Source organism: Shewanella fidelis ATCC BAA-318, from assembly GCF_000518605.1.
Lineage (GTDB): Bacteria > Pseudomonadota > Gammaproteobacteria > Enterobacterales > Shewanellaceae > Shewanella > Shewanella fidelis.
Genome location: NZ_JADX01000019.1, coordinates 1 through 115,343 on the forward strand (window position 1 = coordinate 1; position 115,343 = coordinate 115,343).

Sequence of the window (115,343 nt, forward strand, 5' to 3'; positions counted from 1 at the left end):
CCCCCATGTGTTCGCTGCGCGAACCGAGTAGGGCGAATATCGCGCTAGCGATGTGTTTATGAGCGCGAAGCTTTAGCGTAGCTGGACATTTCCAGGCGCTAAATAACGAAAGATGACCGAACGAACATGGGGAAATAAAAAGCCCGAACGCAGTGAGGTTCAGTTCCCATGTGGAGTAGGGTGAAGCCCTTGTGCTTATCAAACGAAGTTTGATGCAAGGGGTGAACGCGGAGAGCTTGCTCGAAGCTGGCCATTTCCAGACGCGAAAGAACGACTCCCGACGTCAACCCGCCGCTGAGCGGGGTCTCCAGCTTCGTATCAAGGTATACCATCCCATTTTAATACTGAGTCACCTTTGTTTACTTTCTAGTGTAAGTACTTATTTATCTAATCTATTGAGCCTGAAACTGAGTGTCTTCGTACTACCTCTTTTATGCTGTTACGGTATTTAATCATAATTGGTTATTGCTATTGATGCCGAGCTTGCATAGTTTAGCTGCATTACAACCCTTTAAAGCTCAAAACAAATTCGGGTAAGGAACACCAAATGAAACTAGAAATGATTTGTACCGGCGAAGAAGTATTAGCAGGACAAATAGTTGATACCAATGCTGCGTGGTTTGCCAACACTATGATGGAGCACGGGATCGAATGTCAGCGCCGTGTGACTGTTGGTGATCGCTTAGAAGATCTGGTCAGTGTGTTTGAAGAGCGTAGCCATCACGCAGATATCATTTTGGTGAATGGCGGCCTTGGGCCGACAAGTGATGATCTCTCAACTGAAGCTATGGCCATTACAAAAGGAGAAGTATTAGTTGAAAATAGCGTTTGGCGTGAACGCTTAGAGGATTGGTTTACGCGAAATGGACGAGTTATGGCGGCGAGTAATCTTAAACAAGCGTTATTACCAGCATCTGCGCTTATGATAGACAACCCTGTTGGAACCGCATGTGGTTTTGCCGTAAAGCATAATCGAGCTTGGTTTTTCTTTACTCCCGGTGTTCCATTTGAATTTAAGCAAATGGTTGTAGAGCAATTTATCCCCTTTGTTAGACAACACTTTGATATTACTGGCGATGTGGCACTTAGAAAGTACTTAACTCTTGGACAAGGTGAGTCAGCACTTGCTGATGAGTTGGAAAAGATTGAGTTACCAGCAGGGATGACACTCGGCTACCGTAGCTCAATGCCGCACATAGAAATTAAGCTTTTTGCTCGCGGGAAAATGGCTATTGCTCAGCTAGATAAAGTTGAGGCGCAGATCCGCTTTTTGCTTGGGAATGCGCTAGTTGCAGATGAGAAGAAAAGTTTAGCAGAAGAGATCCATAGTCTCTTGGTCGGTACGGGCTTAACGCTTAGCGTTGCTGAGTCGTGTACTGGCGGTATGATTGCAAGCCAGCTAATCGATTTTCCTGGGAGCTCATCTTACTTAGATCATGGCCTTGTTACCTATAGTAATGAGTCTAAAGTAAAAGTTTTAGGTGTGAAGCCGGAAACTTTAGATGACCATGGTGCAGTGTCGATTGCTACCGTGGAGGAGATGGCTAAAGGTGTAAGGACTATTCTTGATAGTGATTATGCGTTAGCAACAAGTGGTATTGCTGGCCCAGGCGGTGGCTCTGAGGAAAAACCCGTAGGTACTGTTGCCATTGCTCTTGCTACTAAGGGCGGAGTATATAGTCAAATGATCAAGTTACCGCGAAGATCGAGAGACTTGGTGCGCTGTATAAGCACTGCTGTAGCGTTTGATATGTTGCGTCGAGAGTTATTAGGCGAAGCTGTTATTGTTGATTATGGCTCAATAGGGCGCTTTAAAAAGTAGTTGTTGATTGGTGTTGAATATAAAAAAGCAGGATCAGCTGATCCTGCTTTTTAGCATTAATTATCTACAGAGATTACTCTTCGTCAAAAACTAACACCAGCTTCCCGGGTTTGACCTCGATTCGCTTGGTCATATCGGCAACTAACGCCTGCTTAGACTCTTTCATATCAACCACATATACTGGTTGTGTTTCAAGAAACTGTGTTAAAAAGCCCATTAACTGCGGTGCGATAGAGCCAATCGCCTTTTCAATATCTTTTGGTTTCGACTCAACCTTTACTAATTGCAGATTTCGTAAATAAACACTGTGATTAGTCGCATCATACCAAGGTTGTGCTTCAAACTGGGTAACCAGATCTGCATTAATTGGTAGCATAGGGTTACGAACTCTAACGAGAGTAACCGCTGATACGCCCATAGTGTCGGGCTTATCACCTAAAGTAACTTTGATATCATTAACTCGTAAGTCTATACCAAAGATTTGATTGCCTTGTTTTACCTCAAAATGCATTTCGTCATTGAGGTAACCTTCTAGCTCTTTTTCTGTGATGCTGTATTGACTGACGCAGCCAGTCAATAACAGTGCAGCGCCTGCAAAGGCGACTTTTAATAATTTCATTAACCTGTGTTTCTCATTCCTGCGGCAACTCCAGCGATCGTTAACATAAGCGCTAACTCAACGTTTTGTGAAGATTGCTCTTCGCGACGTGTTCTTGCAAGTAGTTCTGCTTGTAGGAAGTTTAAAGGATCAATATATGGGTTTCTTAGTTCTACTGATTCACGATTCCATGGTGTATGCGCCATTAAGCTTTCAGCTTGAGTCAGCTCGAGTACGGCTTCAATACCTATGGCCAAACGTTCTCGCAGTTGTACACCTAGATGGTGTAGCTCTTTTTTGACTAAGCTTGTTTCATAGAACTTAGATAAATTTGGTTCTGCTTTAGCATAGACCATCTCAAGCATTGAGATGCGAGTTTTAAAGAATGGCCACTGCTTTTCCATCTCTTGCAACAAAGGTAAATCACCTCTGTCAGTTGCCATCTTAAGTGCTTCACCGGCACCTAACCACGCTGGCAACATTAAGCGGTTTTGCGACCAAGCGAAAATCCATGGAATAGCACGTAAGCTTTCAATTCCGCCATCAACTCTACGTTTAGCTGGTCGACTACCAAGTGGAAGTTTACCTAATTCAACTTCAGGAGTTGCAGCGCGGAAGTAAGACACAAAGTCAGGCTCTTCACGTACCATTGCACGGTAAGCCACTACAGAATCATCTGCTAGGCGCTCCATGCATTCACGCCACTCAGGTTTTGGCTCTGGTGGTGGCAATAAGGTAGCTTCCATGACTGCTGAGGTATATAGCGCAAGGCTTTGTACCGCAAGTTTTGGTAAGCCAAACTTAAAGCGGATCATTTCACCTTGTTCGGTGACACGGATCCGACCGTCAACTGAGCCTGGAGGCTGAGATAAAATCGCTTCGTGAGCTGGTCCGCCGCCGCGTCCAATTGTGCCGCCGCGACCATGGAATAATGTCAGTTTGATATTGGCTTCTTGGCTAATTGCGACTAGCTTTTCTTGTGCACTATATTGTGCCCAAGCTGCAGCCATTACCCCAGCATCTTTGGCCGAGTCAGAATAGCCAATCATCACCTCTTGGGTACCTTTGGTGTAACCACGATACCAATCGATGTTAAACAGTGCCGACATACAATCTGATGCGTTATTCAAGTCATCTAAGGTTTCAAACAACGGTACAACTCGGATTGGGTGCGGGCAGCCGGCCTCTTTTAGTAGCAGCAAAACCGCTAATACATCAGATGGCTTGCTGGCCATAGATATGACGTACGAGCCCATTGCCCGTGCTGGCTGGCTAGCAACGAGACGGCAAGTCTTTACCACTTCTTCGACTTCTGCTGAGGCTTGCCAATTCGCTGGGATTAACGGGCGTTTGCTTGAGAGTTCACGTAGTAAGAAAGATTGTTTCTCAGACTCATCCCAATGGGCGTAATCTCCCATGCCTAAATAACGCGTAAGTTCGGCGATAACGTCAGCATGGCGTTGTGCATCTTGGCGAACATCGAGTCTTAGCATATGAATACCAAAACAGGCGATACGGCGCAGCATATCGAGCAATAAGCCATTAGCAATTAAGCTCATGCCTTGATCGCATAAACTCTTGTAGAGCATCATTAATGGATCTTTTAGATCGCTTTCATGCCAAATAATGTCATTAAGATTTACGTCTGGTTGATGGCCTTCGAGCTTAGCATTGAGGTAGTCGATTGTAGCCCTAAGTTTTTGGCGTAGATCTCTAAGTACGTCGCGATAAGGCTCGCAGCTATTATTGGTGTACGCAAGCAACTCTTCATTCGCGCCTTCCATTGATAGCTCGTTAACAAGTAACACAACATCTTTTAGATATAGACGAGCAGCAGTATGTCTATTGCGATCCAGTACTTCTTGAGTCACCACGGAAGTAACAAAAGGGTTACCGTCTCTGTCGCCGCCCATCCAGCTGGAGAACCTTACCGGCGCAATGTCGATAGGTAGCTGGGTATTGGTGCGCTCTTCTACTTGTTGGTTTAATTGGCGTAGAAAATCAGGAACGGCCTGCCATAACGAGGCCTCAATGGTGCTTAGTCCCCAGCGAGCTTCGTCAACCGGCGTTGGGCGCTCGTTACGGATCTCATTGGTATGCCAAATTTGCGCAATAAGTTGGCGCAAACGTAAATGGTGTTGTTTTTTCTCTTGCTCGGTAAGCTGAGTATTCTCTAGTGCTGTTAGCGAGTCGATGACTGCTGAATACTTTTGAATGAGTGTACGGCGAGATATTTCAGTAGGGTGTGCGGTTAGTACTAAATCGATATCGAGTGTTTTTAAACAAGCGAGTACTTTTTCTTGATCTATTTTGCCGCCTAGCATACGTCCAAGTAGTTGCTCAACAGGATCGGGAACACATACTAATTCGTCACAGTTGCGGCTAATGGTATGGAACTGTTCTGCGATATTGGCCAAGTTCAAGAATTGGTTAAATGCTTTGGCAAAAGGCACTAGCTCATCATCGCTTAAAGATGATAATAGCGTAAGCATCTCTTCACGAGCTGCATCATCACCTTGGCGCGAGCTTTTAGCAAGATGACGGATTTGTTCAATTTTTTCTAAAAACGATTCATCAAGATCGGTGCGGATTGTGTCACCTAAAATTTGCCCTAAGGTTCCAACATTTGACCTTAGCGAGGCATACATATCTACCATACATGCTCCATATCGGTAAGCTAGTCGATCACAATACCTAGCAGTGTTGTGCTAGGCAATGATCGAGATAAAAATATCGTGCTTGATTGTGTCCCATATCACTTTTTAGGTGCGCCTGCTTTTATGCTGTTTGTGCTTTGCACTAAAAACGCTTTAAAAAGTAGCAATTTATTTTATACATGCATGATAAATCAGCTCTTTTAGCAGTGCTTTTGTACGAGTGATATAGGAAAGATCTAAGAACTCATTTGGCTGGTGGGCTTGTTCGATGCTTCCGGGGCCAAGCACTAAGGTTTGGCAGCCCAATTGACTAATATAGGGGGCTTCGGTTGCATAGTTGACCACCTCAGGTTGAGCATCGCTTAGCTTAGCCACGAGTTGAGTCCAACTACCATCCTTTTTATCAGCAAAGGGTTCTGATCCCGGATATAGCGGTGCAATACTGATAGCACCAGGATATTGACTACAAATCGGTGCTAAGTAGTTAGCAACCATCAGTTCTAAATCGGCTAAGGCGAGACTCGGGATCGGGCGTAAATCGATATGTAGATCGCAACAACCACAGATCCTATTAGCTGCATCGCCACCATGGACGTGACCAAAGTTCATTGTTGGATAGGGTACACTAAAGGCATCTTCACGATAATTATCAGCTAAGTGCTGCTTTAATTTAAGTAACTGCCCCGTGACTTGATGCATGATCTCAATTGCATTTAAGCCTTTAGCTGGATCTGAGGAGTGGCCACTTCGCCCTGTCACTCTGATCCCTTGTGTTAAATGACCTTTATGCATATATACCGGCTTTAAGCTGGTGGGCTCACCAATAATTGCGTAATCCGGAGCAATCGATTTTGCGGCGGCAAAGGCTTTAGCTCCATTCATTGTGGTTTCTTCATCGGCACTGGCTAAGATATGCAAAGGTCGTTGAAACTTATCCATTGGCAACTCTTTTAAAGCTTCAAGCACGAGTGCAAAAAAACCTTTCATGTCGCAGGTGCCAAGCCCGTACCAACGATTATCCTTTTCAGTCAATAAGAAAGGGTTTTGGTTCCAGCGTCCTTCATCGAAAGGCACGGTATCTGTGTGTCCTGCCAATAATAAACCTCCCTGTCCTTGACCAAATGAAGCGACTAAGTTGTGCTTATTTCGGGTGTTTGCCACTGGCACTGATTGGCACTGCATACCTAAATCACTAAACCAAGTATGCAATAACTCAATGACGGCTTTATTACTCATATCCTGCTCTGCTTCAAGCGCGCTAATAGAGGGAGCGGCTATTAGCTGACTAAAACTGCTTTTAATATCTGGGAGGGTTTTCATAAAAAATACCTAAATATATATTCAAATATATTGCATAATTAATTTTGCGTGTTAGTCTATCAAACAGCTAAGGTAACTGCCACATATCAATGGCCTGTTTTATGAGAGTGTATATGTTTAATCTGGTTCAATTAATAGTCATGAAGCTAATTCATACCCACTTCCTGCGACGATAGTCTTGTCATTAATGGTGTTAAGCCAGGGCTTAAGTTGTGCCCATTCTTTTTTTCGTTATGTCATCTAATTTCAAAATTAAGGTTTTAAAGTCATAGACTATGAAAAATATAGCCATAATTGGCGCTAGTGGGTACACGGGCGCACAGATTACTTCTCTTATAAACGCCGAATCGAACTTATCAATTCAAGGCCTTTATGTTTCTGAAAATAGCTTGGATAAAGGTAAGTCCTTATCAGAACTCTATCCTGTATATAGCCATATCTCGCTATGCTTAAACCCACTTACCGAAGATGCAAAACACACTATAGTGGCAACTGCTGATGCAGTGGTATTGGCCACTGATCATGTTGTCAGTTTGCATCTTGCTGCTTGGTTCTATCAGCAAGGGCTTGCAGTATTTGATTTAAGTGGTGCTTATCGATTTCAAGACTTAGCTCAATACCCTAAGTGGTATGGTTTTACTCACGAATATCCTCAAGTACTTGCTGATGCGGTATACGGCTTAGCTGAGTGGAATAGCGATAATATTACCGACAGTAAATTGATTGCTGTTCCTGGTTGTTATCCTACAGCATCATTGATGGCACTTAAGCCGATTGCTCATCTATTAACAGATACTCTTCCTGTCATTAATGCCGTTAGCGGTGTGACGGGGGCAGGTAGAAAAGCGCAACTACAAACGAGCTTTTGTGAAGTTAGTTTGACTCCATACGGTGTACTTGGACACAGGCATCAACCTGAAATTGCCACTCAGTTAGGGCAAGAAGTGATCTTTACGCCGCACTTGGGCAACTTTAAACGTGGGATCCTAGCGACGATAACAGTCAAGCTTAAGTCGGGTACTAACCCAGATGATATTAGCCAAGCCTTTGAATGTTATAACGCGAGTGAGTTAGTTAAGGTTGAGCAAAATCAATTTCCTAAGGTTGATGATGTGGTGCTTACACCTAACTGTCATATTGGTTGGAAGTACGATGCAACGACAGGGTATTTAGTTATTGCTAGTGCGATAGATAACCTAATGAAAGGGGCGGCAAGTCAAGCGCTACAGTGCATAAAGATTCACTTTAATGTCGCAAAAGTTGATTAAGGGGAATATGAATATGCAAACACACTCTTTAGCTCAAAAGCCGGTCATGGTGCTTAAAGTCGGTGGCGCGTTACTGCAATCAGATGTCGCGATGGCAGAGCTAATGCAAGCTGCGGCGACAATGATGGCTGGTGGTCAATCTCTGATAATGGTTCATGGCGGCGGCTGTTTGGTTGATGAACAGTTACAAGTTAACGGAATGGTATCTGAAAAGCTCGAAGGCTTAAGAGTGACGCCTGCAGAACATATGCCTATTGTAGTTGGCGCCTTAGCTGGAACTTCCAATAAAAAATTACAAGCTGCGGCAATCAAAGCAGGCATTACTAGTCTTGGTATGAGTTTAGGTGATGCCGGCATGATGACAGCGACCGTTAAAACGCCGCAACTTGGTTTAGTCGGCGAAGTCACCCCTAAAGATGCGAGCTACATGGAGTTTGTATTATCTCAAGGTTGGTTACCGATTGTGAGTTCAATAGCAATTAGCGAGCGAGGTGAAATGCTAAACGTCAATGCTGATCAAGCTGCCACGGCATTAGCTAAATTGGTTTCTGGCTCACTGGTTTTACTGTCAGATGTATCAGGTGTATTAGACGATAAAGGTGAGCTAATACAGAGCTTAAATAGAGCGGAAGTGGAAGCACTTACTAAAACGGGCGTGATAGCCAAAGGCATGAAAGTAAAAGTTGAAGCTGCACTTGATGTCGCTGAATCTATGGGACAAGCAGTACAGATAGCCTCTTGGAACCAAGCCCAACAGTTAATCGCATTATGCCAAGGTGAAAGCGTTGGCACACAGATCCAACCTTAGGAGAGTAATTCGATGCAACATTTATTATCAATTAAAGATTTAAGCCAACAAGAACTACTCGACTTACTAGCGTTGGCGGCAACGATTAAAGCTAACCCTGCAGAATATAAGCATGCACTTGAGGGGAAAAGTGTAGTGATGTTATTTGAAAAGCCGTCACTGCGTACTCGGGTCAGTTTCGATATTGGTATTAATAAACTTGGTGGTCACTGTTTATATCTAGATCAGCAAAATGGCGCACTAGGTAAACGTGAGCCAGTGTCTGATTTTGCGGCCAATATTTCATGCTGGGCAGATGCCATTGTTGCGAGAACGTTTTTGCATTCAACGATCGAGCAATTAGCGGAGCACGGCAAAGTACCTGTTATTAATGCGCTATCAGATCTTTACCATCCGTGCCAAGGCTTGGCAGATTTTCTGACCTTGACTGAGCAATACTCGGATGTGAGTAAGGTGAAGCTTGCTTACGTCGGCGATGGTAATAACGTTACTCACTCATTGATGTTTGGCGCAGCAATCTTAGGTGCCCAGCTTACGGTTATATGCCCACCGGGTCACTTCCCAGATGGCAAGGTCGTGTGTGAAGCGCAAGAGCTGGCTGCGAAGCATGGTGGTAAGTTGGTATTGAGTTCAGATATTGCGGCAATTGAAGGCCATGATGCTATTTATACTGATACTTGGATCTCTATGGGAGATAGTACATCAATGGATGAGATCGAAGCCAAGTTTAAGCCTTATCAGGTTAACGCTGAGCTTATGCAAAAGGCGGGAGCAAAGCACTTTATGCACTGCTTACCTGCTTACCGCGAAGTTGAAGCAACCGCTGAGGTGGTTGACGGGGCAGGCTCGCTGATCTTACAGCAAGCGGAAAATCGAATGCATGCGCAAAATGCAGTACTCGTGACACTTTTAAGCTAATCATAAAACAATTATCAGTTTGCATCGGCTAACTGAAGCCAAAACAAGTAGTAGGAACAAAAAATGTCTAACGTAAATTCAGTGGTAAATGCTTCAACAGAAGTTAAAAAGGTTGTTTTAGCTTATTCCGGCGGTCTAGATACATCAGCGATTATTCCATGGTTAAAAGAGACCTATAACAATTGTGAGATTGTGGCGTTTTGTGCTGATGTTGGCCAAGGAGAGGCTGAACTTGAAGGATTATATGAGAAAGCCATCGCCTCAGGTGCATCTGAATGTTATATCGTTGATCTAAAAGAAGAGCTGGTGGCTGATTATATTTATCCAACCATTGCTACAGGTGCAATCTACGAAGGTACGTACCTGCTAGGCACGTCAATGGCGAGACCTATTATCGCTAAGGCTCAGGTTGAGGTGGCGCGTAAAGTTGGTGCAGACGCTGTTTGTCATGGTTGCACAGGTAAAGGTAATGACCAAGTGCGCTTTGAAGGCTGCTTTGCTGCACTGGCACCGGATCTTAAAGTGATTGCTCCATGGCGTGAATGGGAAATGGTAAGCCGTGAAGATCTGCTTGATTACCTTGCAGAGCGCAATATCGCGACGACGGCGTCAGCGACCAAAATTTATAGTCGTGACGCAAACGCTTGGCATATTTCACATGAAGGCGGTGAGTTAGAAGATCCGTGGAATGAGCCGTCAAAAGGTGTTTGGACCATGACTGTCGCGCCAGAAGACGCACCGAATGAACCAGAGTATGTATCACTTGAGCTAGAGCAAGGCAAAGTGACTAAGGTGAACGGTGAAGGGTTTAGCCCTTACCAAGCGCTGATGGTGCTAAATGAAGTTGCTGGTGCACATGGTGTAGGCCGAATCGATATTACGGAAAATAGACTTGTGGGCATGAAGTCTCGTGGCTGTTATGAAACACCGGGTGGGACTGTGATGTTTGCAGCACTGCGCGCTATTGAAGAGTTAGTGCTTGATAAAACCAGCCGTCAATGGCGTGAGCAAGTCGGCGCTCAAATGGCGCACCTTGTCTATGACGGTCGTTGGTTTACACCTTTATGTGAATCACTACTTGGTGCTTCTAAGCCTCTAGCAGATCTGATTAACGGCGAAGTGGTTGTTAAGCTTTATAAAGGCCAAGCGAGCGTAGTGAAAAAGCGTTCACCAAATAGCTTGTACTCAGAAGAGTTTGCCACTTTTGGGGCTGATGATGTTTATAACCAAAAAGACGCAGAAGGCTTTATCCGTCTTTACTCGTTATCAAGTCGTATCAGAGCGTTACATCAACAAAAGTAAGCAAAATTCATAAAAGTTAGTAAGTGCTAACACTGTGGGTTAGCACTTTGAAAGCATAGAGTTAAAGGCGGATAACAGCGCCTTATAAGATTGTAGAGGAAGTCAAAATGGCATTATGGGGCGGCAGATTTAGCCAAGAAAGCAGTGCACTGTTTAAACTTTTTAACGACTCATTACCGGTAGACTTCCGCCTAATTGAGCAAGATATTATTGGCTCAATTGCATGGGCAAGCGCGATTACTCAAGTCGGTATTTTGACAGAGCAAGAGTGCAGTGACTTGCACCAAGCACTAAATGAGTTGCTTGGTGAAACTATTGATAATCCGCAGCAGATTATTGCCTCAGGTGCTGAAGATATTCACAGTTTTGTTGAGCAGTCTTTAATTGCCAAAGTGGGAGATCTAGGTAAAAAACTCCATACGGGCCGTTCGCGTAACGATCAGGTAGCAACAGATCTTAAGTTGTGGTGTAAAAAAGAGGGTAGCCAGTTACTTGGTTTACTCAGCAATCTTAGACAGGCATTGATTGAGCTCGCCGAAAGAGAGCTTGATGCGGTTATGCCTGGATACACGCATTTGCAAAGAGCTCAGCCTGTGCTGTTTGGGCATTGGTGTCTTGCTTATGTAGAGATGTTTGAACGAGATATCAGCCGCTTGCAAGACGCATTAAAGCGAGCAGACACTTGCCCATTAGGTACTGGCGCTCTGGCGGGGACGGCGTATCCAATGGATCGGGTGAAACTTGCCCAGTCATTAGGGTTTGCCGCGCCAACGTTAAATAGCTTAGATACGGTATCCGATAGAGATCATGTGATTGAGCTTTGTAGTGATGCCTCAATCAGCATGATGCATCTTAGCCGCATGGCAGAAGATCTAATTTTCTTCAATAGTGGTGAGGCAGGGTTCATTGAGCTTGATGATCAAGTCACTTCAGGTTCTTCATTGATGCCACAAAAGAAAAACCCTGATGCGCTTGAGCTTATTAGAGGTAAAACGGGTCGTGTTTATGGCAGTCTAATGGCTATTCTAACGACCATGAAAGCGCTACCTCTTGCATATAACAAAGATATGCAAGAAGACAAAGAAGGCTTGTTTGATGTAATGGATAGCTGGTCGATTTGTTTAGAAATGGCTGCCCTTGTTCTCAGTGGTTTAACAGTTAATCGTGAGAAAACCTTAAGTGCTGCTAAACAGGGTTATGCCAACTCAACAGAGCTTGCTGATTACCTTGTGGCTAAAGGCGTGCCATTTAGAGAAGCGCACCATATTGTGGGTGAAGCTGTGGTGAGTGCGATTGCTAAGCAAACCCCTCTAGAAGACTTAAGCTTAGAAGAGTTGCAAGCATTTAGTCCTGTGATTGATGCAGATGTGTATGATTGCTTAACCATTGAGTCATGTCTTGCTAAGCGCGAAGCACTAGGTGGTACATCACTACCTCAAGTTAAGAGTGCGTTAGTTGCTAAGCAACAGGGCTAGTTCCTTTAAGGCTCGTCTCTTGCTCTAATAAAAATGCGGTTATAGCACAGGCTATAACCGCATTTTTTTATCTATTGATTTTGGTATTACTGAAACAGATCTTCTTCAGCTTTATCAATGAAGATATCGCTATTGTCTTCTTGATCAGTCACATACTCGGTTGGTTCAGTACCGGAAATAAAGTACTCAAACTTGCTGGTATGGTCAGTTTTACGAGTTAGCTTACCCGTTGCTAAATCAATTCTGGCAGATACTATACCTTCAGGAGGTGACATAGGTACTTCAGGCGTTCCGGCTAAGGCATCCTTCATAAACTCATTCCAACCTGGGCCTGCAGTTTTGGCACCAGCTTCAGCGAGTGAGATCTGATCTTTGGCTCCGTTAGCGTTCCAACTTGTGCGGCCAAGCTCCTGACTATGGTCATCAAACCCTACCCATACTGTGGTCGCTAGCTTGGGATTAAAACCACTGAACCAAGTATCGCGGGATTCGTTGGTTGTACCGGTTTTGCCTGCAATATCTCGGCGCTTAACTACTCGTGCTGCTCGCCATGCAGTACCGTTCCAGCCAGTACCTTTACTCCAGTCTCCACCACCCCAAATTACACTTTTTAACGCTTCAGTAATTAAGAAAGCAGTTTGCTCAGAGATAATTTGTGGTGCATAACGAGAATTAGCATCGCCACAAATTAATGCATCATCAGCTTGCAGATCTTGCTCACTATTATTTGCTTGTAGTTCGTGTGCCATGGCAGCAAATGGATCATCACTGGTCATTAGCGGTTCAGCTACAGCAGGTTTACAAGCAAGTGTCGGGTTTGCTTGCTCTACAATTGCACCGTTTGCAGTTTCAACTCGTTCAATAAAGTACGGTTCAACTAAGAAGCCACCATTGGCAAAAACAGAGAATGCCGTGACCACTTGCAAAGGCGTTACCGATGGCGAACCTAGCGCAATTGACTCGTTACGCGGAAGATCGGCAGGATCAAAACCAAATTTAACTAGTTCTGCAATGGTTGCATCAAGGCCAGCATAGCGCATGGCTCGAACTGACATAACGTTAATCGACTGTGCCAAACCAACACGTAAACGAGTTGGGCCACCATATACGTCAGGTGAGTTTTTAGGGCGCCAAGCAGTACCTTGTCGTGTATCAGGCTTATTAATTGGTGCGTTATTGATTAATGTGGCTAGTGTATAGCCTTTTTCCATTGCCGCACTGTAAATAAATGGCTTAATGTTTGAACCTAGCTGACGTTTAGCTTGAGTGACACGGTTATATTGGCTCGTGTAGAAGCTAAAGCCACCGACCAAGGTACGAATGGCACCGTCGTGCGGATCAAGTGAAACTAAGGCACTTGCTACTAAAGGTACTTGGCTGAGTTGCCAGAAACTACCATTGTTACGGATCCAAACTTGCTCGCCTGGCTTGAGCACATCAGTTGCCAGCTTTGGCGCTTTGCCTTGGCGTTTATTGGTAATGAAGCGACGTGCCCATTTTATACCATCCCAAGGTAATTCAATGGTTTCGCCTTTTGCTGTCATTACTGTTGCGGTCTGCTCATCTACCGTCATTACGGCCGCAGGCTGCATGCCTTGGAACGCACCGGTTTGTTTAAGTTTTGCGGTAATTTCTTCGGTTTCTAAAGCCGTGGTTGTCCAAAGTTCTTTCACTCGGCCACGATAGCCATGGCGTTCATCGTAAGCGTATACGTTGTTGCGTAGCGCTTTTTGCGCATCTAATTGTAGTTTAGAGTTTACTGTCGTGTAGATATCATAGCCGCCAGTATAGGCCTCTTCTTCACCCAGTTTTTCAACTAAGTAATCACGTGCCATCTCTGAAATATATGGCGCATAAAGATCGATAACAGCACCGTGGTATTTAGCGGTGATTGGACTATCTAGTGCGGCTTGATACTCGGCACTATTGATATAACCCACCTCATTCATACGCATTAATACAACGTTGCGGCGTGCTTTAGCGCGTGTCTTTGAAGTGATAGGGTTTAGCGTTGAAGGCGCTTTGGGTAAGCCGGCAATGACAGCCATTTCAGCTAGCGTTAGCTCACCAACTTCTTTGCCATAATAAACTTGTGCAGCAGCACCGACTCCGTATGCGCGTTGGCCAAGATAGATCCGGTTGACGTATAACTCTAGAATTTCATCTTTAGTCAGTAGCTGCTCAATATGGATTGAGATAAAGATCTCTTTCACTTTACGGATAATAGTTTTATCACGAGTCAAAAAGAAGTTACGTGCAACCTGCATGGTAATGGTACTTGCACCTTGCTTCTTCTCACCTGTGGCAAGCATGACTGAAGCGGCGCGAATAATACCAATAGGGTCGATACCTTTGTGTTCGTAAAAACGGGCATCTTCAGTAGCAATAAATGCTTGTAAAAGCGGTTTAGGGATATCTTCTAGTTTTAATGGAATACGGCGTTTCTCACCAAATTGCGAGATCAGTTTGCCATCACTACTATAAATTCTAAGTGGTGTTTGTAGTTTGACAGTCTTTAGCGTTGTGACATCTGGTAGATCAGGTAACACATAAAAGTACGCAGCAACAATTGCGGCGACGCCGAGTAAGCCTAGGCTAAAGAAAGCTATAAAGAGTCGTTTTAACCACTTCACCACAATATTCCAAGAATTAAATTAAGAACAATAGTATATAAGCCATGACCTAAATGGTGAAGTCTTGTCGCTTTATTTCGCTAATGCTTTTTTCTGAAAATCACTTATTTGCAAAGCAATATCGTTTAATTATTCAATAATAACAGCCAAATTTTATATAAAAGTTAATTGGTAAAAAATAATTGTTTAGTTTGAATCTCTGCAAATATTCGGTTTTTCGTTATTTATAGCTAATTATTCTATGAACAAAGTGTATATTTTCGAAAAAAGCATGCAAACGCCTTGAATGCGTCAGTTATTACAACGTAATTGAAATGGGGTCAAAAAAATGGCGTTTGTAAAATGGAGAAACATTTTGTACAAATAACTGTAACGAGTTGATTTTGTGCTAATCTACTCATGGATGGACGATGATAAAAGTGACCTAGAAATATGCTTGCTAATTTTTGGAAGCGTCAAGCACCGCAAATGGTAGGGATAGATGTTGGATCCCATGAAGTGAAGGCCATATTGCTAAGCAAGACTGCTGATGGATATAAAATATTAAGCCATGCAGCCGTTCCTTTGAAAAAAGGAGCTGTTAACGATCATGAAATTCGTGATAGTGAGGCTGTGATCGAGGCATTAAAGCAAGTAAAGCGTGCGTTACCTAAGTCAACCACATTTGCGGCTGTTGCTGTTTCTGGCTCTGCAGTCATGACTAAAGTCATCTACATGGACTCAGCTTTGAGCGAAGAGGAGATGGAAGCGCAAATAGAAATTGAAGCTGATAACCTAATTCCATACTCACTCGACGAAGTTAACATTGATTTTGAAACCTTAAGTCAAAATCGAACCGATCCAAGTAAAGTTGATGTGTTACTTAGTGCATGCCGTAGTGAAAATATCGATAGCTTGGTTGATTCTTTAGATGCGGTAAATCTTGAGGCTAAGGTTGTAGATGTTGAAGGTTATGCGCTTGGGCGCTCTTTTGATGTGATTGCCAAGCAGCTCCCAGATGACTTGCAAGATAAAGTGGTAGCGCTGGTGGATATAGGTGCCAACATTACTACGTTTTCAGTGGTCGAAAATGGTGAAACCACCTTTGTGCGTGAGCAAGCTTTCGGTGGCGATCAATTTACCCAGTCAATTCTTTCATTTTACGGCATGACCTATGAGCAAGCTGAGAAGGCGAAGATTGAAGGTGACTTGCCACGCAACTATGTGTTTGAGGTTTTGTCACCATTTCAAACTCAGCTGTTACAGCAAATAAAGCGTACGTTACAAATATACTGCACATCGAGTGGTCGCGATAAAGTCGACTACATTGTCTTATGTGGCGGTACTTCTAAATTAGAAGGAATGGCCAACCTAATGATTAATGAGTTAGGTGTACGCACTATTGTCGCTGATCCTTTTAAAGGCTGTTTACATGCTGATGATGATGTTAAACGTTTCCTGCAACCTCAAATTAATAAATATATGTTGGCCTGCGGTCTAGCACTAAGGAGCTACTCTGAATGGCGAACATAAACTTACTACCTTGGCGCGAAGAAGCGCGTGAAAAACAAAAGCGCGATTATACCGGCATCTTAGCCCTCGTTTTTTTGGTTTCTGGCTTACTGGTTTACTTATTTTTGATGGCTGTTGATATGTTTATCGACGACCAAAAAAGTCGCAATAATTATCTGCAATCTGAAATCCAGTTACTGGAAACACAAATTGCAGAGATCACTAAAATTCGCACCCGTAAACAAGATATTGAAAGACGCACAGAGATTATTCTCGACTTGCAGCAATCTCGTAACTTACCCACTCACGTATTAGATGAACTTGTTAGAGTCGTCCCCCCTGGGATTTACCTTTCTAGCATCGAAAAGAAAGGCAGTTTGTTGTGGATAGAAGGGCGTAGTGAATCTAATAACAACGTAGCTAATATGATGCGCAAAGTTGCAGCCTCTGCTTGGTTGCATGACCCCAATATGCAATCAATCGTGGCTCAAAATGAAGAGCTAAGGCAATTACAACGTTTCACTCTGCGTGTGACTATTGTTGATAACGATAATGAAGATAATTCTGAGACTAAGGGAGGCACTGAATGAACCTCGACTTAAGTCAGTTTAATGATATTGATTTTGAGAATATTGGTGCGTGGCCACAGCTCGTTAAAATTGTTTTTGCGGTCATGCTTGCGGTGTGCGTATTTTTCGCGAGCTATTTCCTATTTGTGTCGGAAGCATTGGATAGCCTTAATGCAGAACAACAAAAGGAGCAACAGCTTAAAGCCGATTTTAAAGCTAAATATCAGTTGGCAGCTAATTTAAAGTTATACCGTGAACAATTGGCTGTAATGGAAGTGCAATTTGCTGAATTGCTAAAAATGCTGCCTTCAAAAAATGAAATGCCAGGCTTACTCGATGATATTACCTTTGTGGCAACAGACTCGGGCTTAAGCATTAAAAGCTTAGATTGGGATTCTGAAATTACGCGAGATTTCTACATTGAATTTCCAATCAAAATGGTCGTGGATGGTGATTACCATGAGTTAGGCCATTTAGTTGATGGTGTGGCGAAGTTACCACGTATTGTTAGTCTGCATGACTTTGTGATTAAGCGAAACGATAGCGGTAGCCTCGGGATGGATATTTTGGCAAAGACCTATCGATTCAAAGAGGGCGCAGAAGTTCCGCCGGCAGGACAACAAGGAGGCGCTAAATGATCCGTATACTGCCTCTAAGCTTATTATGTTTACTGTTAACGGGTTGCTTAGGTGATAAAAGTGATCTTGAGTTGTTTGTTACTACAACCAAAGCACAGCATGTCGCCTATATACCGCCACTCAAAGAAACACCAAAATTTGAACACTTTGCCTACCAAGCTGATTTGATGCGCAGTCCTTATGTGCCGCCGTCTAGAGAGTTAACTGAAGAGGTTATCGATACCACAAAAGATTGCTTACAGCCGGATTTGAAACGCCGTAAGGGACGCTTGGAAACCTATGCTTTAGACAACTTAAAAATGCGTGGTACTTTAAGTGAAAATCAAGATATTTGGGCGTTATTGGAAACAACTGATGGCAGCGTCTATCGATTGGGTGTTGGTCAATATTTAGGGCTTTACCACGGTAAGATCTCTAAGGTAACACCGCAAACTGTAGAGATTATAGAATTAATTCCAGACGGCTCTGGTTGCTGGACAGAAAGGTACAGCAGCATGGATTTAACTGGAGAATAATTAGAGATGATTGAGGGAATAATGAGATCTTTAACTACGCGAGCTACCAGTTGTAGGGATATGCGAATAATTAAAGCCATCATCGGCGTCGCATTCGTTCTTGGTATGACTCAGCCTTCGTATGCAACCAACCGGCTTGTTGATGTTAAATACCACGCTGTCGTTGATCATCAATTGGAGCTGCAATTGGTTTTCGAAGACGATGTTCAAGCACCTGAGATCGATTTAAATGCTGAGCCAGCACAAATAATTTTAGGCTTTAACGACACTATTTCTGGCTTAGAAAAGCAAACATTGCCCATAGATACCGTTGGCGTTGAAACTGTTAGTACTGTGCCTAATGGCCAAGACTTACAAGTGTTTATTGGTCTTGAAAAGGTGAAGCCTTATCAAGGTAAGGTGGTAGGTAATACTTATCGCTTAACCATTAACGATGAGGTTGCTAGTCAAGCTGGTGGAGATGCTAATCCGTTTGTAAACAGTATTGAAAAAATTGATTTTCGCCGAACTGCTGATGGCGGCGGAGAGCTGTTAGTTAAGCTTAACAATAGTTCAGTTGCTGCTAATGTTGAGCAAGTTGGCGCTAAGCTAGAGCTTAAGTTGTACAACACCGACATGGATAGCGATTTTCTGTATGTCATGGATGTGTACGATTTTGCCACACCGGTAAAAAGCTTTGAGACCTTTAAAGAAGATTTAACTGCAAGATTCCTTATCGATATTGAAGGTAACTATGAGTATAACTACCAACAAGAAGGCAGTTTATTCAAGTTAACGATGAAAAAAGCTGAAAGAATGAATATCGTCAAGGAAGAAAAGAAGTATGAAGGTCGCTCGCTATCGTTAAACTTCCAAAACATATCAGTTCGCACGGTTTTGCAAATTATCGCCGATTACAACAACTTTAACTTGGTGACTAGCGACACTGTTGAAGGTGATATTACCCTTAGACTAGATGATGTGCCGTGGGATCAAGCGCTTGACCTTATCTTGCAAGCAAAAGGCCTAGATAAGCGCATTGAGGGCAATATCTTAATGATTGCGCCAAGTGAAGAAATCGCGATTCGTGAAAGCCAAGAGTTAAAGAATAAGCAAGAGGTTAAAGAGTTAGCGCCGCTATATTCTGAATACTTACAAATTAATTATGCCAAAGCGGCGGATATTGCTAGCTTACTTAAAAGTGAAGATTCAAGCTTGTTAAGCTCACGAGGCAGTGTTGCGGTAGACGAGCGTACTAACACTTTGTTGGTGAAAGATACTGAAGAGACGTTAGAAAATGTTCATCGCTTAATTGAAGTGTTAGACATCCCGATTAAGCAGGTGTTAATTGAAGCTCGTATGGTGACGGTTAAGGATGATGTTTCAGAAGATCTAGGGGTTCGCTGGGGGATCACCGACCAACAAGGTGATAAAGGTACCTCTGGTAGTCTTGAGGGCGCTAATGATATTGCTAATGGAACCATTCCGAGTATTGGGGATCGTTTAAACGTTAATTTGCCTGCTGCAGTTGCTAACCCAACCAGCATTGCGTTTCATGTTGCTAAACTTGCTGATGGAACGGTACTTGATTTAGAGTTGAGCGCGTTAGAGCAGGAAAATAAAGGTGAAATCATTGCTAGCCCGCGTATAACGACTTCTAACCAAAAAGCCGCCTTTATTGAGCAAGGTGTAGAGATCCCATACGTAGAAGCAAGCTCGAGTGGTGCAACTACGGTAACATTCAAAAAGGCTGTGCTGTCATTACGAGTAACGCCACAAATTACTCCAGATAATCGTGTGATCTTAGATCTGGAGATTACCCAAGATTCTCAAGGTAAAACGGTTGATACTCCAACGGGGCAAGCGGTATCTATTGATACGCAGCGCATTGGTACGCAAGTGCTGGTGGACCACGGGGAAACAATTGTGTTGGGTGGTATTTACCAGCAACAACTAATTAGTCGAGTGAGTAAAGTGCCTATTTTGGGCGATATTCCTTATTTAGGTTTTATGTTTAGAAACACTTCAGACAAAAATGAGCGTCAAGAATTACTCATTTTTGTTACACCTAAGATTGTTTCTGAAGCGCTATAAAATATCCACGTCGATAAAGCTAGTGCACGCCACTAGCTTTTTCATTCAGGTTGATACATTTTTGATAGAAATGCATTCCACGCTTGCCATAAGTGGCATTTAGCTGAGATAATCAGCGGTCAAGTCTCAATAGAGCAAGGTAAGATTAAAGGTCAACTCCGTTTATTTGAGTTGACATAGGCAAACTTAAATAAGATTCAGACGTATAAATCAAATGGCCGAGAAACGTAATATTTTCCTAGTAGGCCCTATGGGGGCTGGTAAAAGCACTATAGGCCGTCATCTGGCACAGATGCTGCACTTAGAGTTCCACGATTCAGATCAAGAAATTGAAAACCGTACTGGTGCTGATATCGCTTGGGTTTTTGATGTTGAAGGTGAAGAGGGTTTCCGCAACCGTGAAACACAGGTTGTTGCCGATCTAACCGAAAAACAGGGTATCGTCTTAGCAACTGGCGGTGGCTCGATTCAAAGCAAAGAGATCCGTAATAATCTTTCTGCACGTGGTATTGTTGTTTACTTAGAAACAACGATTGATAAGCAAGTTGCGCGTACGCAAAGAGACAAGCGTCGTCCATTGCTGCAAGTTGAAGATCCACGCGAAGTGCTAGAGAAACTAGCAGAGGTGCGTAATCCTCTTTACGAAGAGATTGCAGATGTCATCGTTAAGACCGATGAGCAAAGCGCCAAAGTTGTTGCAAACCAAATTATTGAACAATTAGGTTTTTAAGATATGACGAAACAAGTTCTGGTTGAGTTAGGAAAACGCAGTTATCCAATTGAAATTGGCCAGAATTTGTTGAGTAGTAGCGAGCATCTAGCTCGCTATCTTCAGCACAAAAATGTTCTAATCGTCACCAACGAAACGATAGCGCCTCTCTACCTGCAACAAGTAGAAGCAATGCTGTCGGACTTTGCATGCGTCACTCCAGTTATTCTTCCTGATGGTGAGCAGTTCAAAACTCTTGAACAGATGAATGCAATTTTCACTTCACTTCTTGAGCAGAATTTAGGCCGTGATACGGTTTTGATAGCGCTAGGTGGTGGTGTGATTGGCGATATGACAGGTTTTGCAGCAGCCAGCTACCAACGTGGTATCGACTTTATTCAAATCCCAACCACGCTACTCTCTCAAGTTGACTCATCAGTTGGCGGTAAAACCGCAGTTAACCATGCATTAGGTAAAAATATGATAGGTGCCTTCTATCAACCTAAGTGTGTGTTAATCGATACTAATTGCTTGCGCACTTTGCCAAAGCGCGAATTTGCAGCAGGTATGGCTGAAGTTATCAAATATGGAGTAATTTGGGACGCAGCGTTTTTTCAGTGGCTTGAGAGTAACGTTGAGGCGTTAAAAGCATTAGACACTAACGCGCTAGAGTATGCGATTAGCCGCTGTTGTGAAATTAAAGCAGAAGTCGTTGAAAAAGATGAGACAGAGCAAGCAGTACGCGCGCTGTTAAATCTTGGTCACACCTTCGGCCATGCTATTGAAGCTGAAATGGGTTACGGTGTTTGGCTTCACGGTGAAGCGGTTTCTGCTGGCACAGTACTTGCTGCAATTACCTCAAATAAGCTTGGGTTAGTCGATGAGTCAATTGTTTGTCGAATTACAGCGCTGTTAGCGGCATTCGATTTGCCAACATCTGCACCCAACACCATGAATTTTGAACAATTCATAAAGCATATGCGCCGAGATAAGAAGGTGCTTAAAGGTCAAGTACGCTTGATATTACCCGAGGCAATAGGCCAAGCGGGGATCTATAGTGATGTGACCGATGAGCTACTGGAAGAGGTTATCAACTGCGCATAAATCATGTTGCAGGTGCTCGGTGAACGCTAGACTACAGATTAATCAATACCATATAAGTTCTTTATATTTAGCTCTGGTTCTTGCTGGCAGCTACCAAGCTCTATTGTCTACGTTTTCGTTTTATTTACTTGCTTGCAGGAAGCGAGTTTGATGCCATTTACTCAATCTACTTTGTTACCAAGTCAAGATGCGTTATTACAGCGCTTACTTCACCTGAGTACCTATGGTCAGCAATTGATGGTGCTAACGGGAGAAGATGGCGCAGGCAAAACCACACTTGTGACGGCGGTATTGAATGAGCTTGAGCAATATAGCTCAGCTTTGGTTATGTGCCCTAAGCATTGTGACAGCGCTGAAATTCGACGCAAAGTGTTGGTACAGTTATTAAATGATCCAGTTTTTGATGATGAGATCCCATTACCTGAGTGCTTACTGAGTGTCAGCGACGCCTTACCTGAACAGAGTTGTATTGTTTTAGATGATGCCCATTGGTTACCTTTAGAGATCTGGGCTGAGTGTATTGTGCTAAGCCAAATGACACTGCCTGGCAAATCAATAAAGTTGTTAATGACGGCTCCAGCAGAGTTTTTCACACAACTAGCAGAGCAGTTACCTGAATCACTATTAGAACAAGTACTAGCGATACAGATTGACCCTTTAGAGCAGACTGAGCGTGAGGGACTGTACTACACATTATTAAGTCGCAGCGAGCAACAACCTTTCACGCCTCGAGATATTGTAAAAAACCGCCTTGAGTTGCAACAAGGTACACCGAAAGAGGTGGTAGATTTACTAAACTTATCTCTTAATGGTGAGCCTGACGTAGCGCCAAAAAAATCTAAGCTTAGAGTTATCATTAGCTTAGCGATTATCGCTTTGCTTATATTATTAGCAAGTTGGTTATTGTTAGGTGCTGCTTCATCGCAACAGCTTCAGATTGCTCAAAAAGTCGAGTTTGCGGTAAGTGCAGAAGAACACTTTGCACAAGATGATAGCTTTGTTGCTAATTACGGCGCTAAGTTGTTATCTGAACATAAGTTTATTGATGTCGATGCAGCTGCAGTTGAGTTAGAAGAGCATCAACAGCAAGCTCTAGAGCAACAAAACGTCAATAAAAGCATTGTTCAGTCGCAAACACTGGCCGTTAATACTTATGCTGTGGTTGCGACAGCTCGATTTAAAGATACTAAACCTGCGATGGAAAGTAATGAAGCGCCCAAATCTGAAGCCATTAAACAAGCAGTAGTTGCAAAGCCTGAAACAGATACTCAAGCCGTTGAGTCAGCGTTAAGGCCAAAGCGTGGTTACACACTTCAGCTTGCTAGCGTTAAGCAGTTAGCGTCATTAAATAATATGTTGCAGCTCCTAGATGGCATTCCTGATGTGCAGGTAGCTCGTTATAAACAGCGTTGGGTGGTGCTCAATGGCCAATTTGAAAGCCGTCAAGTTGCGCAACAATACGCAGCTAATTTGGTGGCAAAGACCGGTATTTCTGAGCCTTGGATACGAGCATGGAAAAATTTGGACGAATATCAGCTACAAGAAACTGTTGCAACTCGTGAAATTCAATAATAAACAGAGTACAATCGTCAGCTGTCTTTTTCACAAGCGTTCGATCAATTTAAATGATTAAAAAACAAAGAGCCTTTTTAAAGTGGGCTGGCGGAAAATTTAAACTGATTGAAGCCTTATCTGCACATCTTCCTCAAGGTGACCGTCTGGTTGAGCCTTTTGTTGGCGCGGGCTCGGTATTCCTCAATACTAACTATAAGCACTATCTATTATGCGATATTAATCAGGATTTGATTAATTTGTATAAGATTGTGCAGCAAGAGCCTGATAGATATATAGCTGCAGCTAAAGCGCTTTTTGTTCCTGAGATGAACGAAAAAGAGGCTTATTATAAAATCCGCACGGCATTCAATAGCACTAAAGATCCGTTTAAGCGCTCGGTATACTTTCTTTATATGAACCGTCATGGTTTTAATGGCTTATGCCGTTATAACCGTAAAGGCGGCTTTAATGTGCCTTTTGGCTCATATAAGAAGCCCTATTTTCCTGAAGCTGAAATTCGTGCTTTTTCTGTTAAAGCGCAAAATGCAGAGTTTCACTGTATTGGTTATGAACAAGCGATAGACATGACCCAAGCTGGCGATGTTGTATATTGCGATCCGCCATATGCTCCGTTGTCATCAACTGCAAGTTTTACGACTTATGTAGGTTCGGGCTTCTCGTTAGATGATCAAGCTTTGCTTGCTAGACAGGCGCGCCATACCGCAATAGATAGAGGTATCCCGGTGCTGATCAGTAACCATGATATTCCTCTCACGCGCGAGTTATATCATGGCGCCAGACTGGATACGATCCAAGTGCAGCGCAACATTAGCCAAAAAGGCAGTGGTCGTAAAAAAGTCGATGAGCTAATGGCCTTGTACGACGATTCTTATCACAGCGAGAATGATTAAAGTTGTTCAGTTCAGCTTTAGCCTAAAACTTGATTAACGATTAGTAGCAGCCCAGCAACGAATACCATTGCTAATACAATACCCATGACAATAAACGGGAGCGGTGAAGAGGTTTGAAAATCTCGGCGCCGATTCTCGTCTGTTTGTACCCCAAAGAACGCGGCTGCGGTACTTGCTAAGACCTGCCAAAAATGGCGCAGCATCGGCTTATTTGTTTAGTGGAGAGCTGTTGTTGATTGGTGCGCTTTCATGCCCATACAGTAATTCAAACAGATCGATAAAATGCAGCTGATTAGTTTGACTCTTACCCGTTAACCAACTTTTCCAACTTAAATCATCGGTTTGGCTTGCACAGCGGTTGCTTGGGTGGCTGGCAGGAAGGCTGGGGTTGTATTGGCTTTTTTCTGCATCACAGGCACATGCGGTGGATGTAGAGGTTGTTTCTGATAGCTTTGACGGCAACGTGAAGCTAGTGAGCACTGTGCAGGCAAAAGCAAAAATTGCTGCAGATTTTAACATCGCAGTATTTTGGAAAATTCCTTTCATTTTGCCTCCATTACAAGTCCAGTCGCAACATTATAGCAAAGTTGATTACATTTTAAACACTTTTGATAGGCTAATTTATACTTTGCTGTTTCTATGAATAATTTTATTTCGCTAATTGGCTTAAATGCGTGCTCAGGTGTGGAGGGCTATAGCTGCAACAGGTAGAATAGCGTACTTCTTAAACATTCAGGTGAGTTCGTTATGCGTCCATTTTTGATTGCTCCTTCTATTTTATCTGCCGATTTTGCGCGACTAGGTGAAGATGTCGATGCCGTATTAAATGCGGGGGCTGATGTTGTTCATTTTGATGTGATGGATAACCATTATGTGCCGAACTTAACGATTGGTCCTATGGTTTGTCAGGCACTGCGTAATTACGGTGTGACTGCCGATATCGATGTGCACTTAATGGTTAAGCCTGTCGATCGTATTATTCCTGATTTTGCTAAAGCCGGTGCGTCGATTATTACTTTCCACCCTGAAGCATCTGAGCACGTAGACCGCACATTACAGTTAATTAAAGAGTCTGGCTGTAAAGCGGGTTTAGTATTAAATCCTGCAACACCGCTACACTATTTAGATCATGTAATGGATAAGTTAGATGTGATTTTATTGATGTCGGTTAACCCAGGCTTTGGTGGTCAATCATTTATTCCTTCTACGCTAGATAAGTTACGTCAGGTACGCAAATTAATCGATGACAGTGGTTTTGATATCCGCTTGCAAGTTGATGGCGGCGTTAAGGTTGATAATATTGCTGAAATTGCTGCAGCGGGCGCGGATATGTTTGTTGCTGGCTCGGCTATTTTCAATGCGCCAGATTACAAAACCGTGATTGATGAAATGCGCAGTGAACTGGCGAGTATTGAGGCCTAATTAATGAGTGTCTTTAGTCAAATAAAAGCCGTAGCATTTGACTTAGATGGAACCCTGATTGATAGCGTTCCTGATCTTGCTGCTGCCACTCGCGCTGTTCTTGCTGAATTAAATTTACCGCTATGCACTGATGAGATGGTGCGCACTTGGGTAGGTAATGGTGCACAAATGCTAATGCGTAGAGCATTATCATTTGCGCTCGAAACAGCTGTGAGTGAAGAGCAGTTGCAAGCAAGCATGCCACGCTTTATGCATTTTTATAAGCTTAACTTACAGCAACACAGCGTGTTATATGCTGATGTCGCAGCAGTGCTAGCCCAGCTTAAACAAGCGGGCTACAAAATGGCTATTGTTACCAATAAGCCTTATGAGTTTACCATTCCGCTGCTTGAATCATTTGAGCTTAGCCAATATTTTGAGTTAGTGCTTGGTGGTGACTCGCTTGCCAAGATGAAGCCAGATCCTTTGCCGTTGCAACATATTTTGCATGAGTGGCAGCTTGCTCCAGAGCAATTATTAATGGTTGGTGACTCAAAGAACGATATTATTGCAGCAAAAGCGGCTAAGGTTGCCTCTGTGGGCTTGACCTATGGCTATAACTACGGTGAAGATATTGGGCTGAGCGGCCCTAATGCTGTTTGTGAACAATTTAGTGAAATAACCGCGCTACTTGAACTGCGCGACAATGCAACGGAGCAATAAATAAGATGACGACCCCCCTAACGAAACCAGTAGTTCTAAGCGGAGCCCAGCCATCAGGCGAGCTTACCATCGGCAACTATATGGGCGCGTTACGTCAGTGGGTTGCAATGCAAGATAGTCATGATTGCCTTTATTGCGTCGTTGACCTGCATGCGATTACTGTCAGACAAGATCCTGTAAAATTACGTGAAGCGTGTTTAGATACCTTAGCTCTGTATTTAGCTTGTGGCGTAGATCCTAAAAAGAGCACTGTGTTTATTCAGTCGCAGGTTCCTCAGCACACTCAACTTGGCTGGGCATTAAACTGCTACACCCAAATGGGCGAGCTGAATCGTATGACGCAGTTTAAAGATAAGTCGCAAAAGCACGCTAACAATATCAATGTGGGATTATTTGGCTACCCGGTGTTGATGGCTGCAGATATTTTGCTATATCAGGCAAATGAGATCCCTGTGGGTCAAGACCAAAAACAACACCTTGAGTTAACTCGTGATATCGCTACACGCTTTAACAATGCATACGGTGAAACCTTTGTTGTGCCTGAGCCATTTATTCCTGAGCATGGCGCTAAAGTTATGTCACTGCAAGATCCGCTGAAGAAGATGTCAAAGTCTGACGATAACCGTAATAACGTTATCGGTCTGCTTGAAGATCCTAAAGCTATCTTGAAGAAAGTTAAAAAGGCGATGACAGACAGCGAAGAGCCGCCTGTTGTGCGCTTTGACCAAGTTGAAAAGCCTGGGGTTTCTAACCTGTTGAGTCTTATGTCTGGTTGTACAGGTCAGTCTATTGCTAGCCTTGAAGCTGAGTTTGAAGGCAAAATGTATGGTCATTTAAAAGTGGCTACAGGTGAAGCGGTTGTAGGTATGCTAGAACCAATTCAGCAGCGTTTTAAAGAATACCGCGCTGATCAAGCTTTCTTAAATCAAGTAATGAAAGAGGGTGCTGAAAAAGCACAAATCCGCGCAGAAGCAACGATTAAGAGTGTTTACGAGAAGATTGGTCTTATCGTTTAAGCATCGTTGCTAAGTAAATAAAGCCAGCATTCGTGCTGGTTTTTTTATACCAATCAGTATAAACATTTAGTCACTCAGCGAGAATTTAGCGGTTTTGAGGCAAGGTCATTAAGTGCTCCTGCTTTAATGACATTCGCTGCATCCATGCAGCTCGCAACGAGTGAAGAGCATAGTTGAACTAGGTTCAAGTTCCCTCTTTGTTTATTAAGAGTCACAGCATCAGAATCGCTAAAACTCGCCATTCTGGAACGTTTTTGGCTGCCTACTTCGGCGTTGAATACCTTTATAAGGGAATAACCATTATTGCAGCTATTCGCCTTGAATTAGTTTGCCAAAAATCGTTCTGAGTTGATCAAATTCTTGTACTGATTGGTATTATTATTTTTGTTGGCTTAACCAAGCTACAAATGCGGCAATAGCAGGCTCTTTTAAGCGACGCTGCTTACAGCTAAATTGAAATTCAAACCCAGTTAAAATATCTGGTAAATCAAGCTCGACTAGCAGGCCTCTCTCGATATCAGCCTGCACCATAAAGTCCGATGCGAGCGCTATTCCTTGGCCAGCTATGGCTGCCTCAATTGCCATTAAAACATGGCTGAAGATATGTTGCTGTTGCTCTACAGGTAACTGCAGATTATTGGCAATAAACCACCGGTCCCAATCTAAGCCAAGTGGACCTTCATCTACAGTTAGTAATGGATGACGCAATAGTTCGTCATTCGCAGTGAGATCAGGATTTAGCAGGCTAGGACTCACTACAGGAATTAAGCGCTCTTTGTGTAATACATGATGGTGAAAGCCCGGTTGGCCACTTTGGCCTGTAATAAACATATCCGCGACACTATCACTCAGCTCCGGATCTGTGGTCATCATGTCGAGTCTAATTTTAATCTGTGGGTGTAGGCGTCTAAAATCATTTAAGCGGGGAATAAGCCATTTAATGGCAAACGAACTGTAAACTGCTAAACGCAGTTGATCATTACTCTCACCACTTATTTTAGTGCTTAAATCGCTTAACTCATTAAAGATTTGTTCCAGACCCTGATAGAGCATTGTTCCCTTAACCGTAAGATTAAGTTGTCTGCCTTCGCGTTTAAACAGGCGTTCTCCGTAGTGCTCCTCTAGTTGTTTAACTTGGTGGGACACGGCACTTTGGGTGATACACAGTTCTGCAGCAGCCCTTGAGAAGTGAGCTTGTCTAGCGGCAGCCTCAAAAACCTGTAACGCTCTAAGTGGTGGCAGTTTACGCATAGTGCTAAGCCTAAAAGATGAATTTAATAAGTGATATTGGTCATGCTATTAATTTAATTCATGATTGAGTAAAAAACATCATTTTAGTTTGATTATTCAGAGGAATATGATGCGCGGATAATATATTTTCCGTGGATTCATTGAATGAAAACCAATGTTATGATTGCGATGGCAATTCTCATTTTTGGTAATCTTTTTAGTGCGTTATATGATGTTTCAGTTAAGTGGTTGCCTGAAGATAGCAATGCAGCGACATTTTTACTGTTGCGGCAGTTATTATCGGTAATAATGCTATTACCACTATGGATTTATGCTAAAAAACCGACGACTCAACACTTTAAAGTACACTTTTTCCGCTCCAATACTGGTGCCTTAGGAGCGGTTTGTTTGATCATGGGATTAATGGCATTACCTATGGCAACAGTGAGTTCGTTATTTTTTTCTGCACCGTTAATGATTGTCTTAATGGGCAGCCTATTTTTAAAAGAGAAAGTCACACCGCTGCAGTGGGCGGCAACTATTTTAGGCTTTATTGGCATTTTGATTTTACTGCGCCCAAGTGAGATTAACTGGTTTGGTATCGCGGTCTTAATATCGGCATTTACCTTTGCGCTAAATCAACTGGCTTTACGTAAATTACCGGAAACTGAAAACCCAAGCGTGACGTTAATGTTGTATAACGTACTGAGCATTCCGCTGACTTTAGTTATGGTGTTAGTGCAAGGGTTTGAGAATGTGAGTTGGCAGCTTATTGGTATCGCAGCGCTGAGTAATAGTTTTTTACTTGCCTATCATTGGGCATGTGTATTGGCCTACCGCAAAGCTGAAGCGAGCCAAATTGCGATAGCTGAGTATACCGGTTTGTTGTTTTGCGTATTGTTTGGTTGGTTGTTATTTGATGAATGGTTAGATGGATTAAGTTGGTTGGGCGCTAGCTTTATTGTCTTACCGTCGTTAGTTTTGCCTTGGTTTGCAATGAAATTGAACAAATTGAAGCCAAAAAAAATCATCGAGCAAAAAGCTGGATGATTGTTTTTAGTTAAAGTTTAGGGTGGTTAAGAGTCAACGTATTCAAAGACCTTAATCACCTTACGCACGCCGGCGGTATTACGTGCCACTTCAACAGCTAAATCTGCTTGTTCACGTTCAACATAACCGATCAGAAATACCTCGCCGTTTTCAGTCACGACTTTGATATTGGTAACATCTAAACCGCTTTCATTGAGCATGCGACCTTTTACTTTGGTAGTGATCCAAGTGTCGTTGCTCCGTGTGGTGAAAGAGGTGGGATTGCCTATACGGATCTGGTTATGAATTTTACCGCCAATTTTAAGCTCTTTTACAGTGCGAATGGCTTTATCACGCAGCATGGAGTTTGGCGCTTGGCCAATCATCAATACGTTACTATTCATCACCACACCACTGATATTGGCTTGGTTCTTTAAGTCATCATGGGCTGCCAACGCACTAGAGATGTTAAAATCGGCGTTGGTATCATCTATTTGAGTCTTAAAGCTACGCTCGTCATTAACCATCATTGCCCCGCCAACTGCGCCAACCATAACGGCACCAGCGCAGCCTTGCAGCATCAACACAATGGCGATTAATGGCAGCAGTGATCTCATGCCTGTTCGTCCTGTGGGAACAATGTACGGTCAATATTGTCGCATAAACAATGGATAGCAAGCAGGTGCACTTCTTGAATACGTGCAGTCACATTTGATGGTACACGGATCTCAACGTCATTAACGCTGAGTAGGCCAGCCATGGCACCACCGTCTTTACCTGTTAGTGACACGATTGTCATATCACGACTAAGTGCAGCTTCCATCGCTTTAATTACGTTACCTGAATTACCACTGGTAGAGATTGCTAGCAAAATATCACCAGGTTGACCTAGTGCCATAATTTGCTTTGAGAAAATCTCATCGTAGCTATAGTCATTCGCAATAGCGGTGATGGTTGATGTATCACAGCTTAATGCTATTGCAGGTAGTGGCGGACGCTCAATCTCATAGCGATTCAATAATTCTGCAGAAAAATGTTGCGCATCACCCGCGCTACCACCGTTACCGCAAGCTAGGATTTTGTTACCACTTAGTAAGCAGTTAACCATCATTTCTGCAGCTTTAGCAATAGACTCTGGCAGGGCTTCTGATGCATCAATTTTGGTTTGAATTGACTCGGTAAAGCTATCTTTAATGCGTTCTAACATGGATAAACCCTATGTTTATTTGCCCACTTTTAGCGAGGTGGTGCAGATGAAAATTAAACTATTTAAAAAGCATCACGGATCCAATCTATCCCTTGGGGATTGGCCGCAATAACATCGAAACGACAAACAGCATCAATTCGATTTAATTGTATGTAATGACTAGCCGCTTTTCTGATGCGTTGAGTTTGTGCAGCGCTTAGCGCATTAACTGCACCGCCATAATGCGATTCAGAGCGGTATTTTACCTCAACAAAGACCCAATCACAGCCGTCTTTCATAACAAGGTCGATTTCACCAAAACGGTAACGTACATTTTGTTCGACAAACGTGAGCCCGCGTTGTTCCAAATATTGGCGCGCATTGTGCTCAGCGACTTGGCCTTGAGTTTTGGTATCTATCATCAAACTTGCTCATCCTTGTAGCGTAAATTTGACTATATCGTAAAGCGTGAGCCGAGACTATTTGCCTCGACTTATTTAACTGTAAATCCCTGTGCTGGCATTATATATCGACTTTACAACGGACGTAAGTTACCTCTTTGGTAGCGTCCCCAGCTAAGTTGACGGTTTAGTGTGCCGTCTGGTTGTACTGACAGCATGCCGCTGCGTCCGGTAAATTGATAGCCAGGTAGCGCACGCATCTGAGCTAATTTCCCGACTAGGTCGAGTGCGTCGTAACCCATAATGTAAAGGCGTTTGCGACTGTTGCTCCAGTTTGGCCATAGCTCACTGACCATACGTGTTTCGGTGTTTGGGGTGATTAACCACGGAATATCGCTAATGGTCAGATTGTTGAGTTCGTTAGCGGTTTCACGATCATTACCCTCAACACGGCTGCGACTAGTGGTATAAAGTGGCACAGGCTCAGCAAATACACTGAAGTTCACGTCGATAAAGGGCTTGAGTAACGCTAAGTCTTTACTCGCTGAAATCATGTATATCGCATCAATATCACGACGAGAGCGGAAATCAGCTTCAATCTTAGGCGTTAAAATGGCTTTGATGCGGGCGATACGCTCTTTACTGTCAATGACACCTAATGACTTTTGTACGGTGACTTTCATTTTGTCACCCGCATCATAGTAATGGATCTCGGCAGCATTATTGGTAAGGGTTTGCCAAGCATCACTAAAGCTTTCTGCCATACGGCGGCCAATTGCATCGTTGCTGACTAGTAAAAGTGGTTGCTCAATTCCATCGTTATATAAGCGTTGTGCAGCATCAATCGCTTCATCTGTTGGTGATAGTGCAAAGAAAAACTTGTCAGGATCAGCCGTAAAAGTATCAATATGGTTTAAATACAGCTGCGGAATCGTTTTAGTTGTCACTGGTGCAATAGGTGCTGAAGGCGTTGCTGGAGATACAGCTTCAGCCGTAGCTGTCATGTTCTGTAGCTGCTCAACTTCAGATTGCAGTAATGGACCAATAATGAACTCAGCCCCGGCCGTAACCGCTTGCTGGTAAGCTGCTTGTGCTCCGGTGGCGGTATCAAAAAAGTTAAGCGTAATATCGTCGTCGCCCTTTGCCATATAATTGGCAATAATCCCTTGTTTAACTGTATTTGCAATAGTGGCACGTGGGCCGCTTAATGGCAGTAGTACTGCAATATTTTTAGGCTGATACGGCTGAGTATTGAGCGCCTTTTCTAAGTCAGTTGGTAATTTTGCCGCAGCAGGATGGCGCGGGTTGAGCTGTTGCCAGCTACCCAAATGACGCACTAAATCGTTAGGATTGATTGCATAATGTTTGGCGATGTAAGCCAGTTGGATCCAACCGGCAAAGATCGGATTTGTGGTGTCATCTTTAAAGCTGAGTAATGTTTGTTCACTTATCGGTTGTAATGAACGCCAAATCTTATCGTTGACCTCCACCGCTTGTGATGCCGGTAAATATTTACTAAGTAAACTTAATTGTCTTACTTCATCAATCGGTTGGTTGATTGATTGATATAAGTGCGCTTTAAATTGGTAATAGCTCACCCATTGCCAGTTAGGTAGTGTCCAATTACTTGGATAATTGAGTTCGCGTAACGCATGGTCATAGGTTGAAACCATCTCTAAAACCCGTGCCGATAGATAAATATGCTCGGCAAGGATCTCTGGTTGCTGGCTAAGATCTTGGGCAATAGACTTCAATGCTTTGTCTGCTGCGCTAGCGTTTCCTTCATTAATAAACGCATGAGCGGCAAGCAAAACGTATTTATCACGAGTTGATTTATTTTTTTCATTAGCTGCTAATGCCAAGTACTGCGTCGAGCCTTGGGTTACTGAAGCTAGAGAAACTTCAACCTTTTCAGTCTTTACCGGTGCAGACGTCGTGCCGCAACCGAACAAAACTGCAGATAAAATTGCACAGGAAATAAATTTTGTTGTATTCAGTCTTTTTAACACGGGTCTTCACTCTGGTAAGATGCTGCTATTAGTTTAACCTGCTCTTCCCCTTGGCGAAAGTATTGTTAGAAACTCTTGCCAACACTCAATACAGAGGTAGATATGGACCTGTCGGTCGCGCTTTACATTGTTCCCACGCCAATTGGGAATTTAGGAGACATGAGTAGCCGTGCGTTAGAGGTGCTAAATCAAGTATCACTTATCGCCTGTGAAGACACTCGTCACAGTGGCAAGTTGTTGAGCCATTTCGGTATCGAAACTCGTAAAACTGCTTTGCATGACCACAATGAACGCGATAGAGCGCAGTGGATTATTCAAAAGTTAGGTAATGGTGAAGCGGTTGCGTTGATTTCTGATGCTGGGACGCCACTGATCTCAGATCCGGGTTATCATTTAGTAAAACAGGTGCGTGACGCTGGTTTTAAGGTGATCCCTTTACCGGGACCTTGTGCGGCAATTACTGCCTTATGTGCGTCAGGCTTACCCTCTGATCGTTTCTCTTTTGAGGGCTTCTTACCTTCTAAAGAAAAGGCGCGATTAGATAAACTCGTAGGACTTAAAGATGATCCGCGGACGTTGATTTTTTACGAGTCACCGCATCGTATTGTGCACAGTTTAGAGTCTTTAGTCGCTGCGCTAGGTGAAGAGCGTGAAATTGTGATGGCGCGTGAAGTGACTAAGACTTTTGAAACTTTTTTATCTGGGCCTGCAGCTGAAGTGTTACAAGCGGTGAAAGATGACCCAAATCAGCAGCGTGGCGAAATCGTATTGATGTGCCATGGTCATCGCAGTGACGAAGAGTCTGAGTTTTCGCCAACAGTTATCAACACGCTTAAATTACTGTGTGAAGAGTTGCCTTTGAAAAAAGCGGCCGCTGTGGCTGGTCAGATTTACGATATTAAAAAGAATGCGCTTTATAAGCACGGATTAGCGATCGGTCTCTAATAGATCTGCTTTGAGTGAAGTTGATTTGTGAAAGTCCTTGGTTTGTTGCCTGAGCTTAGCTATAATCCGCGCCGAGTTGGCTAGACAGTTGCCGCGCTCAATAGAGCGGGGAGGAAAGTCCGGGCTTCAAAGAGCAGGGTACCAGGTAACGCCTGGGCGGTGTGAACCGACGACAAGTGCAGCAGAGAGGAGACCGCCAACTTCGGTTGGTAAGGGTGAAAGGGTGCGGTAAGAGCGCACCGGGCGACTAGTAATAGTTCGTTGCAAGGTAAACTCTACCCGAAGCAAGACCAAATAGGGTCCCGTATGGCGCTGCTCGCGTTGGGACCGGGTAGGTCGCTTGAGCCTGTGAGCGATTGCAGGCCTAGATGAATAACTGTCCACGACAGGACCCGGCTTATCGGCCAACTCACCTATTAATATAAAACCCGCTTATCGAAAGATAAGCGGGTTTTTGTTTTGTAGCAGATAAAAACTTCAGTCTACTTTTGCCGTCGGGCTTTAATTAAAGAGTTGAGCTACTCAGAGCGTTTTTGGCAAAGTAATTCAAGGGGAATAATTAAAGCAATGCTTGCTCCCTTGTGAAGTTATTCAATGCGAAAGTAGGTAGCCAAAAACATTCCGTAATGACGACGTTTAGTGATTCTGATGCTGTGACTGTTAATCAGCAAAGCAGGAGTTTAAACCTAGTTTGATTATGCTCCTCACTGGCAGTGGGCGACATAGATGCAGCGAATGTCATTAAAGCTGGTGCACTTAATGACATTGCCTCAAAACCACTAAACTCTCGCTTAGTGACAAAATGTTTATACTGTTTGCTATTTAACCGTTAAGCAGTCTTTAGACCGTTATTTAAATGCTCAAGTAACATACGCACTTTAGGGGAAAGGTGGCGATTTTGTGGGTATAGTGCCCAAATACCCTCTTCGGGTTGGCGGTTTTGTTCAAGCAGAGCTGTTAGCTCACCGGATTCGATATAGGGCAGTACGTAATAGTCTGGGAGTTGCACTATGCCAATACCTTTAATTGCCGCATCAACTAAGGCATGACCACTATTACAGCTAAGGCTGCCTTTGACACGTACATTACGGGTTTTGCCATTTTCTTGAAAACGCCAGTAATCCATAGTACCGATTAGACAGTTATGCTGGTCAAGCTCAGACAATGAGTGTGGAATGCCATAGGTAGATAGATAATCTGGTGAAGCACAAACATACTGGGTACGGCTACTCAGCTTTTTAGCCATCATACTTGAGTCTTCTAAATGGCCTAGGCGGATAGCCAGATCGTAACCTTCGTCAACTAAGTCTAATTTTTGGTTGCTTAGATTGAGTTTTACTTCAAGTTCCGGATACAGGGCGGCAAAGTCGTTAACTAATGGCGCGATAGTCATTTCACCATAAGTCACGGGCGCGGTGATCTTAAGCAAGCCGCGGGGGCTGGTCTGTAAATTAGTGATAGCGCGTTCCGCTTCTTCTAGACCATCTAATACTTGGCGGCAATGTTGATAATAGATGCGGCCAACTTCGGTGACAGATACTTTGCGAGTCGTACGGTGAAACAGTTTAGCGGCAAGCCGTGTTTCAAGAGCACTGATTTGACGGCTTACTTGTGCAGTTGATATGCCTAATCGCTGTGATGCTTTGGTAAAGCTTTCAGCCTCGGCAACCGCAACAAATTCACTTACACCTTCCCAATTAAACATACATCTTCCTTATGAGAGATTGGACTAAACATCTTTTACCATATGGTAAAAGATATTTGCATTATTGGCTAATTATCATTTCTGATGAAACAAATATAATGAGTTCATTGAGTCGAGCAGTACGTATTTGCATGGCTAATGGCTTTTATTGCTAGTGTGTCTTTAGCCAATATCGACTAAATAGAGAAGACTTCAATTATAGATTAATGACTGAAAATTAATTTTAGCAATAGCATTAATCATTTATTGGACGGCACAAGTGTCATAGAGAGGTACTAATTATGGCGGGTGGATGGTCAAGAGATGGTGCAGTACAAGATCAAATAGACAGTAGTGTGGCTGACGCTGTTGCTGCAGCAAGAAGTCGCCTGCAAGCTGGTACGAGCTTACTGCATTGCGAAGAGTGCGGTGAGGTTATCCCTGAGGCAAGACGCATTGCAGTGCCTGGGGTTCGACTCTGTATCGATTGTCAAAATGAAATCGATATTAACCAAACAAAGCAACAACTGTTTAATCGCAGAGGCAGTAAAGATAGCCAGTTACGCTAATTTTAAGCAGTAGAAGCGATGATTAATTTTTATAGCTGGTTTGAGGATGACTCAAATCGTACAAGTTACTTAATTAAATAATTAAGTAACTTTTAAAAAGATTATTACCATATGGTAAAGGTAAATTACCTGTAGATGGGATTATCAATATTGAACAGGTAGTTATAATCTTTTCCATACCCAACTACGGTACACGCCGTAACGTAAAACTTATTAAAAGTAGGAATACGAGATGACAGCACAAACAATCAAATCAAAAGCCGCAGTTGCTTGGGCAGTTGGTCAACCTTTATCTATGGAAATCGTAGATGTAATGCCACCTCAAAAAGGTGAAGTGCGCGTTAAAATGATCGCCACTGGCGTATGTCACACTGACGCATTCACTCTTTCTGGTGATGATCCAGAAGGTATCTTCCCTTGTATTCTTGGCCATGAAGGTGGCGGTATCGTTGAATCTATCGGTGAAGGCGTAACTAGCGTTAAAGTTGGTGACCATGTCATCCCACTTTACACACCTGAGTGTGGCGAGTGTAAATTCTGTAAGTCTGGCAAGACTAACCTTTGCCAGAAGATCCGTGAAACCCAAGGTAAAGGTTTAATGCCTGATGGTACCACTCGTTTCTCTAAAGATGGTCAGCCTATTTATCACTACATGGGCACATCGACTTTCTCTGAGTACACAGTATTACCTGAGATTTCACTAGCCAAAGTTAACCCTGAAGCGCCACTAGAAGAAGTATGCCTATTAGGTTGCGGTGTTACTACTGGTATGGGCGCGGTAATGAATACCGCAAAGGTTGAAGAAGGCGCAACTGTTGCTATTTTCGGTATGGGTGGTATTGGTCTATCTGCAGTTATTGGTGCAGCAATGGCAAAAGCCTCACGCATCATTGCTATCGACATTAACGAAAGCAAATTTGACCTAGCGCGTAAGCTTGGTGCTACTGATTGCATCAACCCTAAAGACTACGACAAGCCAATTCAAGATGTTATTGTTGAGCTTACAGATGGTGGCGTAGATTACTCATTCGAATGTATCGGTAACGTACATGTGATGCGTAGCGCACTAGAGTGCTGTCACAAAGGCTGGGGTGAGTCTGTGATTATTGGTGTTGCTGGTGCAGGCCAAGAAATTTCAACTCGTCCATTCCAATTAGTAACGGGTCGAGTATGGAAAGGTAGCGCATTTGGTGGTGTTAAAGGTCGCTCAGAACTACCTGAGTACGTTGAGCGTTACATGGCTGGTGAGTTCAAGTTAAACGACTTCATTACTCATACTATGGGCCTTGAGCAAGTTAACGAAGCATTCGATCTAATGCACGAAGGTAAGAGTATCCGTACTGTTATCCACTTCGACAAGTAATAATATTGTCTAGAATAACAAGCGCTTTCGAGCGCTTGTTGTTTTTAGAGGCCTAATTTTTAAAGATAGCGCTTTAAAGGTTAAGCTTTACAGAGTTAGTTTAAAATTTTATAGGAGTCGGTATTAAATGACCGTTGAAAATATTAGTGTAAATAAGAGCTTTGGTGGTTGGCACAAACAATACAGCCACCATTCTAAAACCCTTAATTGCGCCATGCGATTTGCCATTTATTTACCGCCTCAAGCGTCAAATGGTAAAAAGGTGCCTGTGCTTTATTGGCTGTCAGGTTTAACCTGTACCGATGAAAACTTTATGCAAAAAGCCGGTGCTCAGCGTATGGCTGCTGAGTTAGGTATTGCTATTGTTGCCCCAGATACAAGCCCTCGTGGTGATGATGTCGCCGATGACGATGGTTATGATTTAGGTAAAGGCGCTGGTTTTTACGTTAATGCGACTCAAGCACCTTGGAACCGTCACTATCGTATGTATGACTATGTGGTAAATGAGTTGCCACAGCTGATTGAATCAATGTTCCCTGTCAGCGATAAGCGCTCAATTGCGGGTCACTCGATGGGTGGTCATGGTGCATTAGTGATTGCCATGCGTAATCCACAAGCTTACCAGTCAGTTTCGGCATTTAGCCCGATCGCTAACCCAGTTAATTGCCCTTGGGGTAAAAAAGCGTTCACTGCTTATTTAGGTCGTGATACCACAACATGGGCTGAGTACGATGCGAGCTTGTTGATGCGCCAAGCAACGGAGTTTGTTCCAGCGCTGGTGGATCAAGGAGAGGCTGATGATTTTCTTATTGAACAGTTAAAGCCTGAAGTACTTGAGGCGGCAGCTAATGTTAGCGGTTATCCGCTAACGCTGAATATGCAAGAAGGTTTTGATCATAGCTACTACTTTATCGCTAGCTTTATCGAAAACCACCTGCGTTTCCATGCCGAGCATTTGACAAAATAAGCTGATTTTTATTACTGAAGTGCTTTGATTTTAGGGAGGGATAGCAAATAGCGATAACTTCCCTCAATTCATTAACTTCATCGAGAACCACCTAGGTTTGCACGCTCAGCATTTAGCTAAGTCATTATTCATGTAAATCAGGTTAGTCACAAACATGTCGACATTAAAAGCTGCCTCAATAGGCAGCTTTTTTATGGCTGATAATTAGATTATTACCAAGAGGTAAAAGTCATTTGTATTTCATGGTGATTATCATTGTCTATTGGATAAATATAATAGCTGTATTCGTTTAAACCCCTTTGTAAACATAGCATTGCTGAGCAAATAATAAGGTAGTCATATGAGCTGGATTTTTCTTTTATTGGGCGTTGTCGCTGAAGCATTATCACATGTAGCACTGAAAGCCACCGACGGGTTTAGTAAGCCGCTACCGGCAGCGCTAGTACTTCTAGGTCATTTAACAGCGTTTATCTTTTTAGGCCAGGCAATGAAAGGCATGCCAGTTGGTGTGGTACATGCGCTTTGGGCTGGATTAGCGATTGTTACTGTAACTTTATTGTCAGCATTATTTTATCGTCAACACCTTGATATGACCGCGTGGGTTGGCATGGCTTTGGTGGCCGTAGGCGTGATGATGATTAACTTTTCACAAGGTCACGCTCATTAACTTTTAAGTGTTTTATTTTACCGGGGAAGTATGGTTTATTTTGGCTAATTTATTGTCAGCTGCTACAGTCTAGTAAGATAAATTGGAGATAAAATTATGCGCTTATTTAATACCATATTAGTGCTGTTACTGCTTGTTGTTGGCGGCTGTGCCTCAACAGAAGCGAATAAGCAACGTGATGCTATGTATACGTTTGCAGATCTTCAGCAAGTGAACTCGATAGATAACTTTCGCATGGATGGCTGGGAGAGTGTTGATCGCTACTCTATCATCGTCAATGTGCGCCCAAAGCAATATTATTTGTTGATCCTTAATAGTGGCTTGAATGATCTAAAATTTGCTCAAGGGTTAGCAATCAGCTCAACCATGGGTAAAGTTGAAGCGGGCTTCGACTCGGTCTCAACAGTTCAAGATCCTATGCTTAAATCACAGATTAAGCGTATTTATAAGCTTGAGGATAAACAGCAGAAAAATGAGATAAAAGCCAAAATCGAAGCTTTTGCTGATAAGTAATAACTGTAAGGTTATGTTCACCTCTAATAAAAGTAGCACCTAGCTTTATCCGCTAAAACCAAAGCTTGGTGCTGTCTCCCCCTGTTCATTTCACTATCTGTTACGCTTAGCTGTTCATATGCATGATTTGCTATTAAGCCCTGATATAAGACTGTTTTTGCTGCTTTTGTTATGAGGTTTATTCAGTAAACAGATTCAATAGGCGAAAGTATTAGTTATTCCCCTTATGGATATTGTCATGTTTATCGTTACAAACTGACCGTCTAGCGCTAGTTTTTCCTATCTTTTTTAGGCGTTAACCTAGCCTCAATGTCGCTTACACAAGTAAGAGATACCATTTAATTGAGAGTGAGGTTGATGATGAAAGCAAAAACAATTTTAGCTAGCGTATTGTGTTCAAGCTTAATGGTCGCCAGCGTACAAGCTGTTGAGGTGGATTTCTTTGCGGGCGCTGGTATTGGTTATCAAATGGATAAAGTCGATGGCGGCATTAATCATGATACAGAGGATATGTCATATCAAGGACGCATTGGTGTTTTGATTGAGCAGCAACATAGGATCACAGGTACTTTTGGTTATATGGAGGATAAGTTTGCCGACGCTAATACCGATTACAAGCAAGAGCAATACAGCTGGTTACTCTCCTATGATTACCTCATTCCTGTGCACAAAGACGTTAATCTTTTTGTGGGTGTGAGTGCAGGTGCTAACGATAATAAAATAGCTGGACGTGCTTCAACTGATTTTGTTTATGGTGGTCAGGCTGGTGTGCAATATCAATGGACTGAGCATTTATCGTCAGATCTAGGCTATCGCTATTTAGCGCAAGACTATAGTGAAAACGGCATCGATATTGATAACAGTCAACAGATCTATTTGACCTTAGACTATAAGTTTTAGTTTAGCCAAACAGCCAATAGGTATGTATTGCAGTAAAAAACAGTAATAGCAATATGGAAAGGATTCCATTTGCGCTACGTTTACTTGATTAAAAACGGTTGCGAACCTGAAAGCGCCATTCCCAACTATTCACTTCAGGTCCCGATGTATAGGGAACACTCAAATCAATGTGGGCGACATTGCCGTAGCTGGATTTGGAAGAGTAAATTCTTGCCCCGATACCAAAACTCCCAATAGGTGAGGAGATGGCATTGTTGCTATCATCGCCACCAAATGCTTGACCAATATCAGTGAATACCGCCCAGCCTAGCTCTGCCAGTTGATAAAGGTTGATATTTGGATAGTTGCGTAACTCTGCGGTAAATGCCCACTGATTGTCGCCATATTGATAATCATTAGGGTAGCCGCGAATACCAGTTTCATCACCAAGGGCAAAGGGGGTATCTAAGTAGTTATTTTGAGAAGTGCTTAATCTTAGTTTTGAATAGGCAGTCCACTTTGGGGCGAGTTGATAGAAATATTCTGCCGCTACATTTAATTGATAATGATCTTTTTGGCTGGTGGCAAGTACGGCTGTAGCATCTAAATCCAATAAAAGAAGCTGATCTTTGGCTTGATAGCCACGACTTGATTGCCAATAGATATGGTAACCGATAGGAGAGTCGTCACTAAGATCGCGGGTCTCAATGCCCAATTTAATAAAGTGCTGCCAACCTAAATTAAAATCTTCGTTGTAGTTGATGAGATGAATGTTTTGTAAGACCTTAAAGTCATCTTCAATGTATTGATAGGCGACCCAAGGGTAAAGAAAGTCTCTATCTTGTGGAAGCTCTGAAGTCGGGTAAGCGTCGATACGGTTGAACTCATGACGATCTTGAGTGATCCCGGTAATGAGCCGCGATAGCTGTTGTGGATCTTTATTTATTAACCAACCAAAACGAGCGTTGTTGTAGTTAACCCCATGCTCAAATTCATTAATGTCTTGACCGTTTTGTTTTAAGGTATCGATACGTAGGTCGCTTAAGTACTCAGCCGAATACATATGATGACCATCGAGCGTGTAAAAAGGCTTTTCGAAATAGAGATGCTGAGCATGACCGTCACTATTGTCGTAAAAGTCGGCGGCAATGGTTGCGTGCTCGATAAAATTAACTGGCGACTCAATAGCAAACTTATAGCCGGTTCTATCAGCGTTTGATTGATACTTGAAACGTGTACGTACCCCATACCCTAATAAATTGTCTTCTTTTATACCGATAGAAAACTTATTCTCTCCACCACTGCGGCTGGCATTAAATGTAGGCAGTAATGACCAATTATCCCATGTTTCAACCAGTATATTTTCCCCCTCATTGGCGAGATCTGCATCGGGAGCGGGTTCTGAGAAAGTGATGTTTGCATCACGGATATAGGGCTCGGCTCGCAAAATACGTTGCATCTCATCGAGATCTTTTTGAGTCACACTTTGGCCTTCTTTAAAGCTAAGTTTATTGCGGATCACTTGATCTCGAGTGTTGATATGTAAGTAATTGGCCCAGTGATGAATGAAAAATACATCTGGATCAGACAGGTCAAAAATATCGTTACTTTTAATCACGATATTTTTAACTGGTTGCGGCTTGTTTGCGGTAAGTGTCGCTTTTTGCGGTTCAGCAAAAGCCGCACCACCATGGATGCTATAGCTAATGACTAGTACTAAACCGCAACCCCGCTGCATTTTATTGCCGTCTCCTATGTATGACTTTTGCTAAAAGCTAAAAAGCACTACCTAGGTTAAGCATAGTTTAGATAAGCAATAACGCGCTGATTTTACTTGAGCTATAGTGGATTTTAACAATAAAAAAGAGCGCTAATTCGCGCTCTTCTTATGACATATTTATAGTGTACGCCTTGGCGGTACTGCAACGTTAGCAAAAATAAGTCCGGCCACAATTGACATAAAGATTAAGAAGATTTGAATACCCAAGTGCGACTGATTGAAAATTGTTTCCCCTAAAATTAGCGTATTTAAGCCAATATAGGTTTTACTACCTGGGACTAAGATGACGATGCCTTGTAGCAGTGCAATTGAAGCGGGGGCTTTCATCCAACGTGCATATAAGTTTGAATATACCCCCACAGCTAAAGCGCCGAAGAAGATCCCAATCGATTCACCAAAGTAGATTGCGCCTAACATAGCGGAGAAGAATGCGACTATTCCGGCCATGATCCCCCAAGGTGAGTCTTTTAAGCGGGCTTTAAAGATGATAACCAGTGCTGTGGAAAGAATGGGGACCGCCGCCCAAATTGCCCACTTGGGGAGAGAGTCTGGTGGCAAGTAAGTGACTTCGCCAAAGATAGTTTTACCTATCACCATACCTAGAATAACGCCAAAATAGAGCTTGAACAGCAACATAAAAGCGTCCATCACCCTCGCCGTGCCAGAGATTAAATCTCGCGCAGCCAGCTCGGCAAGACCAAGCGTTAAGGCTAATCCGGGAATAAAGATAATAATCCCCGACAGAATAATAACGGGAATATTGACCGACGGATCGAGCTGTGCAATACCGTAAGCTAAGATAGCACATAAGATTGCTGCTAAGGGTTCAAGCATTTCAGCCATGCGCTTAGAACGCTCGGCGCGATACACTAGTCCATAAACCATTAAACCTAATACGCCAGACCAAAAAACATCATTCCAGCTGGTGCCCATTAACATGGCAAATGCACCAGCAGAGGTGCCAAAGGCCAGTAGGGTTAGCTTAGTGCCATATGGATTAGGCTTATTGGCAATTTCTTCCAGACGCTCAAGCGCTTCTTGTAGGGTGCGTTGTCCAGACATTAGCTCTTCAACTAGCTCATCTGTACGGGCTAGGGCGCCAAGATCTAAGTCACCAGGCTTAACCCTAGCAACATGGTTGTATTCTTGCTCTTCATCTCGTTGCAGTACAAAGGTCATCGCGGTAGGTGAAATTAAAAAATAACCTTCAATGCCTAGTACAGTAGAAACACCTTGTAGATGAGCTTCTAAGCGGTAGGCTGGCGTACCAAATTTATGTAATGCTTTACCCAGTTTAATAATAAAGCGACGCTTTTCTAAAAACTCTTGATTATCCACAATCTCAATTCGCTATTGGTGACTTAGGGTTTATATTTAAAAACAGCGGCTTATAGCTTTTTTGGTTATTGTTTTAATTCACTGTTTTACGGTCATCATTTTACGAGCGCATCTTACCCTATTTGAGATAAAAAAGTTGCCATTTATTTACATAATGTTCGCTAATTGTAATGCTGGGGTTTTGTAATCAAAATAATGGAGTGAAGATGCCGCTTGCTATCTCTGGTTTATATATCAGCCTTACGGCTTTGCTGACCGTTTTACTAACGTATCGGGTCATCAAATTAAGACGAACTCATAAAATTGGCATTGGCAGTGCAGGTAATGAAGCGCTAACGATAGCCCAACGAGTGCATGGTAATTTACTTGAGAATGCACCAATCGCGTTACTGCTGTTGGTCGTTGCAGAGCTTAACGGTAGCAATAGTCTCATGTTGCATGTTTTTGGTGGTGTATGGATCCTTGCCAGACTATTACATGCAATAGGCTTAACTCGAGGCCAAGGGGGTTATCACATCGGCCGCTTTTGGGGGATGATACTAACTTGGTGTGTGATTGTGGGTTTAGCGTTGGTGAACTTGTTTACCTACGTGGCGAGCCTATAGAGCTGTTAGCCTGAATTAGCTAAGTGTTAGTCTGCTTATTTCTGGCAGATATCAAATGGGAAAAGTCTTATACCAATCAGTATAAACATTTAGTCACTCAGCGAGAGTTTAGCGGTTTTGAGGCAAGGCAACGAATGAAGAGCATAGTTGTTCTACGTTCAAGTTCGTTAACACAGCATCAGAATCGCTAAAACTCGCCATTCTGGAACGTTTTTGGCTACCTACTTCTGCGTTGAATAACTTCACAAGGGAGCAACCATTCTTTCAGTTATTCGCCTTGAATTAGATTGCCAAAAATCGTTCTGAGTTGATCAAATTCTTATACTGATTGGTATTGAATCCCATTGCAGTAATACCCACAGCCAAATTATGGGATAAGCAGCTATACTAAAAAAAGCATCAATTTGATGCTTTTTTAGTCACACCTTGCAGGCGTAGCCTGTTATACTCCGCGTCCCCGTTGTGCGAGCAAGTTGGGGCGCAATATCTGCGTAATTTTTGTATTTCAGTTAGGCTGCCTAATCCATGCAAGTAGAATCCACGTTATTTACTTATCCAAAGTATCGCCCTGAGCTCACGCGCCCAGCGCCATTTTTGCCTATGTCTCGCAAAGAGATGGCTAAATTAGGCTGGGATAGCTGTGACATTATTATCGTCACTGGCGATGCATACGTGGATCACCCTAGTTTTGGTATGGCAGTGATTGGCCGCATGCTCGAAGCTCAAGGCTTTAGGGTGGGGATTATTTCTCAGCCCGATTGGTCAAACAAAGATGATTTTATGAAGTTAGGTAAGCCTAACCTCTATTTTGGTGTGACAGCCGGTAACATGGATTCGATGATCAACCGTTATACCGCTGAGCGCCGTTTGCGCCATGATGATGCATATACTGCTGGTAATGTGGGCGGCAAGCGCCCAGATCGCGCTGTCACGGTTTATACCCAGCGTTGTAAGGAAGCTTTTAAGCAAGTTCCGGTGGTGATAGGTGGTATCGAAGCCAGTTTGCGTCGTATTGCCCACTATGATTACTGGTCAGATAAAGTGCGCCGTAGCGTAATTTTAGATGCGAAAGCCGATATCTTGGTTTACGGTAATGCCGAGCGTCCACTCGTGGAGCTATCACATCGTTTAGCCGCTGGTGAGCCTGTATCTGAGTTGCACGATATTCGTGGCACGACAGTTATTCGTAAAGAGCCATTGCCTGAATGGAAGGGCATGGATTCACGCAAAATCGATCAACTGCATAAAATTGACCCTATTCCAAATCCCTATGGTGCTGATGATGTTGGTTGTAAAAATCTGTCTGGACCGACAGATGAGAAGATTTTTGACAACGACGCGCCAAAGGCAATTAGTGTCCAGCCTGCTAGACCAAAGCCATGGGAAAAAACTTATGTCTTGTTACCTAGCTATGAAAAGGTATCTGAAGACAAATATCTTTATGCTCATGCATCACGTATTTTGCACCAAGAGCAAAACCCGGGTTGCGCTCGTGCGTTGTTTCAAAAGCATGCCGAGCGTGCCATTTGGGTTAACCCACCGGCGTGGCCGTTAAATACCGATGAAATGGACGGCGTATTTGATCTTGCTTATCAGCGCGTACCACATCCATCATACGGCAAAGAGAAGATCCCTGCCTACGACATGATTAAGACCTCGATCAACATCATGCGTGGTTGTTTTGGTGGCTGTTCATTCTGCTCGATTACCGAGCATGAAGGGCGGATTATTCAAAGTCGTTCCCAAGACTCTATCGTGAAAGAGATCAAAGACATTCAAGATAAAGTGCCGGGCTTTACTGGAGTGATTTCTGACTTGGGCGGCCCAACAGCCAACATGTATCGCTTAGGCTGTACTAGTGTCAAAGCTGAAAGTACCTGTCGTCGTTTGTCATGTGTTTTCCCATCGATTTGTGGCCATTTAGATACAGATCATCAAGCGACAATTGATCTATACCGCGCTGCACGTGATGTGCCGGGTATTAAAAAGGTTTTAATCGCCTCTGGTGTGCGTTATGACTTGGCGACAGAAGATCCGCGTTACGTTAAAGAGCTGGCAACTCACCATGTTGGCGGCTACTTAAAAATTGCCCCTGAGCATACCGAAGAAGGCCCGCTGAACAAGATGATGAAGCCGGGCATGGGGACATACGATAAGTTTAAAGAACTTTTCGATAAGTATTCAAAAGAGGCAGGTAAGAAGCAGTATTTGATCCCGTACTTTATTTCAGCACACCCGGGCACCACTAATGAAGATATGGTGAATTTGGCATTATGGCTAAAAGGCGAGAAATTTAAGCTAGATCAGGTGCAAAATTTCTATCCATCGCCAATGGCAAATGCCACTACGATCTACCACACAGAGTTAAATTCACTGAAGAATGTTAAGCATACAAGTGAAGAAGTTTCGGTCCCTAAAAAAGGCCGCCAGCGTAAGCTACATAAAGCTTTGTTGCGTTACCATGATACAGAGGGGTGGCCGCTGATCCGCGAAGCGCTTATCGCAATGGGTAAAGAGCACTTAATTGGTAATGGTGCTCACTGTTTAGTGCCTGCGGAAACACGCCAAGAACGCGAAGCGATGCGCAATAAGAAAAAGCTCAATACTAAAGATGATGCTAAAGGTAAAAAGGCATTTACGCGTTTTTCTGGCGATCAATTTGATGATCGTAAAGCGGGCGCTAAGTCTGGGAAAAATAAGTCTGGTGCTAATAAGCAAGGGCAGTCTAAATCTGGGCAAGCTAAGTTTGGTCAGGGCAAGTCGAATCAAACTGGTAAGCGTCCGGCTAAAAAGAATGCTTGGGGCACCACGCCTAAACATCAAAGGTAAAGCTTGGGGACTCAAACAAGTGCCCTAAACATCAACGCTAAGCAGTTAGCTAGCTAAATAAACTAAAATAAGGGAATATCTATGATGTTCCCTTTTTTATTGGCAAGGATCATGACTCAAGAATCGAATGCTACTCATGAATATAGTGATGAAAGTTTTTGGCTGAAGGTAAAGCTGTTTGCAAAAAAAGCTGGGCGTGAAGTGATTGATAACGCACTGTGTTTATATTATGCGGCGAAACGTCCTGATACGCCTAAATGGGCTAAAACGGTGATATTCGGCGCGTTAGCCTATTTTATTTCACCGATTGATGCCATTCCCGATCTCACGCCTATTATGGGGTTTTCTGACGACTTAGGCGCGCTAGCTGCTGCGCTTGCTATGGTGTCTATGTATGTTGATGACAATGTTGAAAAACAAGCCGCCGAAAAGCTAGCGGCTTGGTTTGATTAACGCGCGGCTTAATACCAATTAATATAGCGAGGTTTCGCCTTCAGGGCGGTTCTTAAAGCGTCGATGCAGCCACATGTACTGACTCGGTGCATCCATTATTGACTCTTCAACGATCTTGTTAATAAAGCAGGCCCCTGCGTGTTCATCGCCAATAGGAAACTTATCTATTAATGGCTCTTTAATTGTTAACGTATATTGGCCGCTATCGTTATCACGCACGAACGTCATTGGCACTATCGCGCAGTTACTATTATCCACCAATAAACTCGTACCTGTAGTGGTACATGCTTTTTCAACGGCAAACAAAGGTGCAAACGTTGAGCGGCGACGGCCATAATCATGATCCGGTGCGTACCACATAAATTCGCCGTTCTTGAGTGAATCTAGCATCAGAGCGATGTTTTTGCGGTGGATTAAACTGTGGCCACCACGAGAGCGACCTTTTAGCTGAAAATAATCAAAACAGGGATTGTTATTCGGTCTATATACCGCCATGCCTTGGGCGAGCAAGCCAAATGTTCGACCGCCCAGCTCAAGGTTCAATGAGTGCACGGCGATCAATAGCGCGCCGCGGCCTTCAGCTTTAAGTTTTTTTACATGCTCCATTCCAACAATCTTAGTATGCTTGGCAACACGAGCATCAGACCAAAACCAAGCCATACCCGTTTCAAATAACGCTAACCCCGTATTTTCAATATTTTGCTTAATGAGTTGTTCACGCTCTGCGGCAGGCATTTCTGGAAAACACAACTCAAGGTTTCGCCTAATGGTATTTGTGCGGCGTTTCATAAAGCGAAGTGCAGTGCGCCCAAGAAGCTTACCTAGACGAATTTGTACAGCGTAAGGCAACAGGCTGCATAGGTAGCTAAAGGCAAATATGCATAACACACCCCAATATTTAGGATGGAGCAGGGCTAGCGAAAATTGAGGAGTGGTGTACTTACTCATAACGAGGTCGAGCTTTAATAGAGAGTGAAAATGTCGGCGGATTATACGCGATGTTTTACCATTCAGCTCTTTCTATATTAGTTCATTCAGCCGCATATCGTTATACGGCTGAATAATATGATGTTTTAATTTGCTTTAGCCGTGCCAAGTTAGACTGAAATCGTATCTAAAGCCAATAGTGACGGCATGATCGTTGTCACGGTTATCATAGCTTTTATCAAGATACTCAAGGTGTACACGTACATTATCGACTGGATTCCACTCAAGTGTGGTGTTAAAGCCGTTGTAGTCGGCAGAGGTGTTATCTTTGATACCATCTTTAAACTGGAAGTAGCCGAGTTTTATTTTGTAGTCATCGAAAATTGGATAAGCTAACGCGGTATCTAAGGTGCTGCCGCTACGATCTTTATTCATGCTGCCAGCATCATAGTTATATTGTTTATCTTGATAGCTCACGGCAAGGTACAGGTCGTTGCTAAAGGTGTATGCGACAACACCACCGAGGGTCTTATCATCCCCCTCAACTCCTTGCTGATCTGCGGTGTTTTGCGTGATATAACCTATACCAATATGCAAATTATCCATGTCATAGCCGACGCCGAGGTTTACCATATCAGTGGCGTCATCCCCTTTATCACCATCAAATTGCGCACCTGCCATCCAGGTGAGATTGCCAGTAACCAATTGATAAGTTAAAAAATTATCGACAAAGAATGGACTGTCATGGTCATAAGCGTAGGGGCTATTACCATGATTGAAAATGTCCACGTACTCAGCGACTAAAGTGTACTGAGCTGGACGCTGTTTACCTATGCCCACTTGACCATAAGGTGAAGCAATGGCGGCATAAGCTTGGCGAGCTTTACCAAAATTACCAGAGTTGGCGATATCAACACTCCATTCGCCTTGAGCGATAGCGCTCCAGCCATCGGCAAATTCTGTGCTGGCTTTAATACCTACCCGAGATAGCGCATCACGCACATCCCAAGTGTCATCTTGGCTATCGTCGAGGTAGCTTAAAGTTGGACGAATAGAGCCATAAAGACTGACTTGGCTATTTTTAAACTGTGATGGCGCGTTGTTGCCTTCTAGTTTGGCGATACGCGCCTCAAGTTCTGCATTGCTGGCAGAATCAGCGGCATAGACATTGACGCAGCATAAGCTAACAGCAGCTGCAATGAGTGGTTTAAGTGTGTTCATCAGTGCATTTCCCTATATTTCGGCTGCAACAAGTCGCCCTCTCTAAAGGCTAGAGTTGGTGCAGTTCGATTAAATATGATCTGTTACAGTGCCCATCAGCATTTACGCTGATGGGCGGGTGAAGTCTTGTGTTTGAATTATCTTTAGGCTTGTTGCTTTAGCTCTTTTAACCAAAGGTTATGATGCTGTTTAGCCCAGTTTTCATCGCAATAGCCAGAGGTCATATTAGACATGCCACCTTCTGACATTACGGTTGCCATAAAGATGTGAACCACTGAGAAGGCGGTGATGATAATGGTAGATACGATATGCACTAATAGCATGGTATTGGCCGTATTCTTGGTGACGACGAATGTCTCTGGGAACATCATAGTGAGTCCCGAGATCACCATTAGACCGCCAAATAGAGCAAAGACCCAGAACCACAATTTTTCACCGGCATTGGCAAAGCCTGCATCTGGGTGATGCTTCTTACCGGTATTTAAGTAACCGCCAAGTACTGCAAACCACTTAAGATCATAGCTGGCAGGAATTTGCTTAGGTGCCCACATTAAGATCATCAGTATGTAACCTAAGATGAACGGGAATGCCATTAGCTCGTGTAGGCCACTTGATAAACCAACTAATGACGCCCAGCTTGATTGGTTCATACTAGGCTCTAGGTATAAGCGACCGCCAGCCAGTACGAGTCCGGTTACAATGAGCAGCATACATGCAATGGCACCGAGCCAATGTACACTGATGCTTAAACCTGACCAACGCTTAATTAATTTGCCTGAGTAGCCATCATCTAAACGTGAAATACCATTGACAATAATGAAAATGATAAACAGTGCGATAACGGCAAATAAGCTGGCGTAGACTAAAAATGCGATAGTATCGGTTGCGCCTAAATAGCCAAGTACTGTTTCGTTAGCATCTTCAGGAATTGATGCTGGCAACTGTAGCTGTGGATTGATAGGCATACCACGTAGTTCTGGTATATCGCCAGCGATAGCTTCGACCTGAATAGGTTGCCACTGCTGTGGCTGCAAGCTTGCTTCGTCAGCCATCGCGGCCGTTGAAACAAACAGGCTGATCACAATAAAACTTAACCATTTTATTGCTCTGTTCATAGGTAACTCCTTTGGCGACTTAGGGTCGCCTTTTTAGCTTTCTTGTGCATCAATTTTTAGATGCTGCAAGAGAGCTGATCCTGATGTTCAGTAGATTGAATTTATGTCAGTCTACTCATGCAGTTGTTTAGTGATAAAAAGTTGCAACTCGGTGGCAAATTCGCGCCAGAAGTTGAGGCTGGCATGTTGCTTAATGCCTTCGCAGAATGGGTTAATCCATAGCCCTAGATGCTTATTAACAAACTCATCAGCCATGGCATCGAGTTCGTGGGCTGCATCTAGGTTATCTGCTTGTCGTTGCTCACTTGCAAGGGCGTGCACACAGTACAGAAACTCCAATTCGTTACCGATAAAATCGGCAGGTTCATTGAATTGATCGTCGATGACTAAACCTATCTGTTGATAGAAGTCAGCTACCTCAACAGTCTCATCTGTGTTAATGACATGGTTACCGCTGCGGTATACGCCCTCATAGGGCGCAACCAGTAACTTATATGGACCGATACACATACGATTGAAGTCAAACTCCAGCTCGGATGGGTCTTCGACAAACCTTTTCGCTTCGGTCAAAAGTGGACTTTGTGGATTGCTCGATTCTAGGTAAGCGATTAATCCGTTAAGTGCTTCTATTTTTGATGGAAAGAAGATCATCGATTTAAAGGCGAAGTACGCCGTAGCCATCGGGCCATATTGGTTTGTCATTATGCGCGTTCCTTAATAATCACCATGTTAGGTTTCGTGATGCAGTCGCCGTAGCCGATACCTTCTTTGCTGGCTGATGGCTTTTTAAGCACTTCGTCAATATTGCCAACTTGGATGCACTCCACTGGACAACCTGTAACGCAAGCTGGCTTCATACCGCGGTCAAGTAACTCGACGCACATGTTGCACTTATCAGCCTTGCCATCATCTTCACGAATGCTGACCGCAGAGTAAGGGCAGGCGCTAGCACATAGGCCGCAACCTGTGCATTTCTCACGATCTAACACCACAATGCCATCGTCTCTGACGTGGTAGGCTTTTGCTGGACAAACCATTAAGCAAGCAGGGTTTTCACAGTGCATGCATGAATGCGATAACCACACATCTATCGCACCGTCTTCACGTTTAACTTCATAGCGATCAACTTTACGAAAACGGTGGTTTTCAGGTAATTCATTGTGAATTTGGCAAGCAACAGTACAGGCACCACAACCGACGCAGTTTTCTTGTCTGAAGACAAAGCCTACTCTTTTGTTCATCGTCATTATTTACTCCTTAGGCTTTTTCTAGCGCGACATTGGTCGAGTGGTAGGCTGAACAGCCACCCATATCGGTCAATTTGTCGGTGGTCAGGTTGTTGGTACAGCTTGCCTTGCCGTATGGGTCCATTCGGCGCCAGTTATTTTTTGGTGCCATAACGGTGCCGCGGCCAACTTGTCCAGAAACTTGCGCAGTAAAGAATGCTTCGCCACGATGGTTACTGAGTCTGACTCGGTCGTTGTTCTTAATGCCTAACTCTTTAGCATCTTCGGTATTGATCTTGGCTAAATATGCCGGGAAGTTACGGATGTACTTAACGTTGTAGAAAGAGCTGTTAGCACGCTGCGGGATCGCTGGTGATAACATGCGGAATGGCAGCTTTTTCTCTTCAGGGATCATCTCGTCTTCAGGTAAACCGAAGTCAATAACAGGGTGGTAGCCTGCGTCTTTCATCATCTGCGAGTAGAACTCGATTTTGCCGCTATCTGTTTTGTATTTGCCATCGCCAAAGTAAGGGCGTTGGTCATAGACGGTGACAAATTTGTCTTTAATGATCTGTTCGTAGGTGATGTTGTTGTGCCTGAATGCTGGCTCATCAGTATCGAGGAAGTCGCGTAGAATTTGTTCATAATCAACGCGCATCTCTGGGTGGTAATCCAGTCCCATGTGGGCAGCAAGCTCTTTAAAGAAGATCCAGTTATCTTTAGATTCACCTAGAGGCTCAATGACTTTTTCAGAGGTCTGCATGTGGTAGCAGTTGTAGTCAGTGCCCATATCAGGGAATTCAAACTGAGTTGTCGACGGTACAATAATATCGGCAAGTTCAGCGGTATCCGTCATTAAGAAGTCATGCACGACTAGGAATAAGTCATCGCGCATTGCACCTAAGCGACAAGCATTTGAGTCTGGCGCTACGGAGACGAAGTTACCGTTGTAGTTAATCACCGCTTTAATTGGCTTGATTGGTTTACCATAGGCGGTTGGATTGGTTGGATGCAGCGCTTGGGCTATTTCGGTCATATTGACATGGCCAACGGTATCGCCGTTAGGGTGAATATGGTCAGCTCGACCTTTAGAATAGTTAAGGCTGTCATCGGCTTGGGTATTATCATAGATAAAGCCGTTACCAATTTTACCATATTGACCTGCAACAGCATGCATCATAGCGATAGCACGAGACATACGTGCGCCGTTGTAGTTACGCTGCATGCCGTATCCTAAACGAATGACTGCAAGCTCTGATTCACCATAGACTTTGGCAAATTTAAACATTTTCTCTCTTGGTACACCGGTGACCTGCTCTATCTCGTCATAGCTCATTTCATCGAGGCGCTTGAGTAGCTCGTCAAAGCCTAAGGTATTGGCCTTGATAAATGCCATGTCGGCTAAGTTATTCTCGATAAGGTATTTCATAATACCTGTCGCGAGATGGGTGTCGGTGCTTGGCTTAGGCTGTAACCAGATGTCCGCTTGAGAGGCGATAGGCGTGCGCATTGGGTTTACCACTAACAGTTTGGCGCCTTTGTCACGAGCTTGGTTAATAAACTTGATGCCATGCACATTTGTCGCGGTTTCGTTTTGCCCCCAAGAGATATAACAATTGGTGTAAATATTGTCGTACGGATCTGGGCCTTGGTAAGTACCAGTAACAGACTTCAAACCTTCATAAGCCGCGAAAACACACACTTTACGATCGAGCTTACGAGCGCCGACTGCGTTAAAGAAACGGCTAGGTCCGCCGTATTTACCGATAACGCCTTCGTGGCCCGAGTAGCTGTATGGCAAAATGGAGTCAGCGCCATGCTCTTTGATGATCTGTTGTAAACGGCTAGTGATTTTTGCATAGGCTTCATCCCAAGTTATGCGGCGCCATTTACCTTCGCCTTTTTTACCTGCGCGTTCCATCGGGTGCAAAATTCGGTCGGCAGCATAAGTGTATTGCACATAGGCATGGCCTTTAACGCACGGAGATGTCCCCATTTTTTTCATCTCAGATGCGCCTTCGACATATGTCATGCGGCCATTTTGTACAGTAAACTTTAACAAGCAGCGATCGGCACAGTTACGCTGGCAAGTGTGATAAACGATTTTCCCTTCTCGTTTTAGCAACTTATCTGGTGCACCACCGCGCTCAGTTGCATTGGCAATACCTGGCATTAAACCAGATAATGAGCCGACAACAGAACTAGCTCCAACTCCCTGCAGGAAGGTGCGTCTGTTCATTTTCATATGTTTTCCCCATCTTGATAGTGTTGATTCACTATTTATTTTTTTGCAAAGACGACATTGATATTGCTCAGTGGAGCTCTGCTTCAGGCGCAGCAAAACTCCAGTGGGTTACACATTATTTTTATTGATAATGCTCCTTTAACTGCAAACTCAGCACTCTCATCGTTTTGAGTTCGACTTCCCCATGGATTGATATTAAGCGCTAGTCTTCACAGGCTAAGCGCCACTCTCTTTCTAGGCCGCAAATAAGCTTGGATTTAACCCAGTTAAATGCTGCGGAATGATTGGTGTTACCAAACAACACGTAGTTGCCAATCTCGCGGTTTTCTCGACGGCGAGTACGGCATTTCTGTGCTAATTCGTCTGGCAATTTGATGTAGTCAATCCCCGGTAACATATTGACGAATTGACGGGTGAATTGATTACAACTGAGGGTAATGGCATCGCTTTCACTGAGAAGGCGCATGGCTGAAGCTAAACTGTCGGTATAACCTTCTACTTCCATACACAAGTCTTTTTCTCGGCATAAATTCACTAATAGTGGACAGCTAAGATCATCGTAGTTATCGATTTCTAAACAGGGATAGCGAGAGAGGTTTTCGAGAGTAATTGGTTGACTTAAAACAGGATGATTACGCTTAGCAAGAATATATAGGCTATCGGTTTCGCTAAACATTTCGTAGTTGAGGTTTTTGCCATTGAAACCTTCGTACACCACAACAAAATCCATGTCGCCATTGGCGAGGGCTGTGGTGCAATCGTGGGTGAGTACCCTAACGTCAAATCTGAGGTTTGGCGCTTCAGTTAAGATGTCTTCGCGGACAACTTTTTGTACCGCGTAGACAAACTCATCATAGGCATGGATGACGAATTGCCCCCCAGATTCTGCCGGAGTAAACACAGAGTGTTGCATCTCTATTTTTTGATATTGTTCAACTAAACTTTTAGCCATTGGGATCAGTTGGTGGGTTTTTTCTGTGGCGACAAAACCTGAACAACGTCTTATGAAAAGAGAATCTTTGAATATATCTCGTAATATCTTTAATGTTCTGCTCACCCCTGAGGCGGTCATGCCTAATTCATTTGCGGCCTGATGACTTTGACCATGTTCATATATAGCAATAAAGACTTTTAATTGGTTGTAATTTAATAGGTCTATTTTGTTCATGACAAATACCTGTCGCAATAATTAAATTCTATAATCTATATAAGAGTTATAATGTGCAGTGTTATATGTCACATTTTTAATAAGCTTATTTTTGTAACTTTGATATATGTCTCGTGTTTTACATGTTGATATTAGCAAATATCAGAATCCGATATTTGCGAAGAGTATGTTTATACAATTGTTTTAGAGTGCTTTCTCTATGCACTATATGGTGACTTTTATGTTTACTCTGATTAAGTAATTGCTTTTATTGGTTTATTTGTGTTTGTTATGTTTTGGTTGTATCAGGTGGAATATGGTGATACGTTTTGTTGCAATTATATTCTAAGGTTATTGTTTGTCTTGAATTCTATCTTCTGATTTTATTTCATAAAAATTTAAATTATTTTTCTATTGTGATCTTTAGTTGATATTCACGTATTCAATTATGTCGTTGTTTATATTTTTGTATTTTTGAGTGTATTTTAAATATAAAGATTTTATAAGTGAGCAAATTAAATTTTGTCACTTCTATAATAAGGATTAATTATGTTGGATAGACGCTCCATATTAAAAATGGCTGCAGGTAGTGCAATGTTAACGCTGATCCCCAGCGCTCAACTTCAAGCTAAAACGCCCGGTAAAAGGTTAGCTATGGTGTTTGATGTTCGTCGTTGCACTGGGTGTCTATCTTGTACTGTGTCTTGTGCGATGGAAAATCAAACAGATGCAGGGCGTTGTCGCACACGGGTGAATCAAGCAGCTATTGATACTGCAACAGGCTTTGCCACGCTGGCGGTTCCTAATCAATGCAATCAGTGTGATAACCCTGCTTGTGTTTATGTTTGCCCTGTAGAGGCGACTTATAAACGCGAAGAAGACGGCATAGTCGTGATTAACCATGACGAATGCATTCATTGTCAGCTCTGTGTCGATGCTTGTCCTTATGGTGCACGTCGTAAAGATGAAACCCTTAATTCACCACCCGAGAAGTGCAATTTCTGCATTCACCGTACATCAGCTGGTTTGTTGCCAGCATGTGTAGAAACGTGTATCGGCGAGGCGCGTAACTTTGGCGATCTTAATGATCCCAATAGCAAGGTGTCGCAACTCGTGCGTGACAATAAGGTATACGCCATGTTGGCCGCAGAAGGAACGAAACCGAATATTTTCTATATAGGCTTGCCTGAACAACCCCAAGACAAGCAGATTTTGTCTCTTAACTTTATTGAATGGCAACGCTAGGAGCTAACAATGGACAGACGTAAATTTTTAACTCAAGCAGGCGTTGTTTCTGTGGCGGCAGCAACAGCGGGTTGCGGTGATAAAACCTCGCCAATACATCCTATTCGTAGTCAAGATGTTAGTTGCTTTGGTCATCCGATCCCTGCTGAATGTCAGCAAGATGCTAATGGTGATTGGCAGCTAACGCCGGGTGTGCGCACCGCTTACTCACGCTGTTTTAGTTGCTACAACATCTGTGGCTTACGGGTACGTATAGATGAAAAAAATGACAAAGTATTAAAAGTGGGCGGCAACCCTTACTGTGAAAACAACTCTGGTTCACCGCTGCCAATCGACACCAGTGTGAAGCAGAGTTATATCGCATTAGCGGGTGAGAATGGCCTTAAAAATCGCGCAACGACTTGCGCCAAAGGCGCCAGTTGCGCCGATTCAGTAGATGATGAGCGCCGAGTCACTCAGGTACTTAAACGCGATGGTAAGCGTGGCGAAGGTCGTTGGGTGAGTATTAGTTATGAGCAGGCTCTAAAGGAGATCCTACAAGGTGGCGATCTGTTTGGAGAGGGGCATGTAGAGGGCCTGCGTAGTCTGCGTCAGCTCGATAAACTAGCGAAGCCTGGCTTTCCAGAGTTTGGCAGTGCGGCTAATCACTTATTTGCTACTTACTGTGCAGAAGATACTTTGCGTGGCAGCTTTTATGCCCGCTTTATGCAGCAGGCTTGGGGAACAAGCAACTTGGGTACTAAACATGCCTATTGTGGGGCCGCGCAGGCAACAGGTTATAGCCTAGGTATGGCAGCAGGTTTTGAAGAATGGCTCAATGACGTTGACTGGGAAAACGTAGAGTACGGTCTATTTATGGGAACAAGTCCAGGATCGTCAGGGGTGAGTCTTAACCGAGTTGGTCGTGGCTTAGCCGATAGTCGAGTCGATAGAAAGTTTAAATATGTGTGTGTCGACCCATTATTGCGTACTACGGTTGCAGCTGATACCAATGCGACTTGGCTAGCGGTAAAGCCGGGTCAAGATGCGGCATTTTCTTTTGGTGTTATTCGCACCATGTTAGAAGAGGGCTGGTTTAACAAAGTTCATCTTGAAAGTGCGAGCGAAAAAGCGGCTAAAGCAGCCGGGGAACTTAACTATACCAATGCTGGCCACTTAGTCATTGTAGATCCCAAACATCCTCAATATCGTCGCTTCGCTAAGGCGAAGGACTTCGGCTTAGGGGCTGATGAAGCCATTATAGTGAAAGCTGGCGCTGATACTTTGGTGTCGGCAGAAGCGGGTGATAAGGCTGAATTGTTCGTGAGCCGGACGTTAAAAGATAACGCTGGCCGTAAGGTTAAATTAGCTTCATCGCTTTATCTATTAAGGCAAGAGGCTCAGCGTACTAGCATGCAGCAATATGCGGCTAAATCAGGCATATCAATTGATGCTATGCGCCAAGTAGCTAAAGATCTAGGCCACTACGGACGTAAAGCCTGTGTAGCTGGTAATGGTGGCACCAATTCATCAGATGGTTTTGTTATGGGCTGGATCTGGGCTACGTTAAATACCTTAGTGGGCAGTCACGACGCTAAAGGTGGCGCAATTTACGGTAATGGTCCTATAGGCGGTATGGAAGGAAGATACAATTTGGCTAACATTCAAGGTGGAGTTAACCTTGATGGCGTCGTCAATGCCTGCCGAGATGGTGCTTATGAGTCATCAACGGAATATAAGCACAAGGTTGCTAAAGGCGAGGATCCATACCCAGCGAGTACACCTTGGCACGAGGTTTTGCCTGCCATGAATGCTGCCGAACAATGGACAAGCCATGCTAATAGCGATCCCTACCAAGCCAAAGTGCTGTTCAATTGGCGTAATAACTTTCTGTACAGCGCAGCATCAATTAGCCAAGAGGTGGTGGCCAGTATTGCTGATCCTAAGCGTCTACCTCTGATTATTGGTATCGATTGCCATATGAATGAGACCAATCGTTACGCCGACTATTTCATTCCAGATCGCTCTATGCTCGAAGAGTATGCAGCAGATCGTATGTGGGGCTCGCATATGCTGGGGGTTGTGGCTGCTGCGCCATTGGTGACACCTAGAACGGTAAAAAATGCAGCTGGACAACATGTGTGTATGGAACAGTTACTCGTTGATATTGCTCTGGATATGCAACTTCCAGGATTTGGCAAAGGCGCGATCGCTCACGCCGATGGCGGTAAAGCAGATCTGCTCTGCTTTGAAGACTGGCATGCCAAGTATTTGGCCAATGTTGCTGCTCAGTGTGAAAACTTGCCAAGTGTCACTGCCGAAGATAGAAAGTGGGCGGGCTTAGATTATGCTATGAAACCTTTGAAGCCAAAATTAACCCCAACAGAGGTGAGGCAGGTTGAGGCGCTATTATCTCGTGGTGGTTACTACGTCGCCGATGAACGTTATGACGGTGATTTTATTAAAGGTGCGGCACCAAAGTGTTTGCAGCTTTATCACGAGGCGGTATCTCAGTTGCGACATGCATACTCTGGTGAGCACTATCCGGGGACGATTACCTACCATGAGCATAGATTCTGGAATGGTGATAGCTGGGAGAGTCATTGGCCTGCAACTGAATACCCGTTGCTATTTTCTAGTTATAAAGCCACGGTGCGTTCAAACTATGCAGTAGCGTATAAACGCATTGCGGAGATCAGTCCAACTAACTTTGTGTATATGAATGAGCAGACTGCAAAAGAGCAAGGGCTTAAAGACGGTGACAAGGTTAGATTAGTGACAGCTAACGGTAAACCAGCTGAAGGGTTACTGCAAACAGATCTGGGTGTCGCGCCCGGCGCTGTATGTGTTTCTCACGGTTTTGGTCACTCACAAGGTTTTGGTGGTGATGACAGGATCATTAACGGTGAGAAATTACCGGCTCTAAAAGAGCGCGCTGGTGGGGTGGCGATCAATCAGATGATCCCTTCAGATCCGACACGTAACCAAACTGCTAGTATGCTCAACGATTACTGGACAGGCGCTAACTGCCGTCATGGTATTCCTATTCGAGTAGAGAAAGCTTAAATAAAACGTGGCGGCGAGCTGTAGTCCCTATTTTCTGGGGGGCAATCATGCCTACGAGCTAACAGTCGCCACGCCATAGGAATTTAAACAGACTTTTATCTACATTTTTTCAGTTTGTCGCAGTAGACGATAGCTCCGGTGTAGCGTTTTTAGGGTATTCGCCTTGAGCACACTCAATTCGTGTCATCCTGCGACTTTCCCCCTTGGCAGAGATTTAGCTGAGGGGGCTTCTTGTTGACTTAGGTCATTAAACACTTCAGTTAAAATTTATCTGTTTATGATAATGTTTAGCGACATATCATTGGAGATAATAATGAAAACAATAAAATACTCACATATTGCCGTGCTAGCTGCGCTAAGCGTTAGTGCTTCAGCTATGGCGACCACAGTTGAACAGAATGCGTTTTTTGATAATTTGGCAGCTCACTGTGGCAAAGCGTTTGCTGGCACAGTGACAGCGGGCAATAGTGCAGACTCAGCATTTAGCGGCAAAAAGCTGATTATGCATGTACGCGAGTGCAGTGATACTGTGCTTAAAGTCCCTTTCCATGTTGGCGAAGATCACTCACGTACTTGGGTGATCACCAAAACGCCTTATGGTTTGCATCTTGCTCACGATCACCGTCATAAAGACGGTAGTGAAGACAAGGTCACCATGTACGGCGGCATGACTGCTGATATGGGCAGCGATACTGAGCAGTCATTTCCTGTCGATGCTTATTCGATTAATAACTTTAGAGAAAATGGTTTAGATGTATCCATCACTAATGTGTGGCACATGTATGTGAAGCCGCAAGAGTTTACTTATCGCTTAACTCGCGAAAATCGCGATTTTAGAGTCGACTTTGACCTGACTAAGCCTGTCGAGTTGCCACCTGTGCCATGGGGCCATCAATAATTGGTGCATGGCTACATTTGAATTGTAACAATACTGCTTGATATTGAGTAACACAAAGCCCGCTAATGAGCGGGCTTTGTGTTTGCAAATTAAACGCTATTTTTCTTCAAAGGTAAAAGATTGTCCTGCGAGAGCAGCTTCAAACATTAAGCCACCTTTGGCTACCGTAAATACTGCCATGCCGTTAATGTAGGCAGCTTTAGCGGCGCTTTTACCTGCACCAGCTGAGTTACCTGTGGTACCTGCTTGAGCATTTGCGCCGATGTTAATGGCGACAGCAGATGCTTGAGCACCAAATTCAAAACTGCCGCTAGTAAATTCGTTATAGGCCTTTTGATCTTTAAAGAAGATAATCTCACTGTAGGCTTGGCCGCCTAGTTGAAAGCCGAATGAAACTTGGGTCAGGCTAGTGTCACCAGTGTAACTGCCGCCACGATAGACGCGTCCTTTACCGTAGGCTGCACCGAGACCAATACCACCTTTACCTACGGTAGGAAATAGCGCATAACCATAGGCATTATCGAAAAACTTATGTGTTTGGTTTGCTTGTTGAAAGGTACTTTTAGCTTGGGCGTAGCTATCTTGTTCTGCATAAGCTTGCGGTAGCAGCATTAAGCTTGCTAATAGACATAAACTGGTGCTAATTCGTTTGATTAAAGCCGTCATTCCATGTTCCTCAAAGCTGACATTTATTCACCTTAGCATAACTTTTCTGAACAGAAAGTGAATAAGGCTGTGGGCATGACCTTTTATGGTGGCTAGCACTCGGATTTGTTGTGTTCTTCCTCTTGCATGAGTTGTTGCAGATACGCCAACTCTTCAGAGCTGAGTAACTGCTGACTGGCACGCATGGGTTCTCTAGGTTGTTGAGCTAATTTACCGCGTAAAAAAGCTGCTTTGGTTATCTGTTTTAAACCGTAAATAGCTAATATATAAACTGTTAATAGCAATACTAGGGTTGTTGCAGCCTGATTGATAATAAACACTTGATCATCGATATAAAATGGCAGAATGATGAGTAAGGTTCTTAGCAACCAGTTACTCATAAGTGAGAATGTTAATACCAGTAGCCAACGGAATTTAATGTCTTTGAGTGAGTCTTGGTGTGCGCGTGATGCGCGGCCTGGATAGTGGCTTAGCATTTTTACGATGTAATAAAAATAGGTAGCACTTTGAATAAAAAGCAAAGCAGGTAGTAGCAAACTGAGCAGATGAAGGTCAGTTAATTTTGATAAGCTATCTAATTTGAGCTGTGGCCAGTTATGGCCAAGTAACAAACGAAAGCCGGCAGCGAGTACTACCGACATAGCGACTATGATCGCGGGATAAAAATGCCGTGAAAAACCGATTGGACCTGCAATATCATGGAGACTGCGATCGCAATATAGATATAACAAGGGCATCATTAGAAAATAAACAGGGATGATGAAAATAAACACTTGGTGCAGTGGTGCCGGAGCATTGTCATGGGTGAGTAAACCAGTGAAAAAATACAGTGCCATTAAGCTGAAGATAGCGCCGAGGATTTTATGATTGCCGCTGCGTTCACTGTATATATAACGGATATACAAGCCTAGCCCTAGGCAGTGAACACCACCAAGCAAAGATATCCACCAATACCCCTGTGAAAAAAGCGTATTAAACTCATTCATGTGGTTATTATTTCAACATGTGTAAACGATATGCAAGTGTTTACACATATTGAATAAACAGCTAAACAATGAAAGATCTAATCTTACTCCTGTAGTGACTCAATTCATTCGACAACAGTATTTAGTGTAGAACCTATTTGCCTGATTAACTTGCAAGTTTAGGGAGAGATTTTAGCTTGTGTAGTAAGGCTTCTTTTTTAAATGGTTTAGCAAGGTAGTCATCCATACCTGATTGATAGCATTTTTGAATATCTTGATCGAGCACGCTGGCGGTTAGCGCAATGATAGGTAAGCGTTGCAGCGAGTTATCGTTTTCCCAAGCTCTGATTTTCTCAGTCGCTGTAAATCCATCCATAACCGGCATCATGCAATCCATCAAAATGGCGTGAATCGACTCGCCAGTACTAATAAACTCAAAGGCTTCTTGGCCATTATTAGCGATAATAAAATCAAACCCAGCTTGTTTGATGAGTAGTGAAGCTACTTTTTGATTTACCAGATTATCTTCAACTATTAGAACTACAATATTAACTGGCTCTGTTGTTTCAGCATCAGTCCCATGGGGGGCTGATTGTGCGAATTGCTGTTTCTGCCTTAGCTGGCGATTTTCTATGCCGTTATGAATTGCATTTCTAAAGCGATTGCCAAGAAGCGGCAGAGTAATGGTTGCATCCATATTGTCGAGGGTGCGCTTTTCTTTGGGGGTATTGACAGCAATGGTGAAAATATTCTTTTGTTGCAGCAATTCTGGCAAGGTTTCGATCGCATCTCGAGTTGAGCAGGTGCTATCAATAAATAATAGATCGAAAGCTTGTTTGTCTTGAAGTAAATCAAAGCAAGATTGGTAATGGTAATTAAGTGCAAAGCCTTGTTGCTGACATTCTTTATTCAACTGCTCGGTAAGTTGAGTATTGTTAGAGATTAACGCAGCAGTTAACCCTTTAAACTGGGAGTCTATTGGCTTGTCCAAGGTAACAATTTGGGATTTTAGCGCAATGGTAAAACAGCAGCCTTCGCCCTTAACTGATTCAATGCTGATTGTCCCGCCCATAAGTTCTACCAGTTGTTTACAGATCGCGAGACCAAGACCTGTCCCACCAAACTGACGGGTAATGGTGTCGTCTTCTTGAGTAAAAGGTGAAAAAATATGCTGTTGTTTATCTTTGGCTATGCCAATGCCGGAATCAATAATGTTGATTGTAAGATCAATATATCCTGCGCTGTCTTTGCTGGCGTTTGCCACAACTTTAATGCTGCCCTTGTCGGTGAACTTTACTGCGTTGGATAGCAGATTCATTAACACTTGACGCATACGGTGCTCATCTATCGAAATGAGGTGAGGCATGTCAGCATCAATTTCCACTTCTAAGTCGAGATTTTTCTCAACCACTTTTGCAAGCACTATGGTTAATGTGTCGTAGATGACTTCTGAAATATTGGCATCGGTATTAGTGATCGACAGGTTGCCGGACTCAATTTTTGATAAATCAAGAATGTCGTTGATTAAGAGCAACAGGGCTTGGGATGAGGTTTCAATTGTTTGTAGATACTCTTTTTGGGTTGTTGTTAGCTTAGTGCTAGACATAATGTCTGACATGCCAATTATACCGTTTAATGGGGTTCTTATTTCATGAGACATATTGGCAAGGAATGAACTTTTGGCTTGATTTGCCTTCTCCGCTTCGGATTTTGCTCGCAGAATTTTCTTATCATTTTGATGACGCTCATTTATTAGATTGTTGAGTTTATGGGAAAACACGCTTAGTTCATCATGGCCTGCTTCATTGATTTTTTGGGAGTAATCATGAGTTTCTTCTATTTGCGACATCGTTTTTATGACATGGCGTAAGTAGTTGATGATACGGCCATATAAGTTGGCTCCAATTAAGCCTATGAGGAGCAATGAGGACAAAAGTGCTAAACAAAATAATAGGATTAGGTTTTTGGATTGCTGAATTTCTTGATGGATATTGTTGGTTAATTGCTCGGAGAAGATACCTACAACGTATTGTATTGCGTTTAAGCGCTGGGTGAAGGCGGCGAGACTTTGTTCTGGCGCTTCAGCTAAGGCTTCACCTTTTAAAATATGACTGCGTAATTGGTAACTTTGCTCGAAAGCTTTGTCAGAGAAAGTGTCTAGTAGTAGTGCCACTTGTTCAGGTTTTGCGCTTATATCGATAAACCTTTCAACGAGTAATTGTTGGCGTTCGGTAATGGTGTTAAGTTGGTTTAATAGTTCGTTGTTATTGCGGTTTAATAATAACTGACTAATTATCCATTTTTCATCCGTAGACCAGAGTGAAAGCCACTTTAATTGATACAAGATAGCGAGCTCTCGGTTAATCTCTTCACTAACATTAGAACGATCTTTTTCTAATGTGTTGAGTGCTTGTACTTGTAGTTCATTTATCCACGCTGACCAATCATTTAACCCATCGGCGGTTATCTCTGGTATCTCTTTATTGGCTTCATTGATGCTTTCAAACCAAGTATGCATCTCGGTTGTGTATTGAGCACTAAAAGAGGATGGTAGTTGCTGTTCAATTTGTTGTAAGTCTGAGTTTAATTGAGCGAGATTGACATTGGTACTTTGGTTAAATAGCGCCTCTTTGGCGTTATTAATACCGCTATTTAGCTTAGATAATGATTGAAGAAAATCGATTTTATGATTAACCATGTTAAGAGCTTGTACATGATCACGTTGAGCATTGATCTCTAAACCTGACAAAACAGAGGCAAAGATGAGTGGTAAAAGTACCAGTGCCAACATCCGTGTTTTTATTGAAAAGTGGTTCAATAAGTTCATTTCTGCTCCATGAATTGAACAAGTTAGCTGCTATCTTGTGGTTTAAACAAGGCTTGACTATATTCAGCATAGTACAAAACTATCTGGGACTGAGGTTTTTTAATGTTTAAGGGACTAAACAAGCTGATATGGTTTCTATGCCGCTCAGTTTTTCTTGCACTTCCATTGCTTCTCGCCTCAGTGAATGCTTCCGCTGTTGCTGCAGAAGATACTGATGTTGAATTCGCTATCTTTAGTTTAAATGATGAATTACCTCAGCTAAGCAAAAACAAGGCTCGGATGCTATACCGTGGAAAATCTAAACGGATCTCTGGCAGCTTAAAGATAGTGTTGGTCGATTTGCCGGAAACTTCTATTCATCGAGAAGACTTTTATAAAATGTTATTAGGTAAGTCGGTGTCGCAGATGAATGGCTATTGGGCTGGCTTGGCCTTTTCTGGTAAAGGTTCCCCCCCTGAAGAGCTAGATAGTGATGATATCAAGCAAATATTAAAGTGGCTTAATGATAACCCTAATGGTATTGCCTACGCGCCTATTGAATCTGTACCAGAAGAAGTCAACATCCTAATAACCGTGCCGCAGGGAGAGTAGCCATGTTATTTCGTCGAGTCGTTAGTATTGCTTTACCTATCATGTTACTTCAGCCTGCGATGGCTAGTATAGAGTTGACCGATAACATTCAATTAAGTGGTTTTGGTTCCACTGCAATAAGTAAAACAGATAACAGAACTCCCTTATTTATCAGTAGAGAGATAACAGATGAAACTTGTTATGACTGTGATACGGTTTTTGGCTTGCAGTTAGATATTGATGTCGTTGAGGGGCTGATGGCTTCAGGGCAAGTGGTTAAACGTACGCAAGATAAATGGAGCGACCCTGAGTTAGAGTGGGCTTATTTGGCCTATGAATATAATGATTTTGAGATAAAGGCGGGACGATTAAGGCTGCCGCTTTTTTTAGCTTCCGAGTATTATTATGTTGGTCAGGCTTATCCTTGGGCAAGACCGCCGCAGGAAGTTTACGACAGTATCTTAGGCTTTACTTCCTATGATGGTTTATCAATGGCGTGGCACTATGAGTTGTCCGATGGGGTGCAACTAACAGTTTCTCCTTATTATGGATTTGAGCGCATAAATGAAGTGGAGTTAGGTGCGGTAAAGTTAGAGTTTGATACTGAATATATGGCAGGTCTTTATATTGACCTTGTTGGGTTTAATTACCGTATTCATAGTGGCTTTATGCAAGCTAAATATCAGCAGCGGCCTTTCCCCAATACTGAAAAACTAGATATTTATACTTTAGGGGCGGAATATAGCTACGGAGCATGGCAATGGATGGCGGAAGTTGAGGTTGATCGCATTCAAGCTAATTGGTACGCCTCTATGATTTATGCTTTTGACGATTTTTCTCCCTACATTACCTATGGCGAAAGTCACCAGTCACGCAAAAGTAAAGGGGTGACAACCGGAGTTCGCTATGATGCAACTTCCAGAATTTCGTTGAATTTGGAGTATCAAATGATCTTTTCTGTTGAGGAGGGCAATAGAGGTCAGTTTGTTACCTCTCCGCTGGCTTATGCTGAAAGCTCTGATGTTGATTTAGTTACCTTTAGCATTAACTTTGTCTTCTAATGGATAATATTTTATTTTGGCTTGGCTTTTACTTAGCGATGCTAGTGATTTCAACAATCATTGGCTATAGCAAAGGTAATGTGGTGGCGGGGGCACTTTTAGGTTACGTATTGGGGCCGATAGGGGTGGTATTACTGCTGTTCAGTAAAGATCGTAGAATGTTGCCTTGCCCTGATTGTGGCTGCAAGATCCATCGAGATTCTTATCTATGCCCTCAATGTAAGCAAAAAGTATTTAAGCGTCTGAAATGAAGTTTTGTTAAAACTTAAATGAGTAACTAATGCTGATCGAGCCATCTTTAAACCGTCCGGTATCAGGTCCTCTTTCTGCGCTATTCCAGCGATTACCCGAATAATTATTGTATTGCACGGTAATGGTACCGGGACGCCAATCAAAATAGCCAAAACCATAGGTGAAGTCTGGATTCCAGGGCTGTTTTTGCGAACTATTTAAGTAATAAAATCCAGTCGCATTGACATACCAGTTGCCAATAATAGAGTATTTGCAGCCTAAGCTAATTGTTTGATGTTGAGTCTTATATTCAACGCTTGCTAAGTCGAAATATTCGGGGGTGTAGTTGTAATCAATTTGACAGCCGATAGCGCCATCCTCAGTAAATGATAGCCAATCAATAACAGGCTTAGTTACAGGAAACTTCCAACCGAGTGACCAAGTTCCTTGAGAAAACTCGGTATGTTTAATGCCTTCACTGGGATTAAAGCGGTTACCGCCATAATTTGAGTACAGCAAGCTAAACGTATATGGACGCCAATCGCTATAGCCAAAAACATAGGTAAAGTCGGGGTTCCATGCTTGCTGTAAATCTTTATCGAAATAATGATAGGTAGTAGCTGAGATAAACCAGTTGCCTATGATGGCGTATTTTAGAGAAAGACTCGCAGTGAAATTTTGGTTACTGGGGCCTGTTGTTGAGTTTGCAGGAATGACCGCTGGAGTATCCACCAGCGGATAGCCTAAATTGATACTCGCGCTCCAACGTTTGTACCATGGAATATCTGCGCGCCACTGCTCTACAGGCAGCATGAATGAACTGCTGATCCCTTTCCAAATTAAATCTGATTCACTGGTCTTGGTGTTATCTTCAATTGGCTTCGCGCTATTAATTACTGCGGGGTGACTACTTTTGGGGGCGTGCTTAGCCATTTGAGTTTGGTGTTCAGAGGCGTGAGTTGCAAACGTCATTAAGCTCACGATATACAGTGATATCGTCGATATAGAATGCTTGTCATGTTGCCAAATGAAACCCTGAGTCAATGTGCTTCCTTGCTCAAATTTGCAAACGCTTTTAAGTGATCATAAATCCAGATTTAATTACAGTTCACTCAATCAAAGGTACTTGTGTTGATACCGCCACTGCCCCGTCACCATCTAGGGGGTGTTCTACAGGGGGTAAAATCGCTTGTTTATTGCGAGTTTTGTACCAAAGGCTAACTAAGATCAGTGAGTTAGTATTTATATTATAGGCGGTATTTGTTTTGCCGTTGGCATAAAGGCCTGTGGGGACGACGTTATGGCGAGCGCTATTATTGATAACAAGTTCGGCGAGGCTACGGCTGTAGGGACTATCAAATAGTACGCTCATGGCATATGCAGCTTTATTGCTAAAGGTCTGTGGGTAGCTCACTGATTTACCTGAATGAGACACACTCTGCCATGCAGCACCTTGATAGCTGATATTGTTGTATAAAAACCAAGGTGTTTTACTGAGAGAGTCTTCTGCATAGGCAATGAGCTTATTATGTTTTTCGGCTTGTACTTTATGCACTTGGTAAAGTTCATCAAGCTGGTTCCAACAGGATTGCTGGTTACCGATTTCAATGGCATAAAGCAGATAGGGATCTAGGGTAAAAAACGGCAGATTACCTTTATCAATAAGGAGGTTAACCTTGTTTAGCTCTACATTATCAAGCTGGTCGCATTTAAATGCAGCGTTAACATTAAGCCCTGCAAGTTGATAACCCGTTGCTGCATATTGTAAATAACCTAATCGACCCTCTTGACGAAAATACTCCCGCTGAGAGGTAAGCTTGGTGCCATATAAATTCCCTTTGTGTACCGCATGCTTAAGTAACCATTTCGATTTTACTTGATTGACTTTAGGCGCTAATAAAGGTTTGTGGCGGGCTAGGATTTCTAACCAAATATACAAGCGGCCTAAATCTAACGCTGACCAACCATTGCCATTTGAAGCGGTGTGGCTGAATCTTCCTGAGGGACGTGCAGTGCGAGTATTATATTGGCGATTGGGCAACAATTGTTTATAGAGTGGGAGGTCAATGAGCGTATCTAGCATTTTTTCAAGTCGAAACTCTGTTATCTGTTTTGTGTTTTCCGACAAAGCTTCAAGTGCCAATAATCCCGCAATACCGCTGGCAACATCCCACATAGTGGTGTGGCTATACCCTTGTACCGAGTCGATTAGTCCTGTTGTGGGATTCCAGTTTTGCTCAAAGTAGCGCTTTGCTTTGCTGATCAGTAGTTGCTCATGACGCGTTAACGCGATTTTTGAAGAGGCTTGTGTTGTAACTTGTTTAACTAAAGCTTGAGTTGAATGTTGTGGTTGTTTGGTTTCCTGTAGGGTAGCTTGAGGAGATTGAATGCTCGTTGATGGGATCACTGCTCTACGTTGAAAGCGAATTATCTTCGGTGTTTTTGGAACCGTGGTATGTTGAATGTTGCGCGAAATCGTTTTTGGTTTATCGTTGAGAGGATCGGCACTGATGGCGCTAATATTAACTAGCGCCAATAATAAAATCGCGGCAACACCATATCTCGTCCCGAGAGTTATGCTCATGCCATCAAAAAATGATTGCTTTACAGTAATATATTTTTAATTTGTTGATTAATCTGTCGAATTTCCTGGCATAGATTATTGATAGCGCTTTCATCGGGCAGAGTGCCGGCTTGGGAACTGGACTCTACTACTTGGGCTAAGCCCATGGCATCTTGAGCGCATAAATTGCTGAACATCCCCTTTAATTCATGGGATATTTTGAATAAGCCGTCTAAATCGTCGTTAGTGTATTTTTGTTGAATAACACTATCGCATTGGCCGTACTCTTCCATGTAAAGGTTCAGCAGCATTTCCACCATAGAATCATCATCACCGCATATTGCTTTTAGTTCTTCAATTTTTATCATAACTCCCTTCCTTACTAGGCTACATCCAATGTACTGCTGAGTTTATAAGCTGGACTCAAATGGCGTCGCTTTTGTTTTAGCTAACCAAGTAGACAATGCTTGTGGTGTCATCAAGGACTCATTACCAAGCTCACAGTCTTTAGCGTGCAAAAGCTCATCAGGCAGCAAGTCAATGATGGCTTCAAGATCTGCTACTGTTCTTACATGTTCATCAATTACTTGTGCCATTTCAGTGTTGTAATAGATGTTTCTGGCTCTCAATGCGGCAACTAATCCTTGTAAAAGGGTGAGCCAAGTGCTCATTGGCCCTTGAGTAATCGATGCCGACTCAGCAGCGGAGTCAACAAAGGCGAAAGGGATGGTATCTATTCTTAGGTTATGCTGCATGGCGGCTAAGATCCAATCGGTATCGAATGAGAAATCGAACACACTGGGCTTAGCTAAAATGCAGAAAAGCGCTTCACGGCTAAAAAGTTTATAAGCGGCTTGAGTATCTCGTATACCTTTTGAAAATATGCTAGTGCCAACCATTCTTTGCATATGGCGCAATGTTTTGATCCCCACCCCCCAGCGTTGCTCTTGTTTCACTAGAACAGACATTGGATGTTTACGGTTGCCAAGAACAACTTGTGCATGTTGTTCAATAAAAGGTTGTAACAGTAACCCTAGCTGTCCCATATGCACCGAGTTGTCTGCATCGGTATAAAGTACGGCATCAACGTTATCTTCTAATGCTTGTATGCAGCCATAAATAATGGCGCCGCCTTTTTTGGAATCATCCACGTGTTGCAGGTTTGCTAGCGGTCCATTGCTAAGCTTTATACCATCGCTAAGTTTTAACACCTTTATTTTGGCATGTTGTTGAGACTGCTCTGCAATACGGTTGGCGATGTCAAAACTTGCATGTGGGCAACCATCATCAACAGGGTATAAACGCCAATCGACAAGCGTATCTCGGCAGATCCAATCAAGCTGATTAACTTTAGTCAGTAACGAGTTTTCACCGTTAGGGTTATTAGCTGATTTCCCTAATAGTCTGTGGTGTTCACCCCACATGGCAAAGACCACTCCAACGGTTAGTGGCTCTTGTATTTGCTTTATATATTGCTTTGAAAGGACCAGCTTTACTGCAAGACGAAAGGCGAGAGGGCAATCTTCTTTCTGCGATAATTGGATTAATTGTTCTGTCGAAGTTTGCTGTAAGTCTAATAATGATTCGGCCAATTCTAGCAGTGCTTCTTGGTGAGAAGTTTCAGTTAAATCAAATTGATTACTTGCTGCGCGGTAAAGTTGCTCTAGATCTTCTCTTGGGGTCATCATAGCGAATCCTTTCGTGGTACTCAGTCCTGATAACGACAAGTTATTATTTGCTAAATACAATATTGTCGTTACTTATTAGGCTAGTAATAGATTTGCAAAACAGCAAGTTTCTACTGAGGCTTTAGCGGGTAAGTGCCACGGTTAATAACGGTTAAGGCACTGGTATTTTGATGTTGTAGAAGTGGCTTAATCTTCTTACGTCAAAAGGAAATCCTAGCAGCCGCTTTATCTGCGGCAATGGGCGTTTTATTTAATGCTTGTAATTAGCAGGTAAGTAACTAAATAGTAGAACTTATTTTGATATAAATTGGTGTGGTTGAGCATTTCAAAACAGTGTAGATTGGCAAATGCTTATGATGGATTAGTTAACTTACAAGATAAAAATGCTAAGTGAGAATCGGTAAATGTTGGTTGAAAACAGAGAAAATAGAGTAGTTTTTCATGGTGATGCGGCAACGCTGATAAAGCAAAACCCTAAGTTAACTGAGATGCGTTTTATTCCGAGCCAAGAAACGCTCGAGCCTAGATTTATCAGCGAGCTAAATTTAAAACTTGGCCAAGCATTGCCATCATTATTTGTTGAGTTTATTCAACAGTGCGGTGGTTTTGATGCGGGGTATGATTTTATTTTTCCTTGTGCCCAGCGCCATGATGATCCGTCTAAGCTAAGCCTAGAGCTCAAGTTACCGATGACGATTATCGATGGTAGCGAAGTACGTTGTCAGTCATTTAGTTTATTTGAGGGCTTATATTTACCTGGTGGAAGTCAATATCAAACTGAAATTTCAGTACTTGAAATGTGTTTTGCTGCTGATGAACATCAAGATGAGTTACAAGGCAGAGATTGGCAGAAGTTAGTGCCATTTGCGAGCAACAATGGTGACGTGCTGTGTCTTGATTTCAATCAAGACGGTGAGCCAAACATTGTCTATGTGACTTATGATGGGGTCGGTATCTACCCAATACTGCCCAATTTTGAGGCGTTATTGTTGGCGCTTGATTACAAAGGTTAGCAACTGTTTAGCCGTTTAAAAAAGGTCTAAATGCTGGATATACCATCGATATTATCAAAGATAATTTTCTTATTTTTGTTATTCATCAATTAGGGCTCTGGCTTTTGAGCAGGTGTTTGTTGTGCTTCAGTTGGAGCTGTTTGCTCTGAAACTGGAACCGGCTCAATTTGGCGTTTTTGTTTTGCTTCAACTTGAGGGTTCTGTGCTGGTAATAGATTGCCTTTAGCAAGAGGGTTATGTTGCGCTGCAGCTGATATCTCTGTAGCAGATGAGTCAACTGTCGCTTGAGTTGGCGCAGTTTGTTCAGTTGCGGTTGAATCGGTGGTTGGCACGGGAGCGAGAGTAAACGCAGGTGTTTGCGATACATTGGTTTGGATCCCTGATAGTTTTTTCTCACCATTATGTTGTGTGTTTTGTTGTTTTTCTGCCGGATAGGGGGGAGCTACACTTGTTGTTACATTGCTATTTTGCTGCAGACGGTTGAGCCCAAGCCGCGGAGAAGAAAATTCAAAAATAGCTAATTTATCATCCCATACTTGCAACACGCTCAGTTCTAGATCCAGTGACGCATCTATACCTGCATTTATGTCATTCACTTGCATTGCAACCGATAGTTGGGTGTTAGCTGTTTCAAAACGTTGATGCAATTGCTGTTGTAACTGCGACCAATTTGTTCCTCCTGTAAGTAGATAGCGGGTGCTATCGGCCCAGTATTGATAGGCGATTGGATCTTGTGCTTTATCGGCAGCGATGGCCGCTAAAGAGGCCGCTAGGCCGGCATTTTGCCACATTTGTTGTGGAGAAAGGTTTTGTGAGTTGCTCATAAATTGAATACTGAGCTGATGCCAATGTGCAGCAGCTTGATCATAAGCGCCTTTTTTAACTAGGTAATTACCTTTGCTAAAGGGTTTTAGAGAAAGCGATTGTGGCAGCGCAAAAGCTGCTAGGCTAATGAGAAGGCTAAGACTCACTAGCGTAATTACCCAGCGATAGCGTTTGCTCATTTGAAGGTCTCCGTTAGACATTTTCCGGGATGATCAAAGCGGGAATTAAAGCGAACATCACGATATTGTTTGTCGTTATTGGGTTGATACAACTTTCCAACCTGTTTATAGAGTAAGGCTTCCAATACGCCGGCATTGGTCTTTAACGTAATGCTTTTTTCATATGCACTAGAACGTTCATAACGCCCCTCATACCAGCCACGCTGCGGGTGATACATCTCCTGTACCAAAGTGAGCAGCTTTTCGGTGTAATCGGTTTTCCAAAGCGCCCACATTTGAAATGCAACTCGGGTTGACACAAGTGCCAGTTCATCATGGCTACTACCATCTTCTGCGACAGTAATCCATGGTGTGCCTAATGCGTAAATTGCGTCATAGACAAAGTAAGGTGCGCCAGAGACAACATGTTCACCTCTGGCGGTATAAATACGTTCTTGCTGCCAGCGGCTTTGTTGAACCAGGTATACGGAGTCTGCCATAGCCGCGAGTGCTGGATTACTGTGAGATGCATCAGATGAGCTTAAATCGTCAATATCATCCCAATTAAACTCTAAACCGAGCCATAAATAGGGCGTACTAAAAACAGGTCTTAACACATCAGTAAAGCGGGGATCTCGGCCGTCAAATAGGAGATCTATGCCATTGATGGTTATCACTTCATAGGGCTCGAGACTGATATTGCGATGTGGAATAATCCCCCAATCTAAATAGCCATAAGAAGCATACTCTTCGATACCCAATCGCCCTTCTTGATAGGGCTGTACTTGATCTTGAGAAATATTACCGCCATAGAGCTCTCCTTCATCTGATACTAGGCTACAAAAATTCCATCTGAGCACACCTTTATCTATATATTCAGCAAATTGAGGATTATTTTGTTTGGTAATTGCCAGCGCGATGAGTAGACGACCAATATCAATTGCTGACCACCCTAGCTCCGCACTTTGATTAGCATAATTGACCATGTTCCTGTTGCTGGTGGAGTAAACTTTATTGGGCACTCCTTGGCGAGTGAGCGGCATATTGGTTAAAAAATCGATTGCCATTGTTAGGCGTTCGTCATGTTCTCTGGATGAAATAAGCTCAAATTGCTTGGCTGCTTGCAGAGCGATGAGATAGTCAGCCAATGAAGTCATGTCCATTGTGGGGTAGTTATCAATTGAGTTAACAAGTCCGGTTGCGAGCTGAGTATTGTTGCTGAAGTAGCGCCATGCTGTGTTAGCCCAAGCAAGTTCTTGCTCGCTAAGCTCGCCGTGTCGACCTTGTCGTAGCAGCTGTGATTGGTTCACACCTGCTACACCAGACTGCACTCCTTGATAGATGAGGCCACAGCCTTGTAAGCAAACAAGGATTAGCGCTAGTGCAACGTATTTATGCATAGCCAGCCTTATTGTGATGCTAACTGTTTAGGTAAACATTGGCTTTGATATTCAAATGGATTTTTTAACGCTTTATCCCATAGGCTGGGGGCTGTTTTGTCTTGATATTGCAGCAACTTTCCTTGTTTTTTATAAAGAAGGATCTCGAGTAATATGCCATTGTTATTGGAGGTAAAGGTATTAATCAAACCGGTACCGTTTTCGAAAATACCTTCGTAAAACCCTTTTTCGCGATCGTAAACATTGCTCACATGTTCAAATAACAGGTCAGTATATTCGGTATCCCATAGTACCCACATTCCCATGGCGCCTTTGATGGCAACAGCTGCATATTGAGGTAAGAACTCGCCAGCCTCGGAAATGGTATTCCATGCAAAGCCATCGGTATAAATGGTGTCATACACGAAATAAGGGGCGCCGGCTAACTGGTGCTCTGTACGAGCGGTAATAATGCCTGTTTCATGGTAACGCTTTTCTTGTACTCGATAGATCTGCAAGGCAAAATCAGCGACCCAGTCGTGGCTATAATCGTCATCGTGAGCAGATTTATCGCTGGTTACATCCCAGCCTAATTCGATGCCGTCTAAAACATAGCTTTCGGTTACCACGTAACTGTGTGCCTTGAGTTTACGAGGATCGCGAGTGTCGTAGGGGATATCATAACCATACATATTGATGGTGGCGTAGGGCTCAGGCATTAATGCTTGGTCGGTATTAAAGCCCCATAATTCAAATCCTTTTGCGGCATATTCTTCATAGCCTAAACGACCTTCTTGTAGATATTGCACCGGCTTTCCCGGTTCAAGCAGTGCGCCAAACATGGTGCCATTCTCATCGACCACGTTACAAAAGTTCCAGCGTAGTACAGCTGAGTCGATAGCGCTGGCATATTGCGGAAAGCGGTGTTTAATGATGTGTAACCATATAAGTAGTCGACCTAGATCTAATGCTGAATAGCCAATTTCTCCAGGCTGGTTAGCGTAATCCACTTTAGCGGCATTTTGGGTGTTATAGGCTTTGTTTGGTAGTTCTCCCATAAATAAATCTAGAGTATTGAGTGTGGTGATAAACTTAGTAAAGCGACGATCAAATTCTTCTCGCTTAATGATGCCAAACTCAAGTGCACTGACCATGCCAGCTAAATAAGATGAAGCGTCCCACCATGTTACCGACGGATAATTATTTACCGCATTTACAAGACCTGTTGATTCTTGGTAGTTATTCTCAAAATACTTCCAGGCAATGGTCGCCATTTCGAGCTCTTTTTCAGTTAAATCTCCAGATCTTGGTTCTGGTGTATCCCAGTGACTATGACGTGTGACGATATCATTTGAAAAACCTTGATAGCTGTTGCCGCAAGCTGTCAGGGTACATGTTAAACATAACAATGGTACTAAGCGCATACTGTCCCCTTTATTGTTGAGCATCAACACCAATATTGAGTAAAGCCCCACTTTGAATATAGGCGAGCGACTCTAAAACAATGCCATTGGTATTTGCGGTAAGTGTTTTATTTATTTCGCCATTACTTTCATATAAACCTGAATACCAACCTTGTGACTCGGAGTTCAATTGGTTAACACCATCGATTAACTCAGCGGCATAAGGCGTGTCATATAAGGAGTACCAACCAAAAGCAGCTTTTGTTGAGAGGGTTTTGTATGCAGAGGCATCGGCACCGGTATCCGTGATGGAGTTCCATTTTTTCCCATCAGAAAAGACAGTGTTGTAAACGAAGTAGGGGGCCTGATCTATATGATCTTCGCTAACTGCAGTTAGGATTCCTTTTTGTTGATAACGTGCTTCTTGAGCTTTGTAGACGCGATAAGCGAATACCTTCGAGATACTGTCTCCGCCAAACTCTATACTATCGAGAATGTAAGATTCGCTGACAACATAGTTGTGAGCATGGTATTTGGCTGGATCGCGACTGTCGGTAGGGATATCAATACCGTTGATATTTATCAGCTTTAAGTAATCTGCATATTTAAGCGCGTTGAATACGTCTCGTCCCATTAAGCTTAATGCTTTGGAGGCGTACTCCTCATAGCCGATTCTGCCCTCTTGAACTAGCTCTAAAGTATTGCTTGTTGATAACCTTGATCCATACATATAACCATCTATGGTCATCGCGGTAATTTTCCAGTGCTCTAAAACGGCATTTACTTGGCGATTAAACTGTGGATACTGCCAGATCAGAATATTCATCGGCACTAAGATCCGCCCAATATCAATTGCAGACCAGCCTATCCCGCCTGTTACAGGCTCATTATTGTAATCAACCATGGTTAATGTTTGCGTGTTATAGGCTTTATTTGGCAGTTCATCTCTTACTAAGGGGAGGCGGGCAAGTGAGTTAAGCGCTTTTTCCATTTTAAGATTAAACTCATCAAAGCCGATGATATTCAGTTTGTGAGCTGAAATTAATGCCATTAAATATGAAGCTGTATCCCACATTGTGGTCGACGGATAACCGTCAACAGAGTTGACCAAGCCGGTATTATCTTGATAGTTATTTTCAAAATACTGCCATGCAATATTGGCCCATTGATATTCCTCATCGGTTAATACTCGGCTTTCTCGAAATGGAATAGGTTCACTAGACGTAAATGAAAGATTACCTAATACTTGATTGTATTCGCGAGTCTCAATCGTAAATGCGATCGCTAAAGCGGTGAAAAGGCCAGCTAAAAATACAATGTGATGGCGCGCTTTAACCCATGAGCTAGTCGATTCCATAATTTAACTCCTCTACATTTACTTGGCTGGGTTCATTGGGGGCTGGTGGTGACCAACAAGCTGCGGCGATCATTCCCCACATCGCCATCATGTTATTTAACGCCCAAAAACTATTTAAAATTAAGCCACCAAGTGAGTAGTCTCCAAATAGTTGCGTGCTATAGGCATACCAAGCGAACCCCATGCTGGCGCCGCTTAGTACCAGCACCGCTATTTGCGGGATCACTAAGTGTAAAAAACGCCCACTTTGGCGACTCTTGGGTGTGGTAGGGAAGCTGATTTTTTTACCGCGTAATACAGTCCATAAGGCTTTTAGGTTGACGGGGAAAAACGATAAAAAGTTAGTTTTACCTTGGTAGCCTGCTATGCCCCATGTTCCCACCATCATTGCTAGCTCAGCTGTAATGACAAAGGGAAGAAAGTGCAGGTAAAAGGTGGTGTCATAAGCGCTTACTGGAGCGATACTCGTTAAGAAATAGACGATAGGGCAGGCTAGAAAAATGATGTTCCAGATGGCAGATAAATTAGACCAAAAACTCGCACCATACATGAACTTCTGTTTCAGGCTCATGCCTTTCTTGAACAGAGGGTTGTCGTTCATAAAAATATCAATAGAACCGCCAGAGTACTTAAAGCGTTGCACTGTCCAGCTTTGTAAATCTTGTGGTGACAGCATTTTGCTTTCTATTTGCGGATGTTGGATAGATCGCCATTGACGTTCTGTATCACCATGTAAAATCAACGATGTATAAATATCTTCTGAAACATGGAACTTATAAGGCGTAAACTCGGTGTCAAAGATGATTTCCTGACGCAGATTATTTGAAATACTACTATCAACTTGCTTTTCTTTGGTGAGCTTACGAATTTGCTTTTCTATCGCATCATGCTCTTGGCTAATTTGTTGGCTGTAACTGCGTAGCGCAGCTTCCATGACTGCTTCTCTGCGATGAATAGAGCCTGCTCCACAGCAAAAAGACGCGTTGGCCCAGTTGCGTCTACGTTGAATTACGTCGTAAAACATTTGTGGGTCATTAGCGAATGGATCTTTGCCAAGTGTGACGGGGCCGTAGAGTTTTTCAAAGGCGCTACCTAGCCAGCCAAAGGGCGTACCCAAACGTTTTTTTAACCATAAAGGCAAACGTTCACCAGCGGGTAGATCAAAGAACCATTGTGGTGTTTGTACCCAGGCTACATCAGGATCTTTGAAATAACCTAAAGTATTCGACAGTATGCTGGGGAAGGGGCGAGTATCGGCATCGCAGATAACAATAAAGTCGCCATAAGTTTGTTCTAATGCGTTTCTTAAGTTTCCTGCTTTATAACCAATATTGCTGTCGCGAGTAATATATTCAACATTGAGTTTAGCTGCCAGTTGCGCCATCTCAGGTCTTTTGCCGTCGTCAAGAATAAAAATGCGAATTTCTATTTCGTGTGGATATTTTACTTTGAGTGCATCTTTAATACTTAATGCAACGAGATCAGGTTCCTCATCATAAGTGGGAAATAAAATATCAACACTTATAGGTCTATCTTCCATTGGTTCTTTAATGCATTGGTTAATCGACTTCGGTGGGCTTTGCTGAGGTTCATCTTGGGTTTTCCAAAGATTAAACGTAAACAAAATGGTGCCTATAAAGGCACATGATTCGGCAAATGCTAGCGGCAAAGAAAACCACATTGCATCATAGTTTAGCGCAAACCCCCAGCGCCAAATGAGATACCAAAGTCCTAAGCAAATATTGCAAGTTGCTAGATATTGATAGAGTAACTCTCTCGGTAAGCTATACGGAGTGGGTTGAGGAGGTTGGCGTTTCTCAAACTCATTAAAGTAAAAATCCATTTAGCTTTTCTCCGTATATGTACCTTGATGCTCTGTGTTGGCTAAACTGGCTGACAAACAGTGGTTCAGCTTTAGGTCGTTTCTTTTAACATTCTGAATGTATTGCAGTTATTTTTTGATGTGTACTCTAGTTTGTCAGTCAGTTGCTGGACTATTTTTAAGCCCCTGCTACTTTGCAACCAAGTAGAGGGATCATCTTCGACAGGCTCGACGAAGGCCGTCGACGGCAAATGCTCGAGTATGTGCCTTGGCATGGCTACGCCATAATCACTGATCTCAATAATTAGCTGCTGTTTGCTATTGAGGTATGTGCGAATACCGAAAGATGAGCCTACATGGTTGCCGTAAGCATGTTCGAAGACGTTATTCACTACTTCTACTAAACAAAGTTCCATTTGGCTGATGATGGCCTCATCTAAGGCAAGCAGTTGCCAAAAAGGTACAATATCCTCTGCGGCGTGGCGCGAGGCGTCTAAATTGCTAATATATTGTTTGTGAAACGTCCTTGTATTCACTAAGCAGCCTCCTATTTCACTTGCTGCAAAGTAGCAGAGCTTAGTGCCGGTTGTAGCCGAGCTGCATTACTTGATTCAGTTGAAGGTTGAGCCACTAACGGCCGAGAGATATTGCGATTTTGCAGAATGTTGACGTACTGACAATCAGCGAGTTCTTGGGTGTAGCCATCATGGCCAAGCAGATAGTCGCCAAACATGGTTTTGTTGACGATGTAAGCGTCATCAGCAAGATGAATGTATTCGCAAATTAGCGTGTTGCTAACTAGACTTTTACCCTCTACGACACAGTTCGCGCCAACGACAGCTGGGCCAATAATGGTTGCACCATCTTGGACTTCACAACCACTACTAATGAGCACTGGTGGCGTGATCTTACACTTGGATACATCGATGCGGGTATTAATTCCAAGCCAAACCCCCGGTGATACTTGTGTTCCAGGAATGGGGTAACCTTTAACTTTGCCATTTAAAATGTCACTGGTAACTTCCCATATGTCTTTTACTTTACCGACATCTAACCACTGGAAGTCCATTTTTATTGCATAGAAGTTTGCTTGTCTTTCTACAAGCAAAGGGAACAGGTCGTTACCAATATCAAACTCGATATTTTTCGGAATAAAATCGAAAATCGCCGGCTCAAAAATGTAAATTCCGGTATTGATGTTGTTTGATAATGCTTCTTCTGCAGCGGGTTTTTCTTGGAAGCTAGTTACTTGATTATATTTATCAGTGACCACAACACCGTATTTACTCACCTCTGATGGGTCAACTTCTCGGGTTATGATAGTGGCTAACCCACCATGTTGCTTATGCTGTTCAATGGCCTCTTTTAGATCTAGGTCAATCCAAGCATCACCACAAACAACCACAAAGGTTTCATCAAAAAAACCAGAAAAATCCTGAATTTTTCTCATGCCTCCAGCGCTGCCTAAGGCTTGGCTGACAAATTTTCCGTTAACCTCTTTGGCTTCATAGGAATATGAAAGCTGTACGTTAAAGTGGTGACCGTCACCAAAGTAGTTTTCAATGATTTCCGCTAAATGACTGGTGTTGACAACAATTTTGTCGATACCATGTTTAGCAAATAGTTGGATCATTGACTCCATAACAGGTCTACCTAAGATTGGGATCATAGGTTTTGGAATCGCATAAGAGATAGGCTTTATGCGCGTGCCTTTCCCTGCAGCTAAGATCATCCCTTTCATAATATCCCTCTTATTAAGCTGTTGCAGCTAATGCTGCTTCAATTGTTGGGTGACTGAGGATTAGCTTGTCCATACGCGTTAGTTTGAGCAGATCAACAATAGGCTTTTGTGGATTGACTATGCTGATTTTCGAATTACGTAACATTTTATAGGCTCCCATTATCGCCCCTAGACCACTGCTATCCATGAATCGCACTTCACTTAGATCAAGCACGAGGTGATCGCGTATATTGCCTTTAATGTTTTCCAGCTCTTCACGAAAAGAGGGGGCGAGTTTGGCATCAAACCTAGCTTCATTGACCTGAATTACCGTGTATTGACCCCTTTCAATTATTTCAAATTGCATAATTCTTCCTCTTTTAATTACCTTTCCATTCAAAGGCTAATAAACTAATATCATCATCAAATTGTTCAATTCCGCACCAAGCCTTGACGGTATTAACTATCGCCTCAGTTTGCTTGTTTGCAGGCTGGTGGGCTAAGTCTTCAACCAATTGTTTTAACGCTGATTCTGAGTATTGTTGTTTAGTAGCCGATTCCGCTTCCGTAATTCCATCTGAGTACAGAAATAAACGGTCACCGTGATTGAGCTGTACTTGTTCCGTTTTGTAACTAGCAAAGTCAAACATGCCCGCGACAAAACTGTCTTGTTGAATAAATTGTGCGGTTTGATTGCGGTTTTGAAGCCAGATCATCGGCGGGTGTCCTGCGCTGGCATAAGTTAACGTACCATTGCGTATATTCAGTACCGCATAGACCATGGTGAAGTACAGGTTGTTGTCTTGACTGAGGTAACTTTGATTAAGTCGTGAAAGTACTTCGCTAGGATCTCGCAACATATAAAAGGGATCGGTATCTTTTTTGCGTTTGACGTTGGAATGAGTACCAGAATTAGCGCTAATACTTTGCTGGATCGCAAAAGACATAAGTGCAGAGGCAACGCCGTGCCCCGCCACATCAAAAAGATAAACAGCAATATGCTCTTCATCGAGTTGCATACAACCTAACATGTCACCACCAATTTGTGCGCTTGGTACATGAGTGTAATGTAGTTCGATACCAGGAAAGCTTGTTTGGCTTGGCAGCATACGCTGAATAAGGGCGTTGGCAGAATCTAAGTCTTGGTGGATTGTGGCGTAAGCTCGATCTAATTCAATATTTTTGGCGACGAGTTGGTTGTGTAGCTCTAAAGTTCTAAAGCCAGCTGTTAGTCTGGCATCGAGCTCATTGATATTGGTTTCTTTGGCGACAAAGTCATCGGCACCAGCATTAATACCTTCAACAATTGAATCGTCATCGTCACGCCCTGAAAGTAAAACAAAGAAAATGTAGCGACCATAATCCGGAGACTTCAAATGAAAGCACAGCTCAATGCCGTTAAGTTCTGGCATCATCCAGTCACTTAGCACAAGTTGAATTGAAGGATATTTTTCTAACTGAGCGAGAGCTTCAAGACCGTTCAGAGCAGTTATCACGTTATAGCCTCGAGACGACAGCTTATTGGTCATCAGCAGCTGCATGACCTTATTGTCTTCAACGAGTAGGATTTGTTTGCTCAAACTACCAGCCTCCGTGCCGCGTACCTTTATTGAGCTAATTAAGCCTCAATTCAGAATAACTCCTTTTAGTTTTCAAAAGTCTAGTAGTGAAATTGCCATACGACAAGGAAGCGCCAGAAGCAATAATGAAAAATGAGCAATGTTGAATAAAATATTTAAATAACAGAGCTCTTTAGTCGGAAAATAAGCTTATTAGCCAATAAGGGGAGCAGGTTAACTTTTATCTATAACCCGGGTTCTTAAGTGGCGATTAGAATGAGCTTTAGGTGGCTTACCTGGGACTGGGTGACGTTCAGATAGTAGATGGCGAATCGCCATTATTGGATGAGGAAGTAACATTCTTGGCCCAGCGAAAATCATGATTTCACGTGCCTTGGCCTTCATATGTGGTTTATAGCAATGTACAGGGCACTTATTGCACGTTGGTTTTTCTTGCCCATAAGGACAACGATCTAATCGAGTGTGAGCATATTCTAAAAACTCGTCACATTCGGCACATGGGTGAACATTGGTATTTTTATGATGAGCTTTACAGTAAATTTTCACCATAGCTGAAATGGTTTCAAATTCTCTTAAAAGTTTTCCACTGAGAAGTTGTTCAAATGCCATGAGATACCTTAGTGCGTTACTGGGTTATTAATATAATAAAAGGCTTAGTTGAGGCTGACAAAATATAAGCGCCAAACTTTGAAGGTGTGCACAAAATATTGGTTTAAGCGTTGTTGGCTTTGAATTTTACTTTCTTAGATACAAACACTTGGGTTTTATTCATTACAGGATCTATTTGTCGGGTTAACTCATAAGAATATGAGCTTATAGCCGAATATAGCGTGAATTTGACTCAAGAGACTATTCTTCGAAACCTTTACGCTGAATAAGTCTAACCTGTTAATCGGTATTTAAACTGAGTCATTTATATTTAGTAACATGCAATAAAGCGAATATTTTTGATACCCGATTAAAAAAGAGATATAAATACCAGTTAGTTAGAAAAGTAATGCATTATATATAATGTAATATTTAGCTCGTCCGTGCTTAAATCTTTTTTGCTGCGGATATTTTTATGGCCAAACCAGGTGGAAGATGATGACAGAAGCAGCCATTATATTACTGATTGTAATAGGTGTTTACCTCTATACGCGCACTCAGAAAGCAGCAAAAGCTGAAAAGGAGCAAGCAGCTAAACAAGCTGAGCCCGCCCAAGAAGCTGCAGAATCTGACATGAAGGATGTGACACCTGAAAGGGCCGCTGATGTATCGATCCCCACGGTTGAGGGCGTCACTTTTGAATCAACGCCTGAACAGGCTGAGTCGGCAGAGCAAGAAGTTAAGACCGAGCTTGAGCCAGATGCTAAAGAAAAGCTTGTGCAAGTTGAAGAGATCATTGAAAGTCAACCTGAACCAGTTGTTGACGTTCAAGTTGATGATAAAGCAGAGACTATTGCTGAGGCTGCAACTGCAGTGGAAACCAAGTCAGAATTGACCGCGGAAGAACCTGTTGAGCAAGTGGTTGAAAAAAAGGTGGAAGCTGCTGTTGAGCAAGTATTAGAGTCGTCACATACTGCAGAGCCAGAGCCAGAGCCAGAGCCAGAGCCAGAGCCAGAGCCAGAGCCAGAGCCAGAGCCAGAGCCAGAGCCAGAGCCAGAGCCAGAGCCAGAGCCAGAGCCAGAAGTTGAAGTGCCTGTAAGCCCAGCGAAACAAGCGCAAGCTGATCTATCTTGGGCTAATCCTAAATTGACTAAAGCACTAAATGAACTTGAAGCAGCTACGAATGCTTCAAGCGAGCATGTGGCAATGTCTCTGGTCATTGCTGAGTGCTATAAGCAGCGCAAGCAAGCTGAATATGTTCAGTATGGCGCCAGTTTATCGCAACAGTATCTTGAAGTGTTTGCAGCCTTTGTGAAAGGAGTCAAAGCTGAAAATCCTGACGCAGAAGTAAAAGGTACCGCGTTGATGCAACTATCGACGTTACTTAACGATAACCACCAATTCGATAGTGCGATTGCAATCTGTAAAACGGCCATAGAATATGGCTTAACAGATGGCACAGTTACCGGATTTGAGGGACGTATCACGCGCATTGAAAAAGCGCAGGCTAAAGCTAACAAATAACGCTAACAGCTAAAACTCCCCCCATCACTAACCAAGCAGTGTAGAATGCACTCAAGGGTTAGCAAAAAGCGAACTCCAGAATAGCATTTGGAGCTCGCTTTTTTTATAGGACAAATGATATGAACTTTCGATCGCTATGGTTAGTCGGCGTTGCAGTGCTAGGAATGAGTGGATGTACACAACAGCCAGAGTGGACTTTGCTTTATTACCCACAAGGTCAGGTAAAGCCGAGTGTTGCTGATTCATCAAAATTTATAGCGGGTTATTACGAAACCATTGAACAGTGTCACGCAAAAGGCCAAGGGTTAATTCGTTTAAATGGAGACGCAGCAGATAACTACTTGTGTGGTTATCAATGCCAAGCAAGTGACAAGACGTTAGTCTGTAATAATGTGGTGGAAGCTAAAGAGTAACCAATAGCAATTGGCTGAGATAAATCGAGAAAAATAGCAGGAATTGATTGCAAAACAGAGACTAGGGTTGGTAAAGCATGCAGTTAAAACAGGACTTTTTTGAGCAACTACCCGAGTTTTATTCTCAGGTGTTTCCATTAGCAATAAGCAATCCACATTGGCTCGCTTGGAGCCAAGACGCCGCTGATTTAATTGCGATAGAAAGCCCTTCCGAAGCCTTGCTACAAGGCTTATCTGGCAATGCACAAATCCCCGGTGCTAGCTATTATGCACAGGTTTATAGTGGTCATCAGTTTGGTGGTTATTCTCCACAGTTAGGCGATGGTCGCTCGATTATTGTTGGTGAAGCCATTGGACCACAAGGTGCGTGGGACGTTGCTTTAAAAGGTGGCGGGCCAACACCTTATTCGCGACATGGTGACGGCCGCGCGGTAATGCGCTCTGCTGTGCGTGAGTTTTTAATATCAGAGGCTTTGCATCAGCTACATGTACCTACTACTCGCGCATTAGCCGTTATTGGCTCAGATCTGCCTGTTTGGCGTGAAACTCAAGAAACAGCCGCTATAACCGTACGCTTGGCAAAAAGTCATATTCGTTTTGGCCATTTTGAATTTTTTTGCCATAGCGAGCGTGGTGCGCCAGATAAACTTAAACAGTTATTGAACTTTACGATTAAGCAGCATTATCCACAGCTAACCTGTGATGCCGCGGGTTATAAGGCTTGGTTTACTCAGGTGGTTGCAGATACGGCTAAGATGATTGCCCACTGGCAGGCTATCGGCTTTGCTCATGGAGTGATGAATACCGACAATATGTCGATACTCGGTGACTCGTTTGATTTTGGTCCTTTTGCTTTTTTAGATACTTTTACAGAAGATTTTATTTGCAATCATTCAGATCCTGAAGGGCGCTATGCGTTCTCGCAGCAACCGGGAATAGGGCTGTGGAACTTGCAGCGGTTAGCGCAAGCGTTGGCACCGATAATATCGTCGGATGATCTTATCGCAGCCCTTAATCAGTACCAAGTTGAATTGGTTAGGCACTATTTATACTTAATGCGTGCAAAGCTGGGGATCACTGATGCGCGAGAAGATAGTGCTCTTGACGAAACGGATTTAGAGCTAATTGGTGGCTTTACCACTTTAATGGAACGAAATCAGTTAGATTACACTAATACCTTACGTCGTTTTGGTCAGCTGGATCCTGATTCGAAACACAGTTCACTTCGAGATGACTTTATTGATTTAAATGGCTTTGATACTTGGTTTACTCGTTATCAAGCCAGAGTAGGTAAGGTGCTTGATGTAGAGCAATGGCAGCTTGAGCGTAACAAGATCAACCCTAAATATATTTTGCGTAATTATCTGGCTCAAGAGGCTATTATCGCTGTGGAAGAGGGCAATTTAGCGCCGCTACATCAGTTGCAGCAAGTGCTGCAAAATCCATTTGCAGAGCAGCCTGAATTTGATGATTTAGCTAATAGGCCACCAGACTGGGGCCAAGGCTTAATTATGTCTTGTAGTAGCTAATGGCTTTATCACTAAAAATATAATAAGTATAAGAGTAAAATAATGAAATTAACCTCCATCAAATTAGATCGCGAAACCTTGAGCTTATCGGTGCAGTCAGATATCGACTTTGAGCAATTTGAACTATTCGCCGAGCCTTTTGCTAAAGCATTAGATTGTCGCGTGGTTGAAAAGCAATGGGGAGCAGATCGTCACCAGTGGTTACTAGAGTTTGAGGGGACACACTTGCAGCTTCATTATGAGTTTTATGGCGACATTTGTTGGCTATCCACTGACCGAGAAGATGAGTTTGACGTGTTAGTGTATTTGGCAGAACTACTGAAACCATACCAGATTTAAATCAATTTTAGATACAAACGGCCGCCGGCTGTTTGCTTACGAGTAACACGTTATGAATACCACTCCTATGTCATCGGCTGCTGAGTCGTCTAGTTCGGCGTTTCATTATCAGGCGTTAACGCCCGATTTAATTTTGACGGCGATTGAGACTTTAGGGATCTATCCTGAAACCGGATTGCTAGCGTTAAATAGCTACGAAAATCGTGTATATCAATTTCGTTGTGATCGTGGTCAACGCTATGTGGTGAAATTCTATCGCCCTGAGCGCTGGTCAGACGCACAAATTCAAGAAGAGCACGATTTTTCTGCGGCGCTGGCAGATCAAGAGGTGCCAATTGCAACGCCAGTGATAATTGATGGTAAGTCTTTACATGAATACCAAGGATTTCGATTCGCGTTGTTTCCGTCTATTGGTGGACGAGCATTTGAGGTCGATAATCTTGATCAGTTAGAACAAGTTGGGCGCTTTATTGGCCGCATCCATCAATACTCTAAGCAGGCGGAATTTAGTTATCGCGATACCATGTCACCTAAGCTGCTTGGAGAAGAGTCATTACAGTGGCTTAAGTCGTCAGGGCATATTCCTGCAAGCCTAGAGTTAGCTTATTTTACAGTGGTAGAGCAGCTACTTAAAAAATCGTCCGCACTCTGGCTGCCTGATGATTACCGCGCTATTCGTTTACATGGTGATTTGCACCCAAGTAATGTTCTTTGGACACCAGATGGCCCAGGTTTTGTGGATCTCGATGACGCAAAAATGGGACCTGCGGTACAAGATATCTGGATGATGCTTGCAGGTGACAGACCACAGCAGCTGTTACAGTTAGAGGTTTTGCTTGAAGGTTATGAAGAGTTTTGTCATTTCGATAGCCGCCAGCTCAAGCTAATTGAGCCTTTAAGGGCTATGCGTATGTTGCACTATAATGCGTGGCTCAGTCGTCGCTGGGGTGACCCTGCGTTTCCGATGAATTTTCCATGGTTTGCGGAAGATAAATACTGGGAGCAGCAGATCCTCGCATTTAAAGAGCAGTTGGCGGCACTGGATGAAGTACCATTGAGTTTGACGCCGCAATATTGATTTTAAAAGGCTTATGTCACGTACTTTGTAACAGAAAAATGAACTTTTGCGCTTGAGGTCGACTCAAAAGCACATTATGTTATGTCGAAATTACTAGCGTGATGCAATATTCGCATCGAGGGGAAGTTAAATGAAAAAAGCTCTATTAGTTGCATTTGCACTATTAATGGCGCCAATGGCTGCAATGGCAGCTCAGTATGAAGAAGGCGTGCATTACACCGTTATCAATGAAGGTCCAGGCACGGCGAAGCCGGAGATTGCAGAATTCTTCTCTTTCTATTGCCCACATTGTTATACATTTGCTAAAGAACAAGTTCCAAAAATTAAAGCAACCATCCCTGAAGGTGTGACCTTTAAGCAAAATCATGTTGATTTTATTGGTCGTGAAATGGGTGTTGAAATGTCACGTGCATTTGCGATTGCTCACCAGCTAAAAATTGAAGAGAAGATGGAGCATGCACTGTTCTCTGCTATTCAAGATAAAAAGCAGCGTTTCACTAGCCTAGAAGATATCAAAGGTCTATTCGTTGTTAATGGTGTCGACCCTAAAGCATTTGATGCGGCGGCTAAATCATTTATGGTTAACGCGCAGATGTCTAAAATGAAACGCGACACTGAAAATGCCAAAATTGCTGGCGTACCAGCATTAGTTGTTAATGGTAAATATCGTGTTGAAACTGGCGCGATTAAGTCTTACCAAGAGCTATTAGATATCGCTTACTACTTAGCAACGCAGAAGTAAGCTAAGTATAAAGTGATTCAATTGCTAAAGGAGTCTCAGGGCTCCTTTTTGTTGTCCATGACATTTGAAGCTGCAAGGTGTTGTGAATACTAAATAATACCAATCAGTATAAGAATTTGATCTACTCAGAGCGATTTTGGGCAGTCAAAAAGCCAGCAGTTGGTAATAATAATCACGTAATTCTGTTATCGGTTTGATTGCCAAGAGTATTTTATTTTTACTAACATTCTGATTCAAAAATTTACAATTAAATGCTCAAAAAAATGAAACTCTCATGGTAAAACACCTGTCCAACTAAAAATTAATAACAACAAACAAAGTTGTCGGGAGGTCTTGTGAGAGTTTTTCCTGTCTATGCACCTAAACTAATTGTAAAGCATGCGCGCATTTTCTTGACTGGGGTGATCTGGGTGAAGGATTTAGGGCGATTAGAATTTGATAAAGGTAGATTTTTACTACCAAGAAAAAGCCTGCCTAAGGTTAAGCAGGCTATTTTAGAGCTCAATGAGTTGATTGAGTCTCAAAATAACGAGATGCAAACAGCATAACGTTTATTGGTGTTAGTTCACTTCGTCGTTGAGTAGACCAACTAAGCCAGTGACTTTCTCGTTCCACGAGTTCAGCTCTTGCTGCAGTTGTTGGTTCTGCTCTTTCAGGCCTGTATTTGCCTGCTTCTCTTCCTCAAGCTCCATTTTTAGTAGCTCAATCGTTTCTAATGCAGCTTGGATTTTAGTTTCCAATTTTGATAAAAGTTCTAGGCTCATGAGGGAGTCCCTTTAATAGCGAGATGATAGCTCCGATTCTAGCAGTGACGGGCTATTGCTGAATAGTTAATTATGCTAAATGGACAAAAAAGAAGCGATAAAATGTGCAGCAGAGGTTTTTTTTTGCACTTGTTAGTAAGTCGTTAGTATTCTTCTATTTATTTATTACCGGATCTTGCTGATGCACGACAGTTTGCTGGTACTTGTTCCTCTTTTGCTAACCCTGAGTTTAGCGCTGATTATTCGTAAAACCTTAGTTGCATTAGGGGTCGGTATTGTCTCGGGTGCACTTATCTTAAACCAGTTTAATTTTACTGGCTCTGCAGTTTATCTTGCTGATAAAACTTGGCTGCAATTCTACCGAGATGGTCAGTGGCAAGCATGGCACTTAAATGTACTCGCAGCCATGTTGCTATTGGGGATGATGACACAGCTGCTTGCCAGAAGTGGCGCAGTAAAGTTATTTGCAGATTGGCTATATCATCGTATTAAAAGTGGTCGTCAGGCGCGCCTTGGGGTGGTAGTGCTGGGCTGGGTAGTATTTATTGATGGGATCTTTAGCTGTTTAGCTGTGGGTCATGTTTGTCAGCCACTGAGTCAGCGTTACAAGATGTCGCGTGAACAGATAGCTTATCTGGTTGACTCTAATGCATCCCCTCTGTGTGCGCTTTTGCCTTTCTCCAGTTGGGGGCCTTATGTGATGGCGATCTTGGCCGGGATCACTTTACTCCCGTTAACGCCGTTAGAGTCATTTATTGAGATAGCCAAAACTAATTTTTATGCCATTACGGTGATTTTACTATCCTTTTTGATTGCTTGGTTTGGAGTTGGCTTTAATCAGCTAAACACATCAGTTGAAAGTGGTGTCGATGAGGTCGATGCTGGCAATCCATGGTTACTCGGTTTGCCAATGATCACCTTACTGTTTGCATCGGTTGTATTAACTTTATATTCCGGCGCGCAAAATAGCGCTTCAGGCTCAAGTTTCAGTGATTGGATCACCTCTGCTGATATTGGCGGTGCAATGCGCAACGCCTGCCTGCTCGCCACATTGTTAGCGATCTCGCTGTTTAAGTTAAATGGTCGCAGCTTAGGTTTATTGCTGGGCGATTTACTTTCCGGTGTACGCGCCATGAGTTTTGCTATTTCCATCTTACTTTGCACTTGGTTAATTGGTGCTGTGATTGCCGACTTAGGTGTAGCGAAAATGCTAGCAAACTGGGCAGAGCAGTTTTTATCAAAAGAGATGTTGGTTGCTGGTACATTTCTATTGTGCGCGATAATGGCGTTTACCACAGGCTCAAGCTGGGGCACATTCGCGATTATGATCCCGATTGGTGCAGAAGTGGCACTTGCTGTTAATTCAGATTTATTGCTAGCCACTTTAAGTGCGGTTATGGCAGGCTCCGTGTTTGGTGATCATTGCTCACCGATTTCAGATACAAGTGTGATAAGTGCTACGAGCTCCGGTTGTCAGCCTCACGATCATGTCATAACTCAATTGCCATTTGCGCTAATGGCGGCATCAAGTTCGTTGTTGGGCTTCCAACTTATTAACCTTGGCGTTAACACCGCTTGGGCATGGTTAGTTGTGCTGGTTGTCGCAGCGACTATGTTGGCGATTTACCATAAACGTAACTGTAAGTTTGATTTAGTGACGCCATAAAACCTATTAAAAAAACCGGCAACTAACACAGGTTAGTTGCCGGTTTTTTGTTTTCGTTTACAGCTTAGAAGCGGTAGTCAACTGCCATATAAAGCTGTTGGCTATCTCTAAGTGATGCTGATTCTGTTGAACCCACGTTCATTGGCTCTGGGGTTGGTGTTGTTACACTGACATCGTAATCTTGTTTAAGGTAACGGTAGCCAACTTCAGCGCTTAGCTTGTCATTGATTTTGTACATTAGACCTGTTTGGCCACCCCATACAAAACGGTTATCAGAGTCTAGCGCATTGGTATCAGGGCTAATGTGATTAACACCAGCGGTTGCACCAATAAACCAATTAAGCTTGTTGCTATCACCTAGGCCTACTAGGTAATCGTAAGACATTAAGAAGCTCTGTTGGCGACTAAAGTCGTCTGAGTTATATGAGTATGTACCGTAAATACGGTTAGCATCATTTAAGTAAACACCCGCTCTTGCTTCATAAATAACGTTGTTTTCAGTTTCTTTAAAATGTTCAGCATTAAAGCCCGGATCAACATTGGCTTGGCTTGAACCTTTGTAAGAGTTTTGCTGTGCGCCAACACCGCCACCAATGAACCAGTCTGCTGCCATTGTTGGTGCTGAAATTGCTGTTGCCATTACAGACGCTAAGATAAGTGCTTTAGTTTTCATGTCGTGCTCCTAAGTCGGATAAATAGTGTCGGTGTTGCGTTTTGTTGAGCACATAATAGGCGAGGCTTGCTGAATAAGAACTGAATGATATTAACAGTCGCTTATGTTGAATATTTTGATATATAGGAAATAGCCTTAAATTATTAACTTATTGAAAATTATAGATAGATGAGTTTATCTATTAACAGGATTTTGCCCTTAAGTAAGACTTTGATAATAAAAAATATCGCTGAGGTAGGAATGGATTTAGTTTTTGTGCATGGATGGAGCGTAACGAATACTGATACTTATGGCCAGTTGCCGCAAGTGCTAGGGCGGCTAGCGGAAGGAGAGTTTGAACTGGTGGTACATCATATTCACCTTGGACGTTATATTAGTTTTGATGACGAAGTGCGCCTCGATGATATTGCCAGAGCTTTTGACTATGCTCGCTTAACAGTATTAGGTAATAAGCCGTTTGCTGCGATAACCCACTCTACAGGTGCGCCGGTATTGCGCCAATGGTTACAATTATTCTTCTCTGATGAGGCTATTAATACTTGTCCGCTTACCCATTTAATTATGTTGGCTCCTGCTAATCATGGCTCCGCTTTGGCGCAGCTTGGGAAGTCTAGAGTCGGGCGGATTAACAGTTTCTTTGCTGGGGTAGAGCCTGGTCAGAGAGTGCTAGATTGGCTTGAGCTAGGCAGTACAGAGCAATTACAGCTAAACTTGCAGTGGCTAAAGAGTTTTAAGCTGGGAGAAGGGCCGTTACCTTTTGTGCTAACTGGCGAAACTATCGATAAGAAGTTCTATGATTATCTGAACAGTTATACGGCAGAGTCTGGATCTGATGGTGTCGTGCGCGTTGCGGCGGCAAATCTTAATTTTAGCTATATCAAGTTAATGGAAAGCAGGCAGAGCTGTGACGGTTTTGACTCACAATGCGTTGTTAAATTAAAACAGACCCAATGTATTACTCCTCAGCATGATGTGGCTTTTGAAGTCATAAACAGAGCCAGTCATAGTGGCAAGAGCAAAGGGATTATGGCTTCAGTCACCACTGGTAATGCCAAGCAAAAACCTGTGGTGCAGCGGATCCTACAATGTCTTGATATCCGAACCACGGCTCAGTACCAGCAACTTTCAGCTCAGATGAGTGCTGCAAATGATAGCGGTCAGCGGAAGAGATTTCGCGGTAGCATGTTAGTTGTGCGGGTAAGCGACGATTTAGGTAACCCTATTAATGATTTTGATTTGATTTTACTGTCTGGCGCTAACTTTGTGCCCGGCAATTTCAAAAAAGGTTTTATGCTAGATAGGCAAAAAAACTCGAAAAACCGTCATGTCATGAGCTTTTATCTCGATAGTAATAAACTCGCAAAAATTAGTAATGGTCAGCTTGGTTTGCGGGTTGAACCACGGCCAAATAGCGGCATGTGTTATTATCGTAGCGCTGAATTTCATTCACAGCCGCAGCAAGTTGCCACAATATTAAAGCCTGATCAAACAAGTGTTATTGATATCGTATTAACTCGTTTGCGTGACCCTGCTTTGTTTACTTTAGTGGGCACAGATCATGGTGGCGATTTTAAACAGTTAAATAAAAGCTAACTAAAAAGCGGCTGAGTTAGTTTAGTCATTGCTGTATAAAACAGGTATGCTTTATTTAGAGTTTTAACTCTACTTTTTTTGTTGGTGTTGACGTATTTCAGCCTGATTTCAGTTTGCTGAGTAATAATTAAGCTATATTGTCTTATGTGTGTTTCAATTCATGATGTTTTTTGATCTACGGCAATCGATGTTTTTCTTCAAGTAAAGGTTCAATCTATACATGCTTAAAATGATGAGTATTTGGGCAGCACTTTCAGTGCTGCTTTTTGTTTCTTCGGCGCAAGCGACTCCAATTGAAAGGGAGCCGCAAAAAACGCGCTATGACAGAGCATTCCCTATCTGGGCGCAAGAAGCGATTGATTTAGGTCATGAACTTCCAAAGCCTTATGGTTTTACATTGAATTATATGAATATGGATCAGCCGTTAGTTGTCGATTCAGTGGGCTTTTCTGGATTAGGTGGCCTAGATGACATATTGAGTATCAAAGGTAGTCAAGCAGAGCAAAGCTCAGAAACTCTGTCACTTAGAGGTGATATGTGGTTATTACCTTTTTTAAATCTATACGGGATCATTGGTCACACTAAAGGTAGCAGTATCGCTAACGTTAAGTTAGAGGCGGATTTGACCGAGGTGTTGCCACCAATATTTTGTAAATTCAACCCCTGTACAGCCACAAGTCCTGCTTTTGATTTTATCTTGGATTTTAAAGGCACGACATATGGGGTTGGCGGTACGCTAGTTGGCGGTATTGATAATTGGTTTGCCTTGCTTGATGTTAACTACACCAATACTCGGTTGAATATCCTTGACGGTGAGATAAGTAGCATTGTGGTATCTCCCCGAGTTGGCTACCGCACTGAATATAACAATCGTGATGTGCAGATTTGGGTTGGTGCCATGTATCAAAATGTTGAGCAAAACTTTAGTGGCTACTTGCGTGATATTGGTATTCCTATTGGCAATGCTAAGTTCGAGGTTAATCAGCACTTGGCAGATAAGTGGAATGGTTTGATTGGTAGTCAAGTCAGTTTAACCAATAGTATTGATCTATTGATGGAGTTTGGCTTAGGCACTCGCACCAGCTTAATGGTGGGCCTTGGTTATCGCTTCTAAGGTTTGTGTGATTGGTTGTTTGCTTACATGATTTGGGGATGAATATGCGCATTATCATCAGTTTGTTATTTGCTTTATTGATGGCTGGCTGCTCAGCTGTTGATATTGTTGATGCGAGTGAAAAAGCGGCTTTGCAGCAAGCCGGCTTTGCTCAGCATAAACTCAGTCTGCAAGAGGGCGGTGAGCTTAACTATTGGCAGGCAGGCCAAGGTGAAACCATATTGCTATTACATGGATTTGGCGGCACTGCCACCACAAGTTGGCAGCAAGTGATGATAAGCCTAAGTCAAGACTATCAAGTGATTGCACCAGATCTAGCATGGTTTGGAGAGTCATATAGTAAAGGTGAAGCGCGTTTATCAACTCAGTCGCAAGCGATTAGACAACTTATAGCGGCATTGGAGCTTGATAAGGTAAATCTTGTGGGGATCTCTTACGGCGGTTTTGTGACATTTGATTTGATGCTTAGTGAGCCGAAAGTGGCTAAAGCTGTACTTGTTGCTAGCCCTGGAGTGCTGTTTTCAGACGCTGAACTAGCGGCGTTGAATCAACGTTTTGACGCTGCTGAGGCGAGTGACATTTTTGTGCCGCAAAACCCTAAACAGATGCGACGTTTACTTGATGGTACTTTTGTTGATTTTCCTTGGTATCCCGGTTTTATAGACGCGGAAATCTATGCCAAATATTTTGCAGGTCATCTAGATGAAAAACGTCAACTGATCGATACTCTAACAGATGATAGAGACCGTATTGCTGCTAGTGTTGCAGTGGGCTCTCTACCGCCTAGTATGTTGATTTGGGGCGAGCATGACAAAGTGTTTCCACTTAATTTAGGGATTCAGCTTGCTGATTATTTAACGGCACCGATTGTGGTTATTCCAGATGGCGCTCATGGTTTAAGTAATGACTATCCAGAAATCGTCAGCCAATCAGTTAAGGCGTTTGTGCAATGAGTTACAGCCTACAAATGATTAAAGCGCTCGGCTTTTTACTGGTTGTATTATTGATGGGTTGCAGCAGTAGTGATTGGCAGGTGAGGGCGTTACCGAATGACGCTGCCATAGGTGCTGTGTTAGATGATGAGCCGGATCTTAATCAGTTACACGCCCTTTCATTACAAGAGTTACCTTTAGTACCTATCCCTAAGGCTGTGCGACCTTGCTGTGCGTTTGGCAATGCGCAAAAGGTTAAAGTGGGTCCAGTGCCGATCCCATTTTTTCGTTATGCTAATACATTAGCTGTTGATAGTGTTGGCCCCCATGCGTTTGAAGCCGGCACATTTAGTTTTCAAAAAGATGCCCCTAACGGTAAGCGTGGCACCGAGCATAATGGTCAAATGTATACCCTAAAAGGGGGCTTTATTGACTTGGCGCATGTGCGTGATACTGCCGATAATGCCATAGCGTTGTTTTATCGTATCTACCCTAAGTTAGGCCAAGTACAAACCATCAAATTACCTGATGAAATTGGCCCAAGAGTGATTGAGCTAAGCGCATTCGACACATCGGATCTAACGCCTCGGCAGCAATGGGAAGTCGCTGCGGCAATGGCTGTAAGATTGGCCTATTTTATGGCAGAAGCTCATGAGGTGGCGCAGTGGCATGGTTATCGTAGCTGGGCGCCTTGGTCTGAAACGGTTTCTGCTTATTCCCCTGAAGATCTCTACTCAAATATGCTTGGCGCTAAAATTGCTCTAGGCCTGATAAATAACAACTTAGCAATGAGTAAAGAGCTGTATAACCAGCATATGAGTCAGTGGTTAGCGGCAACGCTTGCTTGGTTGGAGCCGGTGTCAATCAAGCAAACAAATGCACTTTTTGACGCAGTCGATGGTCATTGGTGGGACTCAAACCAAGCATTGCCAAGTAAGTTTATGCTTTTGAAACGCCACTATGATCTGGGGGATAGGCAGTCGCCATATTTAGTGCCTAAATCATTAGCAGAGCAAGATGAAAGCTGGCAAGTATTAGCGCCGCTGTATAGCAATGAAGTTAACCCACATGTGTTGTCGCTAAGCCGGGTTATTCATGGTGTTGAGATTGATACTGTTGCTTCCCAAAAACTGGTTGTAGCAGATAAATTTCAAGCTAGTTTTCAGCATATCCCCGCTAAGTTGTGGCAGCAAGGTTTCACTCAGGCCGATTTTAAACAGATAAGTGATTACAACCGAGTGCAGGGTGAACTTGAGTTGCAGCAGCATCGGCAAGCAGAGCAAGCCTCATTGGAGGCGCAATGACAATAGTGAGCAAAACGTCCAATTTAATTAGCTGTAGTCGATTGTTGCTCCTGTTCGTTAGTTTGATTTTGTCTGCAACCTATGCGATGTCGGAAGAGATAGATCAAGAGACTGAAGCTGCTGATAGCCAGCAGTCGCAAGGGTGGATTGAAGATTTTTTACAAACCTTGGGCGCAGATGGTGAGTTTGACCCGAATAAGTTGATTGATTTTAGTTATCTTCCGGGACCATTTTATAACCCTGAAATGGATTTAGGAGTGGGGATATCGGCAGTTGGTTTATATCAAATAGATGGTGATGATGACGTTAGCCAACTGTCATCACTGGTGATTAATGGCCTTGCATCAACTAATGGTGCGCTGGGCGTTGCGGTCGCAAACAAAACCTTTATCAATCAAGATCAGCAAAGGTTTTACCTCAACGCTGAATTGTTTGATGCGCCAGATGTGTTCTACGGTATTGGTTATGATACTAACCATCAAGATACGAATAGAATCGATTTCAATCAGCGAATAGCGTCAATTAATCCAATGTTATTACAGCGGATGAGCCCGACAAGCTTCGTTGGCATCGGTTTTGATTTTAGCTACGCAGAAGCGAGTAAAATCGAGCAGTTAGATTCGGTCGTTGAACCAGACATACTTGATGAGAGCTCGCGCAGTGTTGGTTTAAATGTACTGTTGAATCACGATAGTCGTGACAATGTTCTTAATCCGCGATTAGGGCGTATTCTTGAGATAGATGCTAGGTTTTATCGACAGTATTTGGGCAGTAAAACTGACTTTGATGTCTATAACGCACTCTATAGCGAATACATGCAGACCGGTCGTGATGAAGATATTTTAGCTTGGCAGGTACGAGGACGATTCACCAGTGGTGAGGTGCCGTGGGATCAACTATCTAAAGTGGGCGGTGGTGATTTACTTAGAGGCTACACATCAGGCCGTTATCGCGATAAACAGATGCTAATGTCACAAGTGGAGTATCGTTTAAACTTACCCGGGCGTCATGGCATGGTATTTTGGGCTGGCGCGGGCATGATAGCTGATGATGTCAGTGAGTTTGATGGTAAAAGCATTTTGCCAAATGCTGGGGTTGGTTATCGCTTTGAAGTTAAGCCTAGAGTTAATTTGCGTTTAGATATGGCCTGGGGCGATGGTGATAATGGCTTCTATTTCAATGTTAATGAAGCATTTTAGTCCATGCGAGACAGTAAAAAGGGCCCAACTGGGCCCTTTCTGATCTGATAACTTAGCGATTAGTTACTTCTTGAAGATCGCTTCGTTAGTGCCGTAAGGGCCTAAGTTTAGGTCACGCTTACGGATTTCATCTACGCGGTCAAAAGCTTCTTCAGCTACGCGCAGGTTTTGTACGTCTTTACGCCAGTAGTACTTAAAGCCGTTGAAGTGTGCGTTGTTCGGGTACCAGTACATTACACCTAAACCTTTGTCGCTTAAGATCGGCGTGTTGTGGATCGTTGCGCCTGGAATGTAGAAGTATTGGCCTAGAGATAGTTTCTGGAACTTGTTTTGCGCTAATGTTTGGCTTTCACCAGTTACGACATAATAACACTCTGGTTGACCATGGAAGTGTGGCGCATGGTCTGAGCGGCCACCATCAGTAATACCAATTACAGTTGGGCTGTCTGATAGCTCTTTCCAAATGTAGCCAACTGGTGATTTAGATTTATCACAGTCAGCGATCTCTAGAATATTTCCGTCATCATCAAGTGATTTACAGAACTGCTGATCGGCAGGAATACTGCTGTTTGACTTAATCGTAGTAAAGTCGATTTCACCGGCTTCCCAAGCTGCAATATAAGCTTCAACTTCTGGGTTAGCACATTGCTCTGGCATTGTATCTTGTGGCGCATATGGCGTGCTGTCGTATGGGACTGGCGTCATTTGCTGGTATGGTAGTTGCGCGTGATCGCACTGTGGCCCTTGAGCTAAAGCAGCGGTAGAAGTTAACGCGGCGATGCCGAACATCATTTTTAGTTTCATCATTCTCATCCTATTTTTAGCTGGTGCAGCTAAAGCTGCGATATTGTGCTCGTTTTAACGGGCTTGAACTAACAATAAAGTGATAATTAGGCTGTAAAGTTGAATTGGATCACGCAGCGTTTTTAGCAGCAAAATTATTCGTGAACCTAGTCGCGAATAATCTTTTTTTAGGGAGTGATAGAGCACACGTTTTCAAATCTGCTCCCGAATACAAAGGCCTAGAAAGCGGCCATTTAGTTGCTTTAGTAAAGAGTGAATAATGGCTAGGTGCGGAAGCTTGTTTAGATTTTTTAATCACAAAAAAAGCCTGTTTTATGATGTAGAAAACAGGCTGAATGATGAGTAAGAGATTGTAGATGTAGAGCAATGGTAGCAAGCTCTATAACCTAGCTTAGATATGAAATTGTAAACTCAGCTGAGCGTAATTAGACGCGCCTTGTGGTGCAGCCTTACCTGTATAGGGATTTTGACCATCATCAATTTGGTAGCGACCTAATTCAAATCCTAGCGCCAGCACTGGGGTTAAATTGGTAAATAGGTTTACTCCGGCATGGAAGCGGTCGGTTTGCTCTTCTTCTGTCATGGTTACGCCATAAAATAGGCTAGAGCGAGTGCGTTCGGTCCAGAAGTGGCGATAGGCAAACATGGCAGCTTTGGTTGTTTCTATTTCACCGTTAATCATGTCTCTAGCGGCGTCGGTACCTACGTAGCGCCCTAAATTACCATAATGTAATTGCAGCCTGAGATCATCTTTACCTATGGTATTAAGCTTGGCGGCTACAGATACGCCTGCGCCAAACTGGGCACTGTCTTGTGGATCTAAATAGCGCAGTAAGCTCGACACTGAAATATTGCCCCAGTCGCCTTTTTTATCAAAGCGGATCACTGCGTCGGGCACATAGTCATTACTGGTATCCACCCACTTTTTATCTGCATCTGTGCTGCCTGCTTGAGTACCGTAGGTATACGGGTTTTCTAAGGCAAACTGCCAGCTGTCGTTGCTGTAGCGCACTAGTGTTTGTCGTACCATGGCCTGTCCTGCAAGCGGTACGCCTAAGTCAGCGGTCTCGGCAAATGTGCTGGTATTAACCATAGTTGACCAAGTCTGCCCAGCAGTAAAACCATCGTACTTGATGTATGCATGACGTAAACGAGGGCTGTAAGAGTTAGAAAATACCGCATTACCTTGGGACGAACCTGAGAAGTCTATTTCGGCAAAGCCAAACACATCACCGTGAGTAATGCCTACGTTAAAGCGGCTTTCTGCGGCGCTAAATTGAGTCCGCTTTGCTGATTCGGCAATACTACCGCCTCCCGTCCAGCTGTCCTGAAAGGCGATATTGCCATCAACATAACGTGCGTTGGCTTTAATGAATCCACCAAAGTGATATTCAGTCGCCATTGATAATGGTGAAAAGCTGGCGATTAAACAAATACAAATTGAGGCTTTAGTTATCGATTTCATAAATTCTTCTTGTTGAGAAAGGGACAAAAAAAGCCCTGATACCTAAGGTATTAAAAGGGCTTGGTCCATCAAGGTATTTGTTGGTAGGGATGAGGTACCAAGATAATAATGAGTAGAACCTAATATTTGCAGGGGACATAAAAGCGAAGTGAGAGCGGCTTCGCTTTTATGGCTCTTAGCTATAACTCGGTTGTGCTAACAAATGCTTATAGCTTGTTCCTGTGCTATCAGCTTTGTTAGTTGCGACTGAATAACCGTAACGGGTTATTAGAAGTAGTAACCGAAGTTAATATTGACGCGTTTATCCCAGCTGTCGCCCATTTCTGGTAGACCAACATGGTCGTTATTGGCGGTAGAGAAGGTCATATTTTTGCCCATCACAAAGTCGACCATAGTGTAAGTTGGGCCAGCTGAAATCGCGCAACCAGTCACGTTTTGTAAGCTGTTGTCGAACTCATCGTCGCTCACATCAGGAGTCATGATGCCAAAATCGTTGTAGCACTTGACGCTACCCCAATCTGTTGGAATGGTTTTCGCTAGGTTTAGGTTGTAAGCCTGACCTTTTGAAGCGATCTCATATTGCCAACTTACCACTGAAACACCGATAGTGTTTTCGTGTTCTTTGTCATCATACTCATACTGCATTGCTTGTAGTTGCAAATTCCAGCCGTTGTAGCTGCTGTCTAAATGCAGGGCTACAGCATAACGATCGCCGTTTTCTTGTAGATTGCTGTTATAAATTTGGCCATATTGCAGCGAGGCACCAATAGTCGTTTGGCCACCTTCATGCTCAGCAGTATAAGTTTGGCGCACGTTGAATTGGTTGGTTTCTTCGTTAGCATAATCAGTACCATTGATGGTACCTGTATAGATGTCAGTCGAATAACGCTTGTTTTCACTCGGGCCATACTCAGCACTCTTATAGAATGCTAGATCCGTGTGCCAGCCATTTTTTTCGTAAACAGCTTTAATACCTGTGTCATGATCATCTTCAAAACCTAAGTAATAAGGAATGCCAAACCAGTAGCTGTTTGAGATGAAATCGCGGTTACCAAAAGGCACCTTGTTGATACCAAGTTGCAGTTGCCAGTCAGGGTTTACATCATAGTAAGCATAACCGTACTTGATGTAGTCAGTACCCGAGGTGAAGCGGTATTCTGCAGACAAGCCCCAGTCACCATGCTTACCATCAAATTTGATGGCAGCCATGTCAAAGTAAAAGTCGCCGCCTTTATCTTTGTTGACTTGGTCATAGTCGCGGTAAGCGTAGTTGACACGCACTGCACCGCCTAACTTGATACCATCTTCAGTTTGTTCCGCTGCATGAGCAGTACCTGAAAGTGCGATTGCTGTAGCCACCATCGACAACATAAACTTAGTGGTTTTTTTCATCATCATTCCCTATTACTTTTTTAGGTTTTATAAATTAATCAGTCAAAATTACATCTCTTCAAACCAAGTACGGTGACACTCTGTACATACTGGTGCTTTCTTCTCATGCTCTGCGTGACACGCTAAGCAACTAGCACCTTGGTTGTAATGCAGTGATTTGTGTGGATGCGCTTCTGGAATAGCCAGCTTGCTTTCATCAACAGGGATGCTGTTAATATCGCCATGACATTCAACACACGCTGCATCTGTGGTGTTTTTCTTACCTGAGCCTTGGTGGCATGTTTGGCAACCATCTTGGTAGATAAACTCGTGGTTTACGCGGCCTTCAGTTTTGCCTTTCATCTTGATTAGATCGCCAGCCATAACGCTGCCTGATACTGAAAGGCTAAGTAGTACGCTTAGCAATAGCTTGTTCATTATGCGGCTCCTTGAGCGTCAGCTTTGATTGTTTCAGACACAACGATTCCCATTACTAGACACTCTAGGCATGAGGTTGAGCTCAAGCGGGCTTCACCGTGGATACCACCGGTTGCTTCACCAATAGCGTATAGGTTCTTAATTGGTGCCATAGAGCGGGCATCGATAACGCGAGCGCCCAAATCTGTCTTTAAACCGCCCATGCAGTAGTGCACTTTTGGCCAAATACGTGACACAACAAATGGGCCCGTTAGTTCTTCAGCGGTATCCATCTTGCGGTTAAACAATGGATCTTTACGGTCTTTAACATGCTTGTTGTATTCAGTGATGCTGCGCTTTAGCTCTGCAGCTGGAATATCGAACTTAGCGGCGATTTCATCGAGTGAATCTACCTTCCATGCCATTTCGTCACGTAACGCGCGTACTACACGGTCATCTTTGGCGTAATTGTTGTAGTTGAAGAACACAACTGGGTAAGCTGGGCTACCATCTGGATTACGGTTTTTCATAATCGCTTCAGAACAAGTCTTACGGTCAGCACGCTCATCCATAAAGCGCTTGCCATTCAACACGCTAATTGCCACACCTTGGTGCCAGCCAATAGATAGCAATGCGTTTGACCAACCAAAGCCACCTTCATCAGGTGAGCCCCAGTGACCGGTTTGGATTAGGTTCATGTGCACAGGAAGCGCGCCATACGCCATTGCTGTTAGAGTCACTTCGCCTGTTGCGCCTAGCGCATTAGTACAATCAAGTGTTGGATCAAGAGATGGGTCAACCGCTTCACGTAAAGCCATGTTGCGAGCAAAGCCACCGTTAGCCAAAATCACTGCTTTGTTAGCTTTAATAAAGATGCTGCTACCAGTGGTGAGATCAGGGAAGCGGTAGTTTTTACGAACTTTAACGCCAACAATTTTTTGGCCGTCCATGATGAAGTCTTCAACGTAATGCTGCAGACGGTGATCAACACCTTCCTTCACACCCGTTTCATAAAGCTTAGTGGTGATATCACCACCAGTGCCGTGTTGAGTTCGGATCGCACGTGCTTTGTTGTGACCACCCACTTGGATGTTAAAGCCTTTACGGAACTTAACACCGGTATCGATACATAAATCGTATGCATCAAGAGAGCGCTCAGCGATTTGACGTAATGCAGGTTCATTTTGCATGCCGCGACCAGAGATGATTTGATCTTTAACCAGTTCTTCTGGTGAATCGTCGTTAACACCTTGTGCGAGCTGGATTGGGTTTTTAGGGATAGCTAACCAACCACCGTTGATTGCAGAGTTACCACCAATCACTTGCATCTTTTCTAAAACAAGCACTGAACCTAGGCCTTGGCGCTTAGCGTTAACCGCAGCTGAAAGGCCTGCAAAACCAGAACCGATAACAATAACGTCAGCGTTCTCGTCCCAATTAATCTCGTTACAGGTTTTAGCCTGAACGGTACCTGGTAATGTTGCGGCTAAGCTACCAACAGCAGCGCCAGCGCTTAATTTTAAAAAGTTTCTTCTACCTTGCATTTTGTAATCCTCAGAATGGGAATGCGCTAAAGATAAACGCAAGTTCGGTTGCTAAAGGTGAACTAAGTCACGGCATTTTTTCAGTGACAAATTTATTCGTGAGTCAGTTCTCGAATAAATTTTCTCTAGAAAAAAGCGTTAGAAATGGCGAGTTGATAAATGTGAATGGCATCAATGTGGAGTTAAAAGTTATTAACGCAATGTTTATATGACGTAATTCACAAACCCTACCAATAAAGTGGTATTAGCGTGAAGTGAATCCCGATTACTGAAGAGATATCTATAATCTGCAATTGTTAACAGCGCATAATTGGCCTAACTCGAGATATAGGTTTTTATTGATGAAATGTCCCACTGAAGCGTTGCCCATGATGCGTTGCAACCAGATACTTGATGCAGCAGAGCAGCTAATTGAGTCGCAAGGTATTGTGTCGTTCAAGTTTTCCCAATTGGCAAAAGAAGTGGGCTGTTCAACCGGCACCTTGTACAAGTTTTTTGAGCGTAAAGAAGATGTATTAGTGTGCTTATTCTTACGCAGTGCAACCTCAAATCACTTACCAATATTTGTTAACAAATATCCAGATCTAACCGCGCAAGAAAAAGTATTACTGCCGATTTTGTTTACATTTGAAACCATCAAACGCAGTAAGAGCTTTTTTACGCTGCGTTCGGTATCAGTTAATACTATGGTGTGGCAGTTGGCTAGCGCCGAAAAAATTGAGCGCTTTAAAAAACGCATTAATGCGTTTTGGGGTTGGTTTACCGATTCACTTAATGAAGCGGTTGCAAGAGGTGAATTAGAAGCAACACCATTACAGGTCAAAGAATTAGTGCAAGGTATTACGTTTTACTTAACGGGTTCATTAACGCAATTTGAAAGTCAACTTATTGCCCCTGAGTATTTATCAAATCGACGTGAAACCTGTTATCGCCATTTGGCAAAACTTATGGCGCAATACAAGTGGAATAAGCCGATTACACCTGAATTGTTTGATTGTCTTGAGCAGAGAAGCTCGAGCTTTTTTGATAAGCACTACCGCGACCATATGAGCTGCAGTGCTTGCAGTGCACTGGCCGGTAATTCCAGCGTGTGTTTGCGCCAGTGTTAATGAAGGGCTTCTATCTATAGCAGCTGGCTAGCTTACCTTAGTCGTGTTTATTTCCTCCCCCTTATATTGTTTTTATTGTCACAAAACATCGCAATATTTCAGTCAGAAAAAGCCCTCTAACAAAGAGGGCTGGGTCTTAAGTGGTGATACATCAGATGAGTTTTATGTGACCCAAATTAGCAGGTTGGTTGCTGCTAGCAATCAACCCGCTAGAAACTAAGTTAGCAATCACGCATATTTGCTGCAATAAGCCCGCTTGCAGGATTTTCCCATTAGTGATTGTGCGCAGTATGTGTGTCTGTGCTACTCACTTGTACTGGATAGGCTATCGCTTCTATGCCTTGTAAGTGATAACCGGTTTTAGCAAAACCTGCCTGTGCACTTTTGATCGTTAATTTGCCAGCGATATAGATCGGTTGCTCAGGTCCTGGCACATCAACAGCTTGATCGAACGTCACATGAATAAGTTGATTCGGTGGCGATGGCGGCTTATGGAAACATGCGCCTTGCTGCGGAGTAAGTAAAAAGTTTTTGGTCTGGGCTTTACCTTGGCCATCAAGGGGGACGATAAAACCTGGAATGATAACGACTTTACCATCAAGGGCTAAATTGATATTACTTGCAGGAGGCAGATCGGCAGAGCCAGGGGCAAGGTTGCTCCAAAGAATGGACATCGCTTCTTGTGCAAATAGTGGTGGACTGATTAGTAAGCTAAGTGCAAGTATGAGTTTTTTCATATTTATAAGGAGGCCAGTGTTAATCTGGCCTCAGTCTCTCATCAAGTTCTAATATGGGTTATTTAGATTTTTGAATAACATCCCAGCCATAACCACCGTTGCCAGAGCGAACAAGTTTAGAGTTAGTGTATGGCACGAAGTCAAACATTAGCTGCTCACCAGGACCCACATCTTGTGGCCATTGATACTTAAAGGTTGAGAACTTGCCATCTAGTGGGAACCAGTACATGTAGATAAGATCTTGGTCATCATATGTGTTTGGTGTGTAGTGAATCGCTTTACTAGGAATTTCGATGTAATCACCAGGACCAAACGGTTGCATGCGCTCTTGTGCCCAAGTTAAGCCTTCACCGCTTAGGCCGTAATAACATTCCATTTCACGGTGGTAGTGAGGTGCAGCAGTACCCGGTGCAACACGAACTAGGCCGATCACTGTCGGTTCATCGTTCAGTTCTTTCCAACACATGCCTACTTCAGACTCTGATGCACCACCTTTTGGACAAGGAATCAGATTACTTGGATCATCGACACGCCATGTTAACCAGCCTGAGTCGTTTGCACCTTTACCGCCATGGTCGTTTGATTTTACGCTGTAAATATCTTTTTTACCTGATTGGAACTCTTCAAGGTAAGCCATAGCTTGCTCTTGGCGACACACCATTGGCATCACTTTTGTCGGCGCGTAAGGTGTAGATAGTGTCGGTTTTTCTGTGTGCCAAGGCTTATCTGCTGGTTTCTCTGCTGCGGTTGCCATGCCTGCGATAAACATAGTTGAAATACATAGTAATTTTTTCATCATTTTTCTCTTTAATAGTATGTTTTATTGTTTTAAAAGCGTCCTTGCTTTAGGTTTTATTACTTAGTGAAATTTGGATAGTTAAAGTTGTGGCAATCCATACAGATTGCTTGCTTCTTGGTGTGTTCACCGTGACATTCCATGCAAGGTGCTTCTTGGCCATAATGCATGCTGTCATGTGGGTTTTGCTTGGCCTCATGGCCTTCACGCTTGGTCTGTTCTGCGAGCTCACCCATGTCATGGCATTGCAAGCAAGATTCGTCAGAAGGATAGTTTTTCAATCCTTGGTCATGGCAAGATTTACAACCTTCTTCATATAGGGCTTCGTGATAGTCGCGTTTGTCTCTTGCTTGAGCTGAGAGGGCGATAACGCTGCTAAATACCAGCACAAGTAAAGTTGTCATTGGTTTCATGTTGGTATCCTTATGCTTTCATCATCGAACGTGCGGCAGTTACGCCAAATGCCATACAGTCTGGGGTTGAACAACCACCTAGACGGCTTACACCATGTACGCCACCTGATACTTCGCCTGCAGCGTAAAGGTTCGGGATTGGCTTACCATTTTTAGCGGCAATCACCTCTGCTTTAGTGTTGATTTGAATGCCGCCTTGGCAGTAATGCACTTTTGGCCATAATCGCTGCACGATAAACGGTGCGGTCATGTAGATCCCTGTGCTCATATCCATACGTTTGCCAAATTGAGGGTCGTGACCTGCTTTGACATAGCCATTCCAGTCTTCAATTTGTTGCTTTAAAGCCTTAAGCGGAAGATCAAAGTGTTTGGCGATGGCTTCTACGCTGTCGAACTCCCAAGCAACGTTATATTTGAGGACGTTTTCCATAGAAGGATCTTTTTGCGCTTCATGTTTAGGCGCGATCAGTAACGCAGGGTGTGGGTTACCATCTTTGTCACGACGTTGGATCTCTAAATCTGCGCGGTGTTTACGGTCGGCTGTTTCATTCATGAAGCGCATGCCAGTATTGCGGTCAATCGCAATTGAATGAGGGAAGTTATATAGCGAGAAACCCGCACCGTAACCAAATCCACCTTCATCTGGTGACGCCCAAGGGCCAGACTGAATGAAGCTTAAGTGAATTGGCATTGCACCTTCTGCCAGCATGGCGATAAGACCATCGCCCGTTGCACCGCGAGCATTGGTATGGCCAACTTCATGACCTAAGGTTGGATCAAGGGCTTGTCGGAAGGCGACGTTTGCTGCGAAACCACCAGTGGCAATAAGTACACCTCGCTCAGCTTTTACGTTAATTAACTTGCCAGAGTCTTCGTGTTCGGTGTGATAGCCTTTGCGTACTTTAATGCCTAATACGCTGCCGTCTGCTGCGGTTATCAAGCCTTCAAATTTATGGCGAGTTTTGGTTTTAACGCCGTAACTACGTGCCGTTTTTAACATTGGGCGAATAAAGCCTGCGCCACTACGTTCAACGACTTGATGGCTACGTGTTGCACTGGTACCGCCAGTATTAATGATATGGTCACGGTATACACAGCCACAATCTTTGGTGAGCTGGTAGATGTAAGGTCCTAACTCTGCGCTGTGTCGAAGTAATTCTTCACTTGCATAACCACGGCCTGAAGCGAGTTGGTCTTTTACCATTAGCTCTGCACTGTCTTTAATACCAAGCTTGCGCTGTAAATCGGTATCAGCAAAGCAAGCTTGGCCAGCATTAAGAGTTGAGTTACCACCATATACACCAAGCTTTTCGAATACGACGATATCTTTTGCACCTAGCTTGCCTGCTTCTACTGCGGCAGCCAGACCCGCAAAACCAGAGCCAACGATAACGACTTCATGGGATTCATCCCATTTAATATCTGATGACTTAGCACTTGCCGTTAACGGGGCTAAAGCGCCAACAGCAGCGGCTCCAGCACCAAATTTTAAAAATGAACGTCTTGTTTGCATTTATTTAGTCTCCATTTAACTTGGATAAACAATATGCTTATGAAATCAACTCAAATATGCGCGTAATCACACTTTATATTGGGCGATAAAGTTTTTTGTGGTGCTGTTCAAGAAAATCTTTCTTTTAAGTATCTAAAAGAGTTAATAGCCGTAATATGAGGTTATTATAATTATAAGAGTAGAGTTTTTTATGCGTTGCCCTAGTAATAATATGGATGCTATTCGTTGCAATCAATTATTAGATGTTGCTGAACAACTTATTGATAATCAAGGTGTTGTTTCATTTAGGTTTGCGCAAATAGCAAAAGGAGCGGGCTGTTCAACTAATACCTTATATAAATATTTTCAGTCAAAAGAAGATGTGCTTGTTTGTTTATTTTTAAGAAACACAACATCAAGTCAAATACCAATTTTTATAAAAGAAAATCCTGATTTAAATATTCATGAATTATCAGTTCTAGCAATATTGTTTACATTCGAGTCTGTGAAGAGAAGCCCGATTTTTAATATTCTTAGGCTTGTATCAATTAATAGTATGTTCTGGCAACTCGCTAGCTCTGAAAAAGTTGAAATATTAAAGTGTCGTGTGAACTTATTTTGGAGCAGAATTAAAAGGCCTTTAGAGGATGCTGTTGCTAAAGGAGAACTACAAGCGACTCAACTTGAAATTGACGACTTAAGTCAAGCGCTTTACTTCTTTCTTGCCGGTGCTACTTCTTCCTACCAAAGTCGCTTGATGGACGAGCAATATTTTGTCGTCGAAGACGATATTGGTTATCGACATATTAGTCGTTTAATGAATCATTATCAGTGGCGAGAGCCCATTACTCGAGAAATGATGCAGAACTTATCCTGTCGGATTCGGGATTTTTTAGAACAAGGCCCTTGCAGTATCAGAAGCTGTAATACGTGTTTAAAAATAGGTAAGCTCTCTGATTGTCGTAATGGGTAATTTTAACAACTAAATTAAAGGCTTGTTGAAAATTACTCCCTATTTCAGTTATGGGTTTATCTTGACTTTTTTATGACCACTGATAGGCTGCTCAGTCAGTAATCAAGGTGGTATGCAATGCAAATAACTTATAATTTAAAACCTGCGTTAGAACGCCGAGCCGAACAGTTTAACCCTACAATAAATGTTGGCTTTGGTAACCTCAGAACTGATCACATGTTTTTGATGGATTATCGCGATGGTGAGTGGCGTGATCCACGAATTGTTCCTTACGGTCCATTTGAAGTCGCTCCTGGTGCTATTGCGTTGCACTATGGTCAATCAGTATTCGAAGGCGCAAAAGCTTTCCAACACGATGATGGTGAGATCTATACGTTCCGCATAGACAAAAACGCTCAGCGCCTTAATCGCTCGGCAGATATTCTTTGTATTCCAGCCTTACCAGAGCAAATGCAAATTGATGCAATTAATGCGTTGATTGACGTCGATCGGCTATGGTTCCCGATGCAAGAAGGCGCATGTCTTTATATTCGTCCGTTTATTTTTGCTACTGAAGATCGTTTATCAGTAAGCCCAAGTGAACAATATACTTTCTGTGTAATGTTAAGCCCAAGTGGGCCTTATTATAGCGACGGTTTTGATAAAGCGATTCGTTTGTTGATCACTGAGCGTTTTCACCGTGCTGTATCAGGCGGTACAGGTGCATCAAAAGCTGCGGGTAATTACGCTGCATCGTTAAAAGCAGGCAAAGCCGCGGCTGAATACGGTGCTGCGCAAGTACTGTATTTAGATGCAAATAATAAACAGATTGAAGAAGTGGGAGCGATGAACCACTTTCATGTACTTAAAGACGGCACCATAGTTATTCCTAAGTTTACCGATACGATTTTAAAATCGATTACCTCACAATCTATCCTTGATTTAGGTGAACTTTTGGGCTGTGAAGTGCGCCAAGAAACGGTAATGCTTGATCAGTTTATTAGCGATATAGAATCAGGTGAAATCATCGAAGCCGGTGGCTTTGGTACTGCTGCAGTGGTATCTCCGGTGGGGTCTTATATTTTTGAAGATAACCGGATCGTCACCGTTGGCAATGGTGGAGTCGGTGAGCATACTAAGCGTATCTATAAAGTTTTAACAGATATTCAAAAAGGTCACCTTAAAGGCCCTGAAGGTTGGGTGCAGCACGTTAAGCGCGTGCATGTATAGCTCATGCGATCCTAAAAGCGCCTATTAAGGCGCTTTTAGGAGACTGACACTTATTAAACATGTTGCTTAATTTTAAAGTTTAACCACGCTATTAACTCTTACTGGTTGTTGAGTAATATTTCGGGCCGTAGGTACAAATCTGTACTGGCTCATTTCTCTAAAATTGTCGTTAGCAATACGGTCACCATTCATAGTGTTTTGCATACTAACTTGCTGCACTTGACCTTGAGGATCAACCACAAAGCTCACTTTGTAGTTGGCGCTTTCCCGTGATTCGTTGTTATCGGATGAGGGAAGGAAGTCTTGCCAATTTATTAACCCTTCTTGAGCAATCCAATAATAGGCGATCTCACTACTGTCTATATCGATAATATGGTTAGTATTTTGACTTGAGCCGTGGCTAGCACAACCGTTACCTAGCACCACAAATATCATGGTTGCGAGTAAACTAGCTATTTTGGGCATCTGATACACTCCGTTACTTATGTTGCTTTTTCGTTCCTTCGGGGTAAATGTAATTGCAAAAGATGACAGAGTCTAGTCAAAGTGTTGACACACCCTGTTGAGTAAGTGATGGCGGCTAGTTTTTTTGTCTGGGTAAAGGCTTTTTGTGTGCGTAATATGCTTTGATGGTATAGTTTGTAGCTAATTACTTTGCTTTTTTTGAGCTTGAGTAGTGGCTTCAACTTTGCGTCTAAGTAGGTAATTAAATTGACGTTTTGCTCTTTAGCCGAGTTCAGCTAGCTGCAGCATACAAAAGTATACTGCGGCTAAGTTTGAAGTTTATTATAGCGGTTAATTATCGGAGGGCTTTTTTTCGTGAACAATGGGTTTACTGGCTGCATTATGTTTTTGCATTAATCGATGGATTTCTTCATCTTTTTGCTGCCAAATATCATTGAGCCAACGCTGAAAGTCAACGCGGTAGGCTGACTCGGAAAAGTAGCGCTTATTGTCGACTTGGGGTACTGGAAGGACTTTTACGCGGACGACAATCTTTTTCATGCGCCCATGCATAACTTCATATAAAGCATCTTTACCAAATACTTCAGGATAGAGCACTGTGACATCTAATAAGTTAGTAAATTGCTCACCCATTGCTGATAAGGCAAAGGCGATCCCCCCCGCTTTAGGGCGCAATAAATAGCGGTATGGTGAATCTTGGCGAATACGTTTCTCTTCTGTAAAGCGGCTGCCCTCCACAAAATTAATGATAGAGGTCGGCATATCGCGAAACTTCTCACAGGCTCGTTGCGTAGTTTCTAGATCTTTTCCTTTCAATTTAGGATTCTTTTTTAATTTAGCCGGGCTTGTGCGCGTCATAAAAGGCATATCTAAGGCCCAGCAGCCTAAACCTAAGAAAGGGACATATAGCAGTTCTTTTTTAAGGAAAAACTTCAGCATAGGAATATGGTTACGTAACACATATGTTTGCGCGGCTATGTCAAATCCACTGAGATGGTTGCTGATTAACAGGTACCAACTGTTTTTATCAAGGTTATCTAGTCCTTCTATATCCCATTCAATATCAGCGAGTAGGTATAAAATGCCGCCGTTACAGCTTGCCCATGCCCACATAAAGCGATTCATTATACCAGTTAAGCCATTGCGAGCAGCCTTAAAGGGGAGCAGCATCTTTATCAGTCCGCCTACGCTAATCAAAGATGCCCAAATGACAGTGTTGATGATTAACAGCGTTGTACTCAAAAAATATAAAATAGAGCCAGGTAAAAAGTTCAACATACTGTATTTATGCCTCTTCTCGATGATTTGCTTGGGCAAACTCTGTGAGCACTTGGTCTTTTTGTTGCCAAATTAAATTGAGTTGTTCTTGAAACTGGATCTTAAAGTGGCGATCTTTTAAATAATCACCACGCAGTTCATCGCCGATTTCGCTGATGCGCATATGTACTTTCACTTCTTTTACTTGGCCGCTAATGAACTCCCAGTATGTTGGGACTTTATCTGGGTAGTAAATTGAAATATCAATCAGCTTATCGATATGTTCACCCATTGCTGATAGTGCGAAGGCCATTCCGCCGGCCTTGGGCTTTAACAGGTGAGTGTAGGGTGAGTTTTGTTTGCTGTGCTTGCTTGGGTGGAAGCGCGTTCCTTCAACAAAGTTCATCACACTAACAGGCTTACTCTTAAATTTTGCGCATGCTTTACGGGTGATCTCAATATCTTTACCGCGTAACTTAGGGTTGCGTTTTAATTGGGCATTACTGTAGCGACGCATGAAAGGGAAATCTAGCGCCCACCAAGCCAAGCCCAGTACGGGTACATAAATAAGCTCTTGCTTTAAAAAGAACTTTAAAAATGGAGTTTTACGGTTTAAGACTCGTTGCAAAATGAGAATATCGACCCAAGACTGATGGTTAGCAATGACCATATACCATTCTTTAGTCGATAGCTCAGTATCGCCATCAACAGAGAGTTTGAAAGGGTGCAGAGTATTTTCAATGATATTGTTAACGCTAATCCAAGCCGATGCACAGAAGTCAAGAAAGTGAGTACAAAGGGTTCGGGTCGCAGATAGAGGTATGAGTTTAAAGAAACTCATAATAAAGATGGGGAAGACCCAAAATAGGGTATTAATAAAATAACAGCAAAAAGCTAAGCTGCCTCTTATGTATGACACTATTGCGCCCATTCAAAACCTCAATCAAAAAATTGGAGACCTATAGTACTCGTTGTCAGGTTTTGTCTCAATCTAGATGTTAAATTTTAACGGTTAACTGATGATAGCCTCATTGTTTTTAAGCAGTTTGTTAGTATGAGTAAATATGTTTTTTGCGATGATTTATCTATTACTGGAGAGTTTATCCCGCAATAGATTATTGCGGGATAGCATTGTTTAATGATTAAGTAGGTAGGTGCGCAGCTCTGCTGCTGGCAGCGCTTTTGAATAGAACCAGCCTTGATGTAGGTGTATTCCAAGCGCCTTTAGGCGATCGGCTTGCTCTAGGGTTTCTACCCCCTCTGCAATTAAGCCAATTTCTAGTTCTTTTGCTATGGCGATATAGGAGCGGATCAAGAACGGATTACTCATATCGCTGACTAGTATCTTAGTAAAGGCTTTATCTATTTTTAAACAATCAAATTCGAGTTGTTGCAGCATCAAGCCACCACTATAGCCTGTTCCAACGTCATCTAATTTAACTAGGCAGCCTAGTTGCTTGCAGCCTGCAATAAACTCACGAATTTTTTCCCATGAGGAGATAGGCTGACGTTCGGTTAGCTCGAAACTTAATTTATCTACGCTGTATCCGTGAGCAGCCAATGTTCGTAAGTACGCTACGATATCATCTCGCTCTATTTGTTTAGCTGAGATATTGATACTACATTTGCTGATTTGCTCACTTAATAGAGGCGATTTTAATTCAACTAATGCTGTTTTTATCATCCAACGAGTCACTTTTGGCATTATTGAGTCTTGCTCTAAATAACGAATATAGCTACTGGTGCTATGGTGATTACCATCTTCGGTTTGCCACCTCAGTAAGGCTTCAACTGAGTATGGTTTATTGTTAGTGGTGTCGATTATTGGCTGGTAAGCTAAATAAAAAGCCTCTTTTTTCAGCGCAGCAGAAAACTTCTTATGCCAGTAGGCTTTATATATAGGCTTACGCAAAAGGTAAATAGACCAACTAGCAAATAGTGTTGGCAGTAAAAGTAACAGGAAGATTGTTAGCCATAGCTGATTTCTTACCGATTCATTAGCAATTAAAGTGTACTTAAAGTCAGAATCTATTGCTTGGTACTCGATGCTAAAAAATGGGGTGATTTGTGCATTTCGACTAATCCATTTTTTGCCTGCAACTTCTACCTCTATGCCACCACAAACATTACAATTTGCTAGTTGCTCAGAAATCTCCTGTGCTGAATGAACCGGAACAAATAGGCTACCTATGCTGCCGGTGAGACTAGCATATATGGTTTTTTGTTTGTTGAATGTACGGTGATCGGCACCTTCATACAGTCCTTGGCCGTCAATATCTCTACTGAGTAATTTTCCGCCAGCTTGTTCAGGCCAACGTCCAATTGCCGAGCACACTTCATGATTGTCATTAAAGCGAACCCATGGAATAGGTCGATTATTCTGAACGATTAACTTATTTTTTAGTAGTTCAATAGTCTCTTGTGAACATTGAGTTACTTGTTCTTGTCTCAGCACTTTCCTTACTGCAACCATTTGCGTTTTGGCTGCAACCAATCTTTTTTGATACTCAGTCTCTACGGTTTTAGCAAACTCTGTTAATTGATGAGAAAGTCTGAAGTGACTTAGACCTAGCGATATTGCCAATAAAGCAATAAAAATAGTTCCTGCTAGAACGGAGCTAGTGACATGTTTACGATTATATTTGAGTCTACTTGGCATGTTATAGATAACTGTGTCGTTTGCAGCTGACGAATGTGCTGGTTAGTAAAATTAAGTGGCAGAAAATAAGATTAGCTTTAATGCAAATATCAACTGTCATTCTAGCTGGTAGCAATTGCTACAATAGCGTTGGCTAGGTGGGGCAGAGGTAAACAAATGTTTGCCACTTCAGTGTTGTCGAGTTAATGAAGTCGGCGGAATTTACTGGAAACCCGAATGCGATTCAACTTATTTGTTAAGTGATTAACGCTTATTTAATCTAAAACAATTTTGTTGTGCGTTTTTTGTGAAATGAAGCATTAGGAATTATGTTACTCACCTCTAA

General features: G+C 43.0%; 105 protein-coding genes and 1 other RNA gene. 53 read left to right on the forward strand and 53 right to left on the reverse strand.

Annotated elements, in window-relative coordinates; translation table 11 throughout:
- Positions 1-547: 547 nt before the first annotated feature.
- Positions 548-1,822, forward strand: a complete 1,275-nt coding sequence (locus tag L884_RS0109830) for a CinA family nicotinamide mononucleotide deamidase-related protein (RefSeq protein ID WP_028767343.1) — start codon at positions 548-550, stop codon at positions 1,820-1,822.
- A gap of 73 nt (positions 1,823-1,895) precedes the next feature.
- Here the strand turns inward: L884_RS0109830 and L884_RS0109835 are convergent, their stop codons facing one another.
- From L884_RS0109835 to argE, 3 genes are all read right to left on the reverse strand, one after another.
- A complete protein-coding gene (locus tag L884_RS0109835) occupies positions 1,896-2,441 on the reverse strand; it encodes a YceB family lipoprotein (protein WP_028767344.1) in 546 nt (181 codons plus the stop codon).
- The gene (ppc, locus tag L884_RS0109840) at positions 2,441-5,077 is read right to left on the reverse strand and encodes a phosphoenolpyruvate carboxylase (protein WP_028767345.1); all 2,637 of its coding nucleotides are present in this window, start codon (positions 5,075-5,077) and stop codon (positions 2,441-2,443) included. Before ppc ends, L884_RS0109835 begins: the two co-directional genes overlap by 1 nt.
- Before the next feature lie 168 nt (positions 5,078-5,245).
- A complete protein-coding gene (gene argE, locus L884_RS0109845) occupies positions 5,246-6,397 on the reverse strand; it encodes an acetylornithine deacetylase (protein ID WP_028767346.1) in 1,152 nt (383 codons plus the stop codon).
- Between the two features lie 275 nt (positions 6,398-6,672).
- Here argE and argC point away from each other — a divergent pair, with 275 nt between their 5' ends.
- The 5 genes from argC (at position 6,673) to argH (ending at position 12,168) form a co-directional block, all read left to right on the forward strand.
- Positions 6,673-7,665, forward strand: coding sequence for an N-acetyl-gamma-glutamyl-phosphate reductase (gene argC / locus L884_RS0109850; protein WP_028767347.1), 993 nt, complete (start codon positions 6,673-6,675; stop codon positions 7,663-7,665).
- 13 nt (positions 7,666-7,678) lie between these two features.
- On the forward strand, positions 7,679-8,473 hold the full coding sequence (gene argB, locus L884_RS0109855) for an acetylglutamate kinase (protein WP_028767348.1): 795 nt from the start codon (positions 7,679-7,681) through the stop codon (positions 8,471-8,473).
- A 12-nt stretch (positions 8,474-8,485) separates the two neighbouring features.
- Positions 8,486-9,391 carry an ornithine carbamoyltransferase gene (locus L884_RS0109860; protein WP_028767349.1) on the forward strand — a complete coding sequence of 302 codons (906 nt, stop codon included), beginning with the start codon at positions 8,486-8,488 and terminating at the stop codon, positions 9,389-9,391.
- Positions 9,392-9,454: 63 nt separating this feature from the next.
- Positions 9,455-10,693: an argininosuccinate synthase gene (locus L884_RS0109865; protein ID WP_028767350.1), complete on the forward strand. Its 1,239-nt coding sequence runs from the start codon at positions 9,455-9,457 to the stop codon at positions 10,691-10,693.
- A gap of 107 nt (positions 10,694-10,800) precedes the next feature.
- Positions 10,801-12,168: an argininosuccinate lyase gene (gene argH / locus L884_RS0109870; protein WP_028767351.1), complete on the forward strand. Its 1,368-nt coding sequence runs from the start codon at positions 10,801-10,803 to the stop codon at positions 12,166-12,168.
- 86 nt (positions 12,169-12,254) lie between these two features.
- On the opposite strand, the gene L884_RS0109875 is transcribed toward argH, so the two are convergent.
- Positions 12,255-14,801, reverse strand: a complete 2,547-nt coding sequence (locus L884_RS0109875; protein ID WP_028767352.1) for a penicillin-binding protein 1A — start codon at positions 14,799-14,801, stop codon at positions 12,255-12,257.
- A gap of 432 nt (positions 14,802-15,233) precedes the next feature.
- On the opposite strand from L884_RS0109875, the gene L884_RS0109880 reads away from it, so the two are divergent.
- The 9 genes from L884_RS0109880 (at position 15,234) to L884_RS0109920 (ending at position 24,365) form a co-directional block, all read left to right on the forward strand.
- Positions 15,234-16,313, forward strand: a complete 1,080-nt coding sequence (locus L884_RS0109880) for a pilus assembly protein PilM (protein ID WP_028767353.1) — start codon at positions 15,234-15,236, stop codon at positions 16,311-16,313.
- Positions 16,301-16,882 (forward strand): PilN domain-containing protein, encoded by a 582-nt coding sequence (locus tag L884_RS0109885; RefSeq protein WP_028767354.1) that lies wholly within the window; start codon positions 16,301-16,303, stop codon positions 16,880-16,882. The genes L884_RS0109880 and L884_RS0109885 overlap by 13 nt, the downstream gene beginning before the upstream one ends.
- Positions 16,879-17,499: a type IV pilus inner membrane component PilO gene (locus L884_RS0109890; protein WP_028767355.1), complete on the forward strand. Its 621-nt coding sequence runs from the start codon at positions 16,879-16,881 to the stop codon at positions 17,497-17,499. The genes L884_RS0109885 and L884_RS0109890 overlap by 4 nt, the downstream gene beginning before the upstream one ends.
- Positions 17,499-18,014: a pilus assembly protein PilP gene (locus L884_RS0109895; RefSeq protein WP_028767356.1), complete on the forward strand. Its 516-nt coding sequence runs from the start codon at positions 17,499-17,501 to the stop codon at positions 18,012-18,014. The genes L884_RS0109890 and L884_RS0109895 overlap by 1 nt, the downstream gene beginning before the upstream one ends.
- 6 nt (positions 18,015-18,020) lie before the next feature.
- Positions 18,021-20,087: a type IV pilus secretin PilQ gene (locus L884_RS0109900; protein ID WP_028767357.1), complete on the forward strand. Its 2,067-nt coding sequence runs from the start codon at positions 18,021-18,023 to the stop codon at positions 20,085-20,087.
- 214 nt (positions 20,088-20,301) lie between these two features.
- Entirely contained in the window at positions 20,302-20,817 is a 516-nt protein-coding gene (gene aroK, locus L884_RS0109905; RefSeq protein ID WP_028767358.1) for a shikimate kinase AroK, read from the forward strand.
- Between the two features lie 3 nt (positions 20,818-20,820).
- The gene (gene aroB, locus L884_RS0109910; protein WP_028767359.1) at positions 20,821-21,900 is read left to right on the forward strand and encodes a 3-dehydroquinate synthase; all 1,080 of its coding nucleotides are present in this window, start codon (positions 20,821-20,823) and stop codon (positions 21,898-21,900) included.
- A 150-nt stretch (positions 21,901-22,050) separates the two neighbouring features.
- Positions 22,051-23,472 (forward strand): AAA family ATPase, encoded by a 1,422-nt coding sequence (locus L884_RS0109915; RefSeq protein WP_028767360.1) that lies wholly within the window; start codon positions 22,051-22,053, stop codon positions 23,470-23,472.
- 53 nt (positions 23,473-23,525) lie between these two features.
- Positions 23,526-24,365, forward strand: a complete 840-nt coding sequence (locus tag L884_RS0109920; protein WP_028767361.1) for a Dam family site-specific DNA-(adenine-N6)-methyltransferase — start codon at positions 23,526-23,528, stop codon at positions 24,363-24,365.
- A 17-nt stretch (positions 24,366-24,382) separates the two neighbouring features.
- Here L884_RS0109920 and L884_RS0109925 read toward each other — a convergent pair whose 3' ends face one another.
- Positions 24,383-24,568 carry a DUF2970 domain-containing protein gene (locus L884_RS0109925; protein ID WP_028767362.1) on the reverse strand — a complete coding sequence of 62 codons (186 nt, stop codon included), beginning with the start codon at positions 24,566-24,568 and terminating at the stop codon, positions 24,383-24,385.
- Positions 24,569-24,572: 4 nt separating this feature from the next.
- The gene (locus tag L884_RS0109930; protein ID WP_028767363.1) at positions 24,573-24,911 is read right to left on the reverse strand and encodes a hypothetical protein; all 339 of its coding nucleotides are present in this window, start codon (positions 24,909-24,911) and stop codon (positions 24,573-24,575) included.
- Positions 24,912-25,112: 201 nt separating this feature from the next.
- On the opposite strand from L884_RS0109930, the gene rpe reads away from it, so the two are divergent.
- From rpe to trpS, 3 genes are read left to right on the forward strand one after another with little or no spacing between them, the layout of a single operon-like run.
- Complete coding sequence (rpe, locus tag L884_RS0109935; protein WP_028767364.1) at positions 25,113-25,787, forward strand: ribulose-phosphate 3-epimerase; 675 nt, start codon at positions 25,113-25,115, stop codon at positions 25,785-25,787.
- Between the two features lie 3 nt (positions 25,788-25,790).
- Positions 25,791-26,489, forward strand: a complete 699-nt coding sequence (locus tag L884_RS0109940; protein ID WP_028767365.1) for a phosphoglycolate phosphatase — start codon at positions 25,791-25,793, stop codon at positions 26,487-26,489.
- Positions 26,490-26,494: 5 nt separating this feature from the next.
- Positions 26,495-27,505, forward strand: a complete 1,011-nt coding sequence (gene trpS, locus L884_RS0109945) for a tryptophan--tRNA ligase (protein WP_028767366.1) — start codon at positions 26,495-26,497, stop codon at positions 27,503-27,505.
- A gap of 378 nt (positions 27,506-27,883) precedes the next feature.
- Here trpS and L884_RS0109950 read toward each other — a convergent pair whose 3' ends face one another.
- The gene (locus L884_RS0109950; RefSeq protein WP_028767367.1) at positions 27,884-28,756 is read right to left on the reverse strand and encodes a LysR substrate-binding domain-containing protein; all 873 of its coding nucleotides are present in this window, start codon (positions 28,754-28,756) and stop codon (positions 27,884-27,886) included.
- A gap of 144 nt (positions 28,757-28,900) precedes the next feature.
- Here L884_RS0109950 and L884_RS0109955 point away from each other — a divergent pair, with 144 nt between their 5' ends.
- Positions 28,901-29,785, forward strand: a complete 885-nt coding sequence (locus L884_RS0109955) for a DMT family transporter (RefSeq protein ID WP_028767368.1) — start codon at positions 28,901-28,903, stop codon at positions 29,783-29,785.
- Between the two features lie 26 nt (positions 29,786-29,811).
- On the opposite strand, the gene L884_RS0109960 is transcribed toward L884_RS0109955, so the two are convergent.
- The 4 genes from L884_RS0109960 to L884_RS0109975 all read right to left on the reverse strand — a co-directional run bounded on the left by L884_RS0109960 (position 29,812) and on the right by L884_RS0109975 (position 33,360).
- Complete coding sequence (locus L884_RS0109960; RefSeq protein WP_028767369.1) at positions 29,812-30,381, reverse strand: BON domain-containing protein; 570 nt, start codon at positions 30,379-30,381, stop codon at positions 29,812-29,814.
- Positions 30,378-30,971, reverse strand: coding sequence for a phosphoheptose isomerase (locus tag L884_RS0109965; protein ID WP_028767370.1), 594 nt, complete (start codon positions 30,969-30,971; stop codon positions 30,378-30,380). The genes L884_RS0109960 and L884_RS0109965 overlap by 4 nt, the downstream gene beginning before the upstream one ends.
- A 62-nt stretch (positions 30,972-31,033) precedes the next feature.
- Positions 31,034-31,372: a YraN family protein gene (locus tag L884_RS0109970; protein ID WP_028767371.1), complete on the reverse strand. Its 339-nt coding sequence runs from the start codon at positions 31,370-31,372 to the stop codon at positions 31,034-31,036.
- A 113-nt stretch (positions 31,373-31,485) separates the two neighbouring features.
- Positions 31,486-33,360, reverse strand: coding sequence for a penicillin-binding protein activator (locus L884_RS0109975; RefSeq protein ID WP_028767372.1), 1,875 nt, complete (start codon positions 33,358-33,360; stop codon positions 31,486-31,488).
- 102 nt (positions 33,361-33,462) lie between these two features.
- On the opposite strand from L884_RS0109975, the gene rsmI reads away from it, so the two are divergent.
- Together rsmI and rnpB are read left to right on the forward strand one after the other, a co-directional pair.
- Positions 33,463-34,305, forward strand: coding sequence for a 16S rRNA (cytidine(1402)-2'-O)-methyltransferase (gene rsmI, locus L884_RS0109980; protein ID WP_028767373.1), 843 nt, complete (start codon positions 33,463-33,465; stop codon positions 34,303-34,305).
- Positions 34,306-34,377: 72 nt separating this feature from the next.
- An RNA gene (gene rnpB, locus L884_RS22625) (RNase P RNA component class A) lies at positions 34,378-34,721 on the forward strand.
- Positions 34,722-35,134: 413 nt separating this feature from the next.
- Here the strand turns inward: rnpB and L884_RS0109990 are convergent.
- On the reverse strand, positions 35,135-36,010 hold the full coding sequence (locus L884_RS0109990; protein WP_028767374.1) for a LysR family transcriptional regulator: 876 nt from the start codon (positions 36,008-36,010) through the stop codon (positions 35,135-35,137).
- A 281-nt stretch (positions 36,011-36,291) separates the two neighbouring features.
- On the opposite strand from L884_RS0109990, the gene L884_RS0109995 reads away from it, so the two are divergent.
- The 6 genes from L884_RS0109995 (at position 36,292) to L884_RS0110020 (ending at position 40,968) form a co-directional block, all read left to right on the forward strand.
- Positions 36,292-36,558 carry a DksA/TraR family C4-type zinc finger protein gene (locus L884_RS0109995; RefSeq protein WP_028767375.1) on the forward strand — a complete coding sequence of 89 codons (267 nt, stop codon included), beginning with the start codon at positions 36,292-36,294 and terminating at the stop codon, positions 36,556-36,558.
- 232 nt (positions 36,559-36,790) lie between these two features.
- Positions 36,791-37,921: an S-(hydroxymethyl)glutathione dehydrogenase/class III alcohol dehydrogenase gene (locus L884_RS0110000; RefSeq protein WP_028767376.1), complete on the forward strand. Its 1,131-nt coding sequence runs from the start codon at positions 36,791-36,793 to the stop codon at positions 37,919-37,921.
- Between the two features lie 127 nt (positions 37,922-38,048).
- A complete protein-coding gene (gene fghA, locus L884_RS0110005) occupies positions 38,049-38,888 on the forward strand; it encodes an S-formylglutathione hydrolase (RefSeq protein WP_028767377.1) in 840 nt (279 codons plus the stop codon).
- A 340-nt stretch (positions 38,889-39,228) separates the two neighbouring features.
- Complete coding sequence (locus tag L884_RS0110010; protein ID WP_028767378.1) at positions 39,229-39,555, forward strand: DMT family transporter; 327 nt, start codon at positions 39,229-39,231, stop codon at positions 39,553-39,555.
- Between the two features lie 96 nt (positions 39,556-39,651).
- Positions 39,652-40,068: a DUF6491 family protein gene (locus L884_RS0110015; protein ID WP_028767379.1), complete on the forward strand. Its 417-nt coding sequence runs from the start codon at positions 39,652-39,654 to the stop codon at positions 40,066-40,068.
- Positions 40,069-40,425: 357 nt separating this feature from the next.
- Positions 40,426-40,968 carry an outer membrane beta-barrel protein gene (locus L884_RS0110020; RefSeq protein WP_245603101.1) on the forward strand — a complete coding sequence of 181 codons (543 nt, stop codon included), beginning with the start codon at positions 40,426-40,428 and terminating at the stop codon, positions 40,966-40,968.
- A gap of 88 nt (positions 40,969-41,056) precedes the next feature.
- Here L884_RS0110020 and L884_RS0110025 read toward each other — a convergent pair whose 3' ends face one another.
- Both L884_RS0110025 and L884_RS0110030 read right to left on the reverse strand, forming a co-directional pair.
- Positions 41,057-42,685 carry a ShlB/FhaC/HecB family hemolysin secretion/activation protein gene (locus L884_RS0110025; RefSeq protein ID WP_037410750.1) on the reverse strand — a complete coding sequence of 543 codons (1,629 nt, stop codon included), beginning with the start codon at positions 42,683-42,685 and terminating at the stop codon, positions 41,057-41,059.
- 159 nt (positions 42,686-42,844) lie between these two features.
- Positions 42,845-44,065, reverse strand: coding sequence for a threonine/serine exporter family protein (locus L884_RS0110030; protein WP_028767382.1), 1,221 nt, complete (start codon positions 44,063-44,065; stop codon positions 42,845-42,847).
- Positions 44,066-44,271: 206 nt separating this feature from the next.
- Between L884_RS0110030 and L884_RS0110035 the strand changes: the two genes are divergently transcribed.
- From L884_RS0110035 to L884_RS0110045, 3 genes are all read left to right on the forward strand, one after another.
- On the forward strand, positions 44,272-44,670 hold the full coding sequence (locus L884_RS0110035) for an MAPEG family protein (RefSeq protein ID WP_028767383.1): 399 nt from the start codon (positions 44,272-44,274) through the stop codon (positions 44,668-44,670).
- 525 nt (positions 44,671-45,195) lie between these two features.
- Positions 45,196-47,499, forward strand: a complete 2,304-nt coding sequence (locus L884_RS0110040) for a YgiQ family radical SAM protein (protein WP_028767384.1) — start codon at positions 45,196-45,198, stop codon at positions 47,497-47,499.
- A 111-nt stretch (positions 47,500-47,610) separates the two neighbouring features.
- Positions 47,611-47,952 (forward strand): YkvA family protein, encoded by a 342-nt coding sequence (locus L884_RS0110045; protein WP_028767385.1) that lies wholly within the window; start codon positions 47,611-47,613, stop codon positions 47,950-47,952.
- An 18-nt stretch (positions 47,953-47,970) separates the two neighbouring features.
- Here the strand turns inward: L884_RS0110045 and lpxL are convergent, their stop codons facing one another.
- The 7 genes from lpxL to L884_RS0110080 all read right to left on the reverse strand — a co-directional run bounded on the left by lpxL (position 47,971) and on the right by L884_RS0110080 (position 55,854).
- Positions 47,971-48,900: an LpxL/LpxP family Kdo(2)-lipid IV(A) lauroyl/palmitoleoyl acyltransferase gene (lpxL, locus tag L884_RS0110050; RefSeq protein ID WP_028767386.1), complete on the reverse strand. Its 930-nt coding sequence runs from the start codon at positions 48,898-48,900 to the stop codon at positions 47,971-47,973.
- Positions 48,901-49,035: 135 nt separating this feature from the next.
- Entirely contained in the window at positions 49,036-50,100 is a 1,065-nt protein-coding gene (locus L884_RS0110055) for a porin (protein ID WP_028767387.1), read from the reverse strand.
- A 143-nt stretch (positions 50,101-50,243) separates the two neighbouring features.
- On the reverse strand, positions 50,244-51,215 hold the full coding sequence (locus L884_RS0110060; protein ID WP_028767388.1) for a formate dehydrogenase subunit gamma: 972 nt from the start codon (positions 51,213-51,215) through the stop codon (positions 50,244-50,246).
- Between the two features lie 111 nt (positions 51,216-51,326).
- On the reverse strand, positions 51,327-51,917 hold the full coding sequence (locus L884_RS0110065) for a TorD/DmsD family molecular chaperone (protein ID WP_028767389.1): 591 nt from the start codon (positions 51,915-51,917) through the stop codon (positions 51,327-51,329).
- Positions 51,917-52,462, reverse strand: a complete 546-nt coding sequence (locus L884_RS0110070) for a 4Fe-4S dicluster domain-containing protein (protein WP_028767390.1) — start codon at positions 52,460-52,462, stop codon at positions 51,917-51,919. Before L884_RS0110070 ends, L884_RS0110065 begins: the two co-directional genes overlap by 1 nt.
- 10 nt (positions 52,463-52,472) lie before the next feature.
- The gene (locus tag L884_RS0110075) at positions 52,473-54,686 is read right to left on the reverse strand and encodes a molybdopterin-dependent oxidoreductase (RefSeq protein WP_028767391.1); all 2,214 of its coding nucleotides are present in this window, start codon (positions 54,684-54,686) and stop codon (positions 52,473-52,475) included.
- Positions 54,687-54,888: 202 nt separating this feature from the next.
- Complete coding sequence (locus tag L884_RS0110080) at positions 54,889-55,854, reverse strand: LysR family transcriptional regulator (protein ID WP_028767392.1); 966 nt, start codon at positions 55,852-55,854, stop codon at positions 54,889-54,891.
- 528 nt (positions 55,855-56,382) lie between these two features.
- Between L884_RS0110080 and L884_RS0110085 the strand changes: the two genes are divergently transcribed.
- From L884_RS0110085 to L884_RS0110095, 3 genes are all read left to right on the forward strand, one after another.
- On the forward strand, positions 56,383-57,078 hold the full coding sequence (locus L884_RS0110085; protein WP_028767393.1) for a 4Fe-4S dicluster domain-containing protein: 696 nt from the start codon (positions 56,383-56,385) through the stop codon (positions 57,076-57,078).
- Between the two features lie 9 nt (positions 57,079-57,087).
- Positions 57,088-60,123, forward strand: coding sequence for a molybdopterin-dependent oxidoreductase (locus L884_RS0110090; protein ID WP_028767394.1), 3,036 nt, complete (start codon positions 57,088-57,090; stop codon positions 60,121-60,123).
- A 313-nt stretch (positions 60,124-60,436) separates the two neighbouring features.
- Positions 60,437-61,021 carry a hypothetical protein gene (locus tag L884_RS0110095; protein ID WP_028767395.1) on the forward strand — a complete coding sequence of 195 codons (585 nt, stop codon included), beginning with the start codon at positions 60,437-60,439 and terminating at the stop codon, positions 61,019-61,021.
- 96 nt (positions 61,022-61,117) lie between these two features.
- Here L884_RS0110095 and L884_RS0110100 read toward each other — a convergent pair whose 3' ends face one another.
- The 3 genes from L884_RS0110100 to L884_RS0110110 all read right to left on the reverse strand — a co-directional run bounded on the left by L884_RS0110100 (position 61,118) and on the right by L884_RS0110110 (position 65,479).
- On the reverse strand, positions 61,118-61,687 hold the full coding sequence (locus L884_RS0110100) for a lipid-binding SYLF domain-containing protein (RefSeq protein ID WP_028767396.1): 570 nt from the start codon (positions 61,685-61,687) through the stop codon (positions 61,118-61,120).
- 92 nt (positions 61,688-61,779) lie between these two features.
- The gene (locus L884_RS0110105; RefSeq protein ID WP_028767397.1) at positions 61,780-62,673 is read right to left on the reverse strand and encodes a hypothetical protein; all 894 of its coding nucleotides are present in this window, start codon (positions 62,671-62,673) and stop codon (positions 61,780-61,782) included.
- Positions 62,674-62,818: 145 nt separating this feature from the next.
- A complete protein-coding gene (locus L884_RS0110110) occupies positions 62,819-65,479 on the reverse strand; it encodes a hybrid sensor histidine kinase/response regulator (RefSeq protein WP_028767398.1) in 2,661 nt (886 codons plus the stop codon).
- Positions 65,480-65,581: 102 nt separating this feature from the next.
- Here L884_RS0110110 and L884_RS0110115 point away from each other — a divergent pair, with 102 nt between their 5' ends.
- Genes L884_RS0110115 through L884_RS0110125 form a run of 3 tightly spaced genes read left to right on the forward strand, consistent with a single transcriptional unit; the run spans position 65,582 to position 67,361 of the window.
- Positions 65,582-66,070 carry a hypothetical protein gene (locus tag L884_RS0110115; RefSeq protein ID WP_028767399.1) on the forward strand — a complete coding sequence of 163 codons (489 nt, stop codon included), beginning with the start codon at positions 65,582-65,584 and terminating at the stop codon, positions 66,068-66,070.
- Positions 66,071-66,072: 2 nt separating this feature from the next.
- On the forward strand, positions 66,073-67,110 hold the full coding sequence (locus L884_RS0110120) for a porin (protein WP_051435601.1): 1,038 nt from the start codon (positions 66,073-66,075) through the stop codon (positions 67,108-67,110).
- Entirely contained in the window at positions 67,110-67,361 is a 252-nt protein-coding gene (locus tag L884_RS0110125) for a membrane protein (RefSeq protein ID WP_037410754.1), read from the forward strand. The genes L884_RS0110120 and L884_RS0110125 overlap by 1 nt, the downstream gene beginning before the upstream one ends.
- 7 nt (positions 67,362-67,368) lie before the next feature.
- Here the strand turns inward: L884_RS0110125 and L884_RS0110130 are convergent, their stop codons facing one another.
- The 4 genes from L884_RS0110130 to L884_RS0110145 all read right to left on the reverse strand — a co-directional run bounded on the left by L884_RS0110130 (position 67,369) and on the right by L884_RS0110145 (position 71,592).
- Complete coding sequence (locus L884_RS0110130; protein ID WP_245603103.1) at positions 67,369-68,385, reverse strand: hypothetical protein; 1,017 nt, start codon at positions 68,383-68,385, stop codon at positions 67,369-67,371.
- A 64-nt stretch (positions 68,386-68,449) separates the two neighbouring features.
- Positions 68,450-69,925 carry a DUF3131 domain-containing protein gene (locus L884_RS21930; RefSeq protein ID WP_051435602.1) on the reverse strand — a complete coding sequence of 492 codons (1,476 nt, stop codon included), beginning with the start codon at positions 69,923-69,925 and terminating at the stop codon, positions 68,450-68,452.
- A gap of 20 nt (positions 69,926-69,945) precedes the next feature.
- Positions 69,946-70,272 carry an Hpt domain-containing protein gene (locus tag L884_RS0110140; RefSeq protein WP_028767403.1) on the reverse strand — a complete coding sequence of 109 codons (327 nt, stop codon included), beginning with the start codon at positions 70,270-70,272 and terminating at the stop codon, positions 69,946-69,948.
- Positions 70,273-70,314: 42 nt separating this feature from the next.
- Positions 70,315-71,592, reverse strand: a complete 1,278-nt coding sequence (locus tag L884_RS0110145) for a glycosyltransferase family protein (RefSeq protein ID WP_028767404.1) — start codon at positions 71,590-71,592, stop codon at positions 70,315-70,317.
- Between the two features lie 404 nt (positions 71,593-71,996).
- On the opposite strand from L884_RS0110145, the gene L884_RS0110150 reads away from it, so the two are divergent.
- Positions 71,997-72,605: an SMI1/KNR4 family protein gene (locus L884_RS0110150; RefSeq protein WP_028767405.1), complete on the forward strand. Its 609-nt coding sequence runs from the start codon at positions 71,997-71,999 to the stop codon at positions 72,603-72,605.
- An 89-nt stretch (positions 72,606-72,694) separates the two neighbouring features.
- Here the strand turns inward: L884_RS0110150 and L884_RS22620 are convergent, their stop codons facing one another.
- The 10 genes from L884_RS22620 to L884_RS0110200 all read right to left on the reverse strand — a co-directional run bounded on the left by L884_RS22620 (position 72,695) and on the right by L884_RS0110200 (position 83,458).
- Positions 72,695-73,609 (reverse strand): hypothetical protein, encoded by a 915-nt coding sequence (locus L884_RS22620; protein ID WP_051435603.1) that lies wholly within the window; start codon positions 73,607-73,609, stop codon positions 72,695-72,697.
- Positions 73,606-74,988 carry a DUF3131 domain-containing protein gene (locus L884_RS0110160; RefSeq protein ID WP_028767406.1) on the reverse strand — a complete coding sequence of 461 codons (1,383 nt, stop codon included), beginning with the start codon at positions 74,986-74,988 and terminating at the stop codon, positions 73,606-73,608. The genes L884_RS22620 and L884_RS0110160 overlap by 4 nt, the downstream gene beginning before the upstream one ends.
- An 8-nt stretch (positions 74,989-74,996) precedes the next feature.
- Positions 74,997-76,391: a DUF3131 domain-containing protein gene (locus L884_RS0110165; RefSeq protein WP_028767407.1), complete on the reverse strand. Its 1,395-nt coding sequence runs from the start codon at positions 76,389-76,391 to the stop codon at positions 74,997-74,999.
- A gap of 10 nt (positions 76,392-76,401) precedes the next feature.
- Positions 76,402-77,727: a DUF3131 domain-containing protein gene (locus L884_RS0110170; RefSeq protein ID WP_028767408.1), complete on the reverse strand. Its 1,326-nt coding sequence runs from the start codon at positions 77,725-77,727 to the stop codon at positions 76,402-76,404.
- Positions 77,714-79,570: a glycosyltransferase family 2 protein gene (locus L884_RS0110175; protein ID WP_028767409.1), complete on the reverse strand. Its 1,857-nt coding sequence runs from the start codon at positions 79,568-79,570 to the stop codon at positions 77,714-77,716. Before L884_RS0110175 ends, L884_RS0110170 begins: the two co-directional genes overlap by 14 nt.
- A gap of 71 nt (positions 79,571-79,641) precedes the next feature.
- Entirely contained in the window at positions 79,642-80,085 is a 444-nt protein-coding gene (locus L884_RS0110180) for an ATP-binding protein (protein ID WP_028767410.1), read from the reverse strand.
- An 11-nt stretch (positions 80,086-80,096) separates the two neighbouring features.
- The gene (locus L884_RS21940; protein ID WP_084221425.1) at positions 80,097-81,290 is read right to left on the reverse strand and encodes a nucleotidyltransferase family protein; all 1,194 of its coding nucleotides are present in this window, start codon (positions 81,288-81,290) and stop codon (positions 80,097-80,099) included.
- A gap of 13 nt (positions 81,291-81,303) precedes the next feature.
- Positions 81,304-81,636, reverse strand: a complete 333-nt coding sequence (locus L884_RS0110190) for an STAS domain-containing protein (RefSeq protein WP_028767411.1) — start codon at positions 81,634-81,636, stop codon at positions 81,304-81,306.
- A gap of 13 nt (positions 81,637-81,649) precedes the next feature.
- Entirely contained in the window at positions 81,650-82,849 is a 1,200-nt protein-coding gene (locus tag L884_RS0110195) for a PP2C family protein-serine/threonine phosphatase (protein WP_028767412.1), read from the reverse strand.
- 213 nt (positions 82,850-83,062) lie between these two features.
- Complete coding sequence (locus L884_RS0110200; protein WP_028767413.1) at positions 83,063-83,458, reverse strand: nitrous oxide-stimulated promoter family protein; 396 nt, start codon at positions 83,456-83,458, stop codon at positions 83,063-83,065.
- 474 nt (positions 83,459-83,932) lie between these two features.
- Between L884_RS0110200 and L884_RS23220 the strand changes: the two genes are divergently transcribed.
- From L884_RS23220 to L884_RS0110235, 7 genes are all read left to right on the forward strand, one after another.
- Entirely contained in the window at positions 83,933-84,961 is a 1,029-nt protein-coding gene (locus L884_RS23220) for a hypothetical protein (protein WP_245603104.1), read from the forward strand.
- Positions 84,962-85,080: 119 nt separating this feature from the next.
- Positions 85,081-85,374 (forward strand): hypothetical protein, encoded by a 294-nt coding sequence (locus L884_RS0110210; RefSeq protein ID WP_028767415.1) that lies wholly within the window; start codon positions 85,081-85,083, stop codon positions 85,372-85,374.
- Between the two features lie 77 nt (positions 85,375-85,451).
- A complete protein-coding gene (locus tag L884_RS0110215) occupies positions 85,452-86,903 on the forward strand; it encodes a protein adenylyltransferase SelO (RefSeq protein WP_028767416.1) in 1,452 nt (483 codons plus the stop codon).
- Positions 86,904-86,945: 42 nt separating this feature from the next.
- On the forward strand, positions 86,946-87,242 hold the full coding sequence (locus tag L884_RS0110220; RefSeq protein WP_028767417.1) for a DUF3630 family protein: 297 nt from the start codon (positions 86,946-86,948) through the stop codon (positions 87,240-87,242).
- Positions 87,243-87,294: 52 nt separating this feature from the next.
- Positions 87,295-88,320, forward strand: coding sequence for a serine/threonine protein kinase (locus L884_RS0110225; protein WP_037410758.1), 1,026 nt, complete (start codon positions 87,295-87,297; stop codon positions 88,318-88,320).
- 130 nt (positions 88,321-88,450) lie between these two features.
- Positions 88,451-89,062, forward strand: coding sequence for a thiol:disulfide interchange protein DsbA/DsbL (locus L884_RS0110230; RefSeq protein WP_028767419.1), 612 nt, complete (start codon positions 88,451-88,453; stop codon positions 89,060-89,062).
- 335 nt (positions 89,063-89,397) lie between these two features.
- Complete coding sequence (locus tag L884_RS0110235) at positions 89,398-89,610, forward strand: DUF1107 domain-containing protein (protein ID WP_028767420.1); 213 nt, start codon at positions 89,398-89,400, stop codon at positions 89,608-89,610.
- A gap of 12 nt (positions 89,611-89,622) precedes the next feature.
- Here L884_RS0110235 and zapB read toward each other — a convergent pair whose 3' ends face one another.
- A complete protein-coding gene (zapB, locus tag L884_RS0110240; RefSeq protein WP_028767421.1) occupies positions 89,623-89,826 on the reverse strand; it encodes a cell division protein ZapB in 204 nt (67 codons plus the stop codon).
- Positions 89,827-90,007: 181 nt separating this feature from the next.
- On the opposite strand from zapB, the gene L884_RS0110245 reads away from it, so the two are divergent.
- On the forward strand, positions 90,008-91,492 hold the full coding sequence (locus L884_RS0110245; RefSeq protein WP_028767422.1) for a Na+/H+ antiporter NhaC family protein: 1,485 nt from the start codon (positions 90,008-90,010) through the stop codon (positions 91,490-91,492).
- Positions 91,493-91,556: 64 nt separating this feature from the next.
- Here L884_RS0110245 and L884_RS0110250 read toward each other — a convergent pair whose 3' ends face one another.
- Entirely contained in the window at positions 91,557-92,165 is a 609-nt protein-coding gene (locus tag L884_RS0110250; protein WP_028767423.1) for an outer membrane beta-barrel protein, read from the reverse strand.
- A 240-nt stretch (positions 92,166-92,405) separates the two neighbouring features.
- Between L884_RS0110250 and L884_RS0110255 the strand changes: the two genes are divergently transcribed.
- From L884_RS0110255 to L884_RS0110275, 5 genes are all read left to right on the forward strand, one after another.
- Positions 92,406-93,758, forward strand: a complete 1,353-nt coding sequence (locus L884_RS0110255; RefSeq protein ID WP_037410760.1) for a lipase family protein — start codon at positions 92,406-92,408, stop codon at positions 93,756-93,758.
- Positions 93,759-93,978: 220 nt separating this feature from the next.
- Complete coding sequence (locus L884_RS0110260; protein ID WP_028767425.1) at positions 93,979-94,872, forward strand: hypothetical protein; 894 nt, start codon at positions 93,979-93,981, stop codon at positions 94,870-94,872.
- A gap of 44 nt (positions 94,873-94,916) precedes the next feature.
- Entirely contained in the window at positions 94,917-95,825 is a 909-nt protein-coding gene (locus L884_RS0110265; protein ID WP_028767426.1) for an alpha/beta fold hydrolase, read from the forward strand.
- The gene (locus tag L884_RS0110270) at positions 95,822-97,108 is read left to right on the forward strand and encodes a DUF4056 domain-containing protein (protein WP_156925678.1); all 1,287 of its coding nucleotides are present in this window, start codon (positions 95,822-95,824) and stop codon (positions 97,106-97,108) included. The genes L884_RS0110265 and L884_RS0110270 overlap by 4 nt, the downstream gene beginning before the upstream one ends.
- The gene (locus L884_RS0110275) at positions 97,105-98,307 is read left to right on the forward strand and encodes a BamA/TamA family outer membrane protein (RefSeq protein WP_051435604.1); all 1,203 of its coding nucleotides are present in this window, start codon (positions 97,105-97,107) and stop codon (positions 98,305-98,307) included. Before L884_RS0110270 ends, L884_RS0110275 begins: the two co-directional genes overlap by 4 nt.
- Before the next feature lie 63 nt (positions 98,308-98,370).
- On the opposite strand, the gene L884_RS0110280 is transcribed toward L884_RS0110275, so the two are convergent.
- The 5 genes from L884_RS0110280 to L884_RS0110300 form a co-directional block, all read right to left on the reverse strand.
- Complete coding sequence (locus L884_RS0110280) at positions 98,371-99,114, reverse strand: cupin domain-containing protein (RefSeq protein WP_028767429.1); 744 nt, start codon at positions 99,112-99,114, stop codon at positions 98,371-98,373.
- Positions 99,115-99,502: 388 nt separating this feature from the next.
- Positions 99,503-100,576 (reverse strand): DcaP family trimeric outer membrane transporter, encoded by a 1,074-nt coding sequence (locus L884_RS0110285; RefSeq protein WP_028767430.1) that lies wholly within the window; start codon positions 100,574-100,576, stop codon positions 99,503-99,505.
- 267 nt (positions 100,577-100,843) lie between these two features.
- On the reverse strand, positions 100,844-101,971 hold the full coding sequence (locus L884_RS0110290; protein ID WP_028767431.1) for a porin family protein: 1,128 nt from the start codon (positions 101,969-101,971) through the stop codon (positions 100,844-100,846).
- 45 nt (positions 101,972-102,016) lie between these two features.
- Entirely contained in the window at positions 102,017-102,385 is a 369-nt protein-coding gene (locus L884_RS0110295; RefSeq protein WP_028767432.1) for a cytochrome c3 family protein, read from the reverse strand.
- The gene (locus tag L884_RS0110300) at positions 102,385-103,908 is read right to left on the reverse strand and encodes a flavocytochrome c (protein WP_028767433.1); all 1,524 of its coding nucleotides are present in this window, start codon (positions 103,906-103,908) and stop codon (positions 102,385-102,387) included. The genes L884_RS0110295 and L884_RS0110300 overlap by 1 nt, the downstream gene beginning before the upstream one ends.
- Before the next feature lie 341 nt (positions 103,909-104,249).
- Here L884_RS0110300 and L884_RS0110305 point away from each other — a divergent pair, with 341 nt between their 5' ends.
- A complete protein-coding gene (locus L884_RS0110305; RefSeq protein WP_028767434.1) occupies positions 104,250-105,017 on the forward strand; it encodes a TetR/AcrR family transcriptional regulator in 768 nt (255 codons plus the stop codon).
- Positions 105,018-105,289: 272 nt separating this feature from the next.
- On the opposite strand, the gene L884_RS0110310 is transcribed toward L884_RS0110305, so the two are convergent.
- From L884_RS0110310 to L884_RS0110325, 4 genes are read right to left on the reverse strand one after another with little or no spacing between them, the layout of a single operon-like run.
- Positions 105,290-105,754, reverse strand: a complete 465-nt coding sequence (locus tag L884_RS0110310) for a DUF3299 domain-containing protein (protein ID WP_037410766.1) — start codon at positions 105,752-105,754, stop codon at positions 105,290-105,292.
- A 58-nt stretch (positions 105,755-105,812) separates the two neighbouring features.
- Positions 105,813-106,553 (reverse strand): cupin domain-containing protein, encoded by a 741-nt coding sequence (locus L884_RS0110315; protein WP_028767436.1) that lies wholly within the window; start codon positions 106,551-106,553, stop codon positions 105,813-105,815.
- Positions 106,554-106,609: 56 nt separating this feature from the next.
- Positions 106,610-106,963 carry a cytochrome c3 family protein gene (locus L884_RS0110320; protein WP_028767437.1) on the reverse strand — a complete coding sequence of 118 codons (354 nt, stop codon included), beginning with the start codon at positions 106,961-106,963 and terminating at the stop codon, positions 106,610-106,612.
- A gap of 10 nt (positions 106,964-106,973) precedes the next feature.
- On the reverse strand, positions 106,974-108,476 hold the full coding sequence (locus L884_RS0110325) for a flavocytochrome c (RefSeq protein ID WP_028767438.1): 1,503 nt from the start codon (positions 108,474-108,476) through the stop codon (positions 106,974-106,976).
- A 211-nt stretch (positions 108,477-108,687) separates the two neighbouring features.
- Here L884_RS0110325 and L884_RS0110330 point away from each other — a divergent pair, with 211 nt between their 5' ends.
- Both L884_RS0110330 and L884_RS0110335 read left to right on the forward strand, forming a co-directional pair.
- The gene (locus L884_RS0110330) at positions 108,688-109,428 is read left to right on the forward strand and encodes a TetR/AcrR family transcriptional regulator (protein ID WP_245603105.1); all 741 of its coding nucleotides are present in this window, start codon (positions 108,688-108,690) and stop codon (positions 109,426-109,428) included.
- A 117-nt stretch (positions 109,429-109,545) separates the two neighbouring features.
- A complete protein-coding gene (locus L884_RS0110335; protein ID WP_028767440.1) occupies positions 109,546-110,637 on the forward strand; it encodes a branched-chain amino acid aminotransferase in 1,092 nt (363 codons plus the stop codon).
- 72 nt (positions 110,638-110,709) lie between these two features.
- Here the strand turns inward: L884_RS0110335 and L884_RS0110340 are convergent, their stop codons facing one another.
- The 4 genes from L884_RS0110340 to L884_RS0110355 form a co-directional block, all read right to left on the reverse strand.
- Positions 110,710-111,102, reverse strand: a complete 393-nt coding sequence (locus L884_RS0110340; protein WP_028767441.1) for a hypothetical protein — start codon at positions 111,100-111,102, stop codon at positions 110,710-110,712.
- Positions 111,103-111,432: 330 nt separating this feature from the next.
- Positions 111,433-112,380, reverse strand: coding sequence for an acyltransferase (locus tag L884_RS0110345; RefSeq protein ID WP_028767442.1), 948 nt, complete (start codon positions 112,378-112,380; stop codon positions 111,433-111,435).
- A gap of 7 nt (positions 112,381-112,387) precedes the next feature.
- On the reverse strand, positions 112,388-113,290 hold the full coding sequence (locus L884_RS0110350; RefSeq protein ID WP_028767443.1) for an acyltransferase: 903 nt from the start codon (positions 113,288-113,290) through the stop codon (positions 112,388-112,390).
- A gap of 204 nt (positions 113,291-113,494) precedes the next feature.
- The gene (locus tag L884_RS0110355; RefSeq protein WP_028767444.1) at positions 113,495-115,018 is read right to left on the reverse strand and encodes an EAL domain-containing protein; all 1,524 of its coding nucleotides are present in this window, start codon (positions 115,016-115,018) and stop codon (positions 113,495-113,497) included.
- Positions 115,019-115,343: the final 325 nt, after the last annotated feature.

Excerpts from the sequence above, each read along its gene's own strand:
- L884_RS0109830 (WP_028767343.1), top strand. The coding sequence starts at position 548 with ATGAAACTAGAAATGATTTGTACCGGCGAAGAAGTATTAGCAGGACAA.
- L884_RS0109835 (WP_028767344.1), bottom strand. The coding sequence starts at position 2,441 with ATGAAATTATTAAAAGTCGCCTTTGCAGGCGCTGCACTGTTATTGACT.
- ppc (WP_028767345.1), bottom strand. The coding sequence starts at position 5,077 with ATGGTAGATATGTATGCCTCGCTAAGGTCAAATGTTGGAACCTTAGGG.
- argE (WP_028767346.1), bottom strand. The coding sequence starts at position 6,397 with ATGAAAACCCTCCCAGATATTAAAAGCAGTTTTAGTCAGCTAATAGCC.
- argC (WP_028767347.1), top strand. The coding sequence starts at position 6,673 with ATGAAAAATATAGCCATAATTGGCGCTAGTGGGTACACGGGCGCACAG.
- argB (WP_028767348.1), top strand. The coding sequence starts at position 7,679 with ATGCAAACACACTCTTTAGCTCAAAAGCCGGTCATGGTGCTTAAAGTC.
- L884_RS0109860 (WP_028767349.1), top strand. The coding sequence starts at position 8,486 with ATGCAACATTTATTATCAATTAAAGATTTAAGCCAACAAGAACTACTC.
- L884_RS0109865 (WP_028767350.1), top strand. The coding sequence starts at position 9,455 with ATGTCTAACGTAAATTCAGTGGTAAATGCTTCAACAGAAGTTAAAAAG.
- argH (WP_028767351.1), top strand. The coding sequence starts at position 10,801 with ATGGCATTATGGGGCGGCAGATTTAGCCAAGAAAGCAGTGCACTGTTT.
- L884_RS0109880 (WP_028767353.1), top strand. The coding sequence starts at position 15,234 with ATGCTTGCTAATTTTTGGAAGCGTCAAGCACCGCAAATGGTAGGGATA.
- L884_RS0109885 (WP_028767354.1), top strand. The coding sequence starts at position 16,301 with ATGGCGAACATAAACTTACTACCTTGGCGCGAAGAAGCGCGTGAAAAA.
- L884_RS0109890 (WP_028767355.1), top strand. The coding sequence starts at position 16,879 with ATGAACCTCGACTTAAGTCAGTTTAATGATATTGATTTTGAGAATATT.
- L884_RS0109900 (WP_028767357.1), top strand. The coding sequence starts at position 18,021 with ATGATTGAGGGAATAATGAGATCTTTAACTACGCGAGCTACCAGTTGT.
- aroK (WP_028767358.1), top strand. The coding sequence starts at position 20,302 with ATGGCCGAGAAACGTAATATTTTCCTAGTAGGCCCTATGGGGGCTGGT.
- aroB (WP_028767359.1), top strand. The coding sequence starts at position 20,821 with ATGACGAAACAAGTTCTGGTTGAGTTAGGAAAACGCAGTTATCCAATT.
- L884_RS0109915 (WP_028767360.1), top strand. The coding sequence starts at position 22,051 with ATGCCATTTACTCAATCTACTTTGTTACCAAGTCAAGATGCGTTATTA.
- L884_RS0109920 (WP_028767361.1), top strand. The coding sequence starts at position 23,526 with ATGATTAAAAAACAAAGAGCCTTTTTAAAGTGGGCTGGCGGAAAATTT.
- L884_RS0109925 (WP_028767362.1), bottom strand. The coding sequence starts at position 24,568 with ATGCTGCGCCATTTTTGGCAGGTCTTAGCAAGTACCGCAGCCGCGTTC.
- L884_RS0109930 (WP_028767363.1), bottom strand. The coding sequence starts at position 24,911 with ATGAAAGGAATTTTCCAAAATACTGCGATGTTAAAATCTGCAGCAATT.
- rpe (WP_028767364.1), top strand. The coding sequence starts at position 25,113 with ATGCGTCCATTTTTGATTGCTCCTTCTATTTTATCTGCCGATTTTGCG.
- L884_RS0109940 (WP_028767365.1), top strand. The coding sequence starts at position 25,791 with ATGAGTGTCTTTAGTCAAATAAAAGCCGTAGCATTTGACTTAGATGGA.
- trpS (WP_028767366.1), top strand. The coding sequence starts at position 26,495 with ATGACGACCCCCCTAACGAAACCAGTAGTTCTAAGCGGAGCCCAGCCA.
- L884_RS0109950 (WP_028767367.1), bottom strand. The coding sequence starts at position 28,756 with ATGCGTAAACTGCCACCACTTAGAGCGTTACAGGTTTTTGAGGCTGCC.
- L884_RS0109955 (WP_028767368.1), top strand. The coding sequence starts at position 28,901 with ATGAAAACCAATGTTATGATTGCGATGGCAATTCTCATTTTTGGTAAT.
- L884_RS0109960 (WP_028767369.1), bottom strand. The coding sequence starts at position 30,381 with ATGAGATCACTGCTGCCATTAATCGCCATTGTGTTGATGCTGCAAGGC.
- L884_RS0109965 (WP_028767370.1), bottom strand. The coding sequence starts at position 30,971 with ATGTTAGAACGCATTAAAGATAGCTTTACCGAGTCAATTCAAACCAAA.
- L884_RS0109970 (WP_028767371.1), bottom strand. The coding sequence starts at position 31,372 with ATGATAGATACCAAAACTCAAGGCCAAGTCGCTGAGCACAATGCGCGC.
- rsmI (WP_028767373.1), top strand. The coding sequence starts at position 33,463 with ATGGACCTGTCGGTCGCGCTTTACATTGTTCCCACGCCAATTGGGAAT.
- L884_RS0109990 (WP_028767374.1), bottom strand. The coding sequence starts at position 36,010 with ATGTTTAATTGGGAAGGTGTAAGTGAATTTGTTGCGGTTGCCGAGGCT.
- L884_RS0109995 (WP_028767375.1), top strand. The coding sequence starts at position 36,292 with ATGGCGGGTGGATGGTCAAGAGATGGTGCAGTACAAGATCAAATAGAC.
- L884_RS0110000 (WP_028767376.1), top strand. The coding sequence starts at position 36,791 with ATGACAGCACAAACAATCAAATCAAAAGCCGCAGTTGCTTGGGCAGTT.
- fghA (WP_028767377.1), top strand. The coding sequence starts at position 38,049 with ATGACCGTTGAAAATATTAGTGTAAATAAGAGCTTTGGTGGTTGGCAC.
- L884_RS0110010 (WP_028767378.1), top strand. The coding sequence starts at position 39,229 with ATGAGCTGGATTTTTCTTTTATTGGGCGTTGTCGCTGAAGCATTATCA.
- L884_RS0110015 (WP_028767379.1), top strand. The coding sequence starts at position 39,652 with ATGCGCTTATTTAATACCATATTAGTGCTGTTACTGCTTGTTGTTGGC.
- L884_RS0110020 (WP_245603101.1), top strand. The coding sequence starts at position 40,426 with ATGATGAAAGCAAAAACAATTTTAGCTAGCGTATTGTGTTCAAGCTTA.
- L884_RS0110025 (WP_037410750.1), bottom strand. The coding sequence starts at position 42,685 with ATGCAGCGGGGTTGCGGTTTAGTACTAGTCATTAGCTATAGCATCCAT.
- L884_RS0110035 (WP_028767383.1), top strand. The coding sequence starts at position 44,272 with ATGCCGCTTGCTATCTCTGGTTTATATATCAGCCTTACGGCTTTGCTG.
- L884_RS0110040 (WP_028767384.1), top strand. The coding sequence starts at position 45,196 with ATGCAAGTAGAATCCACGTTATTTACTTATCCAAAGTATCGCCCTGAG.
- L884_RS0110045 (WP_028767385.1), top strand. The coding sequence starts at position 47,611 with ATGACTCAAGAATCGAATGCTACTCATGAATATAGTGATGAAAGTTTT.
- lpxL (WP_028767386.1), bottom strand. The coding sequence starts at position 48,900 with ATGAGTAAGTACACCACTCCTCAATTTTCGCTAGCCCTGCTCCATCCT.
- L884_RS0110055 (WP_028767387.1), bottom strand. The coding sequence starts at position 50,100 with ATGAACACACTTAAACCACTCATTGCAGCTGCTGTTAGCTTATGCTGC.
- L884_RS0110060 (WP_028767388.1), bottom strand. The coding sequence starts at position 51,215 with ATGAACAGAGCAATAAAATGGTTAAGTTTTATTGTGATCAGCCTGTTT.
- L884_RS0110065 (WP_028767389.1), bottom strand. The coding sequence starts at position 51,917 with ATGACAAACCAATATGGCCCGATGGCTACGGCGTACTTCGCCTTTAAA.
- L884_RS0110070 (WP_028767390.1), bottom strand. The coding sequence starts at position 52,462 with ATGACGATGAACAAAAGAGTAGGCTTTGTCTTCAGACAAGAAAACTGC.
- L884_RS0110075 (WP_028767391.1), bottom strand. The coding sequence starts at position 54,686 with ATGAAAATGAACAGACGCACCTTCCTGCAGGGAGTTGGAGCTAGTTCT.
- L884_RS0110080 (WP_028767392.1), bottom strand. The coding sequence starts at position 55,854 with ATGAACAAAATAGACCTATTAAATTACAACCAATTAAAAGTCTTTATT.
- L884_RS0110085 (WP_028767393.1), top strand. The coding sequence starts at position 56,383 with ATGTTGGATAGACGCTCCATATTAAAAATGGCTGCAGGTAGTGCAATG.
- L884_RS0110090 (WP_028767394.1), top strand. The coding sequence starts at position 57,088 with ATGGACAGACGTAAATTTTTAACTCAAGCAGGCGTTGTTTCTGTGGCG.
- L884_RS0110095 (WP_028767395.1), top strand. The coding sequence starts at position 60,437 with ATGAAAACAATAAAATACTCACATATTGCCGTGCTAGCTGCGCTAAGC.
- L884_RS0110100 (WP_028767396.1), bottom strand. The coding sequence starts at position 61,687 with ATGACGGCTTTAATCAAACGAATTAGCACCAGTTTATGTCTATTAGCA.
- L884_RS0110105 (WP_028767397.1), bottom strand. The coding sequence starts at position 62,673 with ATGAATGAGTTTAATACGCTTTTTTCACAGGGGTATTGGTGGATATCT.
- L884_RS0110110 (WP_028767398.1), bottom strand. The coding sequence starts at position 65,479 with ATGAACTTATTGAACCACTTTTCAATAAAAACACGGATGTTGGCACTG.
- L884_RS0110115 (WP_028767399.1), top strand. The coding sequence starts at position 65,582 with ATGTTTAAGGGACTAAACAAGCTGATATGGTTTCTATGCCGCTCAGTT.
- L884_RS0110120 (WP_051435601.1), top strand. The coding sequence starts at position 66,073 with ATGTTATTTCGTCGAGTCGTTAGTATTGCTTTACCTATCATGTTACTT.
- L884_RS0110125 (WP_037410754.1), top strand. The coding sequence starts at position 67,110 with ATGGATAATATTTTATTTTGGCTTGGCTTTTACTTAGCGATGCTAGTG.
- L884_RS21930 (WP_051435602.1), bottom strand. The coding sequence starts at position 69,925 with ATGAGCATAACTCTCGGGACGAGATATGGTGTTGCCGCGATTTTATTA.
- L884_RS0110140 (WP_028767403.1), bottom strand. The coding sequence starts at position 70,272 with ATGATAAAAATTGAAGAACTAAAAGCAATATGCGGTGATGATGATTCT.
- L884_RS0110145 (WP_028767404.1), bottom strand. The coding sequence starts at position 71,592 with ATGATGACCCCAAGAGAAGATCTAGAGCAACTTTACCGCGCAGCAAGT.
- L884_RS0110150 (WP_028767405.1), top strand. The coding sequence starts at position 71,997 with ATGTTGGTTGAAAACAGAGAAAATAGAGTAGTTTTTCATGGTGATGCG.
- L884_RS22620 (WP_051435603.1), bottom strand. The coding sequence starts at position 73,609 with ATGAGCAAACGCTATCGCTGGGTAATTACGCTAGTGAGTCTTAGCCTT.
- L884_RS0110160 (WP_028767406.1), bottom strand. The coding sequence starts at position 74,988 with ATGCATAAATACGTTGCACTAGCGCTAATCCTTGTTTGCTTACAAGGC.
- L884_RS0110165 (WP_028767407.1), bottom strand. The coding sequence starts at position 76,391 with ATGCGCTTAGTACCATTGTTATGTTTAACATGTACCCTGACAGCTTGC.
- L884_RS0110170 (WP_028767408.1), bottom strand. The coding sequence starts at position 77,727 with ATGGAATCGACTAGCTCATGGGTTAAAGCGCGCCATCACATTGTATTT.
- L884_RS0110175 (WP_028767409.1), bottom strand. The coding sequence starts at position 79,570 with ATGGATTTTTACTTTAATGAGTTTGAGAAACGCCAACCTCCTCAACCC.
- L884_RS21940 (WP_084221425.1), bottom strand. The coding sequence starts at position 81,290 with ATGAAAGGGATGATCTTAGCTGCAGGGAAAGGCACGCGCATAAAGCCT.
- L884_RS0110190 (WP_028767411.1), bottom strand. The coding sequence starts at position 81,636 with ATGCAATTTGAAATAATTGAAAGGGGTCAATACACGGTAATTCAGGTC.
- L884_RS0110200 (WP_028767413.1), bottom strand. The coding sequence starts at position 83,458 with ATGGCATTTGAACAACTTCTCAGTGGAAAACTTTTAAGAGAATTTGAA.
- L884_RS23220 (WP_245603104.1), top strand. The coding sequence starts at position 83,933 with ATGATGACAGAAGCAGCCATTATATTACTGATTGTAATAGGTGTTTAC.
- L884_RS0110210 (WP_028767415.1), top strand. The coding sequence starts at position 85,081 with ATGAACTTTCGATCGCTATGGTTAGTCGGCGTTGCAGTGCTAGGAATG.
- L884_RS0110215 (WP_028767416.1), top strand. The coding sequence starts at position 85,452 with ATGCAGTTAAAACAGGACTTTTTTGAGCAACTACCCGAGTTTTATTCT.
- L884_RS0110220 (WP_028767417.1), top strand. The coding sequence starts at position 86,946 with ATGAAATTAACCTCCATCAAATTAGATCGCGAAACCTTGAGCTTATCG.
- L884_RS0110225 (WP_037410758.1), top strand. The coding sequence starts at position 87,295 with ATGAATACCACTCCTATGTCATCGGCTGCTGAGTCGTCTAGTTCGGCG.
- L884_RS0110230 (WP_028767419.1), top strand. The coding sequence starts at position 88,451 with ATGAAAAAAGCTCTATTAGTTGCATTTGCACTATTAATGGCGCCAATG.
- zapB (WP_028767421.1), bottom strand. The coding sequence starts at position 89,826 with ATGAGCCTAGAACTTTTATCAAAATTGGAAACTAAAATCCAAGCTGCA.
- L884_RS0110245 (WP_028767422.1), top strand. The coding sequence starts at position 90,008 with ATGCACGACAGTTTGCTGGTACTTGTTCCTCTTTTGCTAACCCTGAGT.
- L884_RS0110250 (WP_028767423.1), bottom strand. The coding sequence starts at position 92,165 with ATGAAAACTAAAGCACTTATCTTAGCGTCTGTAATGGCAACAGCAATT.
- L884_RS0110255 (WP_037410760.1), top strand. The coding sequence starts at position 92,406 with ATGGATTTAGTTTTTGTGCATGGATGGAGCGTAACGAATACTGATACT.
- L884_RS0110260 (WP_028767425.1), top strand. The coding sequence starts at position 93,979 with ATGCTTAAAATGATGAGTATTTGGGCAGCACTTTCAGTGCTGCTTTTT.
- L884_RS0110265 (WP_028767426.1), top strand. The coding sequence starts at position 94,917 with ATGCGCATTATCATCAGTTTGTTATTTGCTTTATTGATGGCTGGCTGC.
- L884_RS0110270 (WP_156925678.1), top strand. The coding sequence starts at position 95,822 with ATGAGTTACAGCCTACAAATGATTAAAGCGCTCGGCTTTTTACTGGTT.
- L884_RS0110275 (WP_051435604.1), top strand. The coding sequence starts at position 97,105 with ATGACAATAGTGAGCAAAACGTCCAATTTAATTAGCTGTAGTCGATTG.
- L884_RS0110280 (WP_028767429.1), bottom strand. The coding sequence starts at position 99,114 with ATGATGAAACTAAAAATGATGTTCGGCATCGCCGCGTTAACTTCTACC.
- L884_RS0110285 (WP_028767430.1), bottom strand. The coding sequence starts at position 100,576 with ATGAAATCGATAACTAAAGCCTCAATTTGTATTTGTTTAATCGCCAGC.
- L884_RS0110290 (WP_028767431.1), bottom strand. The coding sequence starts at position 101,971 with ATGATGAAAAAAACCACTAAGTTTATGTTGTCGATGGTGGCTACAGCA.
- L884_RS0110295 (WP_028767432.1), bottom strand. The coding sequence starts at position 102,385 with ATGAACAAGCTATTGCTAAGCGTACTACTTAGCCTTTCAGTATCAGGC.
- L884_RS0110300 (WP_028767433.1), bottom strand. The coding sequence starts at position 103,908 with ATGCAAGGTAGAAGAAACTTTTTAAAATTAAGCGCTGGCGCTGCTGTT.
- L884_RS0110305 (WP_028767434.1), top strand. The coding sequence starts at position 104,250 with ATGAAATGTCCCACTGAAGCGTTGCCCATGATGCGTTGCAACCAGATA.
- L884_RS0110310 (WP_037410766.1), bottom strand. The coding sequence starts at position 105,754 with ATGAAAAAACTCATACTTGCACTTAGCTTACTAATCAGTCCACCACTA.
- L884_RS0110315 (WP_028767436.1), bottom strand. The coding sequence starts at position 106,553 with ATGATGAAAAAATTACTATGTATTTCAACTATGTTTATCGCAGGCATG.
- L884_RS0110320 (WP_028767437.1), bottom strand. The coding sequence starts at position 106,963 with ATGAAACCAATGACAACTTTACTTGTGCTGGTATTTAGCAGCGTTATC.
- L884_RS0110325 (WP_028767438.1), bottom strand. The coding sequence starts at position 108,476 with ATGCAAACAAGACGTTCATTTTTAAAATTTGGTGCTGGAGCCGCTGCT.
- L884_RS0110330 (WP_245603105.1), top strand. The coding sequence starts at position 108,688 with ATGGATGCTATTCGTTGCAATCAATTATTAGATGTTGCTGAACAACTT.
- L884_RS0110335 (WP_028767440.1), top strand. The coding sequence starts at position 109,546 with ATGCAAATAACTTATAATTTAAAACCTGCGTTAGAACGCCGAGCCGAA.
- L884_RS0110340 (WP_028767441.1), bottom strand. The coding sequence starts at position 111,102 with ATGCCCAAAATAGCTAGTTTACTCGCAACCATGATATTTGTGGTGCTA.
- L884_RS0110345 (WP_028767442.1), bottom strand. The coding sequence starts at position 112,380 with ATGTTGAACTTTTTACCTGGCTCTATTTTATATTTTTTGAGTACAACG.
- L884_RS0110350 (WP_028767443.1), bottom strand. The coding sequence starts at position 113,290 with ATGGGCGCAATAGTGTCATACATAAGAGGCAGCTTAGCTTTTTGCTGT.
- L884_RS0110355 (WP_028767444.1), bottom strand. The coding sequence starts at position 115,018 with ATGCCAAGTAGACTCAAATATAATCGTAAACATGTCACTAGCTCCGTT.